The organism is Ensifer sp. VA4 (assembly GCF_055710065.1).
Window position 1 is genome coordinate 1 of record NZ_JBVQPO010000006.1, and the last position, 111905, is coordinate 111905.

107 protein-coding genes and 3 pseudogenes (1 of these 110 running past the window's edge) are annotated in these 111905 nt (G+C 63.0%); 58 read left to right on the top strand and 52 right to left on the bottom strand.

The genetic code is table 11. The features are described from left to right. Positions 1-328 (bottom strand): helix-turn-helix domain-containing protein (locus AC0C6X_RS11430; RefSeq protein WP_472953164.1); only part of this gene is annotated, 328 nt, incomplete at its 3' end. A gap of 69 nt (positions 329-397) precedes the next feature. On the opposite strand from AC0C6X_RS11430, the gene AC0C6X_RS11435 reads away from it, so the two are divergent. Next, the gene (locus AC0C6X_RS11435; RefSeq protein WP_247960923.1) at positions 398-556 is read left to right on the top strand and encodes a hypothetical protein; all 159 of its coding nucleotides are present in this window, start codon (positions 398-400) and stop codon (positions 554-556) included. A gap of 217 nt (positions 557-773) precedes the next feature. Here AC0C6X_RS11435 and AC0C6X_RS11440 read toward each other — a convergent pair whose 3' ends face one another. Beyond that, entirely contained in the window at positions 774-2396 is a 1623-nt protein-coding gene (locus tag AC0C6X_RS11440) for an ABC-F family ATP-binding cassette domain-containing protein (protein WP_173516783.1), read from the bottom strand. 112 nt (positions 2397-2508) lie between these two features. Continuing rightward, positions 2509-3567, bottom strand: coding sequence for a LacI family transcriptional regulator (locus AC0C6X_RS11445; RefSeq protein ID WP_247960922.1), 1059 nt, complete (start codon positions 3565-3567; stop codon positions 2509-2511). Between the two features lie 520 nt (positions 3568-4087). Between AC0C6X_RS11445 and AC0C6X_RS11450 the strand changes: the two genes are divergently transcribed. The 11 genes from AC0C6X_RS11450 (at position 4088) to AC0C6X_RS11500 (ending at position 16890) form a co-directional block, all read left to right on the top strand. Next, on the top strand, positions 4088-5323 hold the full coding sequence (locus tag AC0C6X_RS11450; RefSeq protein ID WP_173516781.1) for an ABC transporter substrate-binding protein: 1236 nt from the start codon (positions 4088-4090) through the stop codon (positions 5321-5323). Positions 5324-5532: 209 nt separating this feature from the next. Further along, the gene (locus AC0C6X_RS11455; RefSeq protein WP_173516780.1) at positions 5533-6441 is read left to right on the top strand and encodes a carbohydrate ABC transporter permease; all 909 of its coding nucleotides are present in this window, start codon (positions 5533-5535) and stop codon (positions 6439-6441) included. A gap of 1 nt (position 6442) precedes the next feature. Beyond that, positions 6443-7384: a carbohydrate ABC transporter permease gene (locus AC0C6X_RS11460; RefSeq protein WP_376741653.1), complete on the top strand. Its 942-nt coding sequence runs from the start codon at positions 6443-6445 to the stop codon at positions 7382-7384. Positions 7385-7388: 4 nt separating this feature from the next. After that, complete coding sequence (locus AC0C6X_RS11465) at positions 7389-8483, top strand: ABC transporter ATP-binding protein (protein ID WP_173516778.1); 1095 nt, start codon at positions 7389-7391, stop codon at positions 8481-8483. 150 nt (positions 8484-8633) lie between these two features. Then, a complete protein-coding gene (locus AC0C6X_RS11470) occupies positions 8634-11108 on the top strand; it encodes a beta-mannosidase (RefSeq protein WP_472953168.1) in 2475 nt (824 codons plus the stop codon). Between the two features lie 5 nt (positions 11109-11113). Continuing rightward, the gene (locus AC0C6X_RS11475; protein ID WP_472953171.1) at positions 11114-11803 is read left to right on the top strand and encodes a D-lyxose/D-mannose family sugar isomerase; all 690 of its coding nucleotides are present in this window, start codon (positions 11114-11116) and stop codon (positions 11801-11803) included. 43 nt (positions 11804-11846) lie between these two features. Beyond that, entirely contained in the window at positions 11847-12608 is a 762-nt protein-coding gene (locus AC0C6X_RS11480) for a sugar phosphate isomerase/epimerase family protein (RefSeq protein WP_472953174.1), read from the top strand. A 15-nt stretch (positions 12609-12623) separates the two neighbouring features. Next, positions 12624-13802, top strand: a complete 1179-nt coding sequence (locus tag AC0C6X_RS11485) for a Gfo/Idh/MocA family protein (protein WP_173516774.1) — start codon at positions 12624-12626, stop codon at positions 13800-13802. 129 nt (positions 13803-13931) lie between these two features. Continuing rightward, positions 13932-14960: an L-glyceraldehyde 3-phosphate reductase gene (gene mgrA / locus AC0C6X_RS11490; RefSeq protein WP_472953176.1), complete on the top strand. Its 1029-nt coding sequence runs from the start codon at positions 13932-13934 to the stop codon at positions 14958-14960. Positions 14961-15235: 275 nt separating this feature from the next. Then, positions 15236-16342 carry a TRAP transporter substrate-binding protein gene (locus AC0C6X_RS11495; protein WP_173516772.1) on the top strand — a complete coding sequence of 369 codons (1107 nt, stop codon included), beginning with the start codon at positions 15236-15238 and terminating at the stop codon, positions 16340-16342. A gap of 134 nt (positions 16343-16476) precedes the next feature. Continuing rightward, the gene (locus AC0C6X_RS11500) at positions 16477-16890 is read left to right on the top strand and encodes a cupin domain-containing protein (RefSeq protein WP_472953177.1); all 414 of its coding nucleotides are present in this window, start codon (positions 16477-16479) and stop codon (positions 16888-16890) included. A gap of 301 nt (positions 16891-17191) precedes the next feature. Here the strand turns inward: AC0C6X_RS11500 and AC0C6X_RS11505 are convergent, their stop codons facing one another. Beyond that, entirely contained in the window at positions 17192-19057 is a 1866-nt protein-coding gene (locus AC0C6X_RS11505; RefSeq protein ID WP_472953179.1) for a TRAP transporter large permease, read from the bottom strand. Next, positions 19054-19629, bottom strand: coding sequence for a TRAP transporter small permease subunit (locus AC0C6X_RS11510; protein ID WP_472953181.1), 576 nt, complete (start codon positions 19627-19629; stop codon positions 19054-19056). The genes AC0C6X_RS11505 and AC0C6X_RS11510 overlap by 4 nt, the downstream gene beginning before the upstream one ends. A 354-nt stretch (positions 19630-19983) precedes the next feature. Here AC0C6X_RS11510 and AC0C6X_RS11515 point away from each other — a divergent pair, with 354 nt between their 5' ends. After that, complete coding sequence (locus AC0C6X_RS11515) at positions 19984-21603, top strand: glycoside hydrolase family 43 protein (protein ID WP_472953519.1); 1620 nt, start codon at positions 19984-19986, stop codon at positions 21601-21603. A gap of 124 nt (positions 21604-21727) precedes the next feature. Beyond that, on the top strand, positions 21728-22093 hold the full coding sequence (locus tag AC0C6X_RS11520) for an RcnB family protein (RefSeq protein WP_472953184.1): 366 nt from the start codon (positions 21728-21730) through the stop codon (positions 22091-22093). A 242-nt stretch (positions 22094-22335) separates the two neighbouring features. On the opposite strand, the gene zigA is transcribed toward AC0C6X_RS11520, so the two are convergent. Together zigA and znuA are read right to left on the bottom strand one after the other, a co-directional pair. Continuing rightward, positions 22336-23538: a zinc metallochaperone GTPase ZigA gene (gene zigA, locus AC0C6X_RS11525; RefSeq protein WP_472953185.1), complete on the bottom strand. Its 1203-nt coding sequence runs from the start codon at positions 23536-23538 to the stop codon at positions 22336-22338. A gap of 88 nt (positions 23539-23626) precedes the next feature. Next, positions 23627-24649 (bottom strand): zinc ABC transporter substrate-binding protein ZnuA, encoded by a 1023-nt coding sequence (gene znuA / locus AC0C6X_RS11530; RefSeq protein WP_472953187.1) that lies wholly within the window; start codon positions 24647-24649, stop codon positions 23627-23629. A 184-nt stretch (positions 24650-24833) separates the two neighbouring features. Here znuA and AC0C6X_RS11535 point away from each other — a divergent pair, with 184 nt between their 5' ends. From AC0C6X_RS11535 to AC0C6X_RS11545, 3 genes are read left to right on the top strand one after another with little or no spacing between them, the layout of a single operon-like run. Then, positions 24834-25739: an ATP-binding cassette domain-containing protein gene (locus tag AC0C6X_RS11535; protein WP_173516764.1), complete on the top strand. Its 906-nt coding sequence runs from the start codon at positions 24834-24836 to the stop codon at positions 25737-25739. After that, positions 25732-26562: a zinc ABC transporter permease subunit ZnuB gene (gene znuB / locus AC0C6X_RS11540; protein WP_247960909.1), complete on the top strand. Its 831-nt coding sequence runs from the start codon at positions 25732-25734 to the stop codon at positions 26560-26562. Before AC0C6X_RS11535 ends, znuB begins: the two co-directional genes overlap by 8 nt. Further along, positions 26562-26957: a Fur family transcriptional regulator gene (locus AC0C6X_RS11545; RefSeq protein ID WP_173516762.1), complete on the top strand. Its 396-nt coding sequence runs from the start codon at positions 26562-26564 to the stop codon at positions 26955-26957. The genes znuB and AC0C6X_RS11545 overlap by 1 nt, the downstream gene beginning before the upstream one ends. A 51-nt stretch (positions 26958-27008) precedes the next feature. Here AC0C6X_RS11545 and AC0C6X_RS11550 read toward each other — a convergent pair whose 3' ends face one another. The 7 genes from AC0C6X_RS11550 to AC0C6X_RS11580 form a co-directional block, all read right to left on the bottom strand. Next, entirely contained in the window at positions 27009-27539 is a 531-nt protein-coding gene (locus AC0C6X_RS11550; protein WP_472953190.1) for a gamma carbonic anhydrase family protein, read from the bottom strand. Between the two features lie 77 nt (positions 27540-27616). Beyond that, positions 27617-28303 (bottom strand): fumarylacetoacetate hydrolase family protein, encoded by a 687-nt coding sequence (locus tag AC0C6X_RS11555; protein ID WP_173516760.1) that lies wholly within the window; start codon positions 28301-28303, stop codon positions 27617-27619. A gap of 252 nt (positions 28304-28555) precedes the next feature. Next, positions 28556-28762, bottom strand: coding sequence for a hypothetical protein (locus AC0C6X_RS11560; RefSeq protein ID WP_173516759.1), 207 nt, complete (start codon positions 28760-28762; stop codon positions 28556-28558). A 323-nt stretch (positions 28763-29085) separates the two neighbouring features. Further along, entirely contained in the window at positions 29086-29322 is a 237-nt protein-coding gene (locus AC0C6X_RS11565; protein WP_173516758.1) for a DUF982 domain-containing protein, read from the bottom strand. Between the two features lie 173 nt (positions 29323-29495). Then, positions 29496-29732, bottom strand: a complete 237-nt coding sequence (locus tag AC0C6X_RS11570; RefSeq protein ID WP_173516757.1) for a hypothetical protein — start codon at positions 29730-29732, stop codon at positions 29496-29498. A gap of 212 nt (positions 29733-29944) precedes the next feature. Next, positions 29945-30337: a hypothetical protein gene (locus AC0C6X_RS11575; protein ID WP_173516756.1), complete on the bottom strand. Its 393-nt coding sequence runs from the start codon at positions 30335-30337 to the stop codon at positions 29945-29947. A gap of 236 nt (positions 30338-30573) precedes the next feature. Continuing rightward, entirely contained in the window at positions 30574-30696 is a 123-nt protein-coding gene (locus AC0C6X_RS11580) for a hypothetical protein (protein WP_282439026.1), read from the bottom strand. Between the two features lie 199 nt (positions 30697-30895). On the opposite strand from AC0C6X_RS11580, the gene AC0C6X_RS11585 reads away from it, so the two are divergent. From AC0C6X_RS11585 to dusA, 3 genes are all read left to right on the top strand, one after another. After that, positions 30896-31537, top strand: a complete 642-nt coding sequence (locus tag AC0C6X_RS11585) for a TetR/AcrR family transcriptional regulator (protein ID WP_472953194.1) — start codon at positions 30896-30898, stop codon at positions 31535-31537. Beyond that, positions 31527-31970 (top strand): cupin domain-containing protein, encoded by a 444-nt coding sequence (locus AC0C6X_RS11590; RefSeq protein WP_247960907.1) that lies wholly within the window; start codon positions 31527-31529, stop codon positions 31968-31970. The genes AC0C6X_RS11585 and AC0C6X_RS11590 overlap by 11 nt, the downstream gene beginning before the upstream one ends. Before the next feature lie 237 nt (positions 31971-32207). Beyond that, positions 32208-33305, top strand: coding sequence for a tRNA dihydrouridine(20/20a) synthase DusA (gene dusA / locus AC0C6X_RS11595; RefSeq protein ID WP_472953196.1), 1098 nt, complete (start codon positions 32208-32210; stop codon positions 33303-33305). 260 nt (positions 33306-33565) lie between these two features. Here dusA and AC0C6X_RS11600 read toward each other — a convergent pair whose 3' ends face one another. Next, on the bottom strand, positions 33566-33778 hold the full coding sequence (locus tag AC0C6X_RS11600) for a cold-shock protein (protein ID WP_173516754.1): 213 nt from the start codon (positions 33776-33778) through the stop codon (positions 33566-33568). A gap of 827 nt (positions 33779-34605) precedes the next feature. Here AC0C6X_RS11600 and AC0C6X_RS11605 point away from each other — a divergent pair. The 3 genes and pseudogenes from AC0C6X_RS11605 to AC0C6X_RS11615 all read left to right on the top strand — a co-directional run. Continuing rightward, positions 34606-35193, top strand: a complete 588-nt coding sequence (locus AC0C6X_RS11605) for a J domain-containing protein (protein ID WP_173516753.1) — start codon at positions 34606-34608, stop codon at positions 35191-35193. 209 nt (positions 35194-35402) lie between these two features. Further along, positions 35403-36137, top strand: a complete 735-nt coding sequence (locus AC0C6X_RS11610) for an LssY C-terminal domain-containing protein (protein ID WP_472953199.1) — start codon at positions 35403-35405, stop codon at positions 36135-36137. A gap of 87 nt (positions 36138-36224) precedes the next feature. Next, a pseudogene (locus tag AC0C6X_RS11615) lies at positions 36225-36344 on the top strand (molecular chaperone DnaJ); the annotation flags it as partial. Positions 36345-36419: 75 nt separating this feature from the next. Here the strand turns inward: AC0C6X_RS11615 and tyrS are convergent. After that, complete coding sequence (gene tyrS / locus AC0C6X_RS11620; protein ID WP_472953200.1) at positions 36420-37682, bottom strand: tyrosine--tRNA ligase; 1263 nt, start codon at positions 37680-37682, stop codon at positions 36420-36422. Between the two features lie 391 nt (positions 37683-38073). Between tyrS and AC0C6X_RS11625 the strand changes: the two genes are divergently transcribed. Further along, positions 38074-39579, top strand: a complete 1506-nt coding sequence (locus AC0C6X_RS11625) for an anti-phage dCTP deaminase (protein WP_472953202.1) — start codon at positions 38074-38076, stop codon at positions 39577-39579. Positions 39580-39783: 204 nt separating this feature from the next. Here AC0C6X_RS11625 and AC0C6X_RS11630 read toward each other — a convergent pair whose 3' ends face one another. Further along, the gene (locus tag AC0C6X_RS11630; RefSeq protein ID WP_472953204.1) at positions 39784-40062 is read right to left on the bottom strand and encodes a hypothetical protein; all 279 of its coding nucleotides are present in this window, start codon (positions 40060-40062) and stop codon (positions 39784-39786) included. Positions 40063-40409: 347 nt separating this feature from the next. Here AC0C6X_RS11630 and AC0C6X_RS11635 point away from each other — a divergent pair, with 347 nt between their 5' ends. Then, positions 40410-40754: a hypothetical protein gene (locus tag AC0C6X_RS11635; protein ID WP_472953205.1), complete on the top strand. Its 345-nt coding sequence runs from the start codon at positions 40410-40412 to the stop codon at positions 40752-40754. 7 nt (positions 40755-40761) lie between these two features. Beyond that, a complete protein-coding gene (locus AC0C6X_RS11640) occupies positions 40762-41070 on the top strand; it encodes a uracil-DNA glycosylase family protein (protein ID WP_472953208.1) in 309 nt (102 codons plus the stop codon). 8 nt (positions 41071-41078) lie between these two features. Here the strand turns inward: AC0C6X_RS11640 and uvrB are convergent. Both uvrB and AC0C6X_RS11650 read right to left on the bottom strand, forming a co-directional pair. After that, positions 41079-43838 (bottom strand): annotated as a pseudogene (gene uvrB, locus AC0C6X_RS11645) (excinuclease ABC subunit UvrB); the annotation flags it as partial. Between the two features lie 114 nt (positions 43839-43952). After that, positions 43953-44180, bottom strand: a pseudogene (locus tag AC0C6X_RS11650) (hypothetical protein); the annotation flags it as partial. 319 nt (positions 44181-44499) lie between these two features. Between AC0C6X_RS11650 and AC0C6X_RS11655 the strand changes: the two are divergent. Together AC0C6X_RS11655 and AC0C6X_RS11660 are read left to right on the top strand one after the other, a co-directional pair. Then, positions 44500-45444: a FecR family protein gene (locus tag AC0C6X_RS11655; protein WP_472953210.1), complete on the top strand. Its 945-nt coding sequence runs from the start codon at positions 44500-44502 to the stop codon at positions 45442-45444. A 184-nt stretch (positions 45445-45628) separates the two neighbouring features. Further along, positions 45629-46642: a FecR family protein gene (locus tag AC0C6X_RS11660; RefSeq protein ID WP_472953213.1), complete on the top strand. Its 1014-nt coding sequence runs from the start codon at positions 45629-45631 to the stop codon at positions 46640-46642. 196 nt (positions 46643-46838) lie between these two features. Here AC0C6X_RS11660 and AC0C6X_RS11665 read toward each other — a convergent pair whose 3' ends face one another. After that, positions 46839-49010 (bottom strand): CHASE2 domain-containing protein, encoded by a 2172-nt coding sequence (locus AC0C6X_RS11665; protein WP_472953215.1) that lies wholly within the window; start codon positions 49008-49010, stop codon positions 46839-46841. Between the two features lie 6 nt (positions 49011-49016). After that, positions 49017-50771 (bottom strand): adenylate/guanylate cyclase domain-containing protein, encoded by a 1755-nt coding sequence (locus AC0C6X_RS11670; protein WP_247960896.1) that lies wholly within the window; start codon positions 50769-50771, stop codon positions 49017-49019. Between the two features lie 464 nt (positions 50772-51235). Between AC0C6X_RS11670 and AC0C6X_RS11675 the strand changes: the two genes are divergently transcribed. Further along, a complete protein-coding gene (locus AC0C6X_RS11675; protein ID WP_173516740.1) occupies positions 51236-51781 on the top strand; it encodes a GNAT family N-acetyltransferase in 546 nt (181 codons plus the stop codon). 29 nt (positions 51782-51810) lie between these two features. Here AC0C6X_RS11675 and AC0C6X_RS11680 read toward each other — a convergent pair whose 3' ends face one another. Next, complete coding sequence (locus tag AC0C6X_RS11680; protein WP_247960895.1) at positions 51811-52254, bottom strand: TIGR02594 family protein; 444 nt, start codon at positions 52252-52254, stop codon at positions 51811-51813. 580 nt (positions 52255-52834) lie between these two features. On the opposite strand from AC0C6X_RS11680, the gene AC0C6X_RS11685 reads away from it, so the two are divergent. Continuing rightward, positions 52835-53188 (top strand): DMT family protein, encoded by a 354-nt coding sequence (locus AC0C6X_RS11685; RefSeq protein ID WP_173516738.1) that lies wholly within the window; start codon positions 52835-52837, stop codon positions 53186-53188. 118 nt (positions 53189-53306) lie between these two features. Here AC0C6X_RS11685 and AC0C6X_RS11690 read toward each other — a convergent pair whose 3' ends face one another. The 3 genes from AC0C6X_RS11690 to AC0C6X_RS11700 all read right to left on the bottom strand — a co-directional run bounded on the left by AC0C6X_RS11690 (position 53307) and on the right by AC0C6X_RS11700 (position 55066). Next, positions 53307-53942 (bottom strand): TerC family protein, encoded by a 636-nt coding sequence (locus AC0C6X_RS11690; protein ID WP_247960894.1) that lies wholly within the window; start codon positions 53940-53942, stop codon positions 53307-53309. 132 nt (positions 53943-54074) lie between these two features. Next, positions 54075-54665, bottom strand: coding sequence for a hypothetical protein (locus AC0C6X_RS11695; RefSeq protein WP_173516736.1), 591 nt, complete (start codon positions 54663-54665; stop codon positions 54075-54077). 11 nt (positions 54666-54676) lie between these two features. Next, positions 54677-55066: an acyl-CoA thioesterase gene (locus AC0C6X_RS11700; protein WP_173516735.1), complete on the bottom strand. Its 390-nt coding sequence runs from the start codon at positions 55064-55066 to the stop codon at positions 54677-54679. Positions 55067-55337: 271 nt separating this feature from the next. Here AC0C6X_RS11700 and AC0C6X_RS11705 point away from each other — a divergent pair, with 271 nt between their 5' ends. The 8 genes from AC0C6X_RS11705 (at position 55338) to AC0C6X_RS11740 (ending at position 63178) form a co-directional block, all read left to right on the top strand. Beyond that, positions 55338-57152 (top strand): methyl-accepting chemotaxis protein, encoded by a 1815-nt coding sequence (locus AC0C6X_RS11705; RefSeq protein ID WP_472953219.1) that lies wholly within the window; start codon positions 55338-55340, stop codon positions 57150-57152. Positions 57153-57443: 291 nt separating this feature from the next. Continuing rightward, positions 57444-57995: a Kazal-type serine protease inhibitor family protein gene (locus tag AC0C6X_RS11710; protein WP_472953221.1), complete on the top strand. Its 552-nt coding sequence runs from the start codon at positions 57444-57446 to the stop codon at positions 57993-57995. Positions 57996-58316: 321 nt separating this feature from the next. Next, entirely contained in the window at positions 58317-59564 is a 1248-nt protein-coding gene (locus AC0C6X_RS11715; RefSeq protein ID WP_472953224.1) for an extensin-like domain-containing protein, read from the top strand. A 607-nt stretch (positions 59565-60171) separates the two neighbouring features. Next, positions 60172-60504 (top strand): ArsR/SmtB family transcription factor, encoded by a 333-nt coding sequence (locus AC0C6X_RS11720; protein WP_173516731.1) that lies wholly within the window; start codon positions 60172-60174, stop codon positions 60502-60504. Continuing rightward, positions 60501-60908 (top strand): YeeE/YedE family protein, encoded by a 408-nt coding sequence (locus tag AC0C6X_RS11725; protein WP_472953226.1) that lies wholly within the window; start codon positions 60501-60503, stop codon positions 60906-60908. The genes AC0C6X_RS11720 and AC0C6X_RS11725 overlap by 4 nt, the downstream gene beginning before the upstream one ends. Continuing rightward, positions 60905-61387 carry a DUF6691 family protein gene (locus tag AC0C6X_RS11730; protein WP_472953229.1) on the top strand — a complete coding sequence of 161 codons (483 nt, stop codon included), beginning with the start codon at positions 60905-60907 and terminating at the stop codon, positions 61385-61387. Before AC0C6X_RS11725 ends, AC0C6X_RS11730 begins: the two co-directional genes overlap by 4 nt. 106 nt (positions 61388-61493) lie before the next feature. Next, positions 61494-62420: an ABC transporter ATP-binding protein gene (locus tag AC0C6X_RS11735; protein WP_173516728.1), complete on the top strand. Its 927-nt coding sequence runs from the start codon at positions 61494-61496 to the stop codon at positions 62418-62420. Next, positions 62417-63178: an ABC transporter permease gene (locus tag AC0C6X_RS11740; protein ID WP_173516727.1), complete on the top strand. Its 762-nt coding sequence runs from the start codon at positions 62417-62419 to the stop codon at positions 63176-63178. The genes AC0C6X_RS11735 and AC0C6X_RS11740 overlap by 4 nt, the downstream gene beginning before the upstream one ends. A 14-nt stretch (positions 63179-63192) precedes the next feature. On the opposite strand, the gene AC0C6X_RS11745 is transcribed toward AC0C6X_RS11740, so the two are convergent. The 4 genes from AC0C6X_RS11745 to AC0C6X_RS11760 form a co-directional block, all read right to left on the bottom strand. Next, positions 63193-63882, bottom strand: a complete 690-nt coding sequence (locus AC0C6X_RS11745) for a permease (protein WP_247960889.1) — start codon at positions 63880-63882, stop codon at positions 63193-63195. Positions 63883-63989: 107 nt separating this feature from the next. Beyond that, positions 63990-64691 carry a retropepsin-like aspartic protease family protein gene (locus AC0C6X_RS11750; RefSeq protein WP_472953232.1) on the bottom strand — a complete coding sequence of 234 codons (702 nt, stop codon included), beginning with the start codon at positions 64689-64691 and terminating at the stop codon, positions 63990-63992. After that, positions 64688-64909 carry a DUF1289 domain-containing protein gene (locus tag AC0C6X_RS11755; RefSeq protein ID WP_173516725.1) on the bottom strand — a complete coding sequence of 74 codons (222 nt, stop codon included), beginning with the start codon at positions 64907-64909 and terminating at the stop codon, positions 64688-64690. Before AC0C6X_RS11755 ends, AC0C6X_RS11750 begins: the two co-directional genes overlap by 4 nt. Positions 64910-64945: 36 nt before the next feature. Then, positions 64946-65734: an adenosylcobinamide-GDP ribazoletransferase gene (locus AC0C6X_RS11760; protein ID WP_472953234.1), complete on the bottom strand. Its 789-nt coding sequence runs from the start codon at positions 65732-65734 to the stop codon at positions 64946-64948. A gap of 212 nt (positions 65735-65946) precedes the next feature. Between AC0C6X_RS11760 and cobT the strand changes: the two genes are divergently transcribed. Both cobT and AC0C6X_RS11770 read left to right on the top strand, forming a co-directional pair. Next, the gene (cobT, locus tag AC0C6X_RS11765; RefSeq protein ID WP_173516723.1) at positions 65947-66963 is read left to right on the top strand and encodes a nicotinate-nucleotide--dimethylbenzimidazole phosphoribosyltransferase; all 1017 of its coding nucleotides are present in this window, start codon (positions 65947-65949) and stop codon (positions 66961-66963) included. A gap of 329 nt (positions 66964-67292) precedes the next feature. Next, a complete protein-coding gene (locus AC0C6X_RS11770; protein WP_173516722.1) occupies positions 67293-67706 on the top strand; it encodes a diacylglycerol kinase in 414 nt (137 codons plus the stop codon). 40 nt (positions 67707-67746) lie between these two features. Here AC0C6X_RS11770 and petA read toward each other — a convergent pair whose 3' ends face one another. Both petA and AC0C6X_RS11780 read right to left on the bottom strand, forming a co-directional pair. After that, the gene (petA, locus tag AC0C6X_RS11775; RefSeq protein ID WP_173516720.1) at positions 67747-68316 is read right to left on the bottom strand and encodes a ubiquinol-cytochrome c reductase iron-sulfur subunit; all 570 of its coding nucleotides are present in this window, start codon (positions 68314-68316) and stop codon (positions 67747-67749) included. A gap of 219 nt (positions 68317-68535) precedes the next feature. Beyond that, entirely contained in the window at positions 68536-70071 is a 1536-nt protein-coding gene (locus tag AC0C6X_RS11780; protein WP_472953237.1) for a sensor histidine kinase, read from the bottom strand. 309 nt (positions 70072-70380) lie between these two features. On the opposite strand from AC0C6X_RS11780, the gene AC0C6X_RS11785 reads away from it, so the two are divergent. The 3 genes from AC0C6X_RS11785 (at position 70381) to AC0C6X_RS11795 (ending at position 72153) form a co-directional block, all read left to right on the top strand. Then, on the top strand, positions 70381-70968 hold the full coding sequence (locus AC0C6X_RS11785) for a thermonuclease family protein (protein WP_173516718.1): 588 nt from the start codon (positions 70381-70383) through the stop codon (positions 70966-70968). Beyond that, positions 70961-71599, top strand: a complete 639-nt coding sequence (locus tag AC0C6X_RS11790; RefSeq protein WP_472953239.1) for a uracil-DNA glycosylase family protein — start codon at positions 70961-70963, stop codon at positions 71597-71599. The genes AC0C6X_RS11785 and AC0C6X_RS11790 overlap by 8 nt, the downstream gene beginning before the upstream one ends. 65 nt (positions 71600-71664) lie before the next feature. Then, a complete protein-coding gene (locus tag AC0C6X_RS11795; RefSeq protein ID WP_173516716.1) occupies positions 71665-72153 on the top strand; it encodes an Lrp/AsnC family transcriptional regulator in 489 nt (162 codons plus the stop codon). Positions 72154-72163: 10 nt separating this feature from the next. On the opposite strand, the gene AC0C6X_RS11800 is transcribed toward AC0C6X_RS11795, so the two are convergent. The 3 genes from AC0C6X_RS11800 to AC0C6X_RS11810 all read right to left on the bottom strand — a co-directional run bounded on the left by AC0C6X_RS11800 (position 72164) and on the right by AC0C6X_RS11810 (position 74776). Beyond that, positions 72164-72874, bottom strand: coding sequence for a DNA alkylation repair protein (locus tag AC0C6X_RS11800; RefSeq protein WP_472953241.1), 711 nt, complete (start codon positions 72872-72874; stop codon positions 72164-72166). Continuing rightward, positions 72871-73740: an NAD(P)-dependent oxidoreductase gene (locus AC0C6X_RS11805; RefSeq protein ID WP_472953243.1), complete on the bottom strand. Its 870-nt coding sequence runs from the start codon at positions 73738-73740 to the stop codon at positions 72871-72873. Before AC0C6X_RS11805 ends, AC0C6X_RS11800 begins: the two co-directional genes overlap by 4 nt. A 208-nt stretch (positions 73741-73948) precedes the next feature. After that, positions 73949-74776 (bottom strand): class I SAM-dependent DNA methyltransferase, encoded by an 828-nt coding sequence (locus tag AC0C6X_RS11810; protein WP_173516713.1) that lies wholly within the window; start codon positions 74774-74776, stop codon positions 73949-73951. Between the two features lie 203 nt (positions 74777-74979). Between AC0C6X_RS11810 and AC0C6X_RS11815 the strand changes: the two genes are divergently transcribed. Continuing rightward, positions 74980-75705 carry a DUF2270 domain-containing protein gene (locus AC0C6X_RS11815; protein WP_173516712.1) on the top strand — a complete coding sequence of 242 codons (726 nt, stop codon included), beginning with the start codon at positions 74980-74982 and terminating at the stop codon, positions 75703-75705. Between the two features lie 113 nt (positions 75706-75818). On the opposite strand, the gene AC0C6X_RS11820 is transcribed toward AC0C6X_RS11815, so the two are convergent. The 4 genes from AC0C6X_RS11820 to AC0C6X_RS11835 all read right to left on the bottom strand — a co-directional run bounded on the left by AC0C6X_RS11820 (position 75819) and on the right by AC0C6X_RS11835 (position 78867). After that, positions 75819-76085, bottom strand: a complete 267-nt coding sequence (locus AC0C6X_RS11820) for an usg protein (protein ID WP_173516711.1) — start codon at positions 76083-76085, stop codon at positions 75819-75821. Between the two features lie 200 nt (positions 76086-76285). Continuing rightward, on the bottom strand, positions 76286-77116 hold the full coding sequence (locus tag AC0C6X_RS11825) for an ABC transporter permease (RefSeq protein ID WP_173516710.1): 831 nt from the start codon (positions 77114-77116) through the stop codon (positions 76286-76288). Continuing rightward, positions 77113-77916 carry an ABC transporter permease gene (locus tag AC0C6X_RS11830; protein WP_247960882.1) on the bottom strand — a complete coding sequence of 268 codons (804 nt, stop codon included), beginning with the start codon at positions 77914-77916 and terminating at the stop codon, positions 77113-77115. Before AC0C6X_RS11830 ends, AC0C6X_RS11825 begins: the two co-directional genes overlap by 4 nt. Before the next feature lie 168 nt (positions 77917-78084). Further along, on the bottom strand, positions 78085-78867 hold the full coding sequence (locus tag AC0C6X_RS11835) for an ABC transporter substrate-binding protein (protein WP_173516708.1): 783 nt from the start codon (positions 78865-78867) through the stop codon (positions 78085-78087). Between the two features lie 415 nt (positions 78868-79282). Here AC0C6X_RS11835 and AC0C6X_RS11840 point away from each other — a divergent pair, with 415 nt between their 5' ends. Together AC0C6X_RS11840 and AC0C6X_RS11845 are read left to right on the top strand one after the other, a co-directional pair. Beyond that, entirely contained in the window at positions 79283-81670 is a 2388-nt protein-coding gene (locus tag AC0C6X_RS11840) for an OmpA family protein (protein WP_472953247.1), read from the top strand. Between the two features lie 126 nt (positions 81671-81796). Continuing rightward, the gene (locus AC0C6X_RS11845; protein WP_472953250.1) at positions 81797-82540 is read left to right on the top strand and encodes a polysaccharide deacetylase family protein; all 744 of its coding nucleotides are present in this window, start codon (positions 81797-81799) and stop codon (positions 82538-82540) included. Between the two features lie 216 nt (positions 82541-82756). Here the strand turns inward: AC0C6X_RS11845 and mobB are convergent, their stop codons facing one another. From mobB to AC0C6X_RS11860, 3 genes are read right to left on the bottom strand one after another with little or no spacing between them, the layout of a single operon-like run. Next, positions 82757-83284 (bottom strand): molybdopterin-guanine dinucleotide biosynthesis protein B, encoded by a 528-nt coding sequence (mobB, locus tag AC0C6X_RS11850; protein WP_173516706.1) that lies wholly within the window; start codon positions 83282-83284, stop codon positions 82757-82759. Beyond that, positions 83281-83946, bottom strand: coding sequence for a molybdenum cofactor guanylyltransferase MobA (mobA, locus tag AC0C6X_RS11855; protein WP_472953252.1), 666 nt, complete (start codon positions 83944-83946; stop codon positions 83281-83283). The genes mobB and mobA overlap by 4 nt, the downstream gene beginning before the upstream one ends. Before the next feature lie 10 nt (positions 83947-83956). Next, on the bottom strand, positions 83957-84865 hold the full coding sequence (locus tag AC0C6X_RS11860; RefSeq protein ID WP_472953254.1) for a DMT family transporter: 909 nt from the start codon (positions 84863-84865) through the stop codon (positions 83957-83959). 409 nt (positions 84866-85274) lie between these two features. On the opposite strand from AC0C6X_RS11860, the gene AC0C6X_RS11865 reads away from it, so the two are divergent. Further along, a complete protein-coding gene (locus AC0C6X_RS11865; protein ID WP_472953257.1) occupies positions 85275-87818 on the top strand; it encodes a methyl-accepting chemotaxis protein in 2544 nt (847 codons plus the stop codon). A 337-nt stretch (positions 87819-88155) separates the two neighbouring features. Here AC0C6X_RS11865 and moaA read toward each other — a convergent pair whose 3' ends face one another. Continuing rightward, positions 88156-89205, bottom strand: coding sequence for a GTP 3',8-cyclase MoaA (gene moaA, locus AC0C6X_RS11870; protein ID WP_173516702.1), 1050 nt, complete (start codon positions 89203-89205; stop codon positions 88156-88158). A 309-nt stretch (positions 89206-89514) separates the two neighbouring features. Between moaA and AC0C6X_RS11875 the strand changes: the two genes are divergently transcribed. After that, positions 89515-89889, top strand: a complete 375-nt coding sequence (locus AC0C6X_RS11875; RefSeq protein ID WP_173516701.1) for a gamma-butyrobetaine hydroxylase family protein — start codon at positions 89515-89517, stop codon at positions 89887-89889. Positions 89890-90003: 114 nt separating this feature from the next. Here AC0C6X_RS11875 and AC0C6X_RS11880 read toward each other — a convergent pair whose 3' ends face one another. Continuing rightward, a complete protein-coding gene (locus tag AC0C6X_RS11880) occupies positions 90004-90486 on the bottom strand; it encodes a MarR family winged helix-turn-helix transcriptional regulator (RefSeq protein WP_376741635.1) in 483 nt (160 codons plus the stop codon). A gap of 47 nt (positions 90487-90533) precedes the next feature. Between AC0C6X_RS11880 and AC0C6X_RS11885 the strand changes: the two genes are divergently transcribed. The 3 genes from AC0C6X_RS11885 (at position 90534) to AC0C6X_RS11895 (ending at position 93005) form a co-directional block, all read left to right on the top strand. Further along, entirely contained in the window at positions 90534-91442 is a 909-nt protein-coding gene (locus AC0C6X_RS11885; RefSeq protein ID WP_472953261.1) for an alpha/beta fold hydrolase, read from the top strand. Positions 91443-91528: 86 nt separating this feature from the next. Beyond that, positions 91529-92137 (top strand): pyridoxamine 5'-phosphate oxidase family protein, encoded by a 609-nt coding sequence (locus AC0C6X_RS11890; RefSeq protein WP_472953264.1) that lies wholly within the window; start codon positions 91529-91531, stop codon positions 92135-92137. Between the two features lie 61 nt (positions 92138-92198). Next, positions 92199-93005, top strand: coding sequence for a M15 family metallopeptidase (locus AC0C6X_RS11895; protein ID WP_472953267.1), 807 nt, complete (start codon positions 92199-92201; stop codon positions 93003-93005). Positions 93006-93035: 30 nt separating this feature from the next. On the opposite strand, the gene AC0C6X_RS11900 is transcribed toward AC0C6X_RS11895, so the two are convergent. The 3 genes from AC0C6X_RS11900 to fumC all read right to left on the bottom strand — a co-directional run bounded on the left by AC0C6X_RS11900 (position 93036) and on the right by fumC (position 96510). Then, positions 93036-93680: a L,D-transpeptidase gene (locus tag AC0C6X_RS11900; protein ID WP_472953270.1), complete on the bottom strand. Its 645-nt coding sequence runs from the start codon at positions 93678-93680 to the stop codon at positions 93036-93038. A 174-nt stretch (positions 93681-93854) separates the two neighbouring features. Further along, positions 93855-94925, bottom strand: a complete 1071-nt coding sequence (locus AC0C6X_RS11905) for a GGDEF domain-containing protein (RefSeq protein WP_247958896.1) — start codon at positions 94923-94925, stop codon at positions 93855-93857. A gap of 193 nt (positions 94926-95118) precedes the next feature. Beyond that, a complete protein-coding gene (gene fumC, locus AC0C6X_RS11910) occupies positions 95119-96510 on the bottom strand; it encodes a class II fumarate hydratase (RefSeq protein WP_173516695.1) in 1392 nt (463 codons plus the stop codon). Between the two features lie 510 nt (positions 96511-97020). On the opposite strand from fumC, the gene AC0C6X_RS11915 reads away from it, so the two are divergent. Further along, positions 97021-98913 (top strand): L,D-transpeptidase family protein, encoded by a 1893-nt coding sequence (locus tag AC0C6X_RS11915; protein ID WP_472953273.1) that lies wholly within the window; start codon positions 97021-97023, stop codon positions 98911-98913. A gap of 52 nt (positions 98914-98965) precedes the next feature. On the opposite strand, the gene AC0C6X_RS11920 is transcribed toward AC0C6X_RS11915, so the two are convergent. Beyond that, positions 98966-99643 (bottom strand): HAD family hydrolase, encoded by a 678-nt coding sequence (locus AC0C6X_RS11920; RefSeq protein ID WP_247958898.1) that lies wholly within the window; start codon positions 99641-99643, stop codon positions 98966-98968. A gap of 224 nt (positions 99644-99867) precedes the next feature. On the opposite strand from AC0C6X_RS11920, the gene rpiA reads away from it, so the two are divergent. From rpiA to AC0C6X_RS11945, 5 genes are all read left to right on the top strand, one after another. Further along, positions 99868-100563, top strand: a complete 696-nt coding sequence (gene rpiA / locus AC0C6X_RS11925) for a ribose-5-phosphate isomerase RpiA (RefSeq protein ID WP_472953276.1) — start codon at positions 99868-99870, stop codon at positions 100561-100563. A 122-nt stretch (positions 100564-100685) separates the two neighbouring features. After that, the gene (locus AC0C6X_RS11930) at positions 100686-101231 is read left to right on the top strand and encodes a DUF2059 domain-containing protein (RefSeq protein WP_247958899.1); all 546 of its coding nucleotides are present in this window, start codon (positions 100686-100688) and stop codon (positions 101229-101231) included. Between the two features lie 192 nt (positions 101232-101423). Then, a complete protein-coding gene (gor, locus tag AC0C6X_RS11935) occupies positions 101424-102812 on the top strand; it encodes a glutathione-disulfide reductase (protein ID WP_472953279.1) in 1389 nt (462 codons plus the stop codon). Between the two features lie 481 nt (positions 102813-103293). Continuing rightward, positions 103294-104667: a class II 3-deoxy-7-phosphoheptulonate synthase gene (locus AC0C6X_RS11940; protein ID WP_173516689.1), complete on the top strand. Its 1374-nt coding sequence runs from the start codon at positions 103294-103296 to the stop codon at positions 104665-104667. 209 nt (positions 104668-104876) lie between these two features. Beyond that, entirely contained in the window at positions 104877-105275 is a 399-nt protein-coding gene (locus tag AC0C6X_RS11945; RefSeq protein WP_472953282.1) for a GFA family protein, read from the top strand. Positions 105276-105279: 4 nt separating this feature from the next. Here the strand turns inward: AC0C6X_RS11945 and AC0C6X_RS11950 are convergent, their stop codons facing one another. The 5 genes from AC0C6X_RS11950 to AC0C6X_RS11970 form a co-directional block, all read right to left on the bottom strand. Next, positions 105280-106197 carry a hypothetical protein gene (locus tag AC0C6X_RS11950; RefSeq protein WP_173516687.1) on the bottom strand — a complete coding sequence of 306 codons (918 nt, stop codon included), beginning with the start codon at positions 106195-106197 and terminating at the stop codon, positions 105280-105282. Positions 106198-106391: 194 nt separating this feature from the next. After that, positions 106392-108131, bottom strand: coding sequence for a TadG family pilus assembly protein (locus AC0C6X_RS11955; RefSeq protein ID WP_173516686.1), 1740 nt, complete (start codon positions 108129-108131; stop codon positions 106392-106394). 1 nt (position 108132) lies between these two features. Further along, on the bottom strand, positions 108133-108555 hold the full coding sequence (locus AC0C6X_RS11960; RefSeq protein ID WP_173516685.1) for a TadE/TadG family type IV pilus assembly protein: 423 nt from the start codon (positions 108553-108555) through the stop codon (positions 108133-108135). A gap of 293 nt (positions 108556-108848) precedes the next feature. Next, positions 108849-109397, bottom strand: a complete 549-nt coding sequence (locus AC0C6X_RS11965; protein WP_472953285.1) for a DUF1003 domain-containing protein — start codon at positions 109395-109397, stop codon at positions 108849-108851. A gap of 116 nt (positions 109398-109513) precedes the next feature. After that, complete coding sequence (locus tag AC0C6X_RS11970) at positions 109514-111445, bottom strand: LTA synthase family protein (protein ID WP_173516683.1); 1932 nt, start codon at positions 111443-111445, stop codon at positions 109514-109516. Positions 111446-111712: 267 nt separating this feature from the next. On the opposite strand from AC0C6X_RS11970, the gene AC0C6X_RS11975 reads away from it, so the two are divergent. Continuing rightward, positions 111713-111905: the 5' end (the start) of an NAD+ synthase gene (locus tag AC0C6X_RS11975; RefSeq protein WP_472953288.1), read on the top strand. The gene runs 1490 nt beyond the window's last position; only the first 193 of its 1683 coding nucleotides appear in the window; its start codon is at positions 111713-111715; the stop codon falls past the right edge of the window.

Here is a 111905-nt window from a genome sequence, read left to right on the forward strand (position 1 = left end):
GGGTGGCGTCCGGCGGTGTCGTCTCCAGCGTCAACCGGATCGTCTCGGCGATCTCTTCGTCGCCGATCTGGCGCGGCGCGCCGGGACGCGGCTCGTCGTAAAGCCCATCGAGCCGCTGCTCGGCGAAGCGCCGTCGCCATTTGGCCACCGTGTTCGGCATCGTGCCAAGCCGCGTGGCAATCTCCTTGTTCTCAACGCCGTCCGCGGCCATCAGCACGATCTGGGCCCGCCGCGCCAGGCCCTGCGCCGTGCCGCGGCGGCGAACCAATGTCTCCAGTTCACCGCGCTCCTCACCCGTCAAAACAATCGCAACCGCCGCTTTGCCCATCGATCATCCCCTTCTCAAACAGGGAAAATGATCGCACAAATTTATCGATCAGGACACTAGGACCTCGATATGGGCGTCGATATCTCCGCCGAACCGGGACCGCTCGATGGGCCCGGATTGGAGCATGACTTGATCGGCAACACGGCGAAGAGCGAGGCGATCATCAACACAACGATGATCAGCAACAGCCTGTCGGTGAAGGCGGCCCGAAAAATTTGCAGCACATAGTGCTTGGTCTTCATGATGCCCACGCGCTTTCATCGTTACCAGCAAACGATGGCGGCAACGCACCGTCGGCACCTCAGCATCACGGTCCATGGGACGCGCGAAGCCCCCTTGACGATGCGCTGCCTGCGTCAACAGGATAACCGCTGACGGCCGAGATGGTTCCGAACGGAAAGGCGTGGCCAGGCTTGGCGAAAGCAGCGGGCCGGCAGGCTGACGCTTAGCTCCTGAGCCCCGGGGCCTCCTGGCCGGTGCGGGCGACATATTCGGTATAGCCGCCGCCATATTGATGGATGCCTTCGGGCGTCAACTCCAGCACGCGGTTGGAGAGTGCGGCGAGGAAGTGGCGGTCGTGCGAGACGAAGAGCATGGTGCCTTCGTATTCCGCCAGCGCCTTGATCAGCATTTCCTTGGTGTCGAGGTCCAGGTGGTTGGTCGGCTCGTCGAGCACCAGCAGGTTCGGCGGATCGAAGAGCATGATTGCCATTACCAGGCGCGCCTTCTCGCCGCCGGAAAGCACGCGGCACTTCTTCTCGACGTCGTCGCCGGAAAAGCCGAAACAGCCGGCAAGCGCGCGAAGCGGCGCCTGGCCGGCCTGCGGGAAGGTGTCTTCGAGCTGCTGCAGTACCGTGCGGTCGCCGTCGAGCAGGTCCATGGCGTGCTGGGCGAAGTAACCCATCTTGACGCTGGCGCCGAGGGTGACGTTGCCTTGGTCCGGTTCGGTGGAGCCGGCAACGAGTTTCAGCAGCGTGGACTTGCCGGCACCGTTGACGCCCATGATGCACCAGCGCTCGCGGCGGCGCACCATGAAGTCCAGCCCCTCATAGATGCTGCGGCTGCCGTATTTCTTGTGAACGCCCTTGATGTTGATGACATCTTCCCCGGAGCGCGGCGCCGGGCGGAACTCGAAGGCGACCGACTGGCGGCGCTTTGGCGGCTCGACACGGTCGATCTTGTCGAGCTTCTTCACCCGGCTCTGCACCTGGGCTGCGTGCGAGGCGCGCGCCTTGAAGCGCTCGATGAATTTGATCTCCTTGGCAAGCATCGCCTGCTGGCGCTCGAACTGCGCCTGCTGCTGCTTCTCGTTCTGGGCGCGCTGCTGCTCGTAGAAACCGTAGTCTCCGGAATAGGCGTTGAGCGAGCCGCCGTCGATCTCGATAACTTTAGTAATGATGCGGTTCATGAACTCGCGGTCGTGCGAGGTCATCATCAGCGCGCCGTCGTAGTTCTTGAGGAAATCTTCGAGCCAGATCAGGCTTTCGAGATCCAGATGGTTGCTCGGTTCGTCGAGCAGCATCACGTCGGGCCGCATCAGCAGGATACGCGCAAGCGCCACGCGCATCTTCCAGCCGCCCGAAAGCGCCGACACGTCACCGTCCATCATCTCCTGGCTGAAGCTCAGGCCCGCCAGCACTTCGCGGGCGCGACCCTCGAGCGCGTAGCCGCCGAGCTCCTCGTAGCGCGCCTGCACCTCGCCGTAGCGCTCGATGATCGCGTCCATCTCGTCGAGACGATCCGGATCGACCATCGCGGCCTCGAGCTCGTGCAGCTCGGCGGCGACTTCGCTCACCGGACCCGCACCGTTCATGACCTCGGCAACGGCACTGCCGCCGGCCATTTCGCCGACGTCCTGGTTGAAGTAGCCGATGGTCACGCCCTTATCGACGGCGACCTGGCCCTCATCCGGAAGTTCCTCGCCGGTGATCATGCGGAAGAGCGAGGTCTTGCCGGCGCCGTTCGGGCCGACGAGGCCGACCTTTTCGCCACGATTGAGCGCGGCCGAAGCTTCGATGAACAGGATGCGGTGGCTGAGCTGCTTGCTGATGTTTTCGATGCGGATCATGTCTGCGGTAGCCTGGAGGGAGGAGAGGGGCGCACTTGCGCCGAAATGTTGCCCCGGCCTGTCGCAGGTTTCTGCGTTACAAGCAAGACAGCAAGGGAATTTCCGGATTTCTCTATGCCCGCAAACCGCGGATGATCGGTGGCTGGAACTCCGGCTGGCTGAGGCTCTGCAGCGTTTCGGCCGGCGCGCCGTCGATATGGCCGATCACCGCCTTGGCGAGCTCCCGGCCGGCGACGCGGATGTCCTCGTACATGGTCATGACCTCCGGCCGCAGCCAGCGCAGGAAGTCGCTCGGGACCTTCGAGACCATGTCGCAGTCCTCCGTGAGCTTCTTCTTGGCCATCTCCAGGCCGGCGATCAGCGCGATCGCGCCGGAGCCGCTGCCGGAAACGATGCCGTCGGGCGCATCCTCCGAGCGCATCAGCACCTCGAAGGCGTCGCGGATCTCGACGAGCGAATGGTCGATGTTGGTTTGGTGAAAGCTGACCGCATCCGCCTGGAAATCGCGCAGGCCCCGCTCGAAGCCGGCACGCATGTGCGAATAGAAGGTGAGATGCGGCGGCGGCTCGAGCAGTACCAGCCGGCGGCGCCCGCGCGCAACGAGCTTGCGCACCGCCTCATAGGCGAAGCGCTCGTTGTCGAAGTCGTGATAGGGGTGGACGATGCCCATCTCGGTGCGGCCATGGGTGACGAACGGCAGGCCGCGCTCGGTCAGAAGCGCCACGCGCGGGTCGTGCGGCTCGGTGCGCGAGATGATCACGCCGTCGGCCGCACCCGTGTCGAGAATGTAGCGGATCGGCGCCAGCGCATCCTTGACGGCGCTATAGGGCGTGACGACCAGATGATAGGGCGTGCCGGCGAGGATCTCGGTGATGCCGACGACCATCGGGCTGGTGATGCCCATGATCTCTTCTTCCAATGTCAGCACCAGGCTGATGACATTGGTCTTGCCGGTCCTGAGGCGCACGCCGGCGCGGTTCGGCTGATAGCCGATCTGCTTGGCGACGAGGCGCACGCGCTCCTTGGTTTCCGCGCCGATGTCGGGCGCATCCTTCAGCGCCCGCGACACCGTGGTGATGCCGAGCCCGGTCATGAAGGCGATCGTCTTCAGGGTTGGCCGGCCACCGTCCGGCGGCGGCGTCTGCGGCCTGTTTTTCGTCTTGCTGTCCATTGCCGTCACCCGCCCATTCTCTGCCCGCGCGCTGCCGGCATTGTCCGTCCGGCAGCGAAACGCGTCGGTTCAGCCCTGTCCACTGCTGCCCGCCGCGTCACTTCATCGCCTTATATACGAAAAGCAGCGAGCGGCTATCCTGCTTCGGACGGAGAGAATTGCTTCAAATCTGTAACGATACAGTTGCGATGTCGAGCATTTTTGTTGCTGCACTGCGAAAGATGAAGCGGTCTGGTTGAATCTCGATGCCGTGCGGATGTTTTTTGCGTTTGCGAGATGACGATTTTCGCCGCGGCGCTTGTTGCATGGAGAAATAGCATAGATATCAAAGCTATAAGCAAGACTCCTGAATGATGCAGACGGACACGTCGGACGCGCAAAGCGCTTTGGATCCCTGATGTCATATGCACGCAATAGCTGTTTTCTAAGATTCTGTTTAAATCGATTGTGGTGGGTGTTGCGTCCTGTAATCGATTGCATTAAGTTTTTTACGGTAACGTTACAGTGAGGGAGGAGACTCATGAATTTACGTTCTTTCGCCATCGCGCTTTCGGCCGCCGTGGCCCTGCCGCTCAGCGCAGCCAATGCTGCCGATCTTGAAGTGACCCATTGGTGGACGTCCGGCGGTGAAGCGGCCGCGGTCGCGGAACTGGCCAAGGCTTTCGATGCGACGGGCAATCACTGGGTCGATGGCGCGATCGCCGGATCCGGCGGTACCGCCCGCCCGATCATGATCAGCCGCATCACCGGCGGCGACCCGATGGGCGCCACCCAGTTCAACCATGGCCGCCAGGCGGAAGAGCTGGTTCAATCCGGGCTGATGCGCGACTTGACCGATGTCGCCACCCGCGAGAACTGGAAGGACATCATCAAGCCGGCGAGCCTGCTCGATTCCTGCACGATCGACGGCAAGATCTACTGCGCGCCGGTCAATATCCATTCCTGGCAGTGGCTGTGGCTGTCGAACGCCGCCTTCAAGAAAGCTGGCGTCGAAGTGCCGAAGAACTGGGATGAGTTCGTGGCCGCCGCACCGGCGCTGGAAAAGGCCGGCATCGTGCCGCTCGCCGTCGGTGGTCAGCCCTGGCAGGCAGCCGGCGCCTTCGACGTGCTGATGGTCGCGATCGCCGGCAAGGACACCTTCCAGAAGGTCTTCGGCGACAAGGACGAGGAAGTGGCGGCAGGCCCGGAAATCGCCAAGGTCTTCAAGGCTGCTGATGACGCCCGCCGCATGTCGAAGGGCACCAATGTCCAGGACTGGAACCAGGCCACCAACATGGTCATCACCGGCAAGGCCGGCGGCCAGATCATGGGCGACTGGGCGCAGGGTGAGTTTGCTCTCGCCGGCCAGAAGGCTGGAACGGATTACACCTGCCTGCCGGGCCTCGGCGTCAACGAGATCATCTCCACCGGCGGCGACGCCTTCTACTTCCCGCTCCTGAAGGACGAGGAGAAGTCCAAGGCCCAGGAAGCGCTCGCATCGACGCTGCTCGATCCGAAGACGCAGGTCGCCTTCAACCTCAAGAAGGGCTCGCTGCCGGTGCGCGGTGACGTCGATCTCGCCGCCGCCAACGACTGCATGAAGAAGGGCCTGGACATCCTTGCCAAGGGCAATGTGATCCAGGGCACGGACCAGCTGCTTTCGGCTGACAGCCAGAAGCAGAAGGAGGACCTGTTCTCCGAATTCTTCGCCAACCCGTCGATCACCCCGGAAGACGCGCAGAAGCGTTTCGCCGAGATCATCGCCGCGGCGGAGTGACCGCAACTGCCTTGATTGACCGGCTCCGCCGAGGTGGTGGAGCCGGCCGAGGCCTCCCTTTCGGGGCGGCGTGAGCCGCACCGGTGGCCTGTGCGGGCTGGTCTCGCACGGCGCTTCAGGAGCGGTTGTCGCCCTGATGCGGCGGGACGCGCGGAACGCGCGGCGCTGCCCATCGTCCGAAACCCATTGCAGTTCCGGAGGAACGAAACATGGCGGGTTACAGTGAGGGTTCGGGCCGACCGAACCAGTGGCTGCGGAACCTGAATGCGAAAATTGCCTCCGTCCCGATGATCCTGACGGCCGTGGTGATTTTCCTCGGCGGCACGATCTGGACGGTCGTCTATTCCTTTACCAATTCCAAGCTCTTGCCGCGGCTCTCTTTCGTCGGCCTCGATCAGTACGAACGCCTCTGGGATGCGCCGCGCTGGCTCGTCTCGGTGCAGAATCTGGCGATCTACGGCATCTTCTCTTTGATTTTCAGCCTGGTGATCGGCTTCGTTCTGGCGGCGCTGATGGATCAGAAGATCCGCTTCGAGAACACCTTCCGCACCATCATGCTCTATCCCTTCGCCCTGTCCTTCATCGTCACGGGCCTAGTCTGGCAATGGCTGCTGAACCCGGAGTTCGGCATCCAGTCGGTGGTGCGCTCGCTCGGCTGGGAGAGCTTCACCTTCGACCCGCTCTACAATTCCGACATCGTCATCTACGGCATTCTGATCGCCGCACTCTGGCAGGGAACCGGGCTCGTGATGTGCCTGATGCTCGCGGGCTTGCGCGGTATCGACGAGGATATCTGGAAGGCCGCGCGCGTCGACGGAATTCCCATGTGGAAGACCTATCTCTTCGTCGTCATCCCGATGATGCGCGGCGTCTTCATCACCACGCTGGTCATCATCGCCAGCGGCATCGTCAAGGTCTACGACCTGGTCGTGGCGCAGACGAGCGGCGGTCCCGGCATCGCCTCGGAAGTGCCGGCCAAATACGTCTACGACTACATGTTCCAGGCGCAGAACCTCGGCCAGGGCTTCGCCGCCTCGACCATGATGCTCATCACCGTCGCCATCATCATCGTGCCTTGGGCCTATCTGGAATTCGGGGGAGGGCGCAAGCGTGTCTGATATCGTTGCTTTCAATTCGGTCGCCGAAGAGGCCGCACCCAAGGCACAAGTCGACCGGGTCGTCGCCGGTCCTCGTGGGCGGAAACCCCGCCGGGCGCTGTCCTCTCGCAATATCGTGATCTACGGCACGCTGATCGTCGTGGCGCTCTATTACCTGCTGCCGCTCTACGTGATGGTGATGACCTCGCTGAAGGGCATGCCGGAAATCCGGCTCGGCAACATCTTCGCCCCGCCGCTCGAAATCACCTTCGAGCCCTGGGTCAAGGCCTGGGCGAGCGCCTGTACTGGGCTCAACTGCGACGGGCTTTCGCGCGGTTTCTGGAACTCGGTGCGCATCACCGTTCCCTCGACGATCGTCTCGATCGCGATCGCCTCGGTCAACGGCTATGCGCTTGCCAACTGGCGCTTCAAGGGGGCGGAACTGTTCTTCACGATCCTGATCGTCGGCGCCTTCATTCCCTATCAGGTGATGATCTACCCGATCGTCATCGTGCTCCGCGAAATGGGCATCTACGGCACGCTGACCGGCCTCATCATCGTGCACACCATCTTCGGCATGCCAATCCTGACGCTGCTCTTCCGCAACTATTTCGCCGGTCTGCCGGAGGAACTGTTCAAGGCGGCGCGCGTCGATGGCGCGGGCTTCTGGACGATCTACTTCAAGATCATGCTGCCGATGTCACTGCCGATCTTCGTCGTGGCGATGATCCTGCAGGTCACCGGCATCTGGAACGACTTCCTCTTCGGCGTCGTGTTCACCCGGCCGGAATACTATCCGATGACGGTCCAGCTCAACAACATCGTCAACTCGGTCCAGGGCGTGAAGGAATACAACGTCAACATGGCGGCGACGATCCTGACCGGGGCGGTTCCGCTCTTCGTCTACTTCGTCTCCGGACGGCTTTTTGTTCGCGGCATCGCCGCCGGCGCAGTGAAAGGGTAACAACATGCAAAACGTCAGCGTATCGGTCAAAGACCTGTCGTTGAGCTTCGGCGCCGTGACTGTGCTCGACACGCTCAACCTCGACATCAAGGACGGCGAGTTCCTGGTGCTGCTCGGCTCTTCGGGCTGCGGCAAGTCCACCCTGCTCAACTGCATCGCCGGCCTGCTCGATGTCAGCGACGGGCAGATCTTCATCAAGAACAAGAACGTCACCTGGGAGGAGCCCAAGGACCGCGGCATCGGCATGGTGTTCCAGTCCTACGCGCTCTATCCGCAGATGTCGGTGGAGAAGAACCTCTCCTTCGGCCTGCAGGTCGCGAAGGTCCCGAAGGAGGAGATCGACAAGCGCGTCAGCCGCGCCGCCGAAATCCTCCAGATCCAGCCGCTCCTGAAGCGCAAGCCCTCGGAACTCTCCGGCGGCCAGCGCCAGCGCGTGGCGATCGGCCGGGCGCTGGTGCGCGATGTCGACGTGTTCCTCTTCGACGAGCCGCTCTCCAACCTCGATGCCAAGCTGCGCTCGGAGCTGCGCGTCGAGATCAAGCGGCTGCACCAGTCGCTGAAGAACACGATGATCTACGTCACGCACGATCAGATTGAGGCGCTGACGCTCGCCGACCGCATCGCCGTCATGAAGAGCGGCGTGATCCAGCAGCTTGCCGACCCGATGACGATCTACAACGCGCCGGAAAACCTGTTCGTCGCCGGTTTCATCGGCTCGCCGTCGATGAACTTCTTCCGCGGCGACCTGCAGCTTCGCGATCAGCGCGCCTACGTCCACGTCAACGGCGTCGATTTCGACGTATCGGCCTACCCGTCACGGGCGCCGTTCGTGCATGGGCAGAAGGTCGTTCTCGGCCTGAGGCCCGAACATGTGCGCGTCGACGAGGTGGCGAGCGGGGCGGCGGCCTCGCATCGGGCGGTCGTCGATATCGAGGAGCCGATGGGCGCCGACAACCTGTTGTGGCTGAAGCTCGCCGGGCAGTCGATGTCGGTGCGCATCGCCGGCCAGCGGCGCTATGCGCCGGGCACGGCGGTCACGCTTTCCTTCGACATGGGCGTTGCCTCGATCTTCGATGCGACGAGCGAGAATCGCATTTAGCTGCATGTCGCGCAAAGGTGTGAAGCGGTTTTGCGGAAACGATACGCGCGGACGTAGAGAATAGGGGGTGGCGCCGGGCGGAATGCTGCCCGGCCCATCCCGGCGATGACAGCGCCGGCGCCTGTGCCGGCCGACCAGTGGAATACGACAATGCTCTCCGAGGACTACACCCGCACCGCCATCCGTCTCGACCTCGCAGGCGATTGGCAGCTCTCTTCCGTCGACCACAGTCACACGCTGGCGATGGCGCTGCCGGGTGATGTGCACTCGGCTTTGCTGAGGGCCGGCGCGATCGACGACCCCTATGTCGGCCGCAACGAGAACGACGTGCAGTGGGTGGCGCACAAGGACTGGGTGATCGAACGCTCGGTTACGGTCGCAGCCGGTGACCTCTCGGGCTACTGGTATCTCGACCTCGAATGCCTCGACACGGTTGCCTCGGTCTTCGTCAACGACCGGCTGGTGCTCGAGGCGGATAATTGCTTCCGCCGCTATCGGCCGGATGTCTCGAAGGCGCTCGTCGCCGGTGAGAACCACATCCGCATCGCGCTACGGTCCTCGATATCGGAAGGCGCCCGCCGTCAGGCAGCACAGCCCTTCTACGTGCCCTATCATCCCGGCAATTCGCCGATCGCCAATGGCAACATGCTGCGCAAGCCCCAATGCCATTTCGGCTGGGACTGGAACCTCGCGATCGCGCCGCTCGGTGTCTATGGCGAGATCGCGCTCTGCCGGCTGGAGACCGCCCGCATCGAGCATGTCACGACAAAGCAGATTTGGCTGGAGGATGGCGCCGTCGACCTCGTGGTGACTGTGACGCTCTTTGCCGATGCGCCCGGCATCGTGCCCATACATTTCTCGCTCGACGTGGACCGCGAGCGGCTGGACTGCGCCGTCGGCAAAGGGGAGACCCGCATCACCCATGTCTTCACCGTCGCCAAGCCGAAGCGCTGGTGGCCGGCCGGCAGCGGCGAGCAGCACTTGTCGGTCCTGACCGTCGAGGTGCCGCAGGAGCAGGTGACCCGCCAGATCGGCTTCCGCACCATCGAACTGCTGACCGACAAGGACGAGGCCGGCAGCCGCTTTGCCTTCCGCGTCAACGGCCGCGAGATCTTCTGCAAGGGGGCCAACTGGATCCCGGCCGATGCGCTGGCGTCGCGGGTGACGCGGGAGGGCGTCGAAGACCTACTGACCTCGGCCGTCGACGCCAACATGAACATGATCCGCGTCTGGGGCGGCGGCTTCTACGAGCCGGACTGGTTCTACGATCTCTGCGACCGGCTGGGACTGATGGTCTGGCAGGACTTCATGTTCGCCTGCAACCTCTATCCCTCGACCCCGGATTTCCTGGAAAACGTCGCGGCCGAGGTGGACTATCAGGCCAAGCGCCTGTCGACCCATCCGTCGATCGCGGTCTGGTGCGGCGACAACGAGCTCGTCGGTGCGCTCACCTGGTTCGATGAACCGCGCAAGGACCGCGATCGCTATCTCGTCTCCTATGACCGGCTGAACCGCACGATCGAAGTGGCGCTGAAAGCGGCGCTGCCGGAAGCGATCTGGTGGCCGTCGAGCCCGGCGTCGGGCTATCTCGACTTCGGCGATGCCTGGCATGCCGATGGCTCCGGCGACATGCACTATTGGTCGGTCTGGCACGAGAACAAGTCTTTCGACAATTACCGCAGCGTGCGCCCGCGCTTCTGCTCGGAGTTCGGCTTCCAGTCCTACACGTCGATGCCGGTCATCCGGCAGTTTGCGGCGGAAAAGGACCTCAACATCGCGTCGCCCGTCATGGAGAGCCACCAGAAGAATGTCGGCGGCAACGAACGCATCGCCGGCACGATGTTCCGCTACTTCCGCTTTCCCAAGGACTTCCCGGCTTTCGTCTATCTCAGCCAGATCCAGCAGGGGCTGGCGATCCGTACCGCCGTCGACTACTGGCGCTCGCTGAAACCCCATTGCATGGGCACGCTCTACTGGCAGCTCAACGACACCTGGCCGGTCGCCTCCTGGTCGAGCCTCGACTATGGCGGCAGCTGGAAGGCGATGCACTACATGGTCCGGCGCTTCTTCCAGCCGGTCTCGGTTGCGGCGATTCCGTCCGCGGACGGCAAGAACATCGCCTTCTCGATGGTTAATGACACCGCCGAGCCCGTGACGGTCGAGCTTCAGACCTTCCTCGTTTCGCTCGATGGCAAGCGCACGCCGCTGACGGCGGCCGCCGGCACCTGCAGCCCGGATCGCGCGGCAACGCTGGTGACGATCGCGGCTTCCGATATTCCCGCCGACAGCTTGCTGTTCTGGTCCTTCGAGGCGTCGAACGCGATGCGCGGCGAGGGCCATCACGTCAACGGCACCTACAAGGCGCTCGACCTCATGCCCTCCGGTTTGACGCTCGATGTCGCTCCAGTAGGCGAGGGCGCGTTCGACGTCACCGTCAGCGCAAGCGGGCTGGCGCTGCACGTGATGATCGAGGCGGACGTCCCTGGCCGCTACTCCGACAATGCCTTCGACCTCTTGGCCGGCGAAACGAAGATCGTCCGATTTACGTCGAAGGAACTGCTTGGCCTCGGTGAGTTCCCGCGCTTCTCCGCCTTCGATCTCGAATCCAGCCAGGGAAAGGGTTGACCGCCATGAAACGCAGCCACGTCAACGATATCATCGCCAAGAGCGATGCCTTCATGAAGAGCTTCGGCTTCACGCTGCCGCCCTTTGCCTATTGGTCGCCGGAGCAGTTGAAGGCGCGTGTCGCCTCCGACAGCCCGACGATCTTCGATGCTCGCCTCGGCTGGGACATCACCGACTACGGCAAGGGTCGCTTCGACGAATTCGGGCTGGTGCTCTTCACGCTCCGCAACGGCGACGCTTCCAACCTCAGGACCGGGCAGGGCATGGTCTATGCCGAGAAGCTGATGATCACCGCCAAGGGCCAGGTCAATCCGTTGCACCGCCACGCGGTGAAGACCGAGGACATCATCAATCGGGGCGGCGGCGCGCTGGTGCTGCAGATGTACAATTCTAGGCCCGATGGTTCCGTCGACGAGGAGAGCGATGTCGTCGTCGCCACCGATGCGCGGCTGCGACGCTTGAAAGCCGGTGATTTGCTGAAGTTGAAGGCTGGCGAAAGCGTCACGCTTCTGCCCGGCAACTGGCACGCCTTCTGGGCCGAAGGCGCCGACGTGCTGATGGGCGAGGTTTCGACCGTCAACGACGATCTTACCGACAATTATTTCCGCGAACCCGTCGGCCGCTTCTCGGCGATCGAGGAGGACACGGCACCCACCCACTTGCTGGTGTCGGACTACGACACCTGGCTCAAGTGATCCCAGCAATCCCAAGACCAAAGGACCAAACGAGGAGGATTTCATGAAGGACGTCAGTTTCCAGCTCTATAGCGCCCGCAATTTCCCGCCTTTCGCCAACGTGCTCACGGCGCTCGGTGAGGCCGGCTACAGCCAGGTCGAAGGTTACGGCGCGCTCTATGCGGCGCTCAGCGACGCGGAGATCGCGAGTTTCAAGGAAGGGCTCGACAGCAATGGCCTGGCCATGCCGACTGCCCACTTCGGTCTCGACATGCTGGAGAGCGATCCGGCGCGCGTGCTCGAGATCGCCAAGGCGCTCGGCATCAAGGCGATCTATTGCCCCTACCTGATGCCCGACCAGCGCCCGACGGACGCCGCCGGCTGGCGTGCCTTCGGCGAGCGGCTGCAGAAGGCCGGCAAGCCCTATCGCGACGCCGGGCTGACCTTCGGCTGGCACAATCACGATTTCGAATTCGCAGCGCTTCCCGATGGCAGCATCCCGCAGGACCTGATCTTCGCGGGCGGCCCGGATCTTTCCTGGGAGGCCGACATCGCCTGGATCATCCGCGGCGGTGCCGATCCGATCGCCTGGATCAGGAAATACGGCGACCGCATCACCGCCGTGCACGTGAAGGACATCGCGCCGGCCGGCGAGAAAAAGGACGAGGACGGCTGGGCCGATGTCGGCGAGGGCATCGTCGACTGGAAGGGCCTGTTCCAGGCGCTTGCCTCCACCAAGGCCCGCTACTTCATCGCGGAGCACGACAATCCGAGCGATTTCAAGCGCTTCGCCAAGCGCTCGCTCGCCTCCATCCAATCCTATTGAGAAGCAGGTTCATCCATGACCAAAGAACTTGGCGTCGGCATCATCGGATGCGGCAACATCTCCACCACTTATTTCAGGCTCGCGCCGCTCTTTAAGGGCATCAAGGTTATCGCCTGTGCTGACATCAACCCGGCGGCGGCCGAGGCGCGGGCGGCCGAATACGGCGTCGAGGCGCAGAGCATCGAGGCGCTGCTGGCCAATCCGGATGTCGATATCGTCGTCAATCTGACGGTCCCGGACGCGCATTTCCCGGTATCGAAGGCGATCCTCGAAGCGGGCAAACACGTCTATTCCGAAAAGCCGCTGGTGCTTTCGCTGGAACAGGGCGAAGAACTGCGGGCGATCGCCAAGGCGAAAGGTCTGACGGTCGGCTGCGCGCCGGATACCTTCCTCGGCGGCGCGCACCAGCTTGCCCGCAGCACCATTGACGCCGGCAAGATCGGCCGGGTGACCTCGGGCACCTGCCACGTCATGAGCCCGGGCATGGAGATGTGGCATCCGAACCCGGACTTCTTCTTTCTGCCGGGCGGCGGGCCGATCCTCGATCTCGGGCCCTATTACATCGCCAACCTGATCAACCTGATCGGGCCGGTGAAGCGCGTCGCAGCCCTTTCCTCGATGGCGAACCCCACCCGTACGATCACCAGCGAGCCGCGCAAGGGCGAGGTGATCCCGGTCAAGACGCCGACCAACATCCATGCGCTGCTCGAATTTGAGAACGGCGCGACGATCACGCTGTCGGCAAGCTGGGATGTCTGGTCGCACCGCCATGCCAACATGGAGCTCTACGGCACCGAAGGCTCGCTCTTCGTGCCCGATCCGAACTTCTTCGGCGGCAAGGTGGAAGCAAGCGGCCGCGACAGGAACATCCAGCCGCTCGACCCCTGGGACCACCCCTTCGGCATCGAGAATCAGGAGCACCCGCAGGGACCGATCGCGAACTACCGCACCGCCGGCCTTGCCGACATGGCGCTTGCCATCCTCGAGGGCCGGGATGCCCGCTGCTCGCTCGACCGCGCGCTGCACGGAGTCGATGTGATGGTCTCGATCCTGAAGTCGGGCGAGGAGGGCCGCTTCATCGAGCTTTCCACCACCTGCACCCAGCCGGCCGCTCTCGGCATCGACGAGGCGCGGGCGCTGCTGCGCGAGACGGAGGAAGAAATATCGGGAAATCGCGTCGCCGCCGCTTCATAGCGACAGCGGACAGGTTTAGACCTTTGTGACTTCAGGTTTCCGTTGCGGCCAACCGCTACGGAAACCGTTTCATTTTCGAGGGTGGCGGATAGGGTCGCCATCCGGATACGGATCGCGGAGGATTTTGCGATGACCTGGCTACCGGCGGAAAACCGCTACGACACCATGAAATATAACCGCGTCGGCCGCTCCGGCCTGAAGCTGCCGGCGATCTCGCTGGGGCTCTGGCACAATTTCGGCGGCGACACGGCGCATGACCGCAAGGTCGACATGTGCCGCACCGCGTTTGATCTCGGCATCACCCATTTCGATCTCGCCAACAATTACGGCCCGCCTCCGGGCTCGGCCGAAACCGCCTTCGGCGAGATCATGCGCACGGATTTTGCTGGTCTGCGCGACGAGCTGATCATCTCCTCCAAGGCCGGCTACGACATGTGGCCTGGCCCCTACGGCGAATGGGGCAGCCGCAAGTACCTGATCGCTTCCTGCGACCAGAGCCTGAAGCGCATGGGCCTCGACTATGTCGACATCTTCTATTCGCACCGCTTCGATCCGGATACGCCGCTCGAAGAGACTTGCGGCGCGCTCGACCATATCGTGCGCTCGGGCCGGGCGCTCTATGTCGGCATCTCCTCCTACAATTCACAGCGCACCCGCGAAGCGGCGGCCATCCTGAAGGAACTGGGCACACCCTGCCTCATCCACCAGCCGAGCTATTCGATGCTCAATCGCTGGATCGAGGATGACGGCCTGATCCACACGCTCGAAGATCTCGGCATCGGCTCGATCGTCTTCTCGCCGCTCGCCCAGGGCATGCTGACGACCAAGTACCTCCAGGGCATTCCGGGCGACAGCCGTGCGGCGCAGAACCACTTCCTCAAGAAGGACTTCATCCGCCCGGAGATCATCGAAAACATCCGCAAACTGAACGCCATTGCCGAAAAGCGCGGCCAGACCTTGGCGCAGATGGCGCTTGCCTGGGTCTTGCGCGGCGGCCGCATCACCTCGGCGCTGATCGGCGCCAGCCGCTCCGAGCAGATCGTCGATTGCGTCAAGGCGTTGGAGAACGACACGTTCACGGCAGACGAGCTGGCCGAGATCGATCTCTATGCGCGCGAGGCCGACATCAACCTCTGGGCCAAGTCAGCCGAGCTCTAAGTTCTGCTGAAAACATTGATTTGCCTGCATTTTGGGCAATATTGTCTGCTTTCCGGCGCATTAGACAAAAGTCGAAGATGTGCCGGAAATCGCCTTCTGGACATGCCTTGGTGTTTCTGTAAGGTGCGAGCATGCCCGTCGGTTACGGCGCCGATTTGCGCCGTTTCGGCAGGTTAACGAGGAGGAGCCACCGTCGTCCGGGAAGGGGCGGGGTGGATTGATGGGTGGTGGCGCTGATCGCGGCCGCCCTTTTGGCGAGAACTAGGGGAGGAACCATGGATCGCCGTTCATTTATCAAAAACGCGGGTCTCGGCGGGCTCGGTGCGGCTGCCGCCACGGCACTCGCATCGCCGGCCATCGCGCAATCGAACCCGAAGATCAACTGGCGCCTGGCATCGTCGTTCCCGAAATCGCTCGACACGATCTACGGCGGCGGCGAAGTGCTGGCAAAATATGTGTCGGAAGCAACCGACGGCGCCTTCCAGATCCAGGTCTTTGCTGCCGGCGAAATCGTTCCCGGCCTGCAGGCCGCTGACGCTGCTGCGGCCGGTACGGTCGAAGCCTGCCACACGGTTGCCTACTATTACTGGGGCAAGGATCCGACCTGGGCGCTGGGCTCTGCCGTGCCCTTCGCGCTCAATGCGCGCGGCATGAACGCCTGGCATTACCATGGCGGCGGCATCGACATGTTCAACGAATTCCTGGGGGCCCAGGGCCTCGTCGGCTTCCCCAACGGCAATACCGGCGTGCAGATGGGCGGCTGGTTCCGCAAGGAGATCAAAACGGTCGCCGACCTGCAGGGCCTGAAGATGCGCATCGGGGGCTTCGCCGGCAAGGTCGTCGAAAGGCTCGGCGTCGTGCCGCAGCAGATCGCCGGCGGCGACATCTATCCGGCGCTCGAAAAGGGCACCATCGACGCGGCCGAGTGGGTCGGACCCTATGACGACGAGAAGCTCGGCTTCTACAAGGTCGCGCCCTATTACTACTATCCCGGCTGGTGGGAAGGTGGCCCGACGGTCCATGCGATGTTCAACAAGGCGGCCTTCGACGGCCTGCCGAAGAACTATCAGTCGCTGCTGCGCATCGCCTGCCAGGCGGCTGACGCGAACATGCTGCAGAAGTACGACTACCTGAATCCGTCGGCGATCAAGCGCCTCGTTGCGTCCGGCGCAAAGCTTAGCCCGTTCAGCGCCGAAATCCTGTCGGCCTGCTTCGACAAGGCGAACGAAGTCTATGCCGAAATGGAAGACGCGAACCCAACCTTCAAGAAGATCTGGGACTCGATCAAGGCCTTCCGTGGCGAGTATTACCTCAATGCCCAGATCGCCGAATACAACTACGACACCTTCATGATGATCCAGCAGCGCGGCGGCAAGCTCTAAGCTTCCACCCGTTGGACAGATCAGGAGCCGCTCGCAACATCCATTGCGGGCGGCTTTTTCGTTCGGCGGCATCAACCGGCGAACGCAGCAGCTTCGTGGTAGACTTGCGGCCTCAACGGAACGGAGGAGCAGCCATGCCAGGCGAAGGCCAATCGCTCGTGCTCGGACCCGGCGAGGGCCGGCGGTACGACATGGGCGCCATACAGGCGGTGTTCAAGGCCGATGGGCCGGAGACCGAGGGGCGCTTTTCAATCTCGGAATGGTGGCTGGAGGCCCGGCATGAAGGGCCGGGCGCCCATAAGCACGACGACAATGACGAGATCTTCTACGTGATCGAGGGAACCGCCAGCATCCTCGTCGGCGAGACCTGGCACCAGATGGCCGAGGGCTCGCTCTGCGTCATCCCGCGCGGGACGATGCATGATTTTCGCAACGAGAGCGCCTCGCGCATGGGCCTGCTCAACGTCTTCGTCGGAGGTCCGTTCGAGGAAATGATGCCGATGATCGTCGATTGGTATCGGGAAAACCCGGCGAAGCGGCTCGACTGAGCGGAATATCTATCCGGAGGAACCCGTCAGCCAATGAAGACGGCGGCCTGGTTAGCGGGCATCCATCCTCCGCCGTCCGCGCCCTTGTGGCGGGAAGCCAGCGACCAGACGTCCGTCGGGTCTAAGACTCTTTTCAGCCCAAGGATCTTGGATAGCGCCCGGGCTTGCCCGGCAAGCTTGCGTCGATCGGTTTTGCCTTTGCCGACAGCCTCACGGCGGCGCCGCAAAGGACCATCTCCGGAGGACGGCAAGCTGAGAGGGCGGCCCGTGGGGCCGCCCTCTATTTGCGTGCCTGTCCGCTCTACTTGAACGATGGCGGCTGGCTGAGGTCGTTTGAAGGTGCCGTTTGCGGCTGGGCACCCGTGCCGCCAAATGAAGGCGGCTGGCTAAGGTCGTTCGACGGCGCCGGCTGCGGCGGGGCACCGCCACCCTGATCGGCAGGCTTCTGGTCGGCCGGCTTCTGGTCGAGCGGGCTGCCGCCCGGAAGCTGCAGGCCGCCGGGCAGGCCGAGGCCGCCGCCGTTGTCCGGAAGCCCCAGGCCGCCACCACCGGTGCCGAAACCGGGCACCTCGATCTTGATGGTGTTCGGATCGACGACAGCACCGGTTCCCTTGTAGTGCATGACCATCTGCGGGAACATGATCGTCAGCGCCACCATCAGGATCTGGATGCCGACGAAGGGCACTGCACCCCAGTAGATCTGCCCGGTCGTGACCGGCTGGATCGTCTTGCCGGTGATCTTGTCGAGATACGGCACCCTTGCTGCGACCGAGCGCAGGTAGAAGAGCGCGAAGCCGAAGGGCGGGTGCATGAAGCTCGTCTGCATGTTGATGCCGAGCAGCACGCCGAACCAGATGAGGTCGATGCCGAGCTTGTCGGCCGCGGGCGCCAGCAGCGGAACGATGATGAAGGCAAGCTCGAAGAAATCCAGGAAGAAGGCCAGGAAGAAGACGAGCACGTTGACGGTAATGAGGAAGCCGACTTCACCGCCCGGCATTGCCGTCAGCAGGTGTTCGACCCAGATGTGGCCGTTGACCCCGTAGAAGGTGAGCGAGAAGACGCGCGCCCCGATCAGGATGAACAGCACGAAGGCCGAAAGCCGGGTGGTGGCCGTGAGGGCGCCGCGCACGACGTCCATGTGCAGCCGGCCCTTGGCCGCAGCCATGATCAGCGCGCCGACCGCGCCCATGGCGCCGCCTTCCGTCGGCGTCGCGATGCCGAGGAAGATGGTGCCGAGAACGAGGAAGATCAGCGCCAGCGGCGGGATCAGCACGATGATGACCTGCTGGGCGAGCCGCGACATCGCATTGATCTTCAGGCTCTTGTCGGCAAGGGCGGCGACATAGATGAAGGCGACGCCAACCGTTGCACCGAGAATGTCGGCGTTCTCGCCCTGGGTCGGGGAGAGGTAGACGTGGGCGGCATAGGCGATGCCGGCTGCTACCGCGAGCGCGATCGCCAGCGAGGTGACGCCGGAACCCAACGTGCGCGCTTCCAGCGGCAGCGCCGGCATGGAGTCACGCTTCAGGATCGTCATGATCAGGATGTAGGTCATGTAAAGGCCGGTCAGCACCAGACCCGGGATCAGCGCGCCGGCATACATGTCGCCGACCGAGCGGCCGAGCTGGTCGGCAAGAACGATCAGGACGAGCGACGGCGGGATGATCTGGGCGAGCGTGCCCGAAGCCGCGATGACGCCCGAGGCGACCTTCCGGTCATAGCCGTAGCGCAGCATGATCGGCAGCGAGATCAGGCCCATGGCGATGACCGAGGCGGCAACGACGCCTGTCGTGGCGGCCAGCAGCGCGCCGACGAAGATCACCGCATAGGCAAGACCGCCGCGGATCGGGCCGAAGAGCTGGCCGATCGTGTCGAGCAGGTCTTCGGCCATGCCCGATTTCTCGAGCACGATCCCCATGAAGGTAAAGAAGGGAATGGCGAGCAACGTGTCGTTCGACATCACCCCCCAGAACCGGTCCGGCAGCGCGTTGAGCAACGGCCAGGAAAGGTTGATCGAGTCGGACAGCGGCGCGAGCTCGACGCCGATGATGAAGAACAAGAGGCCGTTGGCGGCGAGCGAGAAGGCGACCGGGTATCCCAAGAGCAGGAACACGATCAGCGACGCGAACATGATCGGCGCCAGGTTTTCAGCAATGAATTCGATCATGGACGGGTCTCCGGAGACACGGCATCGTCAAGCGGCGCATGGGTCGGCACATAGGGTGTCGGGTCCTCCATGTTGCCGGTCATGATCGCGATCTTCTTGATGATCTCGGATACGCCCTGAAAGGCGAGCAGCAGAAAGCCGACGAGCAGGATGGCCTTGGCCGGCCAGATGATCAGGCCGCCGGCCGAGGAGGAGACTTCGCCCGAGACGTAGGACATCCTCACATAGGGGAAGAGGTAGTAGAGCACGAGCAGCACGAAGGGCATCAGGAACAGGAGGTGTCCCAGCAAATCGATCCAGTGCTGCACGCGGCGCGAGAACTGGCCGTAGACCACGTCGATGCGGATATGCTCGTTCTGGCTCAGCGTGTAGGCGGCCGCAAACATGAAGGCGGCGCCGAACAGGTACCATTGCGCCTCGAGCCAGGCGTTCGACGACATGTTGAAGATCTTTCGGATCACGGCATTGCCGGCGCTGACGAGCACAGCGGCCAGGATCAGCCATGAAACGCTCTTTCCGATGAATTCCGTAATCGTGTCTATTAATCGGCTGAAGCCGAGCAAAACTCTCATCGATTTCCTCCCCGCGATGGCTTCTTATCGTTGTTGTGCCAAGCACAGCCAGAGTGCCGATTTCAAGCGCGCGTTCAAGTGCGAGACGTGATTTTCCCATGTAGTTCGGCCGCCTCCGACTAAAGTAGAATGTGCCGCCCCGCGCTCTGCTCATTGTTTGTGCAAACCCGTGCCGCCTCGTCGGTACGAGCACCGGCGGACGGTTCAAGGCGGCGCGTCTGCCGCGCGAATCGATGTGGAAAGATCGCACAGAGGGCGGCGCGCGCATTTTACTGCAACGTTGCAGTCTTGAAATCGTATGATTTTTGAGATCGGATGCGCGCACCAACGGAGGACGCCGAAACCATGACCACCATGATCCGCAACCCGATTCTCAGGGGATTCAACCCCGACCCCTCGATCTGCCGCGTCGGCGACGATTACTACATCGCGACCTCCACCTTCGAATGGTATCCGGGCGTGCAGATCCATCACTCGCGCGACCTCGTGAACTGGCGGCTCGTTCGTCGGCCGCTGGAGCGCGCCAGCCAGCTCGACATGCGCGGCAACCCCGACAGCTGCGGCGTCTGGGCGCCGTGCCTCTCCTATGACGACGGGCTGTTCTGGCTGGTCTATACCGACGTCAAGCGCTTCGACGGCAATTTCAAGGACGCGCACAACTACATCGTCACCGCGGAGGCGATCGAGGCGACCTGGTCGGACCCGGTCTACGTCAATTCCTCCGGCTTCGACCCCTCGCTTTTCCACGACGACGATGGCCGCAAGTGGTTCCTCAACATGCAGTGGAACCACCGCACCGAGAGTTTCGGAGGCTCGCCGAAGCATCCGGCCTTCGACGGCATCTTGCTGCAGGAGTGGGACGAGCGCACACGCAAGCTCGTCGGTCCGGTGAAGAACATCTTTGCCGGCTCGCCGCTCGGCCTCGTCGAGGGCCCGCATCTCTTCAAGCGGAACGGCTGGTACTATCTGACGACGGCCGAGGGCGGCACCGGCTACGATCATGCCGTCACCACGGCGCGCTCGCGCCATATCGACGGCCCGTACGAGATGCATCCGAACACCCATCTGATCACGTCGAAGGATCACCCGGAAGCGCCGTTGCAGCGCGCCGGTCACGGCCAATACATCGAGACGCCCGATGGCCAGGCCTATCACACCCATCTTGCCGGCCGGCCGTTGCCGCCGCAGCGTCGCTGCACGCTCGGCCGCGAGACGGCGCTGCAGAAATGCGTCTGGCGCGATGACGGCTGGCTCTATCTCGAATGCGGCGGCCAGGTGCCGGAGGTGCTCGTGCCCGCTCCGGCTGCGGCAGAGCAGCTACCGGCAGAGACCGTCGTGGAGACGGATTTCGACGAGGGCGTCCTTCCGATCGAGTTTCAATGGCTGCGCACGCCTCAGCCGGCGCGGATCTTCTCGCTCGAATTGCGGGCCGGACATCTCAGGCTCTTCGGGCGGGAGAGCATCGGCAGCTGGTTCGAACAGACGCTGGTGGCGCGTCGGCAAGAGCATCATTCCTTCCGCGCCGAAACAGCGGTCGAGTTTGTGCCGGAAACCTACCAGCAGGTCGCGGGCCTGACGCATTACTACAACCGCCACAAGTTCCATGCGCTTGGCGTGACGTGGCACGAAACGCTCGGGCGGGCGCTGACGATCCTCTCATGCCCCGGCGATTTCCCGCATGGGCGGCTGGCGTTTCCCGTCGGCAGCGGTATCGCCATTCCAGAGGGTCGGATCGAGCTGGCCATGGAGATCCGCGACAACGAACTGCAGTTCTTCTGGCGGCAGGCGCCTGCCGGGGATTGGCACGCGGTTGGCCCGGTTCTCGACGCGGGCGTGGTCTCGGACGAGGGCGGCCGCGGCGAGCATGGATCTTTCACCGGCGCCTTCGCCGGCATGTTCGCCTTCGACACATCCGGCGCGGGCAGGGCGGCGGATTTCGATTGTTTCCGATACATCAGCCTTGCGGCCGACTGATGCGTGCGCATTAGAAAAGTAGAATAAGTATAGGATATCATTGCGTATTTGTAATGTAGACTTTCATATTCGGTTCAGGAGGCGGGGCCTAATTTCCGGGTGTAGACAACGAAAGGACACCCGAATGAAACCTCTCCTGATCGCGCTCGTCGCCAGTTCCGTCCTGATCACGCCGGTCGCAGCGCTTGCCCAGCCGGCACGATCCTTCGAGGTGGCTGAGAACTATGACCGCTCCCGCCGCCCTGTTGATCGTCACGTCGATAAGCACGTCACGATCGAGAAGCGCGTGATCGTCAAGAAGAAGGAGCGCTGGACGCGCGGCCATCGCCTGACACCGGCCGAGCGCCGCCACATGGCGCAGGTGCGCGACTATCGCTATTACAAGCTGCGCCCGCCACAGCGCGGCCAGCAGTGGCTGCGGGTCGACAACGACTTCCTGCTGATCAACCTGGCGACCGGCGTCATCGTCGGACTGGCGACGGCTCGGTAAGTATCATTTGCTGGCCACGGGGCGGGGGGACGCCACCCCCCGCGCTGCTGGCATTGCGAGGGCCGACGGGTCCTCCCGTTCCCCGAACAACAACACCTCGATCTCGCCCATTGGCTCCGGCGCCGCTTCGTCCCCGGGCCTATCCCCGAGGAACGGATCGAACATCGGCACCGGGCGTCCGGCGGTATTCAGCGCCATGCACATGAAGCGCGGCCGGCGAGGTGCGGGCGCAGTCTTGGCCATCAGGCAGCCCGCGGCGACCAGTTGGCGAAGGGATCGGTGAGATCGCGCCAGCGTTCCGGGCGGAAGCTTTCGTCCGTCAGCAGGCAGGCGTCGAGTTCGGCGCGAAGCGCAGCCTCGTCCATGGGGTCCGCACCGATGAAGACGATCTCCTGGCGGCGGTCGCCCCAGACCGGGTCGATATAGGGACCGACTGCTTTCAGGAAACCCGGATCGCGCGGCCATTGCTCCTTCGGTACCGCCGACCACCAAAGGCCCATCTTGCCGGTTCTGACCAGCGGTCCCGCCTGACTGATCTCGCCGACATAATGCGGGCGGGTCGCGAGCCAAAAGAAGCCTTTGGCCCGCAGCACGCCCGGCCAGGAGCGGTTGAGGAAGGCCTGGAAACGCATGGGGTCGAAAGGCCGGCGGGCGCGATAGACGAAGGAGCGGATGCCGTATTCCTCCGTTTCGGGAATATGGTCCTTGAAGCCGTTGAGTTCCTTGTACCAGAGCGGATGCTGCTCCGCCTTGACAAGGTCGAAGCGGCCGGTTCCAAGCACGTCTCGAAGCGCCACCTTGCCGAAGTCGGTTTCGATCAGTCGTGCGTCCGGATTGAGCCCGACGATGATCTTGCGGGCGGCGTCCACCTGCTCGGGCGTAGCGGTGGCGATCTTGTTCAAGACCACGACATCGGCAAACTCGATCTGCTCGACCAGAAGGTCGACGAGCGTGCGCGTGTCGCCTTCGCCGGCGGTCTCGCCGCGATCGGCGAGGAAGTCGAGCGAGGAATAGTCGGCAATCAGGTTTACGGCATCGACCACCGTCACCATCGTGTCGAGCCGCGCGACGTCGGCAAGGCTCTCGCCGTCCTCGTCGCGAAAGTCGAAGGTGGTGGCAACCGGCAGGGGCTCGGAGATACCGCTCGATTCGATCAGCAGATAGTCGAAGCGGTTCTGTTCGGCGAGGTTGCGGACCTCCTTCAGGAGGTCGTCGCGCAACGTGCAACAGATGCAGCCATTGGTCATTTCCACCAGTTGCTCTTCCGTGCGCGAGAGGCCTGCGCCACCGTCGCGCACCAGCGCCGCGTCGATGTTGACCTCGCTCATGTCGTTGACGATGACAGCGACGCGCAGGCCGTCGCGGTTGGAAAGCACGTGGTTGAGCAGCGTCGTCTTGCCGGCGCCAAGGAAGCCCGAGAGAACGGTGACAGGGAGCTTTTCCATCGATGGTTCCTATATGTTATATCGTTACATGCATGTGTATAAGAATAGGCGGGCGCGATCGCCCGCCCATACCGTCTTGGGAGGACGGTCAGCTTGCCGAGGCAAGGCAGGTCTTGAGCGAGGTGCCGATACCTTCCATCATCTGGAAGTAGAGATCCGGGCCGGCGTCGAGCGTGCCGGCTTCCGGGTCGAGCGTGCCGGGTTTCGCCGGCGTTCCTTCGATCACCACGTTGATCAGCTTCGGCTCGAACTGCGGCTCGGCAAAGACGCACGTTGCCCCCAATTCCCTGATCTTGGCATGGATCTCAGAGAGCCGCTCGGCGCCTGGCAGCACCTCGGGGCTGACGGTGATCGAGCCGGCGACGCGGACCTTGTAGCGGTGCTCGAAATACTGGTAGGCGTCGTGGAAAACGACGAAGGGCTTGTCCTTCACCGGCGCCACGGTCTCCGTCAGCTTGGCGTCGAGCGCGTCCAGCCGCTTGTTCAATGCTTCGAGATTGGCCATGTAGGTGCCGGCATTGTCCGGATCGGCTTCGGCGAGCGTCTTTTCGATCTCGGCGGCCATCGCCTTCGCATTCATCGGGTCGAGCCACATGTGCATGTCGGTATCGCCGTGGCCGTGGTCGTGGCCTTCGTCAGCGGCTGCAGCCTCCGGCGCCGCTGCATGGTCGTGCTCCGCTTCGCTCTCGGCATGCTTGTGCCCTTCTTCGCCGTGCCCTTCATCACCATGGTCCTCGTCGTCATGGGCTTCGAAGGCGCCGCCCTCGCGGAATTTCAGCTTCTCGATCCCCGGCGCATCGCTGAGTTCCACCACCTTGGCGCCGTCGCTGAGTGCATCGAGCGGCTTGTCGAGAAAGGCTTCGAGGCCCGGGCCGACCCAGAAGACCACCTTGGCCGCCTGCAGGGCCGAGGCGTTCGAGGGCTTCATGTTGTAGGTGTGGGGAGAGGCGGCGCCCTCGACGATCAGCGACGGCTCGCCGACTCCCTGCATGATCGAGGCGACGAGGGAGTGGATCGGCTTGATCGAAACCACCACATTGGGTCCGGCCGCCGCAGCGGGTGCGGCAAGCAGCATGGTGGAGGCAAAGAGCAGGGCGGATGTCGATTTCATCGGGTTCTCCGGGCTTGAATGGCGCCTCTGGCCGCATCGACCAGGCACGCTTCGGGCATGCAAAGCTTTCACTCCAGCAGGCCAGTGATGGCCCTTGAAGTGGTTATGTAATGTTATTACATCAATTGCGTTATGCTATAACGTGTGCGATAGCCAGTGGCAACCATCAACCCGGAATTTTTTCATGCTGAACTTCCGCTCCCCAGAAACGCTGCCGCTGGTAAATCTCAGCAATGCCGGCGTCAGCCGCAATGGCCGCTGGCTGGTGCGCGGCGTCGAGTTCTCGATCAGCCCTGGCGAGATCGTCACGCTGATCGGACCGAACGGATCGGGCAAATCGACGACGGCGAAGACGGCGATCGGCGTGCTGAAGCCGGACGAGGGCTATGTCGAGCGCAAGCCGGGCCTCAAGGTCGGCTATGTGCCGCAGAAGCTCGCCGTCGACTGGACGCTGCCCTTGACTGTGGAGCGGCTGATGACGCTGACCGGCCCGCTGAGGGGCCGGGAAATCGAGGAGGCGCTGGCGGCGACCGGCGTGCTGCATCTCGCCAAGTCCGAGGTGCAGCATCTTTCGGGCGGCGAATTCCAGCGGGCACTCTTGGCGCGCGCCATCGCCCGCAAGCCGGACCTGCTGGTGCTCGACGAGCCGGTACAGGGCGTCGACTTCAGCGGCGAAATCGCGCTCTACGAATTGATCAAGCAGATCCGCAATCGTACCGGCTGCGGCATCCTCTTGATTTCGCATGATCTGCATATCGTCATGGCGGAAACCGACACCGTCGTCTGCCTGAACGGCCACGTCTGCTGCCGCGGCACGCCGCAGGCTGTCAGCCAGAGCCCGGAATACCAGAGGCTCTTCGGACGGCGGGCGGCCAATACGCTTGCGGTCTACAGCCATCACCATGACCACACGCATCTGCCTGACGGACGCGTCCTGCATGCGGACGGGTCGATCACCGAACATTGCTTCCCGGGCGATGGCCACCACCACGACGACCAGCAAAACGTGCACGACCACGGCGAGGATTGCGGCTGCGGCCACCATACGCGGCTGCACGGTTATGAGCAGAAGGAGAAGCGCGATGCTTGATGATTTCTTCGTGCGCGCGCTGATCGCCGGCATCGGCATCGCCGTCATGGCCGGGCCGCTCGGCTGCTTCGTCATCTGGCGGCGCATGGCCTATTTCGGCGACACCATGGCGCATTCGGCGCTGCTCGGCGTGGCGCTGTCGCTGCTGCTCGAACTCAACCTGATGCTCAGCGTCTTCATCGTTGCCGCCATCGTCTCGGTGCTGCTGCTCTTCCTGCAGCGGCGCGGCGCGCTGTCGACCGATGCGCTGCTCGGCATCCTCTCCCATTCGGCGCTGTCCTTCGGCCTGGTCATCGTCGCCTTCATGACCTGGGTGCGCATCGATCTCGTCGGCTTCCTCTTCGGCGACATCCTCGCCGTCTCGGAATCCGACATCGACATCATCTGGGGCGGCGGCATCCTCGTCGTCTTCGCCATCGTCTATCTCTGGCGGCCGCTCTTGGCCTCCACCGTCAATCCGGAGCTGGCGGAGGCGGAGGGGCTGCAGCCCGAGCGCGCGCGGCTCTTCTTCATGCTGCTGATGGCGCTGGTGATCGCGATCGCCATGAAGATCGTCGGCATTCTCCTGATCACCTCGCTGCTGATCATTCCGGCCGCGACCGCACGGCGCTTCTCGACCTCGCCGGAGGTGATGGCGGTGCTTGCCTCCGTCATCGGTGCGCTCGCCGTTACCGGCGGACTTTTCGGTTCGCTGCACTGGGATACGCCGTCTGGACCGTCTATCGTCGTTGCCGCGGTTGGGCTTTTCGCTCTGAGTCTGCTGCCGATCGGCCGCCGCCCGATCGAGGCAGCATATCATTCCACGCCCGGAGGACACCACTGATGGCTACCCCGCTACTGACCAAGAACCAGACGCTGGTGATGGATGCGCTCAGCCATTCCGAAGGACCGATGAGCGCCTATACCATTCTCGACAAGCTGCGCGACCATGGCTTTCGCGCGCCGCTGCAGGTCTATCGCGCGCTCGACAAGCTGCTGGAATACGGCCTCGTGCATCGGTTGGAGAGCCTGAACGCCTTCGTCGCCTGTACCTGCCCGCATGATCACGAGCACGACCATGGCGTCACCGCCTTCACCATCTGCGAAGGCTGCGGCCAGGTGACGGAGTTCCACGACGCGGCGATCGAGCAGCGGCTTTCGGCGCTGACGCGGGCGCAGAACTTCAAGACCGAGAAGACCACGATCGAGATCCGTGGCCATTGCCAGAGCTGCGCGTAAGTTCGGCACCCTCGACCGGGACGAAGCCGCCTTCCTGGAGCAGCTTGGCTTTCAATCCAGCCGGCTGAGGTCGGCGGCGTAGCGTCGCCAGTTCTTCACATAATGCGCTGCCGAGCGCTTCACGCCCTCGATGGCGGCATCGTCCAGCGTGCGGATCGCTTTCGCCGGCGCGCCGACGATCAGCGAATTGTCGGGGAATTCCTTGCCTTCGGTCACCAGCGCATTGGCGCCGACAAGGCAGTTGCGGCCGATCTTGGCGCCGTTGAGCACGGTCGCGCCCATACCGATCAGCGAATTGTCGCCGATGGTGCAACCATGGATGATGGCGCCGTGGCCGATGGTGCAGCCTTCGCCGATCGTCACCGGGAAGCCGGGGTCGACGTGGATGACGACGTTTTCCTGGATGTTGGTGCGGGCGCCGAGCTGGATCGGCTCGTTGTCGCCGCGAAGCGTCACGCCGAACCAGATGCCGACCTCGTCGCCGATCTCGACCTGGCCGATGACATTCGCGTCCGGCGCCACCCAGTAGCTGCCGTCCGATGGAGTCTGCGGGCGAAGCGATCCAAGGGCATAAAGCGGCATCGGCAGATATCCTTCCTGTCGTCTGAAGTGATGCAAGGCCGGGAACGGCGATTCACGCCGTTCCCGGCACGGTTCCCCTAAAGGACGTGCACGGCAAGGGCTGCGACGCCGTCGACACCGCAGGTGACCTCGTCGCCGCGCGCCACGGCACCGACGCCCGACGGCGTGCCTGTCATGATGACGTCGCCGGGGGCCAGCGTAAACAGCTTGGAGAGCTCGGCGATGATCTCCGGCACCTTCCAGATCATCTGGTCGAGATCGCCCTGCTGGCGCAGTTCGCCATTCACCTTCAGCCAGATATTACCGTTGACCGGATGGCCGATCGCTTCGGCCGGCGTGATCGCCGAGATCGGGGCGGAATGTTCGAAGGCCTTGGCTGCCGCCCAGGGTTTCCCTGCCTTCTTGGCCTCGGCCTGCAGGTCGCGGCGGGTGAAGTCGATGCCGACGGCATAGCCGTAGACGCAATCCAGCGCGTCCTCGACGGCGATGTCGGTGCCGCCGCGCTTCAGCGCCACGACGAGTTCGACCTCGTGATGGACGTCGGCGGTCAGCGGCGGATAGGGGAAGGCGCTGCCGGCAGCAAGCAGGTTGTCCGGATTCTTCTGGAAGAAGAACGGCGGCTCGCGATCCGGGTCGTGACCCATCTCGATCGCATGGGCGGCATAGTTGCGGCCGACGCAGTAAACCCGGCGAACCGGAAAGCCGACCAGGCTGCCGGATATCGGCAGCAGAACGGGAAGCGGGGGAGGGATGATTGTTTCCATGATCGTCCGGTCTTGGGCGTCCATCTGTCTCAAGCGACAGGAAGGTTGCCGCGCATTTCGTGTACGCTCGCCGTCGGCCGATTGCGGTTTCAAGCGAGACGGAGAAGAATCCGGACGTTACTGCATAAATGCGCGAATCGGAATCGATCCGTAGAAAAATAAGACGAAGGATCGAGTGAGGGGAGCGGCATGGGCGCGCCCGGACGGGCGCGCGGGATCACGGCATCCGAGAGGCTGCCGTGAGCGGCAAACTCAGGCGCACTGTGCGTAGGCCTGAAGCTGATCTCGGGTCAGGAACCGGCCGTCCGAGCGCGAATTGAGCTCAGGATGGCTGTATTCAAGACTGGGGACCTGGGGAAGCTCAAGGGCCTGGCGCACGGTCATGATGCCGACGTCACGGCGGCCACCTTCACGCTTCACGCTGACTTCAACGATGCGATAGAGATTGCTCTCGCTCATATGTTCTCTCCCGTGTATCGTTTTTTTGAATTCCCTTATGGGGATTAAGCGCTCCGAAATTGGTTTTTGTGAGGCACCTCAGAATATAGGCCAGAGAAATGAAGGCTTCACGACAGAAATCGGGCCGTTTCTGGAAAAATCATGCGTGTTTGGGCGATAATGCGCCGAAACGATGCAGTTCTTGAGCAAATGCTCAATATCTGAGCCATCCCTCTCTTGTCATCGGCTATGCGGCTTCAACGAAAAAAACGGTAGTTTGCGCCCGCCGCTGGCGAGCGTTCGCCACCCGGAGGCGGCGAGATCCAGTCCGGCGCGAATGCGCCTCAGTGCGTGCCCAGTTCGGCTTCCTCGGCTGCCGAGATGAACAGCTTTCGCGCCTCCTCGGCCGTGCGGCGACCTTCGATCGCGGCGCGGCAAGCACTGCGGGCAGCAACATAGAACGGCCCCCGGCGGGGCCAATGGTCGGCAAGGCAGGCGAGCGCGTCTGAGGGGCCTTTGACGGTGCGGCAAACACCGCCAACAAAGTCGAGCTCGATCGGCTGTTTCCAGACTAATTGCATGCGTCTCCTCCTCGAGATCACCTCAATGAACATCGGCATTGCGGCTGTCGGCCCCTGGCTCCTCTCAAGTGGCGTCGGCAGTCGATCTTGCTAATGTAGCGCAGGAGGACGGATTTGTAAGCAGCTTTTCCGTGTTGTGCGGCCGGATGCAAGCACCGGCGGTAGGCGCAAGCCTAGCAGGAGGCGTCGCGCTGCAGGCGCTCGGCAAAGGCGCGGCCGGCAACGAGCAGGCGCATCTCGTCGGTGTTGCCGGCGAGATAGTCGTCGATCAGCATTCGGGCTTGGCGGCGTGCCCGTTCGCCGTCGCGCGCCCAGCCCTGTTCAAGGCAGAGTTCGTCGAAGACACGCTGCAGCCGCTCCATGTCGCCCTTCGACAGGGCAAGGCATTGCGTCGCTCGCAAAGGGGCCACCTGTTCCTCCCGCAGCACCGAGTTCCCCGGCACGCACTATGGCAGAACGGCGCCGAATTGAACCCCTTGGGAATGAGGGGTCTGTCGGCCTGGCGACACAGCGCCGCGCGGCTAATCAGACGCGCAAAGGTCGCTGTAGACTTTGATTTGCTGCATGTCTTTGTCCTTAAATCGAGGTCGATTTAAGGAGACATGCAGTAGGAGATTGTCGGTCAGGCCGCCGGTACGACGCGGTCGACCTTGGTGCGGCGGCCGCCTTCTTCGATGCGGTAATAGTCGGAGCCGATCAGCGCGTACTGGTCGCAACGCCGACCGCCGTCCTCGAAGGTGATGCAGACCTCGTCGCCGGTGATCGTGTAGGTTCCGCCATCACGCACTTCGTAGTCGCGATAGCCGTAACGGCCGTCGGCGAAAAAGGTGGAGGCGACACCGTTGAGATTGTAGCGCAGCGTCTTGCCGACGAGGAAGGCCTGCAGCGCGTCGCCGGACAGCGTCGGCACCGAGGGGGCGGCAGGTCTCGGTGTTGCGACCTCAGGCGCCTCCAACTCCATCGACTGGCATCCGGCCAGTAGAAGCGTGAGCAGTGCCGCGATCGCGCGTTTCATGCCGTCCGTCCTTGTTTCTGTCGGCAACGTTGCAGGAGCCAGGGCTTCCGCGGGTCAAACCACAGCGCCGCGCGTCTCATCAGACGCGCAAAGGTCGCTGCAGCACTTTGATTTGCTGCACGCCTTGGTCCTCTAAATCGAGGTCGATTTATGGAGACATGCAGTAACGCGCGGCGCTGTAATCGCCTCCAGGGGCACCTGTCAACCCCGCTGAACGCAGGCGCGCGGGGCAGCCTTCAGAAGAAGTTGCCGGCCACCGCCGCAGCGACCGTGGCAGCCAGCGCTGCAAGGACGATTGCTGCACCTATGACGGTCGCTATTGTTCGCCGGCGCCGTGCGCCGCTCCAATCGTAGCTCATGCTTTCGCTCCGACGACGATCATGTCGAAACGGGACAATCGGCGATTCTGCTTAACAAAAGGGAAACCATGGCCTCTGGCCCGTCGAGGTGGGCCCGGGATGCCCGACGCGTGTAATTTCGCGGCACAGATAGTGACATCAATTGACCGTCGCTGAATTTAATGTCACAGATGGTGTCATTAAAAATGGAGTGAACCGCATGACGAACGTGCGCGCCTACAACAGCCCCTTGCGCGAGGAGAAGGCACGGGAGACCCGGGAGGCGATCCTGACGGCCCTGTTCGAGCTGATGGAAACGACCGGCGTTGCCGACGACGTATCGATGGAAGCGATTGCTCAGCAGGCCGGGGTGCAGCGCAGGACCATCTTCCGCCATTTCGCCAACAAGGATGAAATGCTCGCGGCCTTCTGGCCCTGGCTCAACGCCCGCATCGGCACGTCGGCGACACCGCGAACGTTGAACGAGATCGTCGACGGTCCGCGGCAGGCCTTTCCACGCTTCGACCTGCACGAGCCGGTGATCCGGGCCTCGCTGCATTCCAAGGCCGGCCGCGAGATGCGACTTGGCACCGTCTCGGGCCGCCGGGCGCATTTCGCGCAGGCTTTGGCTCCGGCCGTAGCCTCCCTTTCGGCATCCGAGACCTGGAAGGTCGAGGCGCTGGCGCATCTGCTCTTCTCGGCCTCCGCATGGGAGGTCCTGAAGGATTATGGCGGTCTCTCCGGCGCCCAGGCCGGCGAGGCGGCTTCCTGGGCGCTTGAGGTGATCCTGTCCGCGGTCACGTCCGGCCACTCTCACGCGGGCGTCGCATCGCAACCACAGGAGAAAAGCGATGGAGTTTGACGTCACCACCCCTGAAAGCGGCGAGACCCTCTGGGTCGTCGCCGACCGGATCCGGTTCCTTGGCGGCATCGCCGGCTCGGGTCTCGAACTGATTGAGGTCGAGATTCCGCCAGGTTCCGGCACCCCGCCGCACACGCACGCTTCGCCCGAAATGTTCTACGTGACCGAAGGTGAGGTGACGGTGCGCCGCTTTGCGGCCGACGGTCCGCCGGAGGTGGCCGTTGGCGGCCCCGGCACCACGATCCGGATCGGTTCGATGGTGCCGCACAATTATTCCAACGAAAGCGACCGCCCGGCGCGGATGCTCGTTCTGCTGGAGCCCTCCATGACCGCCTTCTTCCGCGACATCGGCACCAGCGAACCGCAAGCACCGGACCTTGCCCGGATCGGTTCGGCGATGCAGCGTCACGGCATCGCCATGCTCGCGGCTTGAGCGGCCGGCTCCGAAGTTTCTGTCGACCGCGGGAGACGATCTTGCGGTCGGCAGTGCCTCGACTGGATGCAGATTCCGGCATGGGAACGCCATCTCGCATTCTCAGGTTTTACGCTGTATAAGGCGCCGTCCCACATGGGAGCTTTGGTGCCGGGCGGCGCCACTGCAGCAGATCCGCCGCGCGTGCTACATTGTGGCACCGGCGCGCACAGCCAGAATGACGAGAGTAGATCAAGCATGGCAGAAGGCCGCGCACAGCCCGGAATTCCGGGCAATCGCCATTATTTCAACGCACCGGTCTTCGCCGTGGCGCCTATGATCGATTGGACCGATCGGCACTACCGGTTCTTTGCGCGGCGCCTGTCGCAGCATGCGCTGCTCTATACGGAAATGATCGTCGCCGAGGCGATCCTGCGTGGCGACCGGCAGAGGCTGCTCGGCTTCGATCTCTCGGAGCATCCGGTTGCGCTGCAGCTTGGCGGCAACGATCCGCGGAAGATGGCGGAGGCGGCCAAGATTGCCGAGGACTTCGGCTATGACGAGATCAACATGAATGTCGGCTGCCCGTCGGATCGGGTGCAGTCCGGCACGTTCGGCGCCTGCCTGATGCAGGAGCCGGAGACGGTGGCGGCCTGCGTTGCGGCGATGAAGGCGGCGGTCAGGATTCCGGTCACGGTCAAATGCCGCATCGGCGTCGACGACCAGGATCCGGAAGTGGCGCTGAGGACGCTCGTGGCACAGGTTGTCGCGGCCGGCACGGATGCCGTCTGGGTGCATGCGCGCAAGGCCTGGCTGCAGGGCTTGAGCCCCAGGGAAAACCGCGAGATCCCGCCGCTCGACTATGGTCTCGTGCACCGGTTGAAACAGGAAAATCCCAATCTTTTCATCGGCATCAATGGCGGCATTCAGGCGTTGAGTCAGGCGCTTGAGCAGGTGCGGCACCTGGATGGAGTCATGCTCGGCCGTGCGGCCTATCACGACAGCGCCATGCTGACGGCGGCCGACGGGCATTTCCCGCATCCGCTGACGGGGGCGGCGCCGCGGGCACAGGAAGCCGGTGCGTTCTCCGAGCGCGGCCATCGCCTCGATCTCGATTTCTGGGTCGATGTGCGCGACGCAATGGCCGACTACGCCGGCGCCCATATCGCCAATGGCGGGCGGCTGATTCATGTGACGCGGCACATGGTCGGCCTGTTCCAGGGCTGGCCGGGGGCGCGGCGCTATCGCCAGCTTCTTTCGGCCGATGCCACCCGCAAGGGCGCCGGGCCGGAGGTGATCCACGCTGCCTTCGATGCCGTGTTCGAGGCGACGGCGGCGAAACAGGCGGCGGAGTAGGGCGCGGCTGGCGCCTGAGGTATGGGCGCAAACCTCACGACTCGTCATCCTCGGGCTTGACCCGAGGATCCATTGGCATGCGATAGAAACGCACGACCATCCGTCTCAGTTGGAAGCTCGGTTCTGGATGCTCGGGTCAAGCCCGAGCATGACGGAGAGTGTGGAGTCGTTGCGAACCCGCTTTCTACAGACCCCCAAACGAAAACGGCGCCCCTTGCGGAGCGCCGTTTCCAAATGAATGTCCGACTGGACGATCCGGCTTAGGCAGCCTGGATGTTGACGGCCTTCGGGCCCTTGCCCATGCGGTCCGGCTCGGTGTCGAAGGTGACCTGCTGGCCATCCTTGAGGGTTGCGAGACCAGCGGCCTGAACGGCGGAGATGTGTACGAACACGTCCTTCGCGCCGCCTTCCGGCGTGATGAAGCCGAAGCCCTTGTCCTGGTTGAAGAATTTTACGGTGCCCTTGGTGGCCATGGAAGAAGTCCTTTTCCTTCAGTCAAATTGCGTTGCCCGCGCCCCCTGGGGGATGTGGGCATGTCGTCTTCCGCTTGCAAGCGGAAAGGCGTCGAGTGGTCACGATATCGGGGAAAAGACGTCTACGGTGCCGATGCCGGCGGTCCCGGCCGGAGCCGGGCGCAGGTGAAAGTCCAGTCTCCGGGATTGAAATCGCCCGAACGGCGCAAGAAGTGACAGGATTTGCAGAAAAAGGCAAGCACCTTATACGCCGCAGGAAGGCGCGGAGCGTCTGTCTTTGCAAGGCTTTGGCCGGTTCTCGCCGCTCCCATTCGTCGCCAGGCAGAAAAATCGGGGACGGTCCGTTTCTCGACACAATTTCGTCCCGAGCTCGACCGAACGTGCGCGCCGCCGAAGGGCCGCTCGCGGATCCCGGCGGAGGTGTCGTGGCGCCGTGGCTTCGCGCCGGAGGCTTGGCTCTCGGGGTAAGGCTTTCGCATCCCCCGGATAAGGCTTGCGCATGTCCGGGATAACGCGCAGGCTTTACCGAAGGTTGGTTTCGTCTTCGCTCACGATGGCGTAGCCAAGGGGTCGGGGCGGCGCGCCGTTTCGGGTGGCCGATGACGGCGCGTGCGGATCGGACGAAGGGCGACCGCCCTGGACGACTGTCGCCCGCAAAGGGTGATTGATCGTCACACGGCAGGGCGAAGTTTTGCCGGAGCCGGACGAACGGCGGAAACGGCCGGACGACTTTGTCGCCTTGGCCGGACGACGGGGCGATATGAAGCCCAGAGAATGCGCCGGCCGGCTCTGCCGGGCGGCGGGAGTGACATACGGAGAGGGAAAGCGTGATCGACCCTTACGAATTGCTTGGACTGGAACGCGACGCCGACAATCAGGCGATCCGCAGCGCCTATCGCAAGGCGGCGAAATCGGCGCATCCGGATTCCGGCGGCGATCCCGAACAGTTTGCGCGGCTGCAGGTGGCCTATGAACTGCTGAAGGATCCGGTCCGCCGCAAGGTCTATGACGACACCGGCTACGATCCCCAACTCGCCGATCCGCGCGACCTCAAGGGCCTGATGATGCTGGAGACGCTGGTCAACGAGTTCATCCTCGACGAGCGCGAGCCGGGCACTTTCGATCCGGTCGCCGCCATGCGGCGCAAGCTCTCCGACGATATCGTCAAGAGCCGCTTCCATATCCTCGAGCTCGAGCGCCACCGCGCCCGCGTGCGCAAGCACTTGGACCGCCTCGGCCGCCGGCCGGAAACCGACGTGCTCGGTTCGATGCTGCGCGCCCGCTCGCGGTCGATCGCCGAGGCGATCAAGAACACCGACGAGCAGATCAAGACGATCGAGCAGGCCTACGAGATGCTGGAAGGGTACAGCTACGAACTGGAGGCGCTGGAGGTGAAGGCGCACGCGGCGGAGTAGGGCGCTGCCGTCTCAATTGTTTCCTTGGGTAAGCGAGCCACGACGATGACGACGGCCGCGTGCCGAACACGCGGCCGGGTCCGTGGGCCCCGCTGTCACCAGCGTACGCCTACCCGGCGCCTCTGTGCAGCCGCCTCCATCGGTGTCATAGTCTCCGTCGGTCCCGGGGGCCGGGATCTCAGCCATGGTCTGAAGCGAAGGAGAGTGACATGAGCCGCCGCTCGCACATGCGCGCTGCCTTTCTCCTTCTGGCGATCGTTATCGCCGCCTATCTCGCTGTCAGTTACTTTCTGGTCCCGGAGCTCTGGGTGTTCCACGATTCCAGGCGGAAGGTTCCGCTCAATCCCATGGTGACATCCACGGAGCAAGGCATTCCCGGTGATCCGATCAATGTCGGGTTGGTAGGCTCCAAGGAGCAGGTCATCCGCGCCTTCGCCGCGGCCGGCTGGGACGCCGCCGACAAGGTCACGCTGCGGTCCTCCGTCGATATCGGCCTCAGCGTTGTGCTCGATCGTCCGGATCTCGATGCGCCCGTCAGTCCGCTGTTCTACGAGGGGCGCAAGCAGGATCTGGCCTTCGAGAAACCGGTGGGCCGCAGTGCCGACCAGCGCAACCATGTGCGCTTCTGGCAGACGGCCAAGCCCGTGGAGGGCAATGGCCCGCTCTGGCTCGGTTCGGCGAGCTTCGACCGCGGCGTGGGCCTGAGCCACGACACCGGCCAGATCACCCACCACATCGGTCCCGATCTCGACGCCGAACGCGACCTGGTGATCGGCGACCTCGATAAGGCCGGGCAGGTGTCGCGGACCTATGAGATGCCCGGCATCGGCGCCACGAAAGCCGGCCGCAACGGCGGTGGCGATCCCTATTACACCGACGGCAAGGTTCGGGTGGGCGTGCTCAAGGCGCCGGCAGAGGGCGGCGGCGCCGAGGCGGCCAAGTGAAACGTCGCCCCGTCTGCCGTCATCTCTGTGCTGTCACAGGGATCCAGCATCCGTGCGTGGGTACGGCGGGAAATGTGGTCCACATCGGCCGCGGCGATCACGAACACCGACGAGCAGATCAAGACGATTGAGCAGGCCTACGAGATGCTGGAAGGCTATAGCTACGAGCTGGAGGCGCTGGAGGTGAAGGCGCACGCGGCGGAGTAGGGTGGCATCGACTCAAGACAATCTGACGCCGCCCAACACCTGTGCCGGGAACCACCAGTTCCCGGCCAATGTGCTTCACGTCACGACTGCATGGCGTTTGCGGCCAAAGGAGAGCTGTAAGGGAAGGGTGTTGGCCTTTATGATCGCCTCGATATCCTCCACGACATCGCCATCGATGCGAATGCCGCGACCGGCGATTGCCCGCCGCGCCTCGCTCTTCGAGGACGCCATTCCGGTCCGCACCAGCAACTCCACGAGGCTGACGCCATTCGCGCGTTCTTCGTCGCTTAGCCTCACAGTCGGAAGCCCCTCGGCGGCTTCTCCCGCGCCAAAAGCCTGCCGCGCCGTCGCCTGCGCCTGCCGTGCTGCGTCGGCTCCGTGCACCAGGGCCGTTGCCTCATTGGCGAGGCGTTCCTTCACCGCATTCAGCGCCGCGCCCTCGGCGCGACCGAGGCTTTCGATCTCGTCGAGCGGAAGATCGGTGAAGAGTTTCAGGAAGCGCACCGCATCGGCATCCTCGGTGTTGCGCCAGAACTGCCAGTAATCGTAGGGCGACAGCCGATCCTCATTCACCCAGATGGCGCCGGCCGCCGTCTTGCCCATCTTGGCGCCCGAGGCGGTGGTCAGCAGCGGCGTGGTCATGCCGAAAACCTCCGCGCCCTCGATGCGCCGCACCAGATCGACGCCATTGACGATGTTGCCCCATTGGTCGCCGCCACCGAGTTGCAGCCGGCAGCCGGTGCGGCGAAACAGTTCGAGGTAATCGACCGCCTGGAGGATCATGTAGTTGAATTCGAGGAAGCTCAGGTTCTCCTGCTGCTCCAGCCGCGTCTTGACGCTGTCGAAGGAGAGCATGCGGTTGACGGAGAAATGCTTGCCGACGTCCCTCAGCATGTCGATCCAGGCCATCCGGTCCAGCCAGTCGGCATTGTTGACCATCAGCGCATCGGTCGGCCCGTCGCCAAAAATCAGCAGCCGCTCGAACACCTTCCTGATCCCTGCGACATTGGCTGATATCTCGCCCTCCGACAGCATCGGCCGCGCCGCCGAGCGGAAACTCGGATCGCCGATGCGCGTGGTGCCGCCGCCGATCAGCACGATCGGCTTGTGGCCCGCCTGCTGTAGCCGCCGAAGCGCCATGATCGGCATGAGATGGCCGACATGCAGACTGTCTGCCGTCGCGTCGAAGCCGGCATAAACAGGGACGATCCCGGCCGCAAAGGCGCGATCGACGCCCGCAAGGTAGGTCACCTGATTGACATAACCGCGCTCGACCAGCGTCCGGGTGATCGCCGAACGCGGCTCAATGGCGCTGGTGGGGTTGTCTGCCTGTGTCATTGACGCTCTCCATGGCATTGCCGCCAGGGAGCACTGAACAAAACAAAGCCGCCTGACGGCGGCTTGTTTCAAGGCATGATCGAAACGCGCCGCTCCCTATGGAGACGTCGCATAATAGATGGCAGCGATGAGCGCGGTTTTGATCATGTGGTGGTTGTAGCGGGGAATGGGGGGGGCGGCAAGGGGCAACAACCGTTGATGGCTCCGGCCTGCCGACTGTGCTCGAAATTATAATTATAGAGAAGTGGTTGGCTCGGTAACTCGAGCCAACTTCCGCGCGTATTCCATCCAATGTGTTGTGGCAGTTATGTGTTTATTTAGTGTCGGCCAGATATTACTTTGCAAGTCCGGCAACGTAGAATTGTTATCTGTTTATTTCGGGATGTGTGACATGGTTAAGGCGGCTCCGAAGGCCAAAGTGGTAAGCAATATTGCAGATGTATCTTCATCCCCAGCGTCTGAGGAAATGATTAGCTTGGACCAACGGCGAACGCAGGAATTGGTGTTTGCTATGGTTGCTCCGATCGGATCCGGAGCAACTACCGTCGCAAACATCATACGCAGTAAACTTGAAGGAAATTTCGGGTACGAAACTAATGTTATAAAAGTTAGTGAAATTATAAACTCGAGAGCGAAGGCGCTCGGTGAAGATGTAGTCGAAGACAAAGATCTTAATAGGGTGGAGAAGCTCCAGGAGCTTGGGAATAGGCTTAGGGAGAAACATTCAAATGACGTTCTTGCTGTTCTGAGCATAGATAAGATCAATAATTCCCGAAAGGATGCCGAGAACGGAGAGGATAGACGTTTTTGTACAATAATAGATTCTCTCAAGAATCCAGAAGAAGTTGCGGTTCTGAGAAAGGTTTACGGGGATTTGTTTTGGCTAATCGGTGTATTCGCTCCCGAAGATAAACGAATATCTAGGCTTGAGAGTGCTTCTCCAAACTCTGTTTATTTATCTAAAATTAAAGATGCCGATTATGACGAGGGAGTCGATTTCGGTCAGTCCGTTCGCAAAACAATGAATTACGCTGATATATTTTTTCGAAATGATGCCGACAATACAGACGCGATTGAAAAGTCAGTCGACCGTTTCTTGAGTCTTATATTTGGCGTTGGCGTTCAAACTCCAACTCGTGATGAGCATGCGATGCAGGCCGCTTCGGGCGTATCGCTGAACTCTGCGTGTCTTTCCCGTCAAGTGGGTGCCGTAATCGTATCGAAAGCCGGTGAAGTCATAGGTCAAGGTGCCAACGATGTGCCGAAATTTAGAGGCGGCACATACAACGTTGATGATGGCACTGGCGACAACAGATGCTACAAATGGAAAGCCTGTCAGTGTTGGAATGATCACTACAAGGAAAGACTGTTTGCCCAAATTAGTTCGAAAGTTGGGACTGGAACTGCGTCGTCAGATCTGAGGCAGAGCCTTCGCAGCACTGATGTGAAGAATCTAATTGAGTTTTCGCGGGCCGTTCACGCCGAAATGGAAGCGATAATTTCTGTTGCGCGCCAGGGCAATGCGGGGCTTGTAGGAGCGAAGCTCTTCACGACGACTTTCCCATGTCATAGCTGCGCACGCCACATTGTCGCAAGCGGTATTGAGACGGTCGTTTACATTGAGCCTTATCCCAAAAGTTTGGCATTGACGCTTCATTCCGATGCTATAACTACGAACCCGCAAGAGAGCGGGAAGGTTGCATTCCTCCAGTATGAGGGAGTTTCACCTTCTAGCTTTGCTCGCGTGTTCGGTCCAAAATTCGAACGTAAAGAATCGGGCAAGGTAACAAATGTTATTGCTAAGCTAGCGCGGCCGCTCGCGTCGCCACCATTAGATTCGCTGGTTAGCCGTGAGCAGATTGTTCTCGCTCCGGTGTTGGAAAAGGAGGGGATATGAAAACGAAAACAGAAAGACAGTTGAACCTTTTGCTTCCTATATCCAGCGCTCGGGGTAAGCATAGCGTTGAATCGAGAAGTTCAAATTCTAGCGCGTTGAGTGGTTCTTTATCTGACAAGAGATACCTGAAAATCAAAGAATCACTCAAAAATAAAGGGCTGCTGAAGCCTAGATAAATCTAAATTTGTTAGTGGCTTACGCGCGTCACCCTGACGATATTATGGTCATTCCGTGCAACATAATTGTCTGATGCGTGCACGCCTGCTGTTGGTTGGTGGGATTACTCTGTCTCAGCTTGTCGTTCGACTGCTCCTCTGCTGCGTGGCCGGCTACCGACTTTTCGGTGCGGCCGACGGTCATGTCGTCCAGGGTGTTCTTTCGTAACAATGGACGGTCCGAGCGGGCGGGGGTGGCGACGTCGCGGCCTTCGCCGAGGTCGGGCTTGCGGAACAGCGGGCGTTCGGTGTCGGTGCCCGGGCCCATGTCGTCGAGAGATGATTTCTGGAGGTAGCCCTCGGATGATCTCCCCCCTTGTGGGGGAGATGCCCCGATAGGGGCAGAGGGGGGTATCTTGGCGGCGGTAGAGGGCTTACCCCCCTCTGTCCTGCCGGACATCTCCCCCACAAGGGGGGAGATCGCGCTGGGCTCGCCCTTGCCGGTCCGCTTGCACTTGGACATCATTGCTGGCTGCCAGATGAAAGCCGCTACTGCATGTTGCCTTTAAGCCGATTAAAGGACAAAACTTGCAGCAGTTCAAAGCGACCTTTGCCCGTCTGATAAGACGCACAGCGCTGTAGGCTTTGCGGTGAGCCGTCAGGTTGGGGCCCGGTATGAACGCCATAGAGCGATTTGTTGAGCGGGTTTCAAAAGTAAGGTTTGAGAATTGCTTCAATCCTTATGCCGATACTTGTCCTGTTCATGACCAGCAATCGGCGCCCGGCATACGGAGGAGTAATCTTACGCAGATCCTCCTCGCCCTCGCTGCGGCGCCTTCGGTGGACGTTTGGGTCGGTCGGGACTTGGGTTACAAAGGTGGCCGCCGGACGGGGATTGCCTTAACCGACGAATATTGCCTCGATACTTACGCTTCCCATCTGAAGCTGAAATCACTTCGCCGAGCCACCACCCGCTGTGAGGGAGCGAACGGCATCGAACATCTTTCGCCTATTGGATAGAGCCGATGTGCCGATCATGACCTGGAATGTCTTTCCGTTGCATCCCCATTCTGGCGAGGATCCGCTTAGCAACCGTCATCACACGAGAGAAGAAGCTGAGGTTGGATTTACGTTCTTGCAGGAACTCTGCGTCTTGCTTGAGCCGCGGCGGATCGTGGCCATTGGCGACGACGCGGCCAAATGGACTCGCAAAATATCGTCCGAGACCATCCACGTTCGGCATCCAAGTTTTGGCGGCCAAGCGGAGTTTTTAGAGCAGATGCGTTTGCTCTACCCGATAGGGGGACTGAAAGGACGGCAGGCGCAGCGGCGTTAGGGCGACGATCACCGCCCCGGCCGCCCCGTCTTGCCTTTCGTTCGGCCCTTCTGCCGCTTTTCCTCCGCCGGGTCCTCATAGGAGCCGATGCCCGGCTTGGCGCGGGTGAGGATCGGTTTTTCCGGGACGTGGCCGGTCACCGGCTTTTCGGTGCGGCCGACGGTCATTTCGTCCAGGGTGTTCTTGCGGAATAGCGACTGGTCGGACTTGCGGCCCGCGGGTGTGGCGACGTCGCGGCCCATTTCGTCGAGGTCGGGCTTGCGGAACAGCGGGCGCTCGGTGTCGGTGCCCGGGCCCATGTCGTCGAGCGAGGGTTTCTGGAAATAGCCCTCGGATGATCTCCCCCCTTGTGGGGGAGATGCCCCGATAGGGGCAGAGGGGGGTATCTTGCCGGAGGAGGAGGGCTTACCCCCCTCTGTCCTGCCGGACATCTCCCCCACAAGGGGGGAGATCGACCCGGACGAACCCTTACCGGACCGCTTGCCACCCTCGATAGCCTTTGCCTCTTCCCGCGCCATCGGGTCGTCCATCGCAGCCAGTTCGGCGGCCTTGAGGCGTTTGATCTCGTCGCGCAGGCGCGCGGCCTTTTCGAAGTCGAGGTCGGCAGCGGCGTCGCGCATCTGTTTTTCCAGCGCGTTGAGATGCGCCTGCAGGTTGTTGCCGACGAGGTGGCCGCCATCGGCGAAACCCTTGCCGGCGATACCGGAAATGTCGGCGCGCACGTGGTCCTTCTCGTAGACCGAGTCGAGGATGTCGGAGATCTTCGCCTTTACCGATTCCGGGGTGATGCCGTTGGCTTCGTTATAGGCCATCTGCTTCTCGCGGCGGCGGCCGGTTTCCTCCATCGCCCGCTGCATCGAGCCGGTGATGGTGTCGGCATAGAGGATGACCTTGCCGTCGACGTTACGGGCGGCGCGGCCGATGGTCTGAATCAGCGAGGTCTCGGAGCGGAGGAAGCCTTCCTTGTCGGCGTCGAGAATGGCGACGAAGCCGCATTCGGGAATGTCGAGGCCTTCGCGCAGGAGGTTGATGCCGACGAGCACGTCGAAGGCGCCGAGGCGCAGGTCGCGGATGATCTCGATGCGCTCCAGCGTGTCGATATCGGAGTGCATGTAGCGCACGCGAATGCCCTGTTCGTGCAGGTATTCGGTGAGGTCTTCGGCCATGCGCTTGGTGAGCACGGTGACGAGCGTGCGGTAGCCGGCAGCGGCCGTCTCGCGGATCTCGCCGAGCACGTCGTCGACCTGGGTCTTGGCCGAGCGCACCTCGACCGGCGGGTCGATAAGGCCGGTCGGGCGGATGACCTGTTCGGCGAAGACGCCGCCGGCCTGTTCCATCTCCCAGGCGCCCGGTGTCGCCGAAACGGCGATCGTGTCCGGGCGCATGGCGTCCCATTCCTCGAAGCGCAGCGGCCGGTTGTCCATGCAGGAGGGCAGGCGGAAGCCGTATTCGGCCAGTGTCGCCTTGCGGCGGAAGTCGCCGCGATACATGCCGCCGATCTGCGGAATGGTGACGTGGCTCTCGTCGATGAAGATCAGCGCGTTGTCGGGGATATATTCAAACAGCGTCGGCGGCGGTTCGCCCGGGCGGCGGCCGGTGAGATAGCGCGAATAGTTCTCGATGCCCTGGCAGGAGCCGGTGGCTTCCAGCATCTCGACATCGTAGCGGGTGCGCTGTTCCAGCCGCTGCGCTTCCAAGAGGCGCCCGGCCTTTTCCAGCTCGGCCAGGCGATGCGCCAGCTCTTCCTTGATCGCCTTGATGGCGCCGTTCAGCGTCGGGCGCGGCGTTACATAGTGCGAGTTGGCGTAGATCTTCACCGACTTCAGGTCGCCGGTCTTCTGGCCGGTCAGCGGGTCGAACTCGGTGATCGCGTCGATCTCGTCGCCGAACATGGAGATGCGCCAGGCGGCATCCTCCAGGTGGGCCGGGAAGATCTCGATGGTGTCGCCGCGGACGCGGAAGGAACCGCGCTGGAAATCCATGTCGCGGCGCTTGTACTGCTGCGCCACGAGGTCGGCGAGCAATTGCCGCTGGTCGAGCCGGTCGCCGACATTCATCTGGAAGGTCATGGCGGTATAGGTCTCGACCGAGCCGATACCGTAGATGCAGGAGACCGAGGCGACGATCACCACGTCGTCGCGTTCGAGGAGCGAACGCGTCGCCGAGTGGCGCATGCGGTCGATCTGCTCGTTGATCGAGGATTCCTTCTCGATATAGGTGTCCGAGCGCGGCACATAGGCTTCCGGCTGGTAATAGTCGTAGTAGGAGACGAAATACTCGACGGCATTGTTCGGGAAGAAGTTCTTGAACTCGGAATAGAGTTGCGCGGCCAGCGTCTTGTTCGGCGCCAGGATGACCGCCGGGCGCTGCGTCGCCTCGATCACCTTGGCCATGGTGAAGGTCTTGCCGGAGCCGGTGACGCCGAGCAGCACCTGATTGCGCTCACCCGAGGACAGGCCCTCGACCAGATCGGCGATCGCCGTCGGCTGGTCGCCGGAGGGCTGGTAGTCCGTCACCATCGTCAGCGGCACGCCGCCTTCGGATTTTTCCGGCCGGGCGGGCCGGTGCGGCGTCCAGAGCTTGCCGTCCTTGAACAGCGGATTGCCGCTCTCGATCAGCGCCGCCAGTGCTTCCACCGTGGCGGTGACGCCGGAGGTGGAGGTCAGCTTGTCGGCGTCCTCCAGCGACACGTCGAGGCCGGCGACCGGATTGAGGCCGGCGGCGGCGCGCGTCTTCGGGTCGGTCGAGCCGCCCATCGAGGTGCCGCGCGAGGTCCTTCCGCTCGCGCTGCCGGCGCTCTGCGCCTTTGCTCCGTGGGGGCCTCGCGTCAGCTCGGACACCCGTTCGGGCTTGCGGCCTTCGGCCGACTTGTCTTCGCTCCGGGCCGCCTTCGAGGCGGCGATTTCCACTGTCTTGCGGTGCTTGCCGGCCTTGGAGGCGATCTCGCGCTGGCTTTCGAAGGCGGAGGCTTCCGCCTCGGCCTCGAGCTGCTTCACCCAGTCGGAGACGTTGCCGCTGAGCGGCGTGCCTGACAGCGGCGCCTGCGGCGCTTCCTCGAAACCGGACGGAGTGGAGGGTTTCGGCGGGGCATTTTTCGGAGTTTTGGTCATGCCGGGGAATATGGCGAGAGTCCGCCGGAAAGAAAAGGGGAGAATGAGTACAAAACAGCAACGTTCGTGCCTCTGCGGTTACGAGATGGTGGGCGAGAGGCAGAGGCGGGGCGTCGAGTTCGCAGGCAGGTCGGTGTCCAGTTCGCGGCGGCGATCGATCGAACTGGCGGTGGCACGGGGTCGCCCATGGCTTGCAAGCGTTCAACCGCTGCGCGCGCCGGCACAACTCTTACAGTTGTGGCGTGCCGTTACGTTACCCCGATTGGGCGACAAGCATAAATCCCCATAATGTGATAACAATAACGCTTTGGAGGGTGCCATGTTCTGCCTGCGTGGTGCCGCACTCATCGCGTTTTGCGCCGTGACCTACAATCCGACCATCGCTGCCGAACCCGTCGGCCAGGCGGTGCAGATCCGGACGGCGGTCAACGGCGCGCGTGGTCCGATCGCGGTCAAGGACCCGGTCTACAAGGACGAACGGATTTCGACGTCGAAGTCCGGTCTCGGCCAATTCGTCTTCCAGGATGGCACCAAGCTTGCGGTCGGCTGGGGCTCGTCGGTGGTCATCGACAAGTTCGTCTACGATGACGCCAAGTCGGTGAAGAAGCTGACGATCATGGCCGCCAAGGGCACGTTCCGCTGGATCAGCGGCAAGTCCGGGCACTCGGCCTATGAAATCGTCACGCCGGCCGGGACGATCGGTGTGCGCGGCACCGCCTTCGATTTTTATGTCGGCCGCGACGGCACCACCGCCGTCGTGCTTTTGAGCGGTGCTGCCAATTTCTGCGGCGCCGGCGGCTGCCGGCAATTGACGCAGCGCTGCGACTGCATCGTCGCCAAGCCGGGCGGCGGCATCAGCGATCCGAAAAGAGTCAGTCGCAATACATTGAAATCACTGGGCAATGCACAAGCGCTGCCTTTCCTCTCCGGTGGGCAACGACTGTCCGGAGCGCTGGGCTGGGCGGGGGGCGGCTGCAGCCTTGCGGCAGCGATCCAGGAGGACCTCGAACGCCAGCCGCTGACTGTGAAACCCCCCGCCGTCGAGCAAGAAAAGCCGCGCGAGGAAAAACCGAAGCCCGAGGAGAAGCCGCACAAGCCGGAGGAAAAACCTCCCGTGCAGGAAGAAGGCTACCGCAATCGCCACTGGGAGATGAAACATCCGGATATCCGCGGCGAGGATGCCAACCACAAGGATGTGCTCGAACACGCCAACGACCATCAGAACAAGGGGCATCAGAAGGCGCGCAGTCATCACAACGACTGACGAACGGCAGGCCGCCGGGCGCTTGGTCCTGTCCGCACGCCGCCGCTTGCCTCCAATGGCCACGACCGGGCAAGCGGCCATGACGACCTAACTCTTACGGTTGTGACGGGCCGCACCGTTATCCGATTGGGCGACAAGACATAAATCCCGGTCACATGATAACAATAGCGCTTTGGAGGGTGCCATGTTCTGCCTGCGTGGTGCCGCACTCATCGCGTTTTGCGCCATGACCTACAATCCGACCATCGCCGCCGAACCCGTCGGCCAGGCGGTGCAGATCCGGACGGCGGTCAACGGCGCGCGTGGTCCGATCGCGGTCAAGGACCCGGTCTACAAGGACGAACGGATTTCGACGTCGAAGTCCGGTCTTGGCCAATTCGTCTTCCAGGATGGCACCAAGCTTGCGGTCGGCTGGGGCTCGTCGGTGGTCATCGACAAGTTCGTCTATGACGACGCCAAGTCGGTGAAGAAGCTGACGATCATGGCCGCCAAGGGCACGTTCCGCTGGATCAGCGGCAAGTCCGGGCACTCGGCCTATGAAATCGTCACGCCGGCCGGGACGATCGGCGTGCGCGGTACCGCCTTCGATTTTTATGTCGGCCGCGACGGCACCACCGCCGTCGTGCTTTTGAGCGGTGCTGCCAATTTCTGCGGCGCCGGCGGCTGCCGGCAATTGACGCAGCGCTGCGACTGCGTCGTCGCCAAGCCGGGCGGCGGCATCAGCGATCCGAAAAGAGTCAGTCGCAATACATTGAAATCACTGGGCAATGCACAAGCGCTGCCTTTCCTCTCCGGTGGGCAACGACTGTCCGGAGCGCTGGGCTGGGCGGGGGGCGGCTGCAGCCTCGCGGCGGCGATCCAGGAGGACCTCGAACGCCAGCCGCTCACTGTGAAGCCCCCCGCCGTCGAGCAAGAAAAGCCGCGTAAACCGTGGATACCCGGGAAGCAGCGCCAGGAACAGAGGCAGCGTCAGGAACAGAGCGGACAGGGTCAACGGCAGCGGCAGGAGCAGCGCCAGGAACAGGAGCAAGGGCAGGGCAGCCAGCGGCAGTCCCAGTCGCAGCGGCAGGAGCAGGAGCAAGGACACGGCCAGGGCACGCAGCGCCAGGAACAGCGACAGGAACAATCGCAGCAGGGCGGTGGAACGCAGCATCAGGAACAGAGCCAGAGCCAAAGCCAAAGCCAAAGCCAGAACTAGGGTGCCGGCAGCGCATGCGCCGCTGACTGGCTCGGCATTCATCGCAACGACCGGCGAGAAGCCGGAAACGGCCCTCGGCGCCCAGGGAGCGGCAACGGCTAAACGACGATAAATCAAAGATTTGCCGGGATATCTGAGAGTCTGAGTCGAGGTCACTTGGATCGGATGGAAACCATTCGCGGCGCCGTGCCGTCGCTCACTCCGCCGGGCGCTTGGCGTCTTCGGCCGGCGTTTCGGCGAAATGCTCCGATCGGCGCGAGATCCGGGTGTAGAAGCCGACCAGGCCCGGTGCCAGGGCGGCAGACTTCAGCTTTGCTGCATTGATGATGCTGCGGCTTGAGGTTGCGCGCGTTCGCAGGACCGTGACGAGCCGCTCGTGCAGGAGCCGCAATTCCACGAAGGCGGGCGAGGCGGCAAGGCTTTTGTCTCCGGCCACCGCGAAGAGCCGGGTGCGTGTCGTCTTTCCCTTGAGGCCCAGGCTTCCCGCATCCAGCAGCGCGCAATCCGGCAAGGCTTCGGCGGTCGCTTCCGATACGAGCACATCGAAATTGACATCCTTGCAGGCCGCTTCGATGCGGGCGGCAATGTTGACGGTGTCGCCGACCGCCGAATAGTTGAAGCGGGTTTCGGCACCCATGTTGCCGACGCAGGCGAGGCCCGTATGGATGCCGATGCCGATGCGGACATCGTGGCCGGCGCCGAATCCGAAGGCGTCTTCGGCATTCAGCCGGGCCAGGGTTTCGCGCATGCCGAGAGCAGCGCGCAGCGCCTTTTGCGGATGGTCGACGACGTCGACCGGCGCATTCCAGAAGGCCATGATGGAATCGCCGATGAACTTGTCGAGCGTGCCTTCGTTGGCGAGCACATGGCGGCTGAGCGCGTCGAGCAGCGTGTTGAGGAAGGTGACGACCTCGGTCGGCGTCATGCGTTCGCTCATCGCGGTGAAGCTGCGCACGTCGACGAACATCACCGTCAGCTCGCGGTCGTCGCCGCCGAGGCTCAGCGCGTTGCGCGTGTGCTCGATGCGATAGAGCAGCGAGGGCGACAGATAGCGCCCGAAGGCCTGGCGGACCTCGCGCCGCTCGCGATCCGTCACCAGGAAGCGATAGGCGGTGGCGGAAAAATGGGTGATCGAGGCGGCGAGGATCGGCGCCAGCGGATCGAAGAGCAGCCCGCCATAGTAGAAGGCCAGCCAGGAAGCCGCGAGCGCCAGCGCCGTGACCGCAAGGCCGCAGACGAGCGCCACCACGGGGCTGACGAACGTGGTGAGCAGCACGAGCAACGTCCCGGCCAGAGCGATCGAGAGGATTTCGAGCCCGTTGGCCCAATCGGGCCGCGAGAGATAGCGGCCGGAGAGGATCTGCTCGACGATCTGGGCGTGGATGGAGACGCCGGGCACGTTCTGGCCGAGCGCCGTGGTGCGCACGTCCTGCAGCCCGGCAGCCGACGTGCCGATGAAGACGATGCTGCCTTCGATGGCCGCGCGAACGTCCGGCGACGACGCGTCGCCCGTGAGGACCCGCCGGGCGGAGATGTAGCGCTCCGTCGTATCCGGCGTGACGTAGAGCCAGAGTTCGCCGGTCGAGGTGAGCGGCACGACGAAATCGCCGATCTTGACGGCGGTAAGGGTGTTGGCGACGTTGGGCGCTGCGGCGAGCACATAGGTCGAGGCGCCCTGCGCCACCCGCAGCGCTTCCAGGGCGAGGCTCGGATAGAACTGCTGCCCGTCGCTCAGGAACAGCGGCGCAGCGCGCACCACCGCGGAGGAGGAGCCGGGATTGAGGCTGATATGGCCGAGGCCGGCAGCGTTGGCTTCGAGCTGGGGCCTCAGCGGCGTGGCGGCATGCAGGCGCGGCGGCGCCTCGGCGGCACTTTCGCCGGTGAAGGCGAAGCCGGCCTTGACCGGCGGCAGGTAGCTGCCCTCGTTGGTGAGGCCGAAGCCGAGCACGACCGGCTTGTCGAGGATCGCCCGGGCGAAGATCTCGTCATTGTCGGGCAGGGTCGCGACGAAGGATGGATCGACGCCGCCGACGTCCCGCACGACCGTGCGCGGCGACAGGCGGTCGGGCTCGGCGAAGAGCACGTCGAAGGCGATCGCCGCGGCGCCCATCTCGGTCAGCCGGTCCGTCAGTTTGGCAATCCGGTCGCGCGGCCAGGGCCATTGGCCGAACGCGCGCAGCGAAGCCTCGTCGATGTCGATCACCCTGACCGGCATCGCCTCGAAGCTGCGCGGTGCGATGCGCTGGTATTCGTCGAAGGTGACATCGCGTGCCTGGCGAAGAAGCTGCGGATCGTTGGCACGCAGCACCGTGAAGACTGCCACCACCGCAAGGCCGATGAGAACGCCGAACAGTTGGGCTCGTGTCATGGCGGCCTACGGGACGATGGGCAGGCCCGCCTTGACGAGCCCATCGTTGAAATGTGCGTGGTCGGCGGGATCGGCATAAGCGGTGAAGAAGCGCCAGTAGCGCGGCACGTCGCTCGGCGCGTTGGCGATCACTTCGGGAAAGAGTTTGCGAGCCTCCTCGATACGGCCCAGTTGGCCGAGGCAGGTGATCACCACGACCAGGTTGAAATAGGTGCGGCGCAGCAGCAGCGCCCGTTCGGCGTGGCGCAGCGCTTCGTCATAGTTGCCGAGATGGTAGTGGGCGAGCGCGATGCGGCTGAAAAAGAGATAGGTCAGCGGGTCGTGGGGGCTGAGCCTGAGCGCTGTATGCAACGGCTCGAGCGCCTCCGTAAAGCGGCCGACATAGATGCGTGCCCAGCCGAGCGCCATGTGGGCGAGGGCAAAATTGGGGTTGAGATCGATCGCCTGTTGCGCTTCCGCGACCGCGGCATGCGGCCGCTGGGCGGCGAAGTTGGCCAGGCACATGACATAGTGGCAATAGGGATCGTGATCTTCCAGCACGACGGCACGCGCGGCTTCCGCCTGCATCTCGGCGCTGTCGCGGTCGATATCGTCGCTGAAGCCGAAATAGCAACGCGCGAAGAGCGAGCGGGCGAGCATCATATGGGCCCGGCCGAAATCGGGATCCAGCGCGATCGCGCGCCGTTGCCACTCGACGGCCTCGTTGAAATGCGCAGCGGAGTCCTGCGCATTGTGCAGCAACGTGCCGCGCATATGGCATTCATAGGCGTCGAGATTGTCGCTGCCGCGTAAGAGGGCGCGGCGGTTTTCGCCGATCAGGATCTCCGGCTCGATCGCCGCGACGACATGTTGGGTGATCTCGTCCTGGATGGCGAAGAGGTCGGCGAATTCGCGCTCGTAGCGCTGTGCCCAGAGATGGATGCCGGTTTCGGCCTCGATCAACTGTCCGGTGACGCGGACGCGCGAGCCTGCACGGCGCACGCTGCCTTCGACGATGTAGCGCACGCCGAGATCGCGGCCGATCTGTTTGACGTCGACGGCGCGACCTTTGTAGGCGAAGGAGGAATTGCGGGCGATGACGAAGAACCAGCGGTAGAGCGAAAGCGCGGTGATGATGTCCTCGGTCAGACCGTCGGCGAAGAAGTCCTGCTCGGGATCACCGGACATGTTGACGAAGGGCAGCACGGCGATCGATGGCTTGTCGGGCAGGGCAAGCGGCATGCCGGACAGATCCGGTTTCATGGGATCCTCGTGCCAGTCGACGCGGTGCACCAGCACCGGGCGCGGCATGTTCTTCAGCGCGCGATCGCCAAGCCGGTGCACGGGAAACTCCAGCTTGCCGACGATCTGCTCGTGCAGCGCACCGGAGATGCAGATTTCGGCCGGCTGCGCGACCTGCTGCAGGCGAGCCGCCACGTTGACGCCGTCGCCGAGCAGGTTACCGCCGTCAACCACCACGTCGCCGAGATTGAGGCCAATGCGGAACTGCATGCGCCGTTCCGGCGCGAGATCGGCGTTTCGCCGCTCCAGATTGCGCTGGATCGCAACCGCCGCCCGGACCGCCTGCACAGCGCTCTGGAATTCGGCGACCAGGCTGTCGCCGGCCGCGCCGAAGATGCGTCCCCCGTGCTCGTTCACGAGGCTCGAGATCGTCGCGCTGTAGGTGGCAAGCGTTGCGAGCGCGCCTTCCTCGTCGGCCGCGACAAGGCGACTGTAGCCAGCGACGTCGGCAGCAAGGATCACGGCAAGCTTCCGTTCCAAGAGGGCAGCCCCTCCCACGGCATCTGGTCAGAAGGAAGATGAGCGTAACTTAAATTAGAAAAGCCGAGAAGTATAAATCACCCCGATTTGTGTCCATTGCTGGGCCGGAGGCGCAAAAAACAGCCCATGGGGACTCTGCTGCAGATTGTGTCCGGCGGCGACTCAGAGCGCTGCGATTGTGCAAGATTCGCATTTCAGCAACCGTGACGGCTGCCTTGCGGGCATCGCGCGGGCGGCCGCCACGATCGTCGCGTTGGCCCAGGCCTCCCTGGCCGGCGCCGCCGATCGTATCCGCAACGGACCGCGGCCGCTGTCGAGCCGGCAGCAGCACTTCGGGCGGCGATCTATGCCAACGCCGACTGGCGATATCACCTTAACCGGCTAGGGATTTGCGGAAATCTGGGAGCGCCGCAGCGATCCTCGCGCGTCTCTTGGGACGGACTGCGCTATAGCATGTCGGCATCATGACCCTGATTCGACCGACCCGCGAAGGCGACACCGCCCTTCTTCCCGACATAGAGCGATCCTCCGGTGAGCTGTTCCGGACGATCTCCGACCTTGCCTGGATTGCCGACGACGATGTGCAGTCGGCCGAGGCGCATCGTGAATTCCTGCGCACCGGGCTTTCTGTCGTGGCGGTCGATGCCGATGACCGGCCGATCGCCTTTCTATGCGCCGGCATTGCCGGAGATGCCATGCATATCTGGCAGCTAGCCGTGACCGCCGAGTGCCAGGGGCAGGGGCTCGGACGCAGCTTGATGCTGGCCGCGATCGCGCATGCGCGCGTGGCGGCGCTCGCCGCGGTGACACTGACGACGTTCCGCGATCTTCCCTGGAACGAACTCTTCTACCGCAAGCTCGGTTTCTCGACGCTTGCCGCAGAGGAACTCGATGTCCGGCTCGCGCAGATCCTGGCGAATGAGGCAGCGCACGGCTTGCCGCCGCAGCGGCGTTGCGCCATGCGGCTTGCGCTAGGACATGCGCCGGCGGTCCGGAAAGCCGGGCACTGAAGAGGCCCGTTGGGTGGCTCGTGGCGACGCTACCGCCGGACGGCGACGACCTGGCCGCGCGCGAACTGCGAGACCCTGACGCCGCCGGACTGATTGCCGCCGATCAACTGGGCCGTCGACTTCGAAAGCGCAGACAGGACGCCGACGTGGTAGCCGCGACCGGTTCGCACCACGACGATATCGCCGGCTTGTGCATAGGCGAGCTTGACCGGCGCGCCGAAATGCAGCCACGAGCGGGCAAATCCGAAGCTTTGGGGCGGGGTGCGGCCGGCCTTGCGGGCAACCATGCCCATGAAATGGCCGCACCAGGGAGTGCGTGCCGGATTGATGCCGAGCGCTGCGCGAAGGGTCTTGTTGTTCTTGATCTCGTGCAGGCCTTTGTATTGCTGCGCCTGGGCAAGCATGCCGGCGCTGGCAAGAGTTGGCGAAAGGAGCGCGACATAGGCAGCCGCAAGAAACGCCAGGACCTTCATGGTCAGGTCTCCTTGACAAGTTGCTGGGTGCGAACGGTCGGGGCGGCCTGGCAATCGCCGGCATGGCACCCGGGTGCTCAACTGTTTCCAATGTTCCCTTGGGAAATTTCGGCGGACATGCGCGTGCCCAGCGTCTGATACGCAGCATCGGCGTGTCGGCGAACCGCGCTCAACGCGGAGCCAACTTCACGGCAACCGCCGTTTCGAAGTGTGGTATTCCCCTGCCTGTCCCGTCGGACAGTCGAGCGACATTGCTCATGCGCCAGTACAAAATTGTGGCAAAACCCGTAAAAAATTCGGGCATGGGTTGCTATTTGCCGGAAAAGGTGCCGTTTCGCTGTCGATTCGACACTCTAGCCAGCCAAAACATGCCATTTCGGCAGTCTCTACGGCATGTTTCCTTTGGACGTAACCGATCGAAGGGCATGCGGCAGTTCAAAGTGCTGCAGCGAACTTTGCGCGCCCAACGAGGACCGCGGCGCCGCAGGAAATCGATGTGCCGGCGGAAGGCTTGCGGGACTTGCACCCGCACGGGACGACGGCGCATCGTCGGCGCATGATTCGCAAGCCGAGGTTCTCGATGTCCTTCACCCTGTCTCCGGCCCATCTCTGGCCGATCCTTCTGCTCCTGATTTCCAACGTCTTCATGACCTTCGCCTGGTACGGGCATCTCAAATACACCGCGTCACCGCTCTATACGGCGATCGTGGCAAGCTGGGGTATCGCCTTCTTCGAATATTGCCTGGCGGTGCCGGCCAACCGTATCGGCCAGCAGGTCTATTCGGCGGCGCAGTTGAAGACGATGCAGGAGGTGATCACGCTCCTGGTCTTCGCCGCCTTTTCGGTGTTCTGGCTGAAGGAGTCGATCGGCTGGAACCATCTCGTCGGCTTCGCCCTGATCGCGGCCGGCGCTTCCTTCATCTTCAAGGGGTGACCGGCGCCGGTCATTTAGGCGCCAATCTTTGCGGCGCCCGAATGGTCACAAAAGAAAAAGGCAGGGCACGGGGCCCTGCCTTTTCTATGCGTAGCGGCTGGACCGTTACGGTCCGGCGCTAGACCATCGACGCCACGACCGGCGCCAGATGCGGCCAGACCTCGACGGAGCCGCGATAGATCATGTCGAGCGCGACATAGAGGATGATCGCCAGACCGACATAGGCGATCCAGTGGTAGCGATTGAGCAGCCGGGCAATGAAACCGGCGGCAACGCCCATCATCGCGATCGAAAGAACCAGGCCGACGACGAGGATCGTCGGGTGCTCGCGGGCGGCGCCGGCGACGGCGAGCACGTTGTCAAGCGACATCGACACGTCGGCGACGACGATCTGGATGGCCGCCTGCATGAAAGTCTTCTTCGGCGCTTCGCTGGCTTCACCGCTTTCGCCGGCGGCGTTGGCTGCCTGTTGCTCACGTATTTCGCGCCACATCTTCCAGCAGACCCAGAGCAGCAGGATGCCGCCGGCCAGCAGCAGGCCGATGATTTCGAGGAGTTGCACGGTGACGCTGGCGAGTGCCACGCGCAGCACGGTTGCCGCGATGATGCCGACGAGGATGACCCTCTTGCGCTGCGCGGTCGGCAGCCCGGCCGCAGCAAGGCCGATGACGACGGCGTTGTCGCCGGCGAGAACGAGGTCGATGACGATGACTTGCAGAAGCGCTGCCAGACCGGCAGCGGTAAAGATTTCCATGATGCGACAGTCCCCCGACGTGCCATGATGCGATTCAAATATGCCTAACGGATAAAGCACCGCCTCGCCCTGGGATCAAGGGCCGAGGCGCGCGGCAGGCGGAAAACCTTCGCAGCCGCGCGGATCGCCGTCTCAATCGAGCAGATCGAAGGCTCGATACATCCACAGGAGCTGATAGGCGACCGCGATAACGACGAAAGCGGCGTGAAAGCGCCGGTTCGGTGTCCATGCGGCGGCTATGCAGAAGAGGATATAGGCGGCGTTGCGGACGGGGTATTCGAGACCGTAGGAGGCAAAATACTGTTTGCCTTTCAGTGCGGTATCGACGAGGTCGACGGCGAAGGCAAGCGCGAGGAAGGCGAAGAACCAGGCCCGGCGCGACATGAAATAATGTTCGTAGTCGCTGTAGTCCTCGATCGTCGTCGGGAACAGCATCACGCAGAGAAAGAAGAAGACGCAGGAATAGAGGACGACGAACAGGTAGACGCTGACGTCGATCACGGCCAGAGAATGCAGGTGGAACTCCCACCACCAGAAATGCACCAGGAAGACGAACATGAACAGGACCCAGCCGAGGTGGATCCAATAGACACGCGTCTTGCCGGGATGCTGCACGAAGAGCGCCAGTCCGCTGAGGAGGCGCGCCAGGCTCAGGCTGACGATCATGCCCATGACGGTGCGAATATGCGGGAAGATTTCCGGATTGGTCGGAACCTGCTCCAAGGCGGCCGCTCCTATTCCTCCGGCGGTACCGGCTTGGGCTTGCCGTGTTGGTCGAGCGCGACCATGACGAAGATCGCGTCGGTCACCTTTTCCATCAGGTGCGAGAGATAGCGCTGCGCCCAGGCCTCGACCTTGAGCGTCATGGAGGTGCGGCCGACCTTCACGACGTCCGTATAGATGCAGAGCGTGTCGCCAATCTTGACCGGCAGGGCAAAGGCCATTTCCTTGACCGCCGCGGTCACCACGCGGCCGCGGGCGCGTTCCGCAGCGCGGATGCCGCAGGAAAGGTCCATCTGCGCCATCACCCAACCGCCAAAGATATCGCCGGCCGCATTGGCGTCGCCGGGCATGGCGAGCGTGCGCAAGGTCAGTTCGCCGGTCGGTTTGGTCTGTTCGGTCATGCCGCCTGTCTCCCTGTTGGAGGAAAGATGTAACCCGACCGCGCTTCCTGAGGGAAGACCGCCGCAACACAAATCCGGATGGAAAGCCACACGGCCCCTTTGGGCTTTCGAAAATGTTGCTTGAGACATGTCAAATTTAGGGGTCGGTTGTTAGGGGCTTTGCAAAGACCTCCCTCCATTCTGCAGGCTCTTGGACTGCCATCGGCGATGCCGGCGGCGCCAGGTTCTAAAGGGGCGGCGCGGGGAGCGCCGAAGGGGCAAGGGATTGGCAATGAAGAAATTCAGGATCTCGGCGCGTCTCTACGCGCTGGTGGCGTTTGCGCTTTTGACCATGGCAGCGGCGCTGACCTTTGGTCTGTTCCAGGCGCAGGACAAGCTCGTCAGCGAACGCAAGGCGATGCTTTCGGCAATGAACGAGAACGCGATCGCGGTGTTCGACGCCTATCACAAGCAGGAACAGGCCGGCTCGCTTTCGCGCGAGGAGGCGCAGAAGCGCGCGCTCGAGGCGATCAAGGCGATGCGCTACCAGGGCAGCGGCTACTTCTGGATCAACGACATGCATCCGACGATGGTGATGCATCCGATCAAGCCGGAGATGGACGGAGCGGATCTTACGGGCAACAAGGATGCCAACGGCAAGCATCTCTTTGTCGAGTTCGTGAAGACGGTGGAAAAGAGCGGCCAGGGTTTCGTCGACTACTATTGGCCGAAGCCGGGCGCCGACGAGCCGGTGCTGAAATACTCCCACGTGGCCGGCTTCAAGCCCTGGGGCTGGGTGGTCGGCACCGGCGTCTATTCCGACGATCTGGCGGCGATGTTCCGCGAGCGGGCGTGGCAGGCCGCCGGCATCCTCGCCGCCGCCGCTCTTGCCATTCTGATGGCGGCATTGGCGATCGTGCGCAGCGTCGTCAGGCCGGTCGAGAAGCTGAAGGCCTCGATGCGGGCGATTGCCGACGAGGACCTTTCGTCCGAGGTGCCGGAGACCGACCGCGGCGACGAGATCGGGCAGATGGCCAAGGTACTGGTGGTGCTGCGTGATTCCGTCCGCGAACGGCTGGAACTGCGCTCGCGCGAAGCCGAGCAGCAGGAACGGCTCGATTCCGAGCGCCGCGGCAACGAGCAGCGCCAGCGGGCGACGGCGGAAGCGCAGGCGGATGCGATAGAGACCGTCGGTGCCGCACTCGAGCTTCTCGCGAGCGGCGATCTGACCGCCGAGATCGGCCATATCGCGCCGGAATACGGCAAGCTGAGAGAGGACTTCAACACGGCGGTCGCAGCACTTCGGGATGTCATCGGTTCCATCTCGCACTCGACCGAGATCGTCACGGCCAGCGCCGGCGACATTTCGGAAGCGGCGAACAATCTCTCGCGCCGGACGGAGCAGCAGGCGGCCGCCCTCGAAGAGACCGCTGCAGCCCTGGACGAGATCACCTCGACGGTCCGCCACGCCTCCGAACGGGCGAACGAGGCGCGCGACATGGTCAACGAGACCAAGGCGAGTGCGGCAAAATCCGGCGGCATCGTGCGCAATGCCGTCGACGCCATGGGCCGCATCGAGACCTCGTCCGGCCGGATTGGCCAGATCATCGGGGTGATCGACGAGATCGCCTTCCAGACGAACCTGCTGGCGCTGAACGCCGGCGTCGAGGCGGCGCGCGCCGGAGAGGCGGGCCGCGGCTTTGCGGTCGTCGCGCAGGAGGTCCGGGAACTGGCGCAGCGCTCGGCGGGCGCCGCCAAGGAGATCAAGGATCTGATCGGCGCGTCGGTGCGTGAGGTCGGGGCCGGGGTCGAGCTGGTCCGCTCGACGGGTGAAGCGCTGGCGGAGATCGAAACCCTGGTCAACCGGGTCAACGAGCAGGTGGCCTCGATCGCGACCGCCGCACGCGAACAGGCGACCGGGCTGCAGGAAGTCAACGTCGCGGTCAACAGTATGGACCAGATGACCCAGCAGAACGCGGCGATGGTGGAGGAAACCACGGCGGCGAGCCAGACGCTGGCCGAGGAAAGTCGGGAGTTGAAGTCGCTGCTGGCGAAGTTCCGGCTGCGGTCCTCGACATCGCATTCTGCCTACGGCCGCGCCGCCTGAGCACGATAGCCGAGAAATTGAGCAAGACCCGCGTGGCCTGCCGCGCGGGTCTTGTCTTATGGCAAGGGCACCGGATTCCTCCCACCGCCGTACTCGGTCTTAAGCGAGCGTCCGCGCGAGCGGCCCTCTGGAACAAAGCGGTGCCAGTGCACCCAGCATGCGTCCGATTGCCGTGCAAAGCAGGATGCTCGGCCTTGACCTGACGATAGCCGCGGATAGATACGCGAAATGCGCGAGGTGTTTGACGGGGCGTCGCTCCGGTTGCCGACCGCTTCTTTAGAGGGGACATCCATGGCATTTCTCAAACTTCTTCTGACGCGCCCGGTCGCCGCGCTGATGCTGGCGCTCGGGTTTCTCTCCGCCTGTACCGTCGTCGTCGACGAGCCGCGCCCGGGTCCCCGGCCGATCCGTCCGCCGGTTTGCACGATGGAGTATGCGCCGGTTTGCGGTGAGCGCGGCAATCGCCTGCGCAGCTTCCCGAACGCCTGCCAGGCCCGCGCCGATGGCTTCAATGTCGTCCATCGCGGCGAGTGCCGCCCCGACAATCGTCCGCCGGCGCGGCCGCCGCAGGCCTGCACCATGGAGTACATGCCGGTCTGCGGCCAGCGCGGCCGCAACACGCGCACCTTCCCCAATGCCTGCCAAGCCCGTTCGGAGGGCTTCCAGGTGATCGGCCGCGGCGAATGCCGTCGCGGCGACGACCGCCCGTCGGAAGGGCAGTTCTGCACCCGCGAATTCGCCCCGGTCTGCGGCCAGCGCGGCGGTCGCATGGAAACCTTCCCGAATGCCTGCGAGGCCGGCGGTGCGGGTTTCCGGGTCGTGCATCGCGGCGAGTGCCGCTGACATCCAGCGGATCGATCGCTGAAAACGCGAAGCCCGCGTCTGACGAAGACGCGGGCTTCTTGTTGTCTGCAGTCCGCCAGGGCGGCAAGCCTCCCGCACCCTTGATCGCGGGTGTCGGCCTCAAGGCTTCGTTTACCGTATTTGAATAAAATGCCTCCGAAATCAGGTCTTTCGGCTGCTGTGCCCGGTTTGCGACACAGGCGGAAGGCAGCAATTCGAAGTGCTGTAGCGAGCTTTGCGTGCCGGTTGGCGCGCCGCTGCGGGGCGGCGGGGTGATGATGGCGGTCTTTCTTGATCGCCCTAGGGAAGGCGCAGTTCGGTATGGCGTATGTTACTCGTTTCCATCGCCCGCTGACGGCAATCGTTCTGTCGCTATCGCTCGTCGCCTGTTCGACCGACGACGCGCTTTCGCCGCCTGGCCGCATCGATGGCGGCTCCCGGGTCGGTTCGATCGGCCCGGTCCCGGTCGATGCGGTGCCGCAAGAAGAAGTCGCAGCCTATCCCGCCGCTTCGACCGGCAACGGCAATCCCGGCCATGTCGCGCCCGCGCGGGCGGCGCCTCAGCAAACGCGACGCGTGCTGCCGATGATCGATAGCGACGAAGCGGTTTCCTCCGGCGCCCAGCCGGCGAATGCGGGATCGACGGCCATTCCCGATGAAGGTGTCAACATGGATGCCATGCTCGGCGTCGAGCAGCCGGTCGTCGGCCTGGCGGAGGAGCAGAGCAACGAGATCGCCGAGGGTAATGCCAGCCAGCCGGTGGTCGGCGGTATCGGCGAAGACAACGTACGCCAGCTCGGCGGAGCGTCCGGAGCCGCGCCTCAGGCCGAAGCCAACCTCGGCTACGATCCAGACCTGCCGCCGCTCTCACCCGAGAAGATCGCCGCGGAAGAGGCGCAACGCGCAAGGGCGATGGAAGAGCAGCGCGCCATGCAGCGGGCCCAGGAGCCGCAGCAGGTCGCCTTCCTGCCGCGTGTACGCAATCCGATGTCGACGCCGGACTATACCGGCGAAATGCCGGCTTCGGAGATCGCCTGCCGCCAGCGCCTGAAGAAGCTCGGCGTCGTTTTCCGTGACATTCCGCGCATCAGCAACGGTCCGTCCTGCGGTATCGATTATCCGATCGAACTCAGCGGTCTCTCCGGCAATATCGGCGTCAAGCCGGCGGTCAAGCTCAATTGCGAGGTGACGGAAGCCTTCGCCAAGTGGGTGAAGTACGAACTCGCGCCATCGTCCCGCTATCGCTATTGGTCGGGCGTCAAGACCATCAAGCCGCTCGGCGGCTATTCCTGCCGCACGATGAATTCGCGCCGCGGCAACCCGATGTCCGAACACGCACGCGGCAACGCCATCGACGTCGGCAAGTTCGTCTTGAAGAACGGCAAGGAAATCGATGTCCGAAAGAAAGGCTTCTTCGCCTTCCGCGAACGCGGGCTCCTGAAGGCCGTGCGCTCTGATAGCTGCAAGTATTTCAACACCGTGCTCGGTCCGGGCAGCGATCCCTTCCACAAGGACCATTTCCACTTCGATCTCAGGACCCGCAAGACCGGTTATCGTCACTGCGACTGACGTCGGGCGCCAAGCGGCAAAAAAAAGAGGCCGGCGGGGAGGCCGGCCCAACGGCCGGAGCAAACGGGGGAGGCTCCGGCGTGCAAATCACGAGCGCAAATCAAAGGGCGATATCGCGCCGCGCGAGCAAATTGCTCGAAGAGCATCACCGTTTCGTGACAGGGGAACGGGATTGGCGACGATTCATTTGCAGATATTTCGCCGGATAACGGTCGAAGCCTGCGTTCGCGCCGGCGGCGAGCCGGCGTCGAAACACCAGTATCCGGTGTGCGGGCCGTCGACCCCGGGGCGTTATCGCATGTTCCTGTTTGAGGTCACTATACCACAAGTTTTATGGTTGCCCGATATCGTCCGGACGGTTGCCCCAAATATGGCGTTTTCCCCTCTGCCGTGATCGCGTTGTAACGATCTGAATTTTCTATATGATTTTAAAGTCAACGGACAGGTATCCGGTACTGGCGGCAGTAACGTGCTTTTGTTTCGTCTGGTTAATCAATAAGTAATACGATATTATACTGTTTGATATAACAATCATGGATAGTGGTCCGGCAAACCACAGCAAGCATTGGGGCTCCACTCACTCCTAGGGCAACGACAGGAGGAAGCAATGGGAACTGTTATGCAATTTCCGGGGGTGCGCACCGACATGGCTGCGCATGCCGCCGAAGTTTCGAAAATCTTGAGAACCCTCGCCAACCGAAATCGACTGTTGATCGTGAGCGCCTTGCTGGAGGGCGAGCACTCGGTGGCGGCGCTCGAAGAAAGCCTGAGCATTCGCCAGCCAACCCTCTCGCAGCAATTGACGGTGCTGCGCGATGCCGGCATTGTCTCGACGCGTCGGCAGGCCAAGCAGGTGTTCTATCGGCTGAGCCACGACAAGGTGGCGCGTCTGGTCGGCGCGCTCTATCAGATCTTCTGTCGGGATGGTTCTAGGACATGAATGAGTACGGGAATGCGCTGGCGGGTGGGCTGTTGATTGGGCTTTCCGCAGCGATCCTGATGGTGGCCACTGGCCGTGTGGCCGGGATCAGCGGTATCGCTGGACGCCTGCTGCAGGGCGTGCAGGCTTCCACCGGCGCATTGTTCGTGCTGGGGCTGATGGCAGGGCCGCTGTTCTTTCGTCTCGTCTTCGGCGCCTGGCCCGCGGTGACGGTCACGTCCTGCTGGCCGCTTCTGGTGGCCGGCGGGCTGTTGGTCGGCTTCGGGTCCCGCATGGGCTCCGGCTGCACCAGCGGCCACGGCGTCGTCGGCCTTGCAAGGCTGTCGCGACGCTCGATAGCTGCGGTTGCCACTTTCATGGCCGCGGCGATCGTCACGGTCTTCGTCATGGGATTGCTTGGATGAACGGCGTTTTCTTCCGCCTCGCGGCGACGCTCGTCTCCGGCCTCGTTTTCGGTTTCGGCCTTTCGCTGTCCGGCATGCTCGATCCCGCTCGCGTGCGGGCGTTTCTGGATATTGCCGGCAATTGGAACCCGAGCCTCGCCTTCGTGCTCGGCGGCGCCGTTTCGGTTTCCGCGCTCGGTGTCCTGCTGACGCGCCGGCTCAAGCGGCCCTTGTTCGACGAATCCTTCCATTTGCCGGACAATCAGGTCATTGACAGGCGACTGATTGTCGGCTCGGCAATCTTCGGCATCGGCTGGGGGCTGGTGGGGCTTTGCCCGGGCCCGGCGCTTGCCTCGCTGTCGCTCGGTCTGCCGGCGACGATGCTTTTCGTGGCGGCGATGGTTGCCGGGATGCTCATCCATGACCGGCTGGTGGCGCGCAGATCGTCTCGAATGGGCGGCGGCGCCGGGGCGGAGACCCGCCTGTCGCAGCCGCATTGACAAAGCGTCACCTTGTTTTTTCCATGGGGAAGGCTGCAAATCGCGATCAGTTGCCCCATATAGGCGAAACCTGCCGACTTCGCCCCCCGCATCCGGATAAGCTTTCATGGCGCCCATCGTTTCCGTTTCCAATCTATCGAAGACCTATGCCTCCGGGTTCCAGGCGCTGAAGGGCGTCAGCCTCGATATCGAGGAGGGCGAGATCCTGGCGCTGCTCGGGCCGAACGGTGCCGGAAAGACGACGCTGATCTCGATCATCTGCGGCATCGTCAATGCGAGCGGCGGAACGGTGACGGTCGGCGGCCATGACGTGGTGAGCGAGTTTCGCAAGACACGGGCGATGATCGGGCTCGTGCCCCAGGAATTGACCACCGACGCCTTCGAGACGGTGTGGAACACGGTCTCCTTCTCCCGCGGCCTGCACGGCAAGAAGCCGAACCCGGCCCATATCGAGAAGGTGCTGAAGGATCTGTCGCTGTGGGACAAGAAGGACAACATGCTGCGTGAGCTCTCCGGCGGCATGAAGCGGCGCGTGCTGATCGCCAAGGCGCTGTCGCACGAACCGCGCGTGCTCTTCCTCGACGAGCCGACAGCCGGCGTCGACGTCAACCTACGCAAGAGCATGTGGGATGTCGTCGAGCGGCTGCGCGCCTCCGGCGTCACCATCATCCTGACGACGCATTACATCGAAGAGGCGGAGGAAATCGCCGACCGCATCGGCGTCATCAACGGCGGCAAGATTCTGCTGGTCGAAGACAAGGTGGCGCTGATGTCGAAGCTCGGGCGCAAGCAGTTGCGGGTCGATCTCGCCAATCCGCTGGATGACGTTCCCGAAACGCTGTCGAGCTACAATCTGACACTCGAGGGCGACGGGCAGTGTCTGATCTACGATTACGACACGAGCGCCGAACGCACCGGCATCACGGCGCTGCTGGCGGCCTTGGCCGAGGCCGGTATCCGGCTCAAGGACATTTCCACGCGGCAGAGCTCGCTGGAGGACATCTTCGTCGAAATCGTGAGGGCAGGGCGATGAACATCGAAGCGATCAAGTCGATCTATTTCTTCGAGATGGCGCGGACCCGGCGCACCCTGCTGCAGAGCGTGGTGTCGCCGGTCATCTCCACATCGCTCTATTTCATCGTCTTCGGCGCGGCGATCGGCGGGCGTATCCAGCAGATCGACGGCGTCTCCTATGGCGCCTTCATCACACCCGGGCTGATGATGCTGACGCTGTTGACGCAGTGCATCGGCAACGGTTCCTTCGGCATCTATTTCCCGAAATTCACCGGCACGATCTACGAAGTTCTGTCCTCGCCGGTCTCTATGGCCGAGATCGTGCTCGGCTATGTCGGCGCGGCAGCGACCAAGGGGATCATGATCGGGACGATCATCCTGCTGACGGCCTCGCTGTTCGTCGACCTGACGATCGCCCATCCGTTCGTGATGATTTTCTTCTTCGTGCTGACGGCGATTTCCTTCAGCCTGTTCGGTTTCATCATCGGCATCTGGGCCAAGGACTTCGAGCAGCTGAACCTGATCCCGATGCTGGTGATCCCGCCGCTCGTCTTCCTTGGCGGCAGCTTCTATTCGGTCAAGATGCTGCCGCCCTTCTGGCAGGCGGTCAGTCACTTCAACCCGGTGCTCTATTTGATCAGCGGCTTCCGCTGGAGCTTCTTCGAGGTATCCGACGTCAACCCGATCTTCAGCGCCGCGATCATCCTCGTCTTCCTGACAGCCTGCATGTCGATCCTCGCCTGGATCTTCCGCACCGGCTACCGGCTGAGAAACTGACGGCCATCCGCCTGTCAGAGGGCCGGCACCGGCACGGCTCCACTCGCATAGGCGATGATGACGCTGGCAAGGGTCATCGCAAGCAGCGCCTGAAGGATCGTCACGACGACCTGGAGAAGCGACCGCATCGCGGAAAGCCCGAGGTCGGCCATGAACCAGCGCGTCTCGGCGACGATATACCAGACGATCGAGGCTGCCACGAAGACGGCGCCGACGGGCGTGAAGGCGTTGTGCCCGGCCATCAGCAACTGGCCGCCGAGGCTGATCGCGAAAGCGAAGGGCGCGGTGACGTAGCACTGGCTGAAGAAGGGCGGGCGCAGCGTGTCGCGCGTCAGCTTGGCGCCCTTGTAGCGCAAGAGCTTTACCGCCATCAGCAAGGGCAAAATGCTGAAGGCGACGGCCCGAAACATCAGCAGGTTGGAGTCGGAGGCAAGCAGCGACGTCGCTGTCCAGGGAGCAGCCTGCCTGACGAGGCCGAGCTCCATTCCGTGCGCCAAGAGCAATGTGATCAGCAGAAAGAGCGGCGGGCTCAGCGCGTCCGAATATTGTTCCGGCAGGTCGTCGCCGAGCTCGACGTCGGCGTAGCGCATCATGGCCTGCGGGTGGCGGAGCGTGCGCCACATGGTCAGCGGATAGAAAAGCAGCCAGCAGACGAGCTCGTAGAGAAGCTCTTCGATCGACTTCAGCAGTCGCATGAAATCCATGAGGCGCCCCTCGCATCAGTGGTTTCGTCTCTGGCCCGACGGGGAGACGCGTCAGGCGCTTTGAACAGTTCGCCGGAGCGAGCCGTGGGTTCTGCACCAGGGACGCTCTAGTCGCGCAGGCGCAGCTCGTCGGCGCGCATCTGCAGCATATCGAGCGTCGACAGGAAGCTCATGCCGAGCAGGCTCTGGTCGAGCCGCCCCTTGGCGGCAACCGTTGCGCCGATGTTGCGGCGGCTGATCGGGCCGACGGAGATTTCCTCGAGCATGACGGGGGCGGCCTGCGCCCGGCCATTGGCCGTCATGACGGTGACGATGTAGCTGAGATTTTCCGGATCGAGACCGATGCGCTCGGCGTCCTCATAGGTCAGAGCGATGCTGCTGGCGCCGGTATCGACCAGCATGTTGATGTCCTTGCCGTTGACGGTCACGCCGGTCTCGAAATGGCCGTTCAGCATCCTGTGCAGCACCACCTCCTGCCGGCCCTCGCTGTCGGTGACCACGGTCGCACGGCCGGGAACGAGGCCGGCGAGCAGGCGATTGCCGAATGCCTGCAGTTCGAAGCGATAGACATAGGCCGAGACGAGGGCGAGCGTGATGAAGAGCCAGATAGCGATCAGGCGCAGCCCTTCGCCGAAACGGCGGCGGCTTTGCAGAATGCCGGCGCCGATCAGCGTGGCGATGGCGCCCAGCGACACCAGTTGCCCGAAATCGTCATTGGCAAGGCCCATGGTGCGGCCGGCGTCATGGTTGACGATCAGCAGAATGAGGCCGATGGCCAGGATCGAGAGCAGGATGGCGAGACGGGTCATGCTTGGCCGCGTTCCCTCGCCATGCGGCTGCGGCGCGTTTCGCGCCGGGGCTTGCGTTCGACCGTCTCGAGCCGGTCGGGCAATGTGGTCATGATCGCCCGGCGTTCGGCATCGGTGTAGAGCGTCCAGCGGCCGATTTCATCCCGCGTTCGGCCGCAGCCGAAACAGTAGCCGGTCTTGTCATCGATCGAACAGACGAGAATGCAGGGAGATTCCATGGCCTTGCTCTATTTTTCCCTGAATATATCGATGTTTCAGACCGTCAGCGCAAGGGTTCCGAGCACTGCGATTTCGGTGAGTTGCTGCGTGGCGCCGATGGTGTCGCCCGTATGTCCGCCGATCTTGCGCGTCGCGACCCGGCCGAAACCTTTGACGGCGACGAGGAAGGCGACGATCGTAGCGACCACGCCAAGGGCCGGGGCCTTGGCGAAATAGAAGAGCAGCATGGCCGCAAGCAGGCCGAAGCCGAGGGCGAAGCGCGCGGCGGCCGGGTCCGGTGTCCCGGCGGAAGCCGCAACGCCGCCGTTGCGGGCGGGGGGCAGGCTTGACCAATGCCAGACCATGGCCGCCCGGCTGAGCGCGGCGGCGCCAAGGATCGCCATGCCGGCGCCGAGCGGCGTGAAGAGCGGCAGGATGGAGGCCAGCGCCGATACGCGCAAACCAAAGGAGAGAATGAGCGCGACGGCGCCATAGGTGCCGACCCGGCTGTCCTTCATGATCTCGAGCGCCGCGTCGCGGTCGCGGCCGCCGCCAAAGCCATCGGCCGTATCGCCGAGCCCATCCTCATGCAGCGCACCGGTCAGCAGCGTCTGGAGAGCGATGACGACGAAGGCGGCAAAAAGCGAACTGACCTGCAGCGCGTTCATCGCGCTGGCCGCGGCAGCGGAGGGTAGGACGATTACGATGCCGGCAAGGGGAAAGGCGCGCACGGCCCGGCTCAGCCGTCCATCATATCCGACGAAATGGCGTCCCGGCATGGGAATGCGGCTCAGGAAGCCGACCGAGCGCGCCACGTCGTCATAGAAATCGCCCACAAAGCCCATGGCCCCTCCAAAGATCTGCCCCCAGCCGCATCGCAGATGTCCCGGCGGCCCGCAAGTGAGGGCATGACGAGCGCGCAGGATCGCGGTGCGTCGAATCGTCCATCCCGGGATGGATCATGCTCCGGCGACGCGGTTTGGCGCAAATGCCGTTGCCCGAAATTTCGACGCCCTCTATGAGGAGCGTAGATTCACGATATGCAAGGATACCCAGCATGAGTGCCAGCGGCCTGCCGTTTGATGATTTCCGCGAATTGTTGCGTAACCTGCCGGGGCCGGATTCGGCAGCGCTGGTTGCCGCACGGGAACGGGACGCACAGCTGACGAAACCGCCGGGCGCGCTCGGACGTCTCGAAGAAATCGCCTTCTGGCTCGCCGCCTGGACCGGCAAGGCGCCGGCGGTCAACCGACCCCTGGTGGCGATCTTTGCCGGAAACCATGGCGTCACCCGTCAGGGCGTGACGCCGTTCCCGTCGTCCGTCACTGCGCAGATGGTCGAAAACTTCGCCGCCGGCGGCGCGGCGATCAACCAGATCTGCGTCAGCCACGACCTCGGCCTCAAGGTCTTCGACCTGGCGCTCGAATATCCGACTGGCGACATCACCGAGGAGGCAGCGCTCTCCGAACGGGATTGCGCTGCAACCATGGCATTCGGCATGGAGGCGATCGCCGGCGGCACGGATCTGCTCTGCATCGGCGAAATGGGCATCGGCAACACCACGATCGCAGCCGCGATCAATCTCGGCCTCTATGGCGGCACGGCCGAGGAATGGGTCGGTCCGGGTACCGGTTCCGAAGGCGAGGTGCTGAAGCGCAAGATCGCGGCCGTCGAGAAGGCGGTGGCGCTGCATCGCGATCACCTTTCCGATCCGCTGGAGCTGATGCGCCGCCTCGGCGGCCGTGAGATCGCGGCGATGGCGGGTGCCATCCTCGCCGCCCGCGTGCAGAAGGTGCCCGTCATCATCGACGGCTATGTGGCGACTGCGGCTGCGGCGATCCTGAAGGCGGCCAATCCGTCGGCCCTCGACCACTGCCTCATCGGCCATGTCTCGGGCGAGCCGGGCCATATCCGCGCGATCGAGAAGCTCGGCAAGACGCCGCTGCTGGCGCTCGGCATGCGGCTCGGCGAGGGCACGGGCGCTGCCCTTGCCGCCGGCATCGTCAAGGCGGCCGCCGCCTGCCACAGCGGCATGGCGACCTTCGCGCAGGCTGGCGTCAGCAACAAGGAATGATCAAGATACGGCCGGCTTTCGCAGCAAAGCCGGCCGATTGCTGTCCAAAGCCTGTCGCAGGCGCCACTCCCGCTCATGGCGGGCCTTGATGGACACGTGCTTCTCGCCTATCCAAAGCGCACATGCAGCCCTAACTATCGTCTGACAGCGCCGCGCGTCTCGTCAGACGCCCAAAGGTCGCTGCAGCACTTTGAAGTGTTGCATGTTTTGTCCTTAGATCGCGTAGGATCCAAGGATACATGCAGCAGGCCGCTGCAACCGGGAACGCCTTGCATTCGCCGCATTCGCGATGTCGAAGCAAGCGCAGTTTCGAGCCCTGTCGAGAAGAAATGGACGCCAAGAACACCACGCACCGCATCGGCCAGACGAGTCCTGTCGAGAAGCAGACGGGCATTCGCCATCTCTTCGCCGCCGCCAGCTATTCGCTGGGCGGCGCGAAACGGCTGATCAGCGAAGCTGCCTTCCGTCATGAATTGATCGCCTTCGGCATTGCCATGGTTGCCTTCGTCATCGTCGGCGCGACCTTCTTCCAATTCGTGGCGATGGCGATCCTGTTTCTCCTGATGATGGCCTTCGAGGCCATCAACACGGCGATCGAGGAGATCGTCGACCGCGTATCGCCGGAAATCTCGGAAATGGGCAAGAACGCCAAGGACCTCGGGTCCTTCGCCTGCCTCTGCCTGATCATCGCCAACGCCGTCTATGCCGGTTACGTCGTGATCTTCGACGGCTTCATGAACTGAGGCGACACATCTTTGTGCGTGCGTTTGAACGCACGGCACTCTACCCGATCTTGATGACGGTATCGGAGATAAACGTCATCGGCGGTATCGCCAGGTTCTCCGGGGCTGGCCCCTTACGAACGCGGCCGGCCGTGTCGTAGTGCGAGCCGTGGCAAGGGCAGAACCAGCCGCCGTAGTCGCCGGCCTGACCGAGCGGGATGCAGCCGAGATGGGTGCAGACGCCGACCATCACGAGCCAGTTCTCTCGGCCTTCTCCGGCCGAGCGCGCAAGATCGGTGGCCGGTTGGTCCTTGGGAAGATTGGCGTTACGCGCCACCGGGTCCTTGAGTTCGTCCATCGCGACCGCTTTCGCCGCCTCGATCTCCTTGGGCGTTCTGTTGCGGATGAAGATCGGGCGGCTGCGCCACCTGAGCGTCATCGACGCTCCCTCCTCGAGCGAGGCTACGTCGACCTCTATCGAGGCCATCGCCAGCGTCGAGGCGTCAGGGTTCATCTGGTTCAGGAACGGCCACGAAGCGCCAGCCACTCCGACGGCGCCCGCAATACCGGTTGAAAGATAGAGGAATTCACGCCTCGTCGGCTCCCTGGTTTCGTCAGTGAATATGTTCATGCCACAGCGCTCCTTCCGTCACGCCACGCGGTCGAGCGACATGGCCCCGGCGAGGGCAGAAGGGACGTCCGACCTTCGGCTATCGTGGTTGCAATGCAAGCGTGGCGATACCGACTTTCATCCTGCAATTTTATCCTTAATTCGCTCCGGAATTAAGGCTTTGGATGACCACCCGCTGCTCGAAGACGGCGGCATGAGTTGCTTCAGCGGATATGTGTATCAGGCAAAGCTCTTGCGGCGACGGACCGGGGCTGCCACGTCCTCGACCGGCGGCAGGCTTTCGAGCACACGGCGGGCCGGCAGGATGGCGATCGCCTCCGTGCCTTCCCGGAGCTTGGAGCGCAGGATGAATTCGCCATTGTGCTTGGCGAGGATGGCCTGGACGATCGGCAGGCCGAGGCCGGTGCCCTGTTCGGCACTCTTGATCGCGATCGAGCCCTGGCCGAAGGCCGACAGAACGATCGGGATTTCCTCTTCGGGAATGCCCGGACCGTTGTCCTTGATCGAGAGATATTGTCCGCCGCCGGCAGTCCAGCCGCACTTGAAGGTGATTTCGCCGCCCGCATTGGTGAACTTCACCGCATTCGACAGCAGATTGAGGATGACCTGCCGCATCGACTTCTCGTCGACCCAGACCGAGGGCATGCCGGCTTCGAACTGCGAGTGGATGGTGATGTTCTTGGCGCGCGCCCTCAGTTGCACCATGCCGACGCAGTCCTCGGCAATCTCGACAAGGCTGACTGCGTCCTCGTTCAGGTCGTAGCGGCCGGCCTCGATGCGCGACAGGTCGAGGATCTCGTTTATCAGGTTCAGCAGGTGCTCGCCGGAACGATGGATATCGTTGGTGTATTCCTTGTAGGTCGGGTTGCTGAGTGGACCCAGGACTTCCGTCGACATGACCTCGGAGAAGCCCAAGATGGCGTTCAGGGGCGTGCGCAACTCGTGCGACATGGATGCCAGGAAGCGCGACTTGGCGAGATTGGCTTCCTCCGCCCGGCGCCGCGCTTCATCCGACATCGATTTTGCCACTTCGAGCTCGGCGATCAGGTCGTCCTTTTCCGATTGAACCGAGAGAATGTGGACATTGGCGCGGTTCATGCGGTCGGTCATGACCACGAGGAAAAGCAGAGACAACGAAATGATGCCGCTGAGGCCGATATAGATCTGGTTGCCCGTCGTCAGCGAGACGAAGGCCAATGCGGCGATGACAGGTGTGAACGTGCACAGCAGGGCATTACGCAGCAGGAATGTGCCCATGGCGGTGACGGCAAGCGCAAAGAGTAGTGCAGTGCCGACGAAAAAGCCGAGGCGGACATCGCCGCACGTGGCGCAATCCTGAGCAACGAGGGCCGCCCAGCAGAGACCCATCAACAGCTGGGCGAGCAGCAGGCGTCGGCGCCAGACCGGAACCTTTTCCGCGCTGATGTCTTTCTTGCGCGCCTTCCTCGCCAGCATGAGCGTCACCGCATGCGCCGAGAGGGTCATGACGGCCCAGAGGACGATGGTGAGATTGCCGGAGAGATAGACCCCGACGACGGCAATCAGGGTGACGAGCACCGGGACGGCAATGGCGCTGTGCAGGGCCGAACCGATGTAGAGATTGAGCATCTCGCGCTCGAAGCCCGAAGGCACGGACGAGCCCGTTTGCAGCCGTTCACGCGTCGCGCGGACCGTCCTCGAAACGGCCTTGTTTCGATGGTTTCGCGACTTGTCGACAATGATCTTATCTGTCGAGGTGCTGGCGGCGATACTCATGCTCTTATGCGAAGGTTATGGTTTCCTTGCAGTCTAGTGAGCAATCCTTAAGAAGTTGCTGCCGGGTGTGAAGGATTCGACAACCATTGTGGCGCCGGGGTGGCTTCCGGTCGAAAGCGAGAGCCGGCGCATGAGATTTCGCCTACAAGCTCCTGGAATCATGTGTATTTATGGCGTTCCGGGTCTGCCGGGCACGCGCGTAACGATAGAGGTGCAGGAAACGTGAAATCGGGCCGGACGAGATACCGCTTCACCGGCGGGAGAGGCAGAGGCCCTGTGGACCGATCGCGACCGGCCGGGCGCAGCGGCATGCTCGTCGGGTGGATCTTTCTTCTGTTGCTTTCGGTCGGCGCCTATTTCGCCGACAAACTGCCCGTCGCGGAGCGCGCGGCGACCGGCGAGGCGCGTGGCCTCGCCACCGCAAGCGATGGCGACAGCCTTCGCCTCGATGGCAAGCGCATCCGCATCGAGGGGATCGACGCGCCGGAACTGGACCAGAGCTGCGAGCGCGACGGCGGGACCTGGGATTGCGGCCGCGAGGCGCGTGATCGCCTGAGAACGCTGATTTCGGCGGGCGATGTGCGCTGCCGCTTTCACGGACGCGACCGCTATGGCCGCGACCTCGGCACCTGTGAGGCAGGCGGGCGTGATGTCGGCCGGGAGATGGTGCTCTCCGGCTATGCGGTCAGCTACGGGCGCTACCAGGCGGAAGAGGCACGGGCGGAGAAGGAGCGGCGCGGCCTTTGGGGAGGCGAATTCACGACGCCGCAGGAATGGCGCCGGACGAACGGCCATCCGGACGAAGGCCCGCCTCTGGTCGACGGTTGGCTGGAGACGATCAGGCGCTGGCTGCTGGAGCGGCTGACCGCATTGTTTGCGAGTATTGGCGATGTCTGAGAACGATCTCCCGGACCTGGAGCGGCTGCGGGCTGCGATTGCCGCCTGTCGCATCTGTCGCGACAGCCCGATGCGCGGCGATGACGACCGTCTGCCGCATGAGCCGCGACCGGTGGCGGTGATCTCGACGACCGCGCGCATCCTGATCGCGGGGCAGGCGCCCGGGCTTCGCGTGCATGACAGCGGGCTGCCCTTCAACGATGCGTCCGGCGATCGGCTCCGGCAATGGCTGGGGGTGGACCGCGAGACCTTCTACGATCCGGGGAAATTTGCGATCGTGCCGATGGGCTTCTGCTTTCCGGGTTATGACGCCCACGGCAGCGACCTGCCGCCGCGCCGGGAATGCGCGCCGCTGTGGCGGCAACGGGTGATGGATCTGATGCCGCAGGTCGAGCTGGTTCTGGCGATCGGCCACTATGCGCAGCGCTGGCATATCGGGCCCGATTGCCCGAAATCGATGACCGAGACGGTGAAGGATTGGCGCCGCTACGCGCTGCGCAATAGGGATCCCGCCATCCTGCCGCTGCCGCATCCGAGCTGGCGCAATACCGGCTGGCTGAAGCGTAATCCCTGGTTCGAGGCCGATGTCCTGCCATTCCTGCGGGAGCGGGTGGGTATGCTCTCGGCCTGAAACAATTTTCTTTATCTTCACTAATTTCGCGCTATAGAAGGAAAAATAATTCGAGAGGGAGTTTCATGGACCGCCTAGACCGCAAAATCCTGCGCCTGCTGCAGGAGGATTCCACGCTGGCCGTTGCCGACCTTGCCAAGAAGGTGGGACTTTCGACCACGCCGTGCTGGCGGCGCATCCAGAAGATGGAAGAGGACGGTGTCATCCGTCGTCGCGTCGCCCTTCTCGATCCGGTGAAGATCAACACCAAGGTCACGGTGTTCGTGTCGATCCGCACGAACTCGCACTCGATGGAATGGCTACGCCGCTTCTCCGAGGTGGTGTCGGAGTTTCCCGAGGTGGTCGAATTCTACCGCATGAGCGGCGACGTCGACTATCTTCTGCGAGTCGTCGTGCCGGATATCGCTGCCTATGACGCGTTCTACAAGCGCATGATCGCCAAGATCGAGATCCGCGACGTCTCTTCCGCCTTCGCCATGGAGCAGATCAAGTACACGACCGAGCTTCCGCTCGACTACATGGTAATCGACCAGGCGAAATCCTCCGAGGACTGAGGCAGCCGCGCTAACCGGCGCGGCTTTCACCGAGGCCGAGGCGCGCAAGCACTTTGTCGCTCCTAAGTTCGCGAACCGCGTCCTTGCCCGTCCAGCGGGCGGCGCGGTTCGTGCTTGCGGCCAGGCGTTCCGCCAGCGCCAGTGCCGGCCCGTGGCAGGCGGCATTGCGCTTGCCGATCTGCCTGAGCGCCCAGTTGACTGCCTTCTTGACGAAATTCCGCTCGTCGGTTGCGTGCTCTTCGATCAGCGGCAGCCAGTTGAGGAGCGTCGCGTCCGGTTCCTTCTTCAGGTGGACTGCAGCGGTCGCAACCATCGCAAAGGCGATGCGGCGGACGAACTCGCGTTCGTCGGCCGCGAATTCCGGGACCAGTTCGCGCTCGAAGCGGGCGGCGACGAAAAGGTCGGCGACGGTGTCGACGACTTCCCAGGAATTGCAATCGTCCGCCCAGCGGCGAGCCTCTTCCAGCGTCAGCACTTTCGGCTCGGCCGTGAAGGCGGCCAAGATGCGCGCCTCGCGGATGCCGGATTGCCAGAGTTCCAGCGCGCGGCGGTGATCGGCTTTCACCTGGCGCGTCAGCTTGTGCAGCTCGACATTGGAGAGGCCGAGGGCGGCATCGGTGACGATGCCGAAGCGCGCCATGCCGGCGAGATTGCCTTCAGACCCGAGAGACCGCAGGTGAGCGATGATCTCGTCTGCGGTCGAGGACGGGCCGAGGCTCATTTTTCGAGGCGGGCGAGCAGGGAGGATGTATCCCAGCGATTGCCGCCCATGGCCTGAACGTCGCCGTAGAACTGGTCGACGAGGGCGGTCACGGGCAGCTTGGCGCCGTTGCGGCGGGCTTCCGCGAGCACGATGTCGAGGTCCTTGCGCATCCAGTCGACGGCGAAACCGAAGTCATACTTGCCGGCGTTCATCGTCTTGTGGCGGTTCTCCATCTGCCAGGAGCCGGCCGCGCCCTTGGAGATGACATCAACGACCTTCTCGATATCGAGGCCGGCCTTCTTGCCGAAGTGAATGCCCTCAGCAAGCCCCTGGACGAGACCTGCAATGCAGATCTGGTTGATCATCTTGGTGATCTGTCCAGCGCCGGCCGGGCCCATCAGGCCGACCATGCGGGCAAAGGCTTCGATGATGGGCTTGGCACGATCGAAGACCGGCTCGTCGCCGCCGCACATCACCGTCAGCACGCCGTTTTCGGCGCCGGCCTGGCCGCCGGAAACCGGGGCATCGATGAAGTGGGCGTTGCGCGCCTTCGCCGCTTCGTAGAGTTCGCGGGCGACCTCGGCGGAAGCGGTTGTGTTGTCGATGAAGACGGCGTCGGCGCCGAGCGTTTCAAAAGCGCCGTCCTTGCCCGTCGTTACCGAGCGCAGGTCGTCGTCGTTGCCGACGCAGGAAAATACGAACTCTGCGCCATAGGCGGCTTCCGCTGGCGTGCGCACCGCGCGGCCGCCGAACTCGGCGGCCCATTTCTCGGCCTTGGCGAAGGTACGGTTGTAGACCGTCAGCTCGTGTCCGCCGCGGACCTTGAGGTGGCCGGCCATGGGATAACCCATGACGCCGAGACCGATGAATGCGACCTTTGCCATTTTTCAAATACTCCCATTGCTTTCGCATTGGTGTAGCCGATGGCGCGGATGGGGAAAAGAGCGAAGGGCGGCATCATTCGATGCCCGCCTGCAGCGCCGCGCGTCTTTCAAGACGCGCAAGGGACGCTGTAACGCTTTAAATCTGCTGCATAATTTCATCCTCGAATCGATTTCGATCTAAGGAATTATGCAAGTGGCATGAGATCATTCAGGGCTTGAAGCGGGCGATCACCAGATGGCCGGCGATCGGTTCGCCTTCTTCCATGCGCACGGTGATGTCGCCGACCTCGACGATCTCGAAGCCGGTGGCAGCGAGACGGTCGCGCAGGTAACTTTCGGCATGGGCGAAGCGCTGGTGCGGGCCGACCATGAAATCGCGGCCGGCGAAGGTTTCGGCGGGCAGCGTCTCGCTGGAGAAGATCAGCAGGCCGCCCGGCACGAGATTGTCGACGGCGCCGAAGAACAGCGCTTCGAGCGCGCCCATATAGGGAAGCACGTCGGTCGCGACGATCAGGTCGAAGGGCTCGTCGTCGTTGTCGTCGAGATAATCGACCGCTTCGGCGACGTAGAGCGTCTCGTAGAGATCCTTCTCATGCGCGATCTCGACCATGTTTTCCGAGAGGTCGACGCCGGTGATATCGTCGGCCATGTCGCGAAGCGCGCCGCCGGTGAGGCCTGTACCGCAGCCGAGATCGAGCACGCGATCGAACGGACCGAGCTCGAGCGCCTGCAGCCGCTGGCGAACAAGCAAGGGTACGCAATAGCCGAGCTGGTCGACGAGCACGTTGTCGAAGACCTCGGCATGCTGGTCGAAGAGGGTGGCGACATAGGCGTCAGGCGCCTTCACCGGCGTTTCGCCGCGCCCCATCGAAGCCAGCCGCACGGCCGCGCCGCCGTGGTCTTCCGGGTCGAGTGCCAGCACTTCGGCATAGGCGTCGGCAGCGGCATCGAAGTTGCCGGATTTTTCCAGGGAGAGGGCGCGGTTATAGGCTTCCGCCAGCGCTTCCTCGTCGATTTTCGTGCTCTTCTGGGTCATCGCCGCTTCTTACGTCCACGAAGGGGCTTTGGCAATCGCCGTCGGTGATCGTTTGCCGCGGCGGATGAATTGCTATCCACACGAGAGACAGGATTTCATTGGCCTTTTGAACGAAAAACGGCGCCGCGCGACGCCGTCGGGATTTATCGGCGGACGGAAAGGAGTCATCATCGCAAGCATAAGAAAAGACGGGAGGAATACCGATGTCCGCCGAGCTCGGTCCGCTGATCATCAGTGCGGAGGTCAAGGAGCCGAAGGGCCCGCCGCTGCCGCAGTCGTCGCAGGAGCAGATCAACGCGGTCGTGCATTATTACCGCGGCGAATTGGGCCGCATGGCTGGCTGGCGCGACCGCATCGACCGGACCTCGAACTGGGCGATCACCGTCGTCGCCGCGCTGCTCTCCGTCTCCCTGTCGACCCCGTCGTCGCACCATAGCGTGCTGCTTTTCGCGATGCTGCTGATCACGCTGCTGCTGCTCATCGAAGCGCGGCGCTATCGCTTCTTCGATGTCTACCGCGCGCGGGTCAGGCAATTGGAGCGGGGGTATTTTGCGCAGATCCTCGCACCGGACGGAACGCCGAACCTCAACTGGGCGGTGGCGATCGCCAAAAGCCTGCGCAAGCCGGCCTTCCTGATGAGTTACCGTGAGGCTTTCTGCCGGCGGCTGCAGCGCAATTACTGCTGGATGTATCTGATCCTGTTGCTTGCCTGGACCCTGAAGATTTCCTCGCCGAAGATCTCGACCAATGGCGAACCCTTCGGTCACGTGCGCTCCTGGACCGATGTCGCCCAGAATGCGGCGCTGGGTCCCGTATCCGGCTGGCCGGTAATCGTTGGCGTTCTGCTGTTCTATGCGCTGGTGCTCTACGGCTCGTTGCACAGGGAGCCGACCGAAGGTGAATTGGCGCATGGGGAGGTGCATGTTTGAGGGCGTCGCCTGGAAGGTTCCGGACGCCTGCGCCATCGCGGTAGTCCAGGCATGCCGATCGCAATGCGGGTAGCCTGACCGGCTACTTAGGCTCGTCAGTTTCGATCGGCGGTTCAGTGCAGGATGAACTCGCCCTTCAGCGCCCGCCATTCCGTCGCCGAGATCAGCTTGCGGTGCACATAGCGCACCGAATGCAGCGGCCCATCCAGCTTTTCCTGCCAGAATTTAAGGAAGCTGCGCATCTCCGGAAAGTCGGGCGCGATGTCGTAGTGCTGCCAGACATAGGTCTGGAGGAAGGTCGGATGATCCGGCATGTGATAGAGGATCTGGGCCGTCGTCAGGCCGTAGCCCTTAAGCTGAAGTTCCATCTCGTTTGTCATGAGGACCTCACTTCTCGCAAAGCTGGTCCCTATGATGAAACGCCTGATTTCTTAATCAAGGGCTAATGTTTGCCCCGAAATGAAACTTTCGTAAGAAATAACAAAAGCTTGGCAGCACCTCACGGAGAGTGCTGCCAAGCTCAGTCCTTGATATCGCATGTCGTCATCGCAAAGCTGCTGCGCACTTTGCGCGACGTGTTTTAGCGCTTGAGGTGACGGGTCAGCCGCGCTTCCAGCGCGCTCCAGATGTTGCGCAGGATCTCGACCATGATCAGGTAGAGAATGGCTGCCCAGATATACATCTGGAAGTCGAAGGTGCGCGAGAAGGCGTAACGGGTTTCGCCCATCAGGTCGAAGACGGTGACGATCGCGACAATCGCCGAGCCCTTGATCATCAGGATGATTTCGTTGCCATAGGGGCGCAGCGCCACGATCATCGCCTGCGGCAGGATGATCTTCCAGAAGGCGACGCGCTCGGGCAGGCCGAGGGCGGCGGCACCTTCGCGCTGGCCGCGCGGCACGCTTTGGATCGCGCCACGGAGAATTTCCGCCTGGTAGGCTGCGGTGTTGAGCGTGAAGGCGAAGAGCGCGCAGTTCCAGGCATCGCGGAAGAACCACCACAGGCCGACCGCTTCGAGCTGCGGGCGGAAACTGCCGAGGCCGTAATAGATCAGGAAGAGCTGCGCCAGCAGCGGCGTACCGCGGAAGAAATAGACATAGCCATAGGCGAGCCACGACCAGAGCCTGTTCTTCGACATGCGGGCAAAGGCGATCGGCAGCGACAGAATGGCGCCCAGCACGATCGAGATAGAAACCAGCATCAGCGTGACGCCGAGGCCGGAGAGGAAACGCGGACCGTATTTCGCGAACTTCTCCGGGTCCCAGCCGCTGACGACGGTCAGGAAGATGCCGACGCCAAGTGCGAGCCAGATGCCGAGCGCAACGCTGCCGACGAAGCGGGCGAGCGTATAGGGTTTTGGCGGAACCGGAGGCGGGGCCTGCGGCGGGATCATCGTTGCAACGGCGCTCATCGGCCCATCTCCGCACGTTTGGTCCAGCGTTCCAGATTCGCAAAGACGATCGAGGAGATCATCGCGAGGATCAGGAAGAGCACGCAGGCCACACCATAGAATTCAAAGGCTTGCTTCGTCACTCGGGCGGCGACGCCGGTCTGGCGCAGGATGTCCGTCAGGCCCACGACCGAGACGAGGGCCGTGTCCTTGAGCAGCGCCATCCAGAGATTGCCGAGACCCGGCAGCGCGATGCGCACGAGCTGCGGCAGGATGATGAGGCGCATGGTCCTGTTGCGATGGAAACCAAGAGCGTCGCCGGCCTCATACTGTCCATGCGGAATGGCCTTGAAGGCGGAGAGCAGCACTTCCGAACAATAGGCGGAGAAGACGACGCCGAGCGCGATCATGCCGGCGAAGAAGGCGTTGATCTCGACCGGGCCCCCATAGCCGAACGTCCCCAGCAACTGCTGAACGAGGATCTGCAGGCCGTAATAGACGATGAAAAGCGTCAGCAGTTCGGGCAGGCCGCGGAAGATCGTCGTGTAGATATTGGCGGCGAGCCGCACGGTGCGCTCCTTGGACTGCTTCCCGAGAGCGACGAAAAAGCCGATCAGCAGGCCGACGGGCAGCGTCGCGAGGGCAAGGCTCGCGGTAACGACGAAGCCGTAGGCGATATCGTCGCCCCAGCCCGTGTCGCCGCAGGCCAGCAAGGTGCCGGGCGCCAGCCAACGAAAGACCCCGACCGGGCCACAGAATGGATCGACGATCGATCCGATCCAGGAGAGGATGGAATAGAAGCCGGCAAACAACCCGCTCATGTCAGAAGTTTCCCCTTTGCGCCGTTTTTGTGTGTACCGATCGCGCCTTGTTTTAGGCTCTTGTCAAACAAAAACGGCGGAAGGGCAAGCCATCCGCCGTTGCATTTTTCGCATGAACTGACGTTTTTCCGGCATGATTCACTAGGAAATCGCGCCGGAACCCGTCAATCAGCTGCCATAAACGTCGAACGGGAAGTACTTTTCGTTGATTTCCTTGTACTTGCCGTTGGCGCGGATCGCTTCGATCGCCTTGTTGAACTTCTCGCGCAGCGCGTCGTCGCCCTTGCGCACGGCAATGCCGGCGCCTTCGCCGTTGATGACCGGGTCGATCGGCAGGGTACCGAGCAGCTTGCAGCAGGCGCCGTCAGCCGTCTTCAGCCATTCGGAGAGCACGACGACGTCATCGATGACGGCGTCGATGCGGCCGTTGGCGATGTCGAGCTTGTACTCGTCAGCCGTCGGATAGAGCTTGATGTCCGCGCCCTTCATATGCGCTTCGGCATAGTTGGAGTGGGTGGTGGAACCCTGCGCGCCGAGCGCTTTGCCGGCAAGCGCTGCCTCGGTCGCCTCGGTGATCGGCGAATCCTTCGGTACGACGATGGCCGGCGGTGTGTTGTAGTACTTGTTGGTGAAGTCGACCTTTTCCTTGCGCTCGGCGGTGATCGACATGGACGCGACGATGGCGTCGAACTTCTTGGCGATCAGCGCCGGAATGATGCCGTCCCAGTCCTGCGTGACGAAGGTGCACTCCGCCTTCATTTCCGCGCACAGCGCCTTGGCGATGTCGATGTCGAAGCCCGTCAGCGTGCCGTCTGCTTCGAGGTTGTTGAAGGGCGGATAGGCGCCTTCCGTGCCGATAACGACCTTTTCGCCGTCGGCCATGGCCGAGCCTGCCATGAGCACGAAAACGGCAGCCGATGCGGCGGCTGCCAGCCGTCTGGAAATACGCATGATAGTCCTCTCTGTTGGTCGGTGCCCGGTCTTTTCTTCTTCACGGACACCAATTTCGGCCGGGGCGTCTGCCTCCGGTTGCGGCGATATTCGTACTCTTTTCCTGTAAAAATCAACAGGAAAGCGAGGGTGCTCACCGGGAATCGGATTTCGACCGCAGATTGCGATGGCGCCCTGGCAATGAACATGAACGGCGCGTTCAGCGGCGGTTAATCTTGCCTCCGTTAGCCCTTATCAAGAAACCTGCGCGTGGTTCGGCCTTTGCGCGTGACGGCATGCGTCGCGGGCAACACAAAAAAGCCGGAACCTTGGGTCAAGGCCCGGTGAGCATTCGCGTACGCATCATTCTTCGGCGCGTCATAGACCGGGAAGAGGATGCGGGACCAGGACCTCCCAGGAAGAGGAAGGAAGACAAATGTCGATTCGATCCAAACTGTTTGCGACCGTCGCGCTGCCGGTGCTGTCGGTGTCCGTCGCGGTTCCGCCGGCCGTCGCCGATAGCCTGATGAAGCCATTCGAGGTTGCACAGGAGGGCGGTGGCCAGTCCGACGAAGAGCTGCTGCTGCTGCAGAAGCAGCGCCAGGCCGAGGAAGAGGCTGCGCGTCAGGCGGCCGAACAGCAGAGGGCCGCCGAAGAGGAAGCCGCTCGCCAGGCCGCCGAGCAGCAGAAGGCTGCGGAAGAAGAGGCTGCGCGCCAAGCCGCTGAACAGCAGAAGGCGGCTGAGGAAGAAGCCGCTCGCCAGGCAGCCGAGCAGCAGAAGGCTGCGGAAGAAGAGGCAGCGCGCCAGGCCGCTGAACAGCAGAAGGCTGCGGAAGAAGAGGCTGCGCGCCAAGCCGCTGAACAGCAGAAGGCGGCTGAAGAAGAAGCTGCGCGCCAGGCCGCCGAGCAGCAGAAGGCTGCGGAAGAAGAGGCAGCGCGCCAGGCCGCTGAGCAGCAGAAGGCCGCGGAAGAAGAGGCAGCCCGCCAGGCCGCCGAGCAGCAGAAGGCTGCGGAAGAAGAGGCAGCGCGCCAGGCCGCCGAACAGCAGAAGGCTGCCGAGGAAGAGGCAGCGCGCCAAGCCGCCGAGCAGCAGAAGGCTGCGGAAGAAGAGGCAGCCCGTCAAGCCGCCGAACAGCAGAAGGCCGCGGAAGAACAGCAGAAGGCTGCGGAACAGGCTCAGCCCGGCGACTGTGTCGTTCCGGAAGGTCAGGATGCATCCACCGCATGCCCGCCGGAAGGGGGCAAGGCGGCTCAGCAGCCCGCGACCACCGAGGAGCAGAAGGCCGGCGAGCAGCCGCCCGTGACCGAAGAGCAGAAGGCGGGCGAACAGCCTGCACCGACGGAAACTGTACCCGGCACCGAGCAGCAGCCTCAGACGGGCGAAGGTCAGCCCGTGCCCGGCGCGGAGCAGCCCCAGACCGGCGAGGGCCAGCCTGTGCCTGGTACGGAACAGCCGCAAACCGGCGAAGGTCAGCCGGTCCCGGGCACTGAGCAGCCGGCGACCGCCGAGCAGCAGCCGCAGGTGCAGCAGCCGGTTCCGGAAGTGGTCGACACCCGCACGGAAGAAGAGAAGGTGAAGATCGCCGAAGACCCGGCGGCGACCGACGAGACCGTCGTTCTGCCGGTTGAAAACGGTGCCGCCGTGCTCGACAGCGACAAGGACGCCGACAATTCGGGCGGCAACCAGGCGCGCGAACAGCGCCAGAAGCTGCGCGAGGAACTGCGCGCCAAGGAAGAAGACGTAGCGCCGCCGGCAGACGATGCCGCAGCCCAGGCTGCGATCGCCGCGGAAATCCCGGCCGACCTGCCGCAGAAGATCGAGGCCAACCTCAACGAAAAGGGCACACGTGTCGACGAGGCGCCGGTCTTCGTGGTTCCGGAGACGACCAACATCGTCAACAACACCGTCATCAACAACACGGTGATCAACAACAACACGACGGTCAACAACATCACCAACAACGTGACCGAGGTGAAGGTCGTCGAGCAGGTCGACAACCGCGTGATCCTCGGCGCCGGCGACCAGATCTTCGTGCGCGGCGACGATCGTCCGCGCCTGCGTCACGATGCGGAAGAGACCTACTATGATCAGCTTCCGCGCGGCCGCACCCGCGAAACCATCCTGCGCCCCGGCGGCTACCGGATCGTCACCGTCTACAACCGTTACGGCGACATCCTGCAGCGCTCGCGCGTGGACCGCGACGGCAACGAGTACCTGATGATCTATGCTCCCGAGCGTGACGAAGGTCCACGCCCGGCGATTATCGACGTCGGCTACGAACTGCCGCCGATGCGCCTGCGCATCCCGGTACGTGACTATATCGCCGACGTTTCGGACGATCCGGATCGCGACTACTACGAGTTCCTGGCCGAGCCGCCGGTGGAGCCCGTCGAGCGCGTCTACACGATCGACGAGGTCCGTCACTCCGCCCGCCTGCGCGACAAGGTTCGCCGTGTCGACCTCGACACGATCACCTTCCCGACGGGCAGCGCCGAGGTGTCGATGTCGCAGGCCAAGACCATGCGCAAGGTCGCGGCCGCGATGGAGAAGATCCTTGCCAAGGATCCGGGTGAAACCTTCTTCATCGAAGGTCACACCGATGCCGTCGGTTCGGACCGCTCGAACCTCGTGCTTTCGGACAAGCGCGCCGAATCGGTCGCGTCGCTGCTGACCGAGGTCTACGGCATCCCGCCGGAAAACCTGGTGACCCAGGGCTACGGCGAGCGCTTCCTGAAAGTTCGCACGCAGGAAGCCGAGCAGCAGAACCGCCGCGTCACCATCCGCCGCGTCACACCGCTGGTCCGCCCGGTCGCGCAGCGCTAATTAAGCTTCGCGCAGCGCTGATCAAGTTTCGGGCAGGACTGCCCGGCTACATCCAAGAAACCCGCCTCGCCAAAGGCGGGTTTCCGTCGTTTCACAGGTCTCACTTTTTCGTTTCCCCGGATTGCCATGAAAGCCGCTGCCCTCCCATACTTCGCCTTCGCCCTGCTTGCACACTCGGCCAGCGCGGCGGCCGGCCTCGTCGAGCCGGATCTGCGGCTGCCGACAAACCCGGATGGCAAGGGAGCGGCGCCGCGCGTGGCCCTGACGCTCGACGCCTGCAGCGGCGCGACCGACATGCGCATCCTCGGCACCTTGATTGAAAACCACATCCCAGCGACCATCTTCGTCACCGCGCGCTGGCTGAAGCGCAACGGCCTCGTCGTCGAGGTGATGAAGGCGCATCCGGACCTTTTCGAGATCGAGGATCACGGCGCGATGCACGTGCCGCCGATCGACGTGAAGGTCTCCGTCTATGGTCTGGCGGCGGCCGGTTCCGAGGCGGCGGTTGCGGCCGAAGTCGATGGCGGTGCGACGGCGATCAAGGCGCAAGGCCTGCCGGCGCCGCGCTGGTTCCGCGGCGCGACCGCCAAGTATACCCATTCGTCGATGGGCCAGATCCGTGCGATGGGGTATCGCATCGCCGGTTATTCGGTGAACGGCGATGGCGGTTCGCTGCTGGGCGCTGCTCTTGCCGAGAAACGGATTCGCGCAGCCAAGGATGGCGACGTCATCATCGCCCATATCAACCAGCCGACCCATTCCGCCGGCGCCGGCGTCGCGCACGGCATCCTCGACCTCAAGGCGAAGGGCTACAGCTTCGTCCGTCTCAACGACATTCCGGACGAAATGACCGTAGGCGCGACGAACTGACGATTCTTTGCCGCGCAGGGCGAACAAACGCCCACGGATCACGACATTTGAGCGGAGCTTCGTTTCCGCAAGGCGGACGCCCGTTGATCGGTGCCAAGCCGAAAACCGACGGCACAACGTATGACGCGAGCGCTGAATGGCACGGTCGAGGCGGAACAGACGCTCGATTCGCTGCCGAGGCAATGATGCGCGACGATCTGTTGTCCCGCAGCGGGCTTAGCGAGCGTCGGCCTTGCGCTGCAGGCCAGTGACCCTTTCGACGAAATCGGCGATTGCCACGGTGTCGTCGAGATCGAACACCGGCAGATCGGTGTCGGTGACCGGGTGGTCGGCGGCAATGGCGCAGATGTGCGGATCGGTGGGCGCCAGCGGCTCGCGGTTTGCCGATTCCAGCCGGCGGGCCTCGATCTTCGGGATCGGTTCGCGTTTGTAGCCCTCGACGAGCACCAGATCGCAAGGGGCGAGCCGCGCAAGGATGTCCTCGAAGCTGGGCTCCGGCGCGCCGCGCAATTCGTGCATGATCGCAAAACGCGTGCCGGAGACGATCGTCACCTCATGGGCACCGGCCTCGCGGTGGCGGTAGCTGTCGGCGCCGACCTTGTCGATGTCGAAGTCGTGGTGCGCGTGCTTCACCGTGGACACGACGTAGCCGCGCTGCGTCAGCTCGCTGACGAGCCGTACCATCAGTCCGGTCTTGCCGGAGTTCTTCCAGCCGGCGATGCCGAAGATCTTCATGGCGCTCATGCTTTGCTATCCTCGAAGAAGTTCAACCATTCCTGCGCCTCAACGAGATCCTCAGGCGTGTTGATGTTGAAGAAGGGGTCGAATGCGCCCCTCGACGTCATGATGACAGGAAAATCGACCGTTACCGAGGCATGGCGTTCGATGAAGGCACGGACGCGGCGTTTCGGGTCGTTCGTCAGCCAGTTCTCCAGATCGTCAGCGATCGCGACCGGCCAGAGTGCGAACAGCGGATGCATCTGGCCGGCGGATGCCGCTACGGCGATCTGCTGACGTTGGGTCAAGGCGCCGGCCAATCTCGCGACGAGATCGCCCGGAAAGAAGGGCGTGTCGGTCGGGACGGCAACGACATGGGTTGCCTCCGGCGTGGTCGCCGCCGTGTGACGCATGGCCGTCAGCACGCCGGCGAGCGGGCCGAGAAAACCCGGAACCGTGTCGGCAATGACGGGGATATCGCCGACGATCGCGTCCGCTGGTTCGGCATTGAGGTTGACCGCGATGCTCGTGACCTGCGGTCGAAGCCGCTCGACGATGCGCGAAAGCATCCCTTGGCCGCCGAGTTGAAGGTCAAACTTCGGGCTTCCCATGCGCCGCGACAATCCGCCGGCGAGGATGACCGCTGGTCGCGGCGCGCTGATCAGCGATGGGTATCTGGTTTCCGGCATCGGGATGCTCCTATTCCAGCGGGCCGGTCAGTGAGCGCCGGGCGACGGCTTTCCTGCCGCGCTGCGTCTCGCGATAGAAGGTGTAGAGACCGGAGCCGATGATGACCGCGACGCCGACCAGCATCCAGGTATCCGGCACTTCCGCAAAGAAGAAGATGCCGATCGCGATCGACCAGATGAGGCTGGTGTAGCGGAAGGGGGCGATGACGGAGATGTCGCCGGCGCGCATCGCCAGCACGATCGTCTGGTAACCGAGCATCAGCAGGATGCTCGCGGCGGCGATGTGACTGAACGTCGTCGCCGACATCGGCTGCCAGCCGCCCATCGGCTGGATGAGCACGGCGCCGACGATGGTGGTGACGAGGGAGGTCGATACCGTGATGTAAAGCGACGGCACCTCATGGCCGATCCGGCGGGTGCAGAGATCGCGCGTGGCCGTTACGAACACGCAGGCGACGACGGTCAGCGCCGCCGGTGTAAAACCCTCGGGGCCGGGGCGCAGCACGATCAGCACGCCGATGAAGCCGGCGATGATCGCCGTCCAGCGCCGCCAGCCGACCGGCTCGCCGAGGAAGAGTGTGGCGCCGAGGGTTACCGCCAAGGGCAGCGCCTGCATGATCGCCGAGGCGTTGGCGAGCGGGATCTGGCCGAGGGCGGAGATATAGGTGACCGAGGCCAGTGCCTCCATGACGATGCGCAGCAGGATCACCGGCTTCATCAGGGTGCCGAGCGGCCTGAACGCACGGAACTGCCAGGCGGCGAGCACGACCATCGCGGTCGTCAGCAACCCGCGCACGAAGATGATCTGGCCCACATTCATCGCGCCGGTGACCGATTTGACGAGTGCGTCGTTGCAGGAGAACGTGACCATTGCCAGGCACATGAACAGAATGCCGCGGAAATTGGTGGAGGCTTGCATGCTTGCTGTCCTGCGGCGCCGGCGAGCGGGGCGCTGCCGACGGATGGGGAGGCGAATCCACGGGATGGGATCGCCCAATGTTTAAGCATTGGCCGCGGTCTTGTGCAAACGGGTTCGCATGCGCCAACCGTTTTTCTTTCAGCGCAAGTAGAACGGTGGAACCGGCAGCGGACGAACCTGAGTTTATTCGCGGAATCTTAAGTTTCGCTGCCTATCGTCGCCACAATTCCGCATCCATTCGCATGACGCGATCGGCGGGGTGGCGCCGCAGCAAACCTTGCAGGGTGGCCATTCCAGGGATGTCTGCCCAAGGCTTGGGAGAGCCTGCGGCAATCGTCCCATCGGTGTTTCCACCAAGAAAAGCCGCCGCGCGGGCCTGCTTCCCATAAGAATAATTCAGGGGTGCGCAATGTCTTTCATCGATCGCCTGCTGCAACGCTTGCGGATCGTCACCAAGGTTCTGCTTTTCGTGGTTCCGCTGGTGGCGCTGATCGCCGGTATTGGTCTCATTGGCTTCTTCACCGCCCGCACGCTCAACGGCCACATGACCGTGACGCGCGAAACCATCAACAATCTCTCGGATTTCCAGGCGCTGCGCAGCGCGCTGCAGGCCTTCTCGGATGCGCCGAGCGAGGAAACGAAAACAGCACTCGCGGTTCAGATCGACGAGCAGGAAAGCGGCGTGAAGGCGCTCGACAGCCTGCTGACGCGGGATGAGGACAAGGCGGAGATCGCCTCCGTTCTGGCGCTGGGGGAGGCGATGCGCGGCCAGACGGAAAAGCTCTGGGCGATCAAGGTCGAACGGGACCAGGTGACGGCATCACTGGAAGCGGCACTCGCCGACATGACCGAGCAGGGCAACGGCGCCTATAAGCAGATCGATTTCATCCGCAAGGAATCCGGTGAGAAGGAAGCCTTCGCCAAGGCGCTTCTGTTCGACGCCGCCGCCTATCAGGGCCTCGCTGAGCGCATCAAGAAGTTCCGCCTGCCGGTAACGATGGCCGTCAATCCGGATGCCAAGATCGACCAGGCCGGCAAGTTGCTGCCGCATCTCCTGAAGCAGATCGACGAGGCGGAAAAGATCGCCTCGGAAAAGGTGCAGGCGCCGATCGCCGACGTGAAGGATCAGGCGCTCAAGGTTCAGGCGATCCTTGCCGGCGCCGAAGACAGCGAGGCGAAGAAGAATGCGCTGGTGCCGATTCTCGGCAAGTTCTCCAAATATGAAGCGGACTTTGCCAAGGAGGCCGCCAAGAACTCGGACACGGCCGCCAAGCGCTTCGTCGGCATGGACGCCGAGATCTCGCAGCTCAAGACCCTGATCACGCTGATGGGCGACACCTTCAAGGGGCTCGACAGCACACGGTTGCATATCAGCGAGCTGCATCGCAAGCTCGATGCTGCCGGGCGCGAGCCGGTCATGGCCGACATCGAGGCAGTTCGCGGAACGGCGGCCAAGCTCGGCGAACTCGGCGGCAAGAACGCGGCACTCCGTGACCTGCCGGCGAAGCTCGGCCCCTCGCTCGACGATATCGCCAAGGACACGGCAGCGCTGATCGACGTCGGCAGCCGCTGGCAAGCCGCGAAGGCGGAAGCCTCGGCGCTCGTCGCTGCCGCCAGCACCACGCTCGAAAGCTTCGTCAGCAGCGCGCAGGAAGCTGGCAAGGTCGACAGCCAGCGTTCGGCCGACGTCTCGATCGTCGCCATGCTCGCCGGGACGCTGCTTGCAATCATCGGTGGCCTGATGCTGGTCGAAACCCTGCGCGGGCCGCTGAAGCGTGTGACCGAAACGATGACGCGGCTTGCCAGCGGCGATCTCGACGTCGCCATCGAGGGCCGCAACCGCGGCGACGAGATCGGCGACATGGTGCGCTCCGTTGCCGTGTTCCGCGACAATGCCGTCGAGAACGTGCGGCTGGGGCGCGAGGCGGAGGCGGCACGCGCGCTTTCGGCCGAGGAGGAAGCGCGCCGCGCCGCGGAGCGTGCCCGGGTCGAGGCCGAGCAGATGCAGGCGCTGAATGCGCTTTCGGATGTCCTGGCGGCGCTTGCCGACGGCAATCTCGAGGAAGGCATGGCCGAAGATCTGCCCGCCGACTACGTGATCATGGCGCGCACTTATAACAATGCGGTCGAGGCGCTGCGGGCGACGCTTGCCGACGTGCGTGTTGTCACCGGCGAGATCACCGGCGGCACCGGCAACCTTGCGTCGTCGGCCGACGACCTGGCGCGCCGCACCGAGCAGCAGGCGGCAGCACTTGAGGAAAGCTCGCGGGCGCTTCGCCAATTGACGGAGATCGTCCGCGCCACCGCGGAAAGCGCGCGCAAGACGACCGTCTCCGTCGGCGAGACCAACTCCTATGCCAAGCATTCCGGCCAGGTGGTGGCCAAGGCGATCGATGCGATGGCGGAGATCAACCGGTCCTCTGAAAAGATCGGCACGATCATCGGCGTCATCGACGAAATCGCCTTCCAGACCAACCTTCTGGCGCTCAACGCCGGCGTCGAGGCGGCACGGGCAGGCGAGGCGGGACGCGGCTTTGCCGTCGTGGCGCAGGAAGTGCGCGAGCTTGCCCAGCGTTGCGCCGGTGCGGCCCGCGAGATCAAGGGACTGATCTCCGAGAGCTCGGCACAGGTGAGAAGCGGCGTGGCTCTGGTGCAGGAAACGGGCGATGCGCTCACCGTCATCAACAGCCACATCACCACGATCCACGAACTCGTCAGCAACATCGAGGCTTCGGCGGCCGACCAGTATACCGGCCTCAACGAGGTGAATTCGGCCGTGCACGAGGTCGAGCTGATCACCCAGCAGAATGCCGCGATGGTCGAAGAAAACACCGCCGAGATCCACGGGCTGCGCCGGCAGGTGGAAATGCTCAACGAGAAGATCGAGCGTTTCCGGACGGGTACGGATGGCATCGGTGCGCAGGGGCAGGGCCGTCGTAGCTACGCGGCTTAGGTTTTGGCTCGTCCTTGGGTACGACGGTCATTCTTTTAAGGCAACCCCGTGCGGATCAGCCCCTCTCCTCGGGTTTAACCCGAGGACTAACCCTCTCCCCGCAAGCGGGGCGAGGGGACGTACCCGAAGGGACGATTTTGCCCGCATTGACTGCGATCAGCCACAGGTCGTCCCCGCATTCACGCGAAACACCGTCAGAGGGAACGAGAGCGTCACCTCAGGTTTCCTTCTCCGCGCGCGCGGGGAGAAGGTGCCGGCAGGCGGATGAGGGGCTAATCGGCCTCACCGCTCGGATGAGGGTCCGCCTGCCGGCAAAGTAAAATCTGTAAGGGAAAACTCAGCCGCCGGTGACGCTCATGTGGCGGGCGACGGCGGGGCGGTTGTGCTCCCGATCGATGATGAAGTCGTGGCCCTTCGGCTTGCGGCCGATCGCTTCGTCGATCACCTGGCTCAGATAGGCATCGTCATCGGAGGCACGGAGCGCCGTGCGCAGGTCGGCCGCGTCGTTCTGCCCGAGGCACATGTAGAGCGTGCCGGTGCAGGTGAGGCGGACGCGGTTGCAGCTTTCGCAGAAGTTATGGGTCATCGGCGTGATCAGGCCGAGGCGTCCGCCGGTTTCGGCGACCTCGACGTAACGGGCCGGGCCGCCGGTGCGATAGGGAATGTCCGAGAAGGTGAACTGCTCTTCCAATTGCCGGCGCATTTCCGAGAGCGGCATGTAGTGGTCGGTGCGGTCTTCTTCGACCTCGCCCATCGGCATGGTTTCGATCAACGTCAGGTCCATGCCGCGGCCGTGGGCCCAGCGCATGAGATCGGGGATTTCCGCGTCGTTGAAACCTTTCAGCGCCACCGCGTTGATCTTGACCTTGAGGCCGGCGGCCTGGGCCGCGTCGATGCCTTCCATGACCTTGGCGAGTTCGCCCCAGCGGGTGATCTGGTGGAACTTCGCGGGGTCCAGCGTGTCGAGCGAGACGTTGATGCGCTTGACGCCGCAATCGACGAGCTCGGTCGCGTATTTCGCAAGCTGCGAACCGTTCGTGGTCAAGGTCAGCTCGTCGAGCCGGCCGGCCTCGATCTCCTTGCCGAGCTCGCGCACTAGGAACATGATGTTCTTGCGCACCAGCGGTTCACCGCCGGTGAGCCGAAGCTTACGCACGCCCTTGGCGATGAAGGCGGAACAGAGCCGCTGCAATTCTTCGAGCGTCAGCAGATCCTTCTTCGGCAGGAAGGTCATGTGTTCCGCCATGCAATAGGTGCAGCGGAAATCGCAGCGATCGGTGACGGACACGCGCAGATAGGTGATCGCCCGACCGAAGGGGTCGATCATCGGAGCGGTTTTCTGCTCGATCGGCATTGCGCCGATCCTGTCGATGGTGGCTGTGTTCAAGCGTCTTTCTCCCAGCCCTATCAATGTCGTTGCTGAGAATGGTCGCGTCAAGGCGCATACTGTCGCAAAGTGTTGATCGGAAGAGCAGGGTAATTCACGCGGCAATGCGGTGCGTCACTTTATCCCTGGGCCGGAATCAGTTTGAAGATGAAATAGACGGCGAAACAAGGCACTGCCTTTGCAGCCTACTGCATGTCTCCTTAAATCGACCTCGATTTAAGGACTAAGACATGCAGCAAATCAAAGTGCTACAGCGACCTTTGCGCGTCTGATTAGACGCGCGGCGCTGTAGAAACAGGAGCAGGCAATATGAGTGAAATCTGGCCGACGGAACTGCGTGTCTCCAAGGATCGCCATCGGCTCGTCGTTACCTTCAACGATGGCGTATCCTTCGATCTCTCGGCGGAGATGCTGCGGGTGCTTTCGCCGTCCGCCGAAGTGCAGGGGCACGGCCCCGGGCAGCGGGTGACGGTGCCCGGCAAGCGCAACGTGCAGATCATTTCGGTGCAGCCGACCGGCAATTACGCGGTCCGCATCGGTTTCGACGATTTCCACGACACCGGAATCTTCACCTGGAGCTATCTGCGTGAACTCGGCGAGAAGGGTGAAGAGCTGTTCGCCGCTTACGAACAGGAGCTCACTGACAAGGGCATGTCGCGCGACAAGGCGGAGAAGCCGCGCTGACCACTACAGCGCCGCGCGTCTTATCAGACGCGCAAAGGTCGCTGTAGCACTTTGAATGCTGTATGTTTTTGTCCTTAAATCGGTTACGAATCAAGGAAACATGCTGCGGGCAGGTCAGGCCAGCTCGCCTTCTTCCTTGAGCAGAATGCCGATCAGCCGCTCCATGGATTGGGCGACGATCATGCATTCCTCGATCGGCGCGCCGACCATCGATTTCTCGATCAGCGCCGTGTGGATTTCCATGGCCGCCTCGGTCAGCGTGCGTCCTTCCGGCGTCAGCGACAGCCGCAGCACCCGTTTGTCCTTCTCGTCACCGCGGCGCAGGATCAGTCCGCGCCTCTCCAGTTGCGGCAGCAGCATGCTCATGTTGGAGCGGCCGACCAGCAGCTTGCGGGCCAGCTCCTGCTGCGAGATGCCATCGAACCGATAGAGATTGATCAGGATGTCGAGATGCGGCGGCTTGATGTCGAGATGGGCGATCTCGCGCGTCAACGTCTGCTGCATGAGCTGGCAGGCGCGCGCCACGGCGATCCAGCTACGGAAGCGGGGATGATCCCAGGGAAAATGGTGTTCAGTCGTCACTTGATTTTTGTTCAACGTTGTACAATTATGTTCATCATTGAACATAATAAGAGATTCCCACTATGGCATCCTTTGCGATCAAGGTCATCCGTCACGCGCTGAAAGGCGTGGCAGCGCTCTCGCCGGAGGCCGCCGGCAACCTGGCTTTCAACCTTTTCAGCGTCACACCCGGCCGAAAGCCGAAAAACGCCAAGGAAAAGGCAGCACTCGCCGCGGCAGAGCCGGTGATCGCCAGGGCAAGGCCGGTGACGCTTTCCTATGCCGGAGGCTGGGTGCTGGCGCGGCAGTTCGCGGCGCCGCACGGTGCGGCTAACGCCAAGCGCATCCTGCTCGTGCATGGCTGGGGTTCGCGGAGCGACTACCTAGCCGCGATGATCGATGGCCTGGTCAAAGGCGGCGCCGAGGTGGTGACGCTCGACTGGCCGGGGCATGGCGGCTCGCCGGGACGGACGCTCACCATGCCCGCGGCGGTCAGGGCCATCGACGCCGCCTGGCGGCATTTCGGCAATTTCGACGTCTGCGTCGGACATTCCTTCGGCGGCGCGAGCCTTGCCTGTGCGGCGGGTGGGATCGTCTGTGACGTGCGCAGCCATGTGGCGAAGAAGCTGGTGCTGATCGGCGCGCCGAGCGAGATGACCTGGCTTTTCAAAGGCTTCGGGAAGGTTCTTCGCCTGGCGCCGAAGACGCAGGCTGCCTTCGAAGGTGTCGTCGAGCGTCTCTCCGGCCGCCGGCTCGAGGAATTCGACGCCGCGCGGATCATCGGCGTCCTGGCCGTGCCGACGCTGATCATTCATGCCGAGGACGACAAGGAGGTGGCGGCCGATCATGCGCGCCGCTATGCGGCCGCGGGGCCGAATGTCGAGATCCATTGGGCAAACGGCCTCGGCCATCGCCGCATCGTTTCCGCTGCCCCCGTGATCGCGCGGATCAACGCCTTCATACACGCGGAAGATCAAAAAGCCGCCGCCTGACACTTTTTCGTTGCTGCCGTCATCAGACTGTCATGCTATCGGTCGAAGGGTCGCTTTGGCGAGATCTTTCGGTATTGGAGGACGGCATGTCGGTCATCACCTCGGTAGAGGAACTCAACGCGCTCTATGGCGGTGTCAGCGAAGCTTCGGTGGCCAAGGTCACCAAGACGCTGACGGCGGAGTATCGGCTGATGATCGAGGCTTCGCCCTTCTGTGCGCTCGCAACCGTCGGGCCGGAGGGGCTCGATTGTTCGCCCCGCGGTGACGACACTTGCGTGGTCCGGATCGCCGACGACAAGACGGTGCTGCTTCCCGACTGGCGCGGCAACAACCGGGTCGATTCGCTTGCCAACATCGTGCGCGATCCGCGGGTGGCGCTGATGTTCCTGATTCCGGGCTCGAACACGACGATGCGCATCAACGGCACGGCTGTGCTCAGCATCGACCCGGCGCTTACCGATAGCTTCGAGGTCGATGGCAGACACCCGCGCAGCATCATCGTCGTGACCATCGGCGAAGTCTATTTCCAGTGCGCGCGCGCAGTGATGCGGGCGCAGCTCTGGAACCCCGATCGTTTCCTCGATCCGGCAACGCTGCCGTCGCCCGGCACGCTGCTGAAGGCTGCCAAGGCGGATTTCGACCGCGACACATATGACCGCGAATGGCCGGAGCGCGCCGCCAAGACCATGTGGTAGGCTGCCGTCCGGGCTGACCCGTAGTGTCGCCCATCAGCGAAGCGCGTGGGTGGAGGCGAGGGTGCGGCGGCAAGCTCTGACAGGTGCATCTACCATCCTCATTGCGCTCGCTCTCGTCGCCGACATGGCGACGGCTGCCGACCCCACGCTTTCGGAGAAACAGCGCCTGCTGGCTGCCGCCTATCCTGGTGCTATCGAGCGCATCGACGCCAATACCCTGATCCTCAGCGATGGCGGGCCGCCGCTTGCGATCGACGACGGCAGGAAGAAGAGCCACGCCGAAAAGCTGGCCGCTGCCGATGTCGAGGACAGCCTCTCGCAAATCTATCCGCTGGGTGCCTGCGCGAAACCGCCGGCCGTCGATTTCGAACCGGGGCGCATCCGCAGCGAGGTGCTCCTGAAACGGCTCTATGGCGGCACGGCCAAGGCGGTGAGCCAAGACCTCGTCACCGTTGATTGGTTCGGCGAGCGGCTGCGGGTCACGCGCAAGCACGGCGCCGCAGAGGCACTGAAAGCGGTCGCCGCCGACCTCTCGCGGCATGCCGATCTGAAGCGCTATCTCGGCCCAAGCGCCGGCACCTTCAACTGGCGGCCGATTGCCGGGGCTGCCACGCTTTCGGTCCATAGCTTCGGTGCGGCCATCGATCTCAACACGGACTTTGCCGACTACTGGCGCTGGGCCCGGAGGGCGAGTGGCGGCGCGCTGCGATATCGCAACCGCTATCCGCTTGAAATCGTCGAGATTTTCGAGCGTCACGGCTTCATCTGGGGTGGCCGCTGGTATCATTTCGACACGATGCACTTCGAGTATCGGCCGGAGTTGGTCGCGATCGCCCGGGCGGCAGGCGCGGACGCCTGCGGCCGTTAGCCGGTGTTCGGTGGTGGTTTCGCTGCGAACTCAATCGCGAACGATGACCGTGGCGCCGATCTCGACGCTGGCATAGAGGTGTTCGACATCCTCGTTGGCCATGCGAATGCAGCCGGACGACATCGCCTTTCCGATCGACGATGGCTGGTTCGTGCCGTGAATGCGGTAGATGGTGGAGCCGAGATACATGGCGCGCGCGCCGAGTGGGTTGTCGATGCCGCCCTTCATGCGGGCCGGCAGGATCTTGCCCTTCTTCGCCTCACGGGCGCGCATCTTTTCCGGCGGTGTCCAGGTCGGCCATTCGGCCTTGCGGCTGACTGTGTTGGTGCCAGTCCAGAGAAAGCCGTTGCGGCCGACGCTGACGGCGTATTTGACCGCAACGCCGCCGCCGAGGACGTGGTACAGCCGGCGCTCGGAATTGTCGACGATGATCGTGCCCGGAGCGGCCGCTTCGTTGAAGGCAACCACTTGGCGTGGGATCGGCGACTGGCTGATGTCGCGGCGCGCGGCTTTCGATTTCGCGCCGCCCTTTGACAGGATCTGAAGCGAACTCGTCTTGACGGTGGCGCTGTCGAGCGAGGCGACGGTGATCGGCGCGTCGTCCGCGGCCTTCGCCGATGTCGTGACGCCTGCGAGGAAGCTGGTGGCAATAAGCGCTGCGAGAATGCTCTTCATGGTGGTCCCCCTCGGTTGTGGGAACCGTCCGCGCCTGTCCTCGCGCGGTTGTTCCCGGTTGAGGACAGTTCTAGCGGTTGTGGCGAAGGGCGGCTGTTTCCGAAGGAACGCGGCTCTCAAACGCAAATGGCGCCCGGGGCGGCGCCATTTGTAAGTGGAGGACCGGGATAAGGATCAGCGCCGATAGATCAGCCAGTTGCGGCCGGATTCCTTGCGCATGCCGTCCTCGAAGAGAACGGTCTTGTTGCGCCCGCCATTCTTGGCCGAATAGAGCGCGATATCCGCCTTGTTGTAGAGATCGACGGGGTCTTCGGCCGCGGTCGCCATGCAGACGCCGACGGAAAGCGTGATCGGACCGTAATTGACCCCGGTCTTCGAGTTGCGGAAGGGCGTTGCCGCAAGCACGGTGCGGATGCGATCGGCGATCTGCAGGCATTCTTCCTGGGTGCTGTCGCCGAGGATGATGGCGAACTCCTCGCCGCCGGTGCGGGCCACGAAGGCCTCGCGGCGCAGGTTGGCGCGCAGCACGCCGCCGACGGTCGCGAGGATCTTGTCGCCGACCGGATGACCGAAGGTGTCGTTGACCTTCTTGAAATGGTCGATGTCGGCAACGAGCAGGCCAGTGTAGTTCCTGAAGTGCTCGCTGTTGTAGACGGCCGCCAGATTGTCGTCGAAGGCGCGGCGGTTGGCGAGGCGCGTCAGCGAGTCGGTATTGGCGATGCGCTTGTACTCGTCGAGCTCCTGCCGGATGACTTCCATCTCGAAGGATTTCTGCACGACCGTCTGCACGCGCTCCTTGCCCTGGCTCATCGTCTCGGCGGTCGCTTCGGTCAGGATGCCGATCGCATGGCGCAGGATATCGGCGCTGGAAGCGCTCTTGCTGATGATGTTGACATAGGCCTCGTCGAGAACCTTGTTGTAGTTCTCGAGTGCGTATTGCTCATCCTTCAGCAGCGTGACGAGTTCGGCAAGCTTGGCGGCAAGCGTGGTGTGGGCGCGCTCGATGCCGGTCGGGCGGTGGATATGGCTGAAATATTGTGCGCCGATCGCGTCCAGCTCCTCCTGGGTCGCGCGGCTGCCGAGAGCCGCAAGCTCCTTGGAGAGCTGCGGGTTGGAGCCGAGATAGGCTTCGTAATAGAGCTCGTAGTTGCGGGGGATGGGCGCGACACCCATCATGCGCATGGCATGGGTCACTTGCGCTGCGATATCGGGCGTCTGAGCTTTGCCCGAGTTTGCCGTTTGCATGTGCAAACCCCCTAATATTAATCACTGCTTACGGGTTATGATTTTTAGGGGCAAATGATTTGCGAAGTCTTAATATTTGCCGCCGCCGCTGCACCACAGTTCGATCGATTGCGGCTGCTTTCGCCGATCTATCCCTTGCGTTTGCGGCTTGAAGCCACGGCGCCGGTGAGGCGCCGTGGTGTGTCAAAATGGATCAGGCCGGGCTGATCATCGTTTCCGGGCGCACGATCGCGTCGAACTCTTCGTTCGTCACATAGCCGCCGCCCACGGCTTCTTCGCGCAGCGTCGTGCCGTTCTTGTGTGCGGTCTTGGCGATCTTGGCGGCATTGTCGTAGCCGATCTTCGGAGCAAGCGCGGTGACGAGCATCAGCGAGCGGTCGAGGGCCGCCTTGATGTTGTCTTCGCGTGCCTCGATGCCGACGACGCAGTTGTCGGTGAAGGACACGGCCGCATCGGCGAGCAGTTGCACCGACTGCAGGAAGTTGTAGGCCATCAGCGGGTTGAAGACGTTGAGCTCGAAATGGCCCTGGCTGCCGGCGAAGGTCAGCGCCGCGTGATTGCCGAACACCTGGGCGCAGACCTGGGTCAGCGCCTCGCACTGGGTCGGGTTGACCTTGCCGGGCATGATCGACGAGCCGGGCTCGTTTTCCGGCAGCGACAGCTCGCCGAGACCGGAGCGTGGGCCGGAGCCGAGGAAGCGGATGTCGTTGGCGATCTTGAAGAGGGCTGCGGCCGTTGCGTTGATCGCGCCATGGCTGAAGACCATGGAATCATGGGCGGCAAGCGCTTCGAACTTGTTCGGCGCCGAGGTGAAGGCGATGCCGGTGATCTTGGCGATCTCTTCGGCGACCTTCTCGGCAAAGCCGACGGGCGCGTTGAGGCCGGTACCGACGGCGGTGCCGCCCTGGGCGAGTTCGCAAAGGCCGGGGAGCGTCATCTCGATGCGCTTGATCGAAGAGGCGACCTGGGCAGCGTAGCCGGAGAATTCCTGGCCGAGCGTCAGCGGGGTCGCGTCCTGGGTGTGGGTGCGGCCGATCTTGATGATGTGGTCGAAGGCCTTGACCTTGGCTTCGAGCGCCTTGTGCAGGTGCTTCAGCGCCGGCAGCAGGTCATGGATCACCCGTTCCGCGCAGGCGATGTGCATCGCCGTCGGATAGGTGTCGTTCGACGACTGGCTCATGTTGACATGATCGTTCGGATGCACCGGCTTCTTCGAGCCCATGACGCCGCCGAGCAGCTCGATCGCCCGGTTCGAAATCACCTCGTTGGCATTCATGTTCGACTGGGTGCCCGAGCCGGTCTGCCAGACGACGAGCGGGAAATGGTCGTTGAGCTTGCCGTCGATCACTTCCTGCGATGCCTTGACGATGGCATCGGCGATGGTCGAATCCAGCCGGCCGAGCGCCTGGTTGGTGCGGGCGGCAGCCTGCTTGACGATGCCGAGCGCCCGGACGATCGAGGCCGGCTGCTTTTCCCAACCGATCTTGAAATTGCCGAGCGAGCGCTGGGCCTGAGCGCCCCAATAGCGGTCGCTTGCCACTTCGATGGGGCCGAACGTATCTGTTTCCGTGCGCGTCGATGTCATCGTGATACCTGCCTTGATCATGCGGTTCATGAAGCCTGGGCGAGGGGGCCGGGTGGCACATCTCCCCAGGTGCCGGGCCTCTCTCTGCCCCGCCTGCCGATGCTTGTAAAGGGGCGCGGCGCGGCTTGCCATGCTACAATCGTTTGAAACGCTGCAGTGCAATAAGGCAGCCGCGCAGCGAACGTGATTCGCACGCTTCCGGCCCGCTGGCGCCGTTGTGATGTTTCGGTCACAGGCGCCGTGTTCTTTTCGGGCGACGATCGACCATTGCGGCCGGCCGATGACCTCCTGCTGAAATAAAATCCATATGGATCAAATTTTTATGCCTCTTCAAACGTTATGGAATCGAGGCGTTTGCTGGGAGGAAGATGGAGATTCAGGGTCGATGTTCGCAGGCGCGTTTCCTTTTCATTCACCATCCTTTTCTATAACTTTCAGTGCACGAGGGCGTGGCGAGAATCTGGCTTCAGCCGAATTCGGCGACAACGCGATACGGGGACGTAGTTTCATATGAGAGTAATTAAGACGGCAGCGATCGTAGCGCTCATGAGCGGCTGTGCGATCGCGACCATGGATGTGCGGCCGGCTTCGGCCTTCTCGTTTGCCGATTTCATCCGGGCAGGCAGAAAGAAGCCGGATTCCGCCGAACAGACCCAGCCAGCCCAGCCGCTCCCCGGCATGGGCGCCATGATCGATCCGCAGCATGCCGCTAGGCCGCTGCCGAAGGTCACCGGGCCGAAGTACTATACCTACAAGGCCGAAGCGCTGCGCCGGATCGCCACCGACAAGCTGCTCGATCCGGTGGTGACAGGCTCCGTGCGCAACGGCGCACTGCCGCCCATGCTGCGCATGCCGCTTGCCGATGCGCGGCAGTTCCTTCCGGAAATCAACGTGCGTGCCACGGACGACGTCGCAAAGGCGGTCGAGGCCCATTACGGCGCGCGCATGGATTACATCTGGATTGGCGCTGAGGGCGTGAATGCCAAGGCGAAGGCGGCGATCGCCGTTCTCGCCGATGCCGCCAAGGTCGGCCTCGATCCGCAGGATTATGCCGTCAGCATACCGGCCGACAGCTTCGACCGCGGCGACATGATCGCGCGGGAAAAGGAACTGCTGCAGTTCGAAATCGCACTGTCGGCGGCAACGCTGACCTACGCGCAGGACACAGTGCGCGGCCGCATCGATCCGAACAAGATCTCCGGCTACCACGACTTCAAGCGCAAGACCGTCGACCTCACGTCGCTGCTCGACAAGCTGTCCGCGAGCGCCGACGTCGCCACGCTTCTCAACGACCAGAACCCGAAGAGCGCGCAATTCGCCGCACTCTCGGTCGAGCTGGAGAAGCTGAGGACGGAAACGGGCGCCGAGCAGCGCGTCGAGATCGCGCCCGGCACGCTGCTGAAGCCGGGAGAGAGCAATCCCGAGCTCGCCAATATCATTGCCGGTATTCGCCTCAAGGGCTCGGAAACGCTGAAGGCCGAACATGCGGCGGTTCTTGCCGCCTATCAAGGCACGCCGGAATACACGCCGGAACTGGTGTCGCTGGTCGAGGCCTTCCAGAAGGAAAACGGACTGAAGGCCGACGGCGTCGTCGGCCAGGCGTCGGTGCGCATCCTGACGGGCGGCGACAGCGTGGCGAACAAGATCAACAAGCTCGAAATCGCCATGGAACAGGCGCGCTGGCTGCCGGATGGCCTTGGCGACCGCTACGTCTTCATCAACCAGCCGGCCTTCACCGCCACCTACGCCGACCAGGGCGCCGAGCAATTCTCGATGCGCGTGGTCGTCGGCTCGAAGACGAACCAGACCTACTTCTTCCAGGACGAGATCCAGACCGTCGAGGTCAATCCGTATTGGGGCGTGCCGCAGTCGATCATCGTCAACGAGATGCTGCCGAAGCTCAGGAGCGATCCGAACTACCTCGATCGCATGGGCTACCAGGTCGAGATCGGCGGGCGGCCGGTTCCGTCGGCGTCGGTCAACTGGAACGGCTCGACCGCTTCGATCGCCGTGCGCCAGCCGCCGAGCAGCGACAATGCGCTCGGCGAGCTGAAGATCCTGTTCCCGAACGCGCATGCGATCTACATGCACGACACCCCGTCGAAGAGCTTCTTCAAGCGCGATAACCGTGCACTCAGCCATGGTTGCGTGCGGCTTGCCGATCCGCGCCGCATGGCGGCCGCCGTGCTCGGCACGAGCGTCGAGGATGTCGGCAAGGAGATTGCCGACGGCCGCAACAAGGCGCTGCAGGTTCCGGTGAAGGTGCCGGTTTATGTCGCTTATTTCACCGCCTGGCCGAACAAGGATGGCGTCGTCGAATATTTCAACGACGTCTACGAGCGCGACATGTACATGAACCGCGCCTTCGACGCGACGCGGGGCGCCCGCAGGGCCGAAGGATAAGGATACGGCATAAGAACAGAAAAGGCCGCTTCGAGCGGCCTTTTCTTTGCGACTATCGGGCTTCGAGCAGAGCCGAGACCAGTGCCGGCGTCAGCTCATCGAAGTGGCCGATGATCTTCGTCGGCTCGAGGCTTTCGACGGGGACGTCGGAGTAGCCGAAAGGAACCGCGATCGACGGCACCGCGGCATTGCGGGCGACGAGGAAGTCGTTGAGGCTGTCGCCGACCATCACCGAGCGTTCGGCCCGGCCGCCGGCATTGGTGACGGTTCTCAAGAGGTGTTCGGCATTCGGCTTGCGCACTTCGAAGGTATCGCCGCCGGAAATCGCGGCGAAGCGTTCGATCAGTCCCAGGCGTTCGAGCAGGCGCTTTGCCAGCTTTTCCGGCTTGTTGGTGCAGACCGCCAGTTTGAACCCGGCGCCGGAGAGGCGGTCGAGTGCGTCGATGAGGCCCGGATAGGGCAGCGAATCGCCGGGCATCGAGCCGTGGTAGAAATCGACGAACTCCTTGAGCTGCCATTCCAACACGTCTTCAGCGAGCGGCTTTTCCCGGAGCGCGAAGGTGCGTTCGATCATCGCGCGTGCGCCGTGGCCGACGAGGTGGGTGAGATCTGCATAGCCGACCGGCGCGATGCCGGCCTGGGTCACTGCATGGTTCAGGCTCGCGACCAGGTCCGGCGCGGTATCGACAAGCGTTCCATCGAGATCGAAGACGACTATGGGAGATGACACCGAAAAACCTCATGGCACCGGAAACGTTGCCGTTCGGGTAGGCGAAGTGACAGAAGAATGCAATGGGGAGTACACCTCGCAAGCGGTGCGGAATCCTTGGCGGCAATTTCATTTTGACTTTTGTTTGCGTCGCCGGGCGTGTAAGTGTCTCAGCGGAAATCGGGCGCGCGGTTCGCAGTTTGAAGCGAAGCCGTCCGTCGGCATTACAAGGGAGCGACTGGCGCATGGACGCCCGCGAAATGAAAATCAAAGCCGCGGCTGCGGCTCTGGAATATGTCGAAGACGGCATGCGCCTCGGCATCGGTACCGGCTCCACGGCCGAGGAATTCGTCCGGCTTCTGGCCGAGAAGGTCGCGGCCGGCTTCCACATCGAAGGCGTTCCCACGTCGGAGCGCACGGCGCGGCTCTGCCTCGAACTCGGTGTGCCGTTGAAGTCGCTCGACGAGCTGCCGGAACTGGACCTGACGATCGACGGCGCCGATGAGGTCGATGGCCGGCTGCGGCTGATCAAGGGCGGCGGCGGCGCATTGCTGCGTGAAAAGATCGTCGCGAGCGCCTCGAAGCGCATGATCGTGATTGCCGACGAATCGAAGGTGGTCGACGTTCTCGGCGCCTTCAAGCTGCCGATCGAGGTCAATCCGTTTGGTCAGGTGGCAACGCGGATCGCGATCGAGAAGGTCGCCTCGCGCCTCGGTCTTTCCGGCGAAATCGCCGTGCGTCAGTCCCATGACGGCGCCTTCAAGACCGACGGCGGACACCTCATTCTCGATGCATCTTTTGGCCGTATTCCTGATGCAGATGCGCTCGCGGGAGAGCTGAATGCCATTCCCGGCGTCGTCGAGCACGGGCTTTTCATCGACATCGCGTCGCTGGCGATCATTGCAGGGCCGGTAGAGGCACGCATTCTGACTGCGTCCTGAACCGGCTCCCGACAGCCCGCACCGGGCTGGGAGCGGCAAAGACAAACAGGTTTCCATACATGCGGGCCTGGCGGCGGCAATCGCCCGGGCAGCATGCGACAAACACAGGAGCAAGGGTAAAAATGAACAAACTCGCAGGTCTTGTCCGCACATTCGCTGCCACCGCGGTTCTGCTTTCCGCATCGGTTCCGGCGGTGCAGGCCCAGGACGTCTCCGAAGAGCAGATCAAGGCGGCGCGCGCGACGATCGCAGCGCTTGGCGTCACCAACAGCTTCGACAATATTCTGCCGAACCTTGCCGAGCGGCTGAAGAACACGCTGATCCAGGCATCGCCGAACCATCAGGAACTGATCACCGCTACGGTTGACGAGAAGGCGCTCAGCCTTGCAGCCCGCCGCGCCGACCTCGAAAACGAAGCGGCGACGATCTACGCCAAGACCTTTTCGCTGGAAGAACTGAACGCGATCACCGAATTCTACGGCTCCGCCGCCGGCAAGAAGCTCCTGAACGACGGCCCGATCGCTTCGCGCGAACTGCTCAAGGCCGCCGACATCTGGGCCGCGGGCGTTTCCCGCGACCTGACCCAGGAAGCGACCAAGTCGCTCGACGCCAAGGTTGGCAGCACCCAGCCGGCCGCCGAGGGCGCCGCCCAGCAGCCGGCGCAATAATCGAGCGCGCCAGCGCCAGTCATCACGTTTCGAGGAGCCCGGAGTGATCCGGGCTTTTCTTTTGCCTGGGGGCACCACTATATGTGCCTGCGGCGCGGTCCTCGGCTGGCCGCGACTGGCTGCCGGACGCGAGATCGTTCGGCCAGCTTTCCATTTCGCCATTCCGGCCCGCTTGCTTTCAGGAGACTGCCCATGCCCGCATTCGACTATGACCTCTTCGTGATCGGTGGCGGGTCCGGTGGCGTCAGGAGCGGGCGCCTGGCGGCAAGCCTCGGCAAGAAGGTCGCGATCGCGGAGGAGTTTCGTTATGGCGGCACCTGCGTCATCCGCGGCTGCGTGCCGAAGAAGCTCTATGTCTACGCGTCGCAGTTTTCCGAACATTTCGAAGACGCTGCCGGCTTCGGCTGGTCGGTCGGCGAGAGCCGGTTCGACTGGAAGAAACTGGTCGCCGCCAAGGAGCAGGAGATCACCCGGCTCGAGGGGCTCTACCAGAAGGGGCTGAACAATGCCGGCGCCGAAATCCTGCATACGCGCGCCGAGCTCGTCGGCCCGAACACCGTTCGCCTGCTCGACAGCGGCAAGACGGTAACGGCTGAGCGGATCGTGATCGCCGTTGGCGGTCATCCCACACCACATGACGCGCTGCCGGGACACGAACACTGCATTTCCTCGAACGAGGCTTTCGATCTCGCAGAGCTGCCGAAGTCGATCCTGATCGCCGGCGGCGGCTACATCGCCGTCGAATTCGCCAACATCTTCCACGGCCTCGGCGTCGAGACGACGCTGATCTATCGCGGCAAGGAAATTCTCTCGCGCTTCGACCACGACCTGCGTCGCGGGCTGCACGTGGCGATGGAGGAGAAGGGCATCCGTATTCTCTGCGAAGACATCATCCAGTCGGTCACCCTCGATGCCGACGGCAAGCGCGTCGCGCACACGATGAAGCACGGCGACATCGCCGTCGACCAGGTGATGCTGGCACTCGGCCGCGTGCCGAACACCAGGGGGCTCGGTCTCGAAGCGGCCGGTGTGAAGACCGATGAGCGTGGCGCCATCGTCGTCGATGCGTTCTCGCGCACCAGCGCGCCCGGCATCTATGCGCTTGGCGACGTGACCGACCGCGTGCAACTGACGCCGGTCGCGATCCATGAGGCCATGTGCTTCATCGAGACCGAGTACAAGAACAATCCGGTCTCGCCGGATCACGACCTGATCGCCACCGCCGTCTTCTCGCAGCCGGAGATCGGCACGGTCGGTCTGACGGAAGAAGAAGCCGCGCGCCGCTTCGACGAGTTGGAAGTCTACCGCGCCGAATTCCGGCCGATGAAGGCGACGCTTTCGGGCCGCAAGGAAAAGATGATCATGAAGCTGGTCGTCAATGCCGTCGACCGCAAGGTGCTTGGCGCCCATATCCTCGGCCACGACGCCGGCGAAATGGCGCAGTTGCTCGGCATCTCGCTCAAGGCCGGCTGCACCAAGGACGATTTCGACCGGACGATGGCGGTGCATCCGACGGCGGCCGAGGAACTGGTGACGATGTATTCGCCGTCCTACCGCATCCGCAAGGGTGAGCGGGTCTGACCGCCTCTGGCGGATACGCCTGCAACCCCTCCCGAAAGTCCACCTGTCGCACGCAGGGGCCTCCTGCCGCGGGCCGGAAGCCGCCGGGCACGTTTGATGAACTGACTGTCGCCGATCTCGTCGCTGTTTCCACGCAGAAAGGGCGGCGGCGAGGTGGCGCCACTATCTCGTTGAAACTGCGCACAATTCTTTCGAGATGTCGCCTTCGCTTTTCAGGATTGTGCGTTGCCTGGACATATCCTTGCGCCGGATGTGTCCTGCAACGCAATGAATTCTGGTAGGATGGCTTTCCAAGCGTTTCCTTAACGTCTATAAGCCCGCATTCCGCGGCGTTTCCGCCCGGGGCCGGCGCAGAGGCCAGGCTCAGCGTCCGGGCAGGGCACGCGGATGTGAGTGAAATTTCCGAATACCGGGCGGCCGCCTTCGGCCGTCAGGGCGCGACCCGCGCGGATGGATCCGCGGCAGACAACAGGTGAACGAAATGGCACAGACTTGGACTCCAAACAGCTGGCGGCAGAAACCCATCCAGCAGGTGCCGGACTATCCGGACCTGGCAGCGCTTGAGGCAACCGAAGCGCGCCTCGCGAAGTATCCGCCGCTGGTGTTTGCGGGTGAAGCGCGTCGTCTGAAGAGTGCCCTTGCCAATGTCGCCGAAGGCCGCGGCTTCCTGCTGCAGGGCGGCGACTGCGCCGAAAGTTTCGCCGAGCACGGCGCCGACACGATCCGCGACTTCTTCCGCGCCTTCCTGCAGATGGCCGTCGTCCTGACTTTCGGCGCGCAGCAGCCGGTGGTGAAGGTCGGCCGCATCGCCGGCCAGTTCGCCAAGCCCCGTTCTTCCGGCGTCGAAAAGCAGGGTGATGTGACGCTGCCGTCCTACCGTGGCGACATCATCAACGGCATCGAGTTCACCGAGGAAGCGCGTATCCCGAACCCGGAACGCCAGATCATGGCTTACCGCCAGTCGGCCGCGACGCTGAACCTTCTGCGCGCCTTCGCCATGGGCGGCTATGCCAACCTCGACAACGTGCACCAGTGGATGCTCGGCTTCGTCAAGGACAGCCCGCAGGCGGAACGTTACCGCAAGCTCGCCGACCGGATCTCCGAAACCATGGACTTCATGAAGGCGATCGGCATCACCTCGGAAAACCATCCGAGCCTGCGCGAAACAGACTTCTTCACCAGCCACGAGGCGCTGCTGCTCGGCTACGAGCAGGCGCTGACCCGTGTCGATTCGACCTCGGGTGACTGGTACGCCACCTCCGGCCACATGATCTGGATCGGCGATCGCACCCGCCAGCCCGACCATGCCCACATCGAATACTGCCGCGGCATCAAGAACCCGCTCGGTCTCAAGTGCGGTCCTTCGCTGACGGCCGACGGCCTGCTCGAACTGATCGACATCCTGAACCCGGCCAACGAAGCCGGACGCCTGACGCTGATCTGCCGCTTCGGCCATGACAAGGTGGCCGAGCATCTGCCGCGCCTGATCCGTGCGGTCGAGCGCGAAGGCAAGAATGTCGTCTGGTCCTGCGATCCGATGCACGGCAACACGATCACGCTCAACAACTACAAGACCCGTCCGTTCGAGCGGATCCTGTCGGAAGTCGAGAGCTTCTTCCAGATCCACCGCGCGGAAGGCACGCATCCGGGCGGCATCCATATCGAGATGACCGGCAACGACGTGACGGAATGCACCGGTGGCGCACGCGCGCTTTCCGGTGACGATCTTGCTGACCGCTACCACACGCACTGCGATCCGCGCCTCAATGCGGACCAGGCGCTGGAACTGGCGTTCCTGCTCGCCGAACGCATGAAGGGTGGCCGCGACGAGAAGAAGATGGTCGTCAACGGCTGATCCCGCCGCGCCGACAAGGCGCGCGGGCCTGCAGGCGTGGTTCAGCTTTTCTGAACCTCGTCGGGCGGTTTTGAATTTGACAATGCCGGGCCCGCTCTCGAAGCTGGCCCGGCATTTTCGTGTCTGGAGCAGGAAGCGGCGCGCGTGATCGGGTCGCCGTATCCACCTCACGGCAGGATGACGCATGATGATTGCGCTTTGGGGGGACAATGCCGGACGTTCACAAGGGAAGCTGTCTTTGCGGGGAAGTGCGCTTCGCTGCGCATGGTGAGCTGCGCGAGCTGATCTATTGCCATTGCAGCCAGTGCCGGAAGCAGACCGGCCTCTACTACGCCGCGACCAATGTGGAGGATCGGAACCTCGAGGTGGAGGGGGCGGAGAACCTCACCTGGTACCGGGCGAGCGAGACCGCCAGTCGCGGCTTCTGCCGCCATTGCGGATCGGCCCTGTTTTGGAAGGCGGATGAGCTCGACTATACTTCGATCCTGGCCGGTGCCTTCGAGAAGCCGACCGAGCTGAAGGGCGGCTATCACATTTTCTGCGAAGACCAGGGCGACTTCTACCAAATTAGCGACGACTTGCCGAAATATGCGGCCGGGCGCGGTTGAGCGTTCACTCCGGTGTATGCTTCGCCCGCCGAACCGCCTGTTCGAAGCCGTTGGCAAGGCCGGCCAATTTGACCGACTGCCACTGACAATATTCGTCGATCAGGCGTTCGCTGAGCCAAAAATGCCCGCGCTGGCGCTCATCGGCGCGACCGATGAGGCCCGTATCCTGGGCGCGCGTGAAGATGCGCCTGATATGCGTGTTCGAAATCATGTAGTGCGTGGCGAGCTCCGAGAGGCTCGCTTCGAGCCAGACCTTGCCATCGACGGGATCGAGACTTGCCGGCCGCGACATGAGATCGTCCAGCAGCAGGCCGCCGCACTCGGTCCAGACGAAGGCGGCCACGGCTTCCGGTGGCTCGCTCCAACGCTGGTCGGCGAGCAGCAGGCGAGTGGCGATCGGCTGGGCGCGCTCGAAGATGGTCCGATCCGCCTCGACGCGCTGGACGCGGCCCTTGCCGTCGAACCGATCGAGCGTGCCCATCTGGCTCATGAACCAGCGCAGCATTGCTCCTTCGCTGATTTCTGTCGGCTCCAAGGGCCGCACCTTCTTTCTGGCCCGGCCGCCATCGACGTCACGAAGCAGCTTGTAGGTCAGCAACTCGGCGATGAAGGCGGCAGCGGTATTGCGGCTGGCGCCGCCCATTTCGTGCATGAACTTCAGGAGCCGCGCGGTCGTGATGCCGGTCTCCGGATTGGTCGGATCGCGCTCGAGGTGCAGCGTGTAGACGGCCTGGCTCAGCGTCCATTTTTGGTGGGAGGCGACGAGGCGGCCGACCCGCGGGAAGAGGTCAAACACCGACATCAGATCGCGACCGCTCGCCTGAAGGATCGCCCGGAAGTTCGGATGATTGCGAAAATCTTCTGCGGTGAAGGCAAGGGCACCAGCTTGCGCGAGCCCCTCATGCTCTGCCACGACACGCATTTGCTGCGCTCACCCCCATGCTTGCGCGGCGCGCCGGATGCTTGAATTTCAAGTTTCCCGGTCGCCAACCGCCACTCAGCCTTACCCCTTATAGTAGGGGTAGCTTGCGCATAACGTGTGAACAACCGATTTTGTTCAAACGGGGCACCTGACGTTCAGCCGTCAGACGCCCCGTTTCGATCGCTGGATCTCGATCACTGCACCAGCACGGGCGGCTGGCACTTGACGCCGGTGACGCGCACATCGGCTTCGCCGACCCGGACGCCGACCAACAGAAGCAGGTTGTAGAGCAGGTCGTCCACCGGCTTGGTGACGGAACCCAATGTCTGGGCCAGTGCCTGCTGGACGACCGTCGGGCTGCCGAGCGTCAGGAACAGAACCTGGATGTTGAGGTCGAGATTGTTGAGCAGCGTCTGGGTCGTGGAGGTGAGAATATCCTTCGTGGAGACGCTCTTGATCGAGCGAGCGGCAATCTCGGACGGGCTGAAGCTCAGACGCGAGGCCTTCAGGTTTTGTGCCTCGACATGAGCGAGCGCATCGATCTTGACGACGAGGGCATCGACGAGGCGGGCCCTTTGCACGCGGGCATCGGACGAAAAGTTCGACAGCACCGTCGGATCGACGTCGCCGATGGCGATCTCGGCAATGCCCGGGACCGCATCCACGCTGACCGCTGCGTTTTCCGGGGTGCCGCCGTAGCAGCGAATGTCGGCAAGCTTCGCCTCGGCATAGGCGAGTTCGACGTAGATCGGCAGTCTGATGCGAATGCCGGCGAGGGCCGCCAGGCCATCGACGTTGACTTCGACGGCGAGGCGGGTTTGTGCGGTGCGGACGGCCGCGCCCGGCGTTCCAAGGCGATGGCTTGGCGTTTCGACCGGCGGTTCGCCGATTGCGAGCTTGACCTTGGCAGAAGCGATGCCGGGAAGCCCGGTCACGGCGTTGAGCGCGATCTGGTTCTCGCCATTGGCGATCGCTGCCGCCGCGGAGACGATCTGCAGTGCGCTGACTTTCATCGCCCAGTCGGAACCGGCATCGATCTGCAGGCTCTTCTTGGGATCGAGGTTGAGGATCTGCGCCAGCGTCACGGTCTTCTTGTTGTTTGCGGTCGAAAGCTCGATGCTCTTCAGTGCCGCCGTCACGGTTCCCGACAGACCCTGGACGAGCCGCATCGAGGAGAGCAGCTGCGGCATGGTCAGATCGGCCTTCAGCACGTCCTCATAGGAGGCCGCGGTCAGGTTGAGCTTTGTCGCGACGATCTTCAGGAACGGCTGGACGTCGATGTCGGCATCGATCAGCGCCTCGTAATCCATGACCTTGAGGGAGATGGTCGTGCCGAGCATCTGGCCGAGGATCGAATTCAGCAGTCCGTCGTTCAGGCTGGCGAGGCGCGAGCCGACGGAGAAGGCGGCAATCTTGGAGCTCGCGGCGGTGCCGATGACGCTGAGATCCGGCGGCGCGCTGAACAAGGAGGCAAGGAAGATTTCCCCCTTCTTTTCCAGCAGGACCTGCACGGCATCGGTTGGCGTCGCGTCCTTGACGAAACGCTGCCCGGCGTCGACCGATGGGTCGGGGACGTAGCGGCCGCGTGTCAGCGTCGCGACGCCATCCACCTTGCCCGAGCCGACATCGCTCAGCGGCAGCACCTTGCCGTCGACCGTCATCAGCCCGCTCGGCGTTGCCACGGCATAGTTGAGACCATTGTTGGAGAAATGATTGAGCACGGCCTTCTCGGCCAACGAGATGTTGGCCGCCGCCGCGATCGCGGCGAGGTCGACCGTCGACTGCATCTCGCGCTTCTGCACGGTCAGATAACCGTAGTCGATGCCGAGCCCCATGGAGGCGACGACCAACGGCATGACCAACGCGGCGGAGATGCCGATGTTTGCGTCCCGCGATCGGAGCAGCCCGCGCAGTCGCGTTGATTTCCACGACATGTCAGACCCCTCCGACACGAATGGTTGCAAAGCGCTCGATCTCGCTGCTCGGCATCGCGAATGTGAAAAGATTGAAAATCGGCAGGTCTGCGGCGTCGTATTTGATCCGAACGGTGAACTGGTTGGTGTTGTTGGCGTCGTCCTTGACGGTGACGACCATGCGAGAGGACTTGATGAAGGCCTGATCCATGGTCGTGCGCTGGATATAGTCGGTCGCGAGGCGCTCGCGTTCACTTTCCGATAGCCCAGCGATGGCTGTGCGCGCGGCATCGGCGGCGATCTGCTGTATGGAATGGGCTGTGCTGAGATAGATGCCGTAGGCGATCAAAGTCAGCACGCAAAGGAAGAAGAGCGGCGCTATGATTGCAAATTCGATTGCAGCGGCGCCGTCTCGGCCGCCTAAAAGGCGCTTGAAGTTGGACATTGCAGCATCTCCGCGTACCCACGTTGCTGTATTCTTTTCGAATGTCCCTGCATCCGTACGATGCCCCTCAAACGTTAATTTTTTCATACTCTGATAAGTTGTTGAATCCGCGACGATTTCGCAAAAATGTTGCAAAAAATATATTTTGAGTTGAATTAGTGTTTATGAAAATTGGCGCGTTTTACCGGCCCGAAGCAGCCGGACGGCCGATGGGCGGATGGCAACGAAACTGATCCGCGGGGCCTGCGTTTCGCCTCGCGCCGGGGGCGGATCCAGGGTGTCGTGGTTCGCGCTCAGTCCCGGCCGGGTGCTGAACGGTATTGTTCGAGCTGCCGGTTGAGGGTTGCGAGGTCAGCGCGCAGCTCCGAAATCTCGCGTAGCAACACGTCGTCGACCTTGTGGTGCAGAGCAATCAGTTCGACTTCCGATTTCAGATTGACCTCGTAGTCCTTGGACGCGGCGAAGCGGTCGCGTTCGGCCTGGCGGTTCTGCGACATCATGATGACCGGCGCCTGCAGCGCGGCAAGCATGGAAAGCACCAGGTTGAGGAAGATATAGGGGTAGGGGTCGAACGCACCGGTGATGAGCAGCACGGAGTTCACCAGGACCCAGCAGACGAGAAAGCCGCAGAAACCGATGATGAAGCTCCACGAGCCGCCGACGCGGGCGATGCTGTCGGCAAGCCTGTCGCCGAAGGAAAGCCCGGCCGTAAAGGCGGCATGTGAATCGGTGGCAACGGTGCGCCGATCGCGGGCGTGCGCAAGAATGCGACGTTCGATTTCGCCAAGCTCGTTCAGCGGCTTGCCGAAAAGCTGTTTTGATAGGTCGTTGAAATGCGGCATGGCGATCTCCGGTGTTGGCCGGAAGCAATCTAGAGCGCAGATGCCGCAAGGAAAATCAGGCGGGGCCGGAAAATACAGAGAGCCGGACCGGATGCAGCCGGTCCGGCCCTCACGGATCAGTGGGTTTCAGCCGCGCTTGCGAAGAGTTCGGCGTGAGACTTGAAGAACCGGTCGGTCGAGAAACGTTTACCGAACATCATGTCGTGCTGCAGGAAGCGATAGTCGCGCAGCAAAGCGGGCACCTTCGGCTGGCGCGACCACTCGGCGACTTCCTTGCCGTTCTTGCGGATCAGCATGTAGCGGTCGACGACGCGGAACTGGTCGTGAACCTTGCCGAGGAACCCGGTGTAGTAGGGGTGCTCGTAGCCGGATTGCTTGAGGATCGTGTAGGAGAGGAGGGCCGGGCTGATCGTGCCGACGTTCTTCTTCGGGCCTGTCTTGTTCGACCAGACGACCAGCGGCGTTTCATGCTGCGCCTTCATCTGGTCCTTCGAACCCTTCCGCTCCGCGGTGACGCCCTTCATGAAGCCGGTATTGGTATAGACGGTGTTCAGCGGCGGCAGGTGGTCGCCGAAGAGCACGATGATCGTTTCGCGATCGCGCTTCTTCGCCCAGTCCATCAGCTTCTTCAGGCTGTCGTCGGCTTCCTTGATCCCTTGCGAATAGGTGGCGAGCACCTGGCGGTCGCCTTCCGGCAGGTTGCCTTCGATCTTGATGGTGTTCTTCGCGTAGCGGTTCGCCTCATAGGGACCATGGCCCTGGAGCGTGACGGCGAAAAAGAAGAACGGGTCGTCCATCGCATCGGCCTGGCGGATGATCTCGTTGGTCAGTGACTCGTCCGAGGCGAAGATGCCGCGCTTCTGCATCGGCGGCATGTTCTCCTCCGACCTGAACGTGTCGAAGCCGAAGGCCTTGTAGACGGCGGTGCGGTTCCAGAACCAGCTCTGGAAGGGATGGATGGCGCGCGAGACGTAGCCTTCCCCACGGAAGAAGGTGGCAAGCGACGGGATCGGGTTGCGGATGTACTGCTGGTACGGAATGCTGCCATAGGGCAGGAAGGCGTTGGAGAAGCCGGTCAGCGCCTCGAACTCGACATTGGCGGTCATGCCGCCGAATTCCGGCGAGAAGACGTTGCCCGACTGCATCTCGCGGATCGTCGGCATCGGATCGGGCGAGAGCTTGACGTTCGGCAGGCGGGTCGGATCCCAGAAGGACTCGCTCATCAGCACGATGACGTCGGGCTTGCCGCGGTGCGAGGTGCCGGCCGGAAGCGGCTTCACCGGAATGCGATCGATGGCATCGGCCATGTAGCCGGCGGGCGCGCTGACATTGGCCATCGGCAGATTGATGGCGAAAGCGAGTGCGAAGCCGTTGTGCTTATAGTTCTCGGTCTGGTCCCACATGATGGGGAGGACCTTCAGGCGGTCACGGATCCAGGAGAACTGGTTGTAATCCATGATGTTCCAGAAGGCGACGAGCAGCGGCAGCGCAAAGGCGAGCCGAGCCACGCGCTCGCGCGTCGTCAGCTTGGGGAAGTTCCGCCAGGCAAAACGCAGCAAGAGGGCGATCGCGATGACCCCAGCGACGAGGCCGACGGCGATGCCGACGGCGGTCCAGGGCCGATCCTTCACCAGAACAGGCATCAATTCCATGATCTGGCGGCCGAACAGGAAATCTGTCGGATAGAGCGGGTCGGACAGGAAGACCTGCTTCTGCTGGCAGATGACGGCCGGTATGACGGCAAGCGGCGCCATCACCACGGCCGACTTGTGCTCGCGGCCGAAAATGCCGTCGATGGCGAGCAGGATGAGGAAGAAGGCGCCGACCGTGGTCAATGCCGGGCGCATGGGGTCGAGGAAATAGGCGACCGTATCGGTCATCGACTGACGCACGACCAGTTCGACGACGAACACGAGAGCAGCTGCGACGAAAAGGGAGAACAATGCGCTGCGGGTGCCCGCGAGCGTCTTGGCGTGCCGCGCGGTGAAGCCGGGTCTATCGACATAGACGCGCGAGCCTCTCGCGACAGCGGAATCGATACTAGCCAATATATTCTCCAATTCACAAATGTGTCGTGTAACTGTCATACGCTCGTCATTTTGAACAGGGGATGAATGGTTTCTTAACGGGAGTTGGGAACAGCTTTCCGCCGCGTGACGGCGCTGCAACTGCCCTGGATAAGAACCGGGAAAGACAGAATTTTTCGGATTTTTTCGTCTAGCGGCGATTGCCTGTGGGTATTTTCCCGCGGATTGCGCTAAAGAACACTGCGAAAGCCAGATGCAATCGCTCAGAAGAGACCGACAGGCCCGCTCATGACCGCTCACAAGACCGCCCCCTCGCTCCTCCGCATCGCAGTCGCCCAGCTCAATCCGACCGTGGGTGACGTCGCCGGAAACCTGGCCAAGGCACGTGAGGCACGCGCCGATGCGGCGCGCCAGGGCGCCGATCTCCTGCTTTTGACGGAGTTGTTCATCTCCGGCTATCCGCCGGAAGATCTGGTGTTGA

Bases quoted from the DNA above. Each gene is read 5' to 3' on its own strand.
- AC0C6X_RS11435 (WP_247960923.1), top strand. From the start codon at position 398: ATGGGCGTCGATATCTCCGCCGAACCGGGACCGCTCGATGGGCCCGGA.
- AC0C6X_RS11440 (WP_173516783.1), bottom strand. From the start codon at position 2,396: ATGATCCGCATCGAAAACATCAGCAAGCAGCTCAGCCACCGCATCCTG.
- AC0C6X_RS11445 (WP_247960922.1), bottom strand. From the start codon at position 3,567: ATGGACAGCAAGACGAAAAACAGGCCGCAGACGCCGCCGCCGGACGGT.
- AC0C6X_RS11450 (WP_173516781.1), top strand. From the start codon at position 4,088: ATGAATTTACGTTCTTTCGCCATCGCGCTTTCGGCCGCCGTGGCCCTG.
- AC0C6X_RS11455 (WP_173516780.1), top strand. From the start codon at position 5,533: ATGGCGGGTTACAGTGAGGGTTCGGGCCGACCGAACCAGTGGCTGCGG.
- AC0C6X_RS11465 (WP_173516778.1), top strand. From the start codon at position 7,389: ATGCAAAACGTCAGCGTATCGGTCAAAGACCTGTCGTTGAGCTTCGGC.
- AC0C6X_RS11470 (WP_472953168.1), top strand. From the start codon at position 8,634: ATGCTCTCCGAGGACTACACCCGCACCGCCATCCGTCTCGACCTCGCA.
- AC0C6X_RS11475 (WP_472953171.1), top strand. From the start codon at position 11,114: ATGAAACGCAGCCACGTCAACGATATCATCGCCAAGAGCGATGCCTTC.
- AC0C6X_RS11480 (WP_472953174.1), top strand. From the start codon at position 11,847: ATGAAGGACGTCAGTTTCCAGCTCTATAGCGCCCGCAATTTCCCGCCT.
- AC0C6X_RS11485 (WP_173516774.1), top strand. From the start codon at position 12,624: ATGACCAAAGAACTTGGCGTCGGCATCATCGGATGCGGCAACATCTCC.
- mgrA (WP_472953176.1), top strand. From the start codon at position 13,932: ATGACCTGGCTACCGGCGGAAAACCGCTACGACACCATGAAATATAAC.
- AC0C6X_RS11495 (WP_173516772.1), top strand. From the start codon at position 15,236: ATGGATCGCCGTTCATTTATCAAAAACGCGGGTCTCGGCGGGCTCGGT.
- AC0C6X_RS11500 (WP_472953177.1), top strand. From the start codon at position 16,477: ATGCCAGGCGAAGGCCAATCGCTCGTGCTCGGACCCGGCGAGGGCCGG.
- AC0C6X_RS11505 (WP_472953179.1), bottom strand. From the start codon at position 19,057: ATGATCGAATTCATTGCTGAAAACCTGGCGCCGATCATGTTCGCGTCG.
- AC0C6X_RS11510 (WP_472953181.1), bottom strand. From the start codon at position 19,629: ATGAGAGTTTTGCTCGGCTTCAGCCGATTAATAGACACGATTACGGAA.
- AC0C6X_RS11515 (WP_472953519.1), top strand. From the start codon at position 19,984: ATGATCCGCAACCCGATTCTCAGGGGATTCAACCCCGACCCCTCGATC.
- AC0C6X_RS11520 (WP_472953184.1), top strand. From the start codon at position 21,728: ATGAAACCTCTCCTGATCGCGCTCGTCGCCAGTTCCGTCCTGATCACG.
- zigA (WP_472953185.1), bottom strand. From the start codon at position 23,538: ATGGAAAAGCTCCCTGTCACCGTTCTCTCGGGCTTCCTTGGCGCCGGC.
- znuA (WP_472953187.1), bottom strand. From the start codon at position 24,649: ATGAAATCGACATCCGCCCTGCTCTTTGCCTCCACCATGCTGCTTGCC.
- AC0C6X_RS11535 (WP_173516764.1), top strand. From the start codon at position 24,834: ATGCTGAACTTCCGCTCCCCAGAAACGCTGCCGCTGGTAAATCTCAGC.
- znuB (WP_247960909.1), top strand. From the start codon at position 25,732: ATGCTTGATGATTTCTTCGTGCGCGCGCTGATCGCCGGCATCGGCATC.
- AC0C6X_RS11545 (WP_173516762.1), top strand. From the start codon at position 26,562: ATGGCTACCCCGCTACTGACCAAGAACCAGACGCTGGTGATGGATGCG.
- AC0C6X_RS11550 (WP_472953190.1), bottom strand. From the start codon at position 27,539: ATGCCGCTTTATGCCCTTGGATCGCTTCGCCCGCAGACTCCATCGGAC.
- AC0C6X_RS11555 (WP_173516760.1), bottom strand. From the start codon at position 28,303: ATGGAAACAATCATCCCTCCCCCGCTTCCCGTTCTGCTGCCGATATCC.
- AC0C6X_RS11560 (WP_173516759.1), bottom strand. From the start codon at position 28,762: ATGAGCGAGAGCAATCTCTATCGCATCGTTGAAGTCAGCGTGAAGCGT.
- AC0C6X_RS11565 (WP_173516758.1), bottom strand. From the start codon at position 29,322: ATGCAATTAGTCTGGAAACAGCCGATCGAGCTCGACTTTGTTGGCGGT.
- AC0C6X_RS11575 (WP_173516756.1), bottom strand. From the start codon at position 30,337: ATGAAACGCGCGATCGCGGCACTGCTCACGCTTCTACTGGCCGGATGC.
- AC0C6X_RS11580 (WP_282439026.1), bottom strand. From the start codon at position 30,696: ATGAGCTACGATTGGAGCGGCGCACGGCGCCGGCGAACAATAGCGACC.
- AC0C6X_RS11585 (WP_472953194.1), top strand. From the start codon at position 30,896: ATGACGAACGTGCGCGCCTACAACAGCCCCTTGCGCGAGGAGAAGGCA.
- AC0C6X_RS11590 (WP_247960907.1), top strand. From the start codon at position 31,527: ATGGAGTTTGACGTCACCACCCCTGAAAGCGGCGAGACCCTCTGGGTC.
- dusA (WP_472953196.1), top strand. From the start codon at position 32,208: ATGGCAGAAGGCCGCGCACAGCCCGGAATTCCGGGCAATCGCCATTAT.
- AC0C6X_RS11600 (WP_173516754.1), bottom strand. From the start codon at position 33,778: ATGGCCACCAAGGGCACCGTAAAATTCTTCAACCAGGACAAGGGCTTC.
- AC0C6X_RS11610 (WP_472953199.1), top strand. From the start codon at position 35,403: ATGAGCCGCCGCTCGCACATGCGCGCTGCCTTTCTCCTTCTGGCGATC.
- tyrS (WP_472953200.1), bottom strand. From the start codon at position 37,682: ATGACACAGGCAGACAACCCCACCAGCGCCATTGAGCCGCGTTCGGCG.
- AC0C6X_RS11625 (WP_472953202.1), top strand. From the start codon at position 38,074: ATGGTTAAGGCGGCTCCGAAGGCCAAAGTGGTAAGCAATATTGCAGAT.
- AC0C6X_RS11630 (WP_472953204.1), bottom strand. From the start codon at position 40,062: ATGGGCCCGGGCACCGACACCGAACGCCCGCTGTTCCGCAAGCCCGAC.
- AC0C6X_RS11635 (WP_472953205.1), top strand. From the start codon at position 40,410: ATGAACGCCATAGAGCGATTTGTTGAGCGGGTTTCAAAAGTAAGGTTT.
- AC0C6X_RS11655 (WP_472953210.1), top strand. From the start codon at position 44,500: ATGTTCTGCCTGCGTGGTGCCGCACTCATCGCGTTTTGCGCCGTGACC.
- AC0C6X_RS11660 (WP_472953213.1), top strand. From the start codon at position 45,629: ATGTTCTGCCTGCGTGGTGCCGCACTCATCGCGTTTTGCGCCATGACC.
- AC0C6X_RS11665 (WP_472953215.1), bottom strand. From the start codon at position 49,010: ATGACACGAGCCCAACTGTTCGGCGTTCTCATCGGCCTTGCGGTGGTG.
- AC0C6X_RS11675 (WP_173516740.1), top strand. From the start codon at position 51,236: ATGACCCTGATTCGACCGACCCGCGAAGGCGACACCGCCCTTCTTCCC.
- AC0C6X_RS11680 (WP_247960895.1), bottom strand. From the start codon at position 52,254: ATGAAGGTCCTGGCGTTTCTTGCGGCTGCCTATGTCGCGCTCCTTTCG.
- AC0C6X_RS11685 (WP_173516738.1), top strand. From the start codon at position 52,835: ATGTCCTTCACCCTGTCTCCGGCCCATCTCTGGCCGATCCTTCTGCTC.
- AC0C6X_RS11690 (WP_247960894.1), bottom strand. From the start codon at position 53,942: ATGGAAATCTTTACCGCTGCCGGTCTGGCAGCGCTTCTGCAAGTCATC.
- AC0C6X_RS11700 (WP_173516735.1), bottom strand. From the start codon at position 55,066: ATGACCGAACAGACCAAACCGACCGGCGAACTGACCTTGCGCACGCTC.
- AC0C6X_RS11705 (WP_472953219.1), top strand. From the start codon at position 55,338: ATGAAGAAATTCAGGATCTCGGCGCGTCTCTACGCGCTGGTGGCGTTT.
- AC0C6X_RS11710 (WP_472953221.1), top strand. From the start codon at position 57,444: ATGGCATTTCTCAAACTTCTTCTGACGCGCCCGGTCGCCGCGCTGATG.
- AC0C6X_RS11715 (WP_472953224.1), top strand. From the start codon at position 58,317: ATGGCGTATGTTACTCGTTTCCATCGCCCGCTGACGGCAATCGTTCTG.
- AC0C6X_RS11720 (WP_173516731.1), top strand. From the start codon at position 60,172: ATGGGAACTGTTATGCAATTTCCGGGGGTGCGCACCGACATGGCTGCG.
- AC0C6X_RS11725 (WP_472953226.1), top strand. From the start codon at position 60,501: ATGAATGAGTACGGGAATGCGCTGGCGGGTGGGCTGTTGATTGGGCTT.
- AC0C6X_RS11730 (WP_472953229.1), top strand. From the start codon at position 60,905: ATGAACGGCGTTTTCTTCCGCCTCGCGGCGACGCTCGTCTCCGGCCTC.
- AC0C6X_RS11735 (WP_173516728.1), top strand. From the start codon at position 61,494: ATGGCGCCCATCGTTTCCGTTTCCAATCTATCGAAGACCTATGCCTCC.
- AC0C6X_RS11740 (WP_173516727.1), top strand. From the start codon at position 62,417: ATGAACATCGAAGCGATCAAGTCGATCTATTTCTTCGAGATGGCGCGG.
- AC0C6X_RS11745 (WP_247960889.1), bottom strand. From the start codon at position 63,882: ATGGATTTCATGCGACTGCTGAAGTCGATCGAAGAGCTTCTCTACGAG.
- AC0C6X_RS11750 (WP_472953232.1), bottom strand. From the start codon at position 64,691: ATGACCCGTCTCGCCATCCTGCTCTCGATCCTGGCCATCGGCCTCATT.
- AC0C6X_RS11755 (WP_173516725.1), bottom strand. From the start codon at position 64,909: ATGGAATCTCCCTGCATTCTCGTCTGTTCGATCGATGACAAGACCGGC.
- AC0C6X_RS11760 (WP_472953234.1), bottom strand. From the start codon at position 65,734: ATGGGCTTTGTGGGCGATTTCTATGACGACGTGGCGCGCTCGGTCGGC.
- cobT (WP_173516723.1), top strand. From the start codon at position 65,947: ATGAGTGCCAGCGGCCTGCCGTTTGATGATTTCCGCGAATTGTTGCGT.
- AC0C6X_RS11770 (WP_173516722.1), top strand. From the start codon at position 67,293: ATGGACGCCAAGAACACCACGCACCGCATCGGCCAGACGAGTCCTGTC.
- petA (WP_173516720.1), bottom strand. From the start codon at position 68,316: ATGAACATATTCACTGACGAAACCAGGGAGCCGACGAGGCGTGAATTC.
- AC0C6X_RS11780 (WP_472953237.1), bottom strand. From the start codon at position 70,071: ATGAGTATCGCCGCCAGCACCTCGACAGATAAGATCATTGTCGACAAG.
- AC0C6X_RS11785 (WP_173516718.1), top strand. From the start codon at position 70,381: ATGCTCGTCGGGTGGATCTTTCTTCTGTTGCTTTCGGTCGGCGCCTAT.
- AC0C6X_RS11790 (WP_472953239.1), top strand. From the start codon at position 70,961: ATGTCTGAGAACGATCTCCCGGACCTGGAGCGGCTGCGGGCTGCGATT.
- AC0C6X_RS11795 (WP_173516716.1), top strand. From the start codon at position 71,665: ATGGACCGCCTAGACCGCAAAATCCTGCGCCTGCTGCAGGAGGATTCC.
- AC0C6X_RS11800 (WP_472953241.1), bottom strand. From the start codon at position 72,874: ATGAGCCTCGGCCCGTCCTCGACCGCAGACGAGATCATCGCTCACCTG.
- AC0C6X_RS11805 (WP_472953243.1), bottom strand. From the start codon at position 73,740: ATGGCAAAGGTCGCATTCATCGGTCTCGGCGTCATGGGTTATCCCATG.
- AC0C6X_RS11810 (WP_173516713.1), bottom strand. From the start codon at position 74,776: ATGACCCAGAAGAGCACGAAAATCGACGAGGAAGCGCTGGCGGAAGCC.
- AC0C6X_RS11815 (WP_173516712.1), top strand. From the start codon at position 74,980: ATGTCCGCCGAGCTCGGTCCGCTGATCATCAGTGCGGAGGTCAAGGAG.
- AC0C6X_RS11820 (WP_173516711.1), bottom strand. From the start codon at position 76,085: ATGACAAACGAGATGGAACTTCAGCTTAAGGGCTACGGCCTGACGACG.
- AC0C6X_RS11825 (WP_173516710.1), bottom strand. From the start codon at position 77,116: ATGAGCGCCGTTGCAACGATGATCCCGCCGCAGGCCCCGCCTCCGGTT.
- AC0C6X_RS11830 (WP_247960882.1), bottom strand. From the start codon at position 77,916: ATGAGCGGGTTGTTTGCCGGCTTCTATTCCATCCTCTCCTGGATCGGA.
- AC0C6X_RS11835 (WP_173516708.1), bottom strand. From the start codon at position 78,867: ATGCGTATTTCCAGACGGCTGGCAGCCGCCGCATCGGCTGCCGTTTTC.
- AC0C6X_RS11840 (WP_472953247.1), top strand. From the start codon at position 79,283: ATGTCGATTCGATCCAAACTGTTTGCGACCGTCGCGCTGCCGGTGCTG.
- AC0C6X_RS11845 (WP_472953250.1), top strand. From the start codon at position 81,797: ATGAAAGCCGCTGCCCTCCCATACTTCGCCTTCGCCCTGCTTGCACAC.
- mobB (WP_173516706.1), bottom strand. From the start codon at position 83,284: ATGAGCGCCATGAAGATCTTCGGCATCGCCGGCTGGAAGAACTCCGGC.
- mobA (WP_472953252.1), bottom strand. From the start codon at position 83,946: ATGCCGGAAACCAGATACCCATCGCTGATCAGCGCGCCGCGACCAGCG.
- AC0C6X_RS11860 (WP_472953254.1), bottom strand. From the start codon at position 84,865: ATGCAAGCCTCCACCAATTTCCGCGGCATTCTGTTCATGTGCCTGGCA.
- AC0C6X_RS11865 (WP_472953257.1), top strand. From the start codon at position 85,275: ATGTCTTTCATCGATCGCCTGCTGCAACGCTTGCGGATCGTCACCAAG.
- AC0C6X_RS11875 (WP_173516701.1), top strand. From the start codon at position 89,515: ATGAGTGAAATCTGGCCGACGGAACTGCGTGTCTCCAAGGATCGCCAT.
- AC0C6X_RS11885 (WP_472953261.1), top strand. From the start codon at position 90,534: ATGGCATCCTTTGCGATCAAGGTCATCCGTCACGCGCTGAAAGGCGTG.
- AC0C6X_RS11890 (WP_472953264.1), top strand. From the start codon at position 91,529: ATGTCGGTCATCACCTCGGTAGAGGAACTCAACGCGCTCTATGGCGGT.
- AC0C6X_RS11900 (WP_472953270.1), bottom strand. From the start codon at position 93,680: ATGAAGAGCATTCTCGCAGCGCTTATTGCCACCAGCTTCCTCGCAGGC.
- AC0C6X_RS11905 (WP_247958896.1), bottom strand. From the start codon at position 94,925: ATGCAAACGGCAAACTCGGGCAAAGCTCAGACGCCCGATATCGCAGCG.
- fumC (WP_173516695.1), bottom strand. From the start codon at position 96,510: ATGACATCGACGCGCACGGAAACAGATACGTTCGGCCCCATCGAAGTG.
- AC0C6X_RS11915 (WP_472953273.1), top strand. From the start codon at position 97,021: ATGAGAGTAATTAAGACGGCAGCGATCGTAGCGCTCATGAGCGGCTGT.
- rpiA (WP_472953276.1), top strand. From the start codon at position 99,868: ATGGACGCCCGCGAAATGAAAATCAAAGCCGCGGCTGCGGCTCTGGAA.
- AC0C6X_RS11930 (WP_247958899.1), top strand. From the start codon at position 100,686: ATGAACAAACTCGCAGGTCTTGTCCGCACATTCGCTGCCACCGCGGTT.
- gor (WP_472953279.1), top strand. From the start codon at position 101,424: ATGCCCGCATTCGACTATGACCTCTTCGTGATCGGTGGCGGGTCCGGT.
- AC0C6X_RS11940 (WP_173516689.1), top strand. From the start codon at position 103,294: ATGGCACAGACTTGGACTCCAAACAGCTGGCGGCAGAAACCCATCCAG.
- AC0C6X_RS11945 (WP_472953282.1), top strand. From the start codon at position 104,877: ATGCCGGACGTTCACAAGGGAAGCTGTCTTTGCGGGGAAGTGCGCTTC.
- AC0C6X_RS11950 (WP_173516687.1), bottom strand. From the start codon at position 106,197: ATGCGTGTCGTGGCAGAGCATGAGGGGCTCGCGCAAGCTGGTGCCCTT.
- AC0C6X_RS11955 (WP_173516686.1), bottom strand. From the start codon at position 108,131: ATGTCGTGGAAATCAACGCGACTGCGCGGGCTGCTCCGATCGCGGGAC.
- AC0C6X_RS11960 (WP_173516685.1), bottom strand. From the start codon at position 108,555: ATGTCCAACTTCAAGCGCCTTTTAGGCGGCCGAGACGGCGCCGCTGCA.
- AC0C6X_RS11965 (WP_472953285.1), bottom strand. From the start codon at position 109,397: ATGCCGCATTTCAACGACCTATCAAAACAGCTTTTCGGCAAGCCGCTG.